Here is a 112,819-nt window from a genome sequence, read left to right on the forward strand (position 1 = left end):
ATGTCATCACCTGCCCAGCCCGACGTTCCGATCTGGACCACGGTGCAGGAGCTCCTCGAGGCGGACGACCGAGTCACTCCTCAGCTCCAGGGATTCCTCAGCCTCGCGGTTCCGGCCGGCGTGATGGCCGCCACCCTCTATCTCGAGGTCCCGAACGATCTCACCGCGGCACAGATCAACAAGAGGCTGCGGCTTCCGATCATGGAGGCCCTCTCCCACATCGGCGATGAGGTGACGTCGTACCGCGTGGTCGTGAATCATGAGCTCGCCGAGCAGCCGACGGCGCCCATCGCGGTCGCCGATTACGGCCGCCAGGAGCAGATCCGCGTCGAATCCCCGATGGAGCAGCCGACGCAGCTGCGCCACGAGTCCCGCCTGAACCCGAAGTACACCTTCGACAACTTCGTCATCGGGCAGTCCAACCGGTTCGCCCATGCCGCTGCCGTCGCCGTCGCCGAAGCGCCGGCCAAGGCGTACAACCCGCTCTTCATCTACGGCGACTCGGGCCTCGGCAAGACGCACCTGCTGCACGCGATCGGCGACTACGCCCAATCCCTCTATGCAGGGGTCAAGGTCCGGTACGTCTCCAGCGAGGAGTTCACGAACGACTTCATCAACTCGATCGCGAACAACCGAGGTGCAGCCTTCCAGGCCCGCTACCGCGATGTGGACATCCTCCTGATCGACGACATCCAGTTCCTACAGGGTCGCGCGGAGACCCAGGAGGCGTTCTTCCACACCTTCAACACGCTGCACGACCACAACAAGCAGGTCGTCATCACCAGCGACGTCGCGCCGAAGCATCTCACCGGCTTCGAGGATCGCATGCGCAGTCGGTTCGAATGGGGCCTGATCACCGACGTGCAGGCGCCCGACCTCGAGACGCGCATCGCGATCCTCCGCAAGAAGGCGCAGAGCGAGGCGCTTCATATTCCCGACGAGGTACTCGAGTACATCGCCACCGTGGTGTCGTCGAACATCCGTGAACTCGAGGGTGCGCTGATACGCGTCTCCGCATTCGCCAGCCTGAACCGTTCGGCCCTCGACATCTCGCTCGCCCAGACGGTGCTCCGCGACATCATCGACACGGCAGAGGACAACATCATCTCGCCGACCGACATCATCACTGCGACCGCGCAGTACTTCAAGCTGACGGTCGACGACCTGTACGGCTCCAGCAGGTCTCAGCAGATCGCCACATCGCGCCAGATCGCGATGTACCTGTGCCGCGAGCGGACGAGTCTGTCCCTGCCGAAGATCGGCCAGCTGTTCGGCAACCGCGATCACACCACCGTCATGTACGCCTACAAGAAGATCAGCGAGCTCATGAAGGAGCGCCGTTCGATCTACAACCAGGTGACCGAGATCACCACGCAGCTCGGTCGACGCTGAGTCCACGCCGCCTCGAAAAAGGGGGTCGTAGCTTCCGATAGGAGGCTGCGACCCCCTTTGCGTGCGTGTGAGCGGCATACGACGGAGCAGATCGATGCCAGTTTGCACATGTGGATAACTTGTGGATGACTCGCCTGCAGGTCGGGACGAATGTGTGTGAAACCGTCGAACCTGTGGATAACTGTGGGAGACCGTTCGACCCGACGGATGCCGTCCACCCGCGGATTCCTCAGGGATTCCACAACTGACAACCGTGTAGTTCCCTACTCGCGTCTGCTTTCCACCGAGTTATCCACAGTATCCACAGGTGTTAACACCGTTAAGGAGTTAATTCAATTCAGGGGCGATCCGATCACCAGAGGGTGGGGAAAGTCCGACAGGCCCGAGCTTTGATCCGGTCGTAGGGATACTCCCGAGTTGGGGGCTAGCATGGGAAGCCCTGCACTGGCAGGACCGATGACGACACGTCTCAGAACGACGACAAGGGAGCACCCGTGAGGTTTCAGGTCAACCGCGATGTCTTCAGCGAGGCCGTGTCGTTCGTGGTCAAGCTGCTTCCGCAGCGCAACCCGCAGCCCATCCTCGCCGGAGTCCTGATCGAGGCAGACGGCTCCGGTCTCACGCTCTCGGCGTTCGACTACGAGGCATCCGCGCGCACGACCATCGAAGCCACCGTCGACACACCGGGCACGATCCTGGTGCACGGTCGACTGCTCTCCGACATCGCCAGCCGCCTTCCCAACGCGCCGATCGAGATCGCCGTAGAGGACGACGGCAGCATCACGGTCACCTGCGGCTCGGCGCGGTTCACCCTCGCAGCCATGCCGGTCGAGGAATATCCGTCGATCCCCGAGGTGTCCGGTTCCTCCGGCGTCGTGCCCGCCGACGATTTCGGCACCGCGATCAGCCAGGTGGGTTTCGCCGCCTCGCGCGACGACGTCACCCCGGTCCTGACCGGAGTGCAGCTCGAGGTCTCCGGTCAGACGCTCAGCCTCGTGGCCACCGACCGCTACCGCGTCTCGCTCCGCGACGTGCCGTGGGACGGCGAAGCGGTCGAAGCCAGCGCACTGGTGCCCGCACGCACTCTTCTCGAGGTCGGAAAGACCTTCGGTCATGCAGGCACCATCCAGATCGCGTTCTCGGGAGCGGGCGACCGCGAGATCATCGCGTTCACGGCCGGCAACAAGACGGTCACCTCGCTGCTGATCAAGGGAAACTTCCCTCCGGTCCGCCGTCTCTTCCCGGAGCAGACCGAGCACTATGCGGTCGTGAACACCGCAGACCTCGTCGAGGCCGTGCGCCGTGTGTCGCTCGTGCTCGACCGAGCAGCTCCGCTGCGCTTCACGTTCACGTCCGACAGCGTGACGATGGATGCGTCGGGCAGTGAGCATGCGCGTGCATCCGAGTCCGTCGACGCGATCCTCTCGGGTGGCGACGACGTCACGCTCGGCCTCAACCCGCAGTACCTCATCGAGGCGCTCGGCGCGGTCAAGAGCGAGTTCGTCCGCGTCACCTTCACGTCGAGCGACAACGCGAACAAGCTCAGCCCCGTGCTGATCACGAGCCAGACCTCGGTCGACCAGGCCGGTCTGGATTCGTTCAAGTACCTGCTGCAGCCGAACCTGCTGCTTCGCTGATCCTGCGACGGGCGCGCTCCGCGCGGCGACGGCAGTGTCAGAGCCCGAAGGTAGGCTGACAGCGTGATTGTGGAACACCTGAGCCTGGTTGACTTCCGCAATTACGCGACCGCGGATCTCGCTCTGCACAAGGGTCCCAACGTCCTCGTCGGGCGCAACGGCCAGGGCAAGACCAACCTTGCAGAGGCTGTCGTCTTCCTCGCCACTCTCGGTTCGCACCGCGTCTCGTCGGATGCGCCGATGGTGCGCGAAGGTCAGGACTTCGCGATCATCCGCGCTCGCCTCTCCCACGGCGAACGCAAGGTGCTCATCGAGGTCCAGCTCAACAAGCAGGGTTCGAACAAGGCGCGGATCAACGGCTCCCCCTCGAAGACCAATGAGCTGCCTCGCTACGCCCATGTGGTGCTCTTCGCTCCCGAGGATCTGCAGATCGTCCGCGGCGACCCCTCGTCTCGGCGTCGTTTCGTCGACCAGCTGCTGATCCAGCGCACGCCCCGCATGTCTTCGGTCCTCGCCGACTACGACCGGGTGCTCAAGCAACGCAATGCGCTTCTGAAGTCGGCCAGGGCGCGCGGCATCAAGGGCGAGGCCCTGAGCACCCTCGATGTGTGGGACGACAAGCTGGTCTCCCTCGGTGCCGAGATCATCACCGCGCGACAGCGTCTCGCCGCAGATCTCCAGCAGCCGGTGGCCGAGGCGTACGCGGCGATCGCGGGCGAAGATCATCGCCCGCAGCTCGAGTGGGCTCTGTCGGTGCGCGGAGCGGATCCCGAAGAGGGTGTCGACGCGCCGGCCGAGACCTCCGGAGACATCGCCGAGATGTTCCACGCCGCACTTCTCGCGAAACGGTCGAACGAGCTCGACCGCGGTCTCACTCTCACCGGCCCTCATCGCGACGACCTCGTGCTGCGCGTTCGTGGCCTTCCGGTGAAGGGGTATGCGTCCCACGGGGAATCCTGGTCGGTGGCCCTCGCGCTGCGCCTCGCTTCCGCCGAGCTGCTGCGCAGCGAGTCTCCTGCCGGCGATCCCGTCCTCATTCTCGACGATGTGTTCGCCGAACTCGACGCCGATCGCCGTCAGCGGCTGGCCGCTCTCACCGCGGGCTATGAGCAGGTGGTCGTGACGGCAGCCGTGGAGGAGGATATCCCCGAAGTGCTCCATGCCCACGTGGTGCGGATCTCGGCGGGAACGATCAGTGATGAGAGGGAGGTGGCAGATGAGTGAGATCGCACCCGATCCGGCATCCGAGACTCCCGAGACCGTCGCGACCTATCTGCGCCTGCGCGGACTCGCCCCGAGTTCGAAGACGTGGAAGCGCAAGCGACGCATCGTCACCGACGACGACAACGCGCCGTTCACGCCCGGCCGCGACCCCGGACCGCTCGGAGCCGTGCTCGACAAGCTGACCCGGGACTCCGGCTGGCAGAAGACTCTCGCCCGTGAGGACCTGGTCAGGCAGTGGTCCGACCTCGCAGGCACGGACACCGCCAAGCACTCCGAACCCGTCTCCCTCGAGCGCGGTGTGCTCACGGTGAAGTGCGACTCGACCGCCTGGGCGAAGAACCTGCAGTACATGCGGGGAACGATCCTGACGGAGATCGGCCGACGGTATCCGGACGCGGGTGTCGAGAACCTCCGCTTCATCGGACCGGACGTACCCTCCTGGAAATGGGGTCCCAGAGTCGTTCCAGGACGGGGCCCGCGCGATACCTACGGGTAGGACACCACGGATGGGGTCTGAAACGCTCAGAGGGCCACACGCGGCCGCTGAGCCGCATCTCGCCACGAAAAGCCGCTAGACTGGGGATTCGTGATATCGATGTGGAGAATGCCCTCTGATGACGCCTGAATCCCCCGCTGACGAGACGGAATCGACCAACGGGGGAACCCCCGCGACCGAGGGCAAGATCTCACCCAAGGTGAAGCAGCCCGGTGAGTACGGTGCCGACTCGATCCAGATCCTCGAAGGTCTCGAAGCCGTCCGCAAGCGCCCCGGTATGTACATCGGTTCCACGGGGCCGCGTGGTCTGCACCACCTCGTCTATGAGATCGTCGACAACTCGGTCGATGAGGCCCTCGCCGGCTACGCCGACACCATCTTCGTGACGCTGCTCGAAGACGGCGGCGTCCGCGTGGTCGACAACGGCCGCGGCATCCCGGTCGATCCCCACTCCTCCGATCCGACGAAGTCCACGGTCGAGGTCGTTCTGACCATCCTGCACGCCGGCGGAAAGTTCGGCGGCGGCGCGTACGCCGTCTCCGGCGGTCTCCACGGCGTCGGCTCGTCGGTGGTCAACGCCCTGTCGACGCGGTTCGACGTCGAGGTCAAGCAGAAGGGCTTCGTCTGGCGGCACAGCTTCGCGAACGGCGGCGTCCCGCAGCAGCAGCTCGAGAAGGGCGAGGCGTCCGACGACACCGGAACCAGCATCACGTTCTGGCCGGACGCCGAGATCTTCACCGAGACCACGAACTTCGAGTACGACACCCTGCGCACGCGCTTCCAGCAGATGGCGTTCCTCAACAAGGGCCTCCGCATCGAGCTGTCCGACGAGCGTCCCGATTCGGCTTACCAGGTCGAGGTCGACGGGCAGCCGACCCTCACCCAGCCGAACGACGTCTTCTTCTACGAGCGCGGTCTCGTCGACTACGTCGAATACCTCAACAAGGTGCGTCACGCCGAGGTCGTCAACGACGAGATCATCGCGTTCGAGTCCGAGGACACCGAGCGCAAGATCTCTCTCGAGGTCGCGATGCAGTGGACCACCTCGTACACCGAGAACGTCTTCACCTACGCGAACACCATCAACACCCACGAGGGCGGCACGCACGAAGAGGGCTTCCGTGCAGCGCTCACCACGCTCGTCAACAAGTACGCCAGGGCGAACAACCTTCTCAAGGAGAAGGACGACAACCTGTCGGGCGACGACGTGCGTGAAGGACTGACCGCGGTCATCTCGATCAAGCTCGGCGAGCCGCAGTTCGAAGGGCAGACCAAGACGAAGCTCGGCAACACCGAGGCCAAGGCGTTCGTGCAGAAGGTCGTCGGCGACCAGCTCGGCGATTGGTTCGACCGCAACCCGATCCAGGCGAAGAACGTCATCCGCAAGGCGATCGATGCGGCCACCGCTCGTCTCGCCGCGCGCAAGGCCCGCGAGACCGCTCGTCGAAAGAGCGTCTTCGAGTCCGCCGCGATGCCCGACAAGCTCAAGGACTGCACGAGCAAGGATCCTTCGATCAGCGAGATCTTCCTCGTCGAGGGTGACTCGGCAGGTGGCTCCGCTGTGCAGGGTCGCGATCCGCACACGCAGGCGATCCTCGCTCTGCGAGGCAAGATCCTCAACGTCGAGCGCGCGCGTCTCGACAAGGCCCTGGGCAACAAAGAGGTCCAGGCGATGATCCAGGCCTTCGGCACCGGAATCGGCGAAGAGTTCGACATCGAGAAGGCGCGCTATCACAAGATCGTGCTGATGGCGGATGCCGACGTCGACGGCCAGCACATCACGACGCTGCTGCTCACGCTGCTGTTCCGCTACATGCGCGGACTGATCGAGGCCGGCTTCGTGTACCTCGCGATGCCGCCGCTCTACCGTCTCAAGTGGACGAACCAGCCCCACGAGTACGTGTTCAGCGACGCTGAGCGCGACGCGCTGCTCAAGTTCGGACTCGACAACGGCAAGAGGATCCCGAAGGATGCCGGCATCCAGCGCTACAAGGGTCTCGGCGAGATGAACGCCAAGGAGCTGTGGGAGACCACGATGGACCACAGCACCCGGACGCTCCGCCAGGTGACCATCGAGGATGCTGCAGCGGCCGACGAGATCTTCAGCGTGCTGATGGGTGAGGACGTCGAATCGCGACGCAGCTTCATCCAGCGCAACGCCAAGGATGTCCGCTTCCTCGACATCTGACGCGTCCCGCGCCTGCATTCGTTCCCATAACGACCGGAATCGACAACACACATGACTGACGAAGTACGCCCCGAGCCGGCACACGACCACGGCAAGATCGACCAGGTCGACCTGCAGTCCGAGATGCAGCGCAGCTATCTCGACTACGCGATGGCCGTGATCGTCGGCCGTGCGCTGCCCGACGTGCGCGATGGACTCAAGCCCGTCCACCGACGCGTGATCTACGGCATGTACGACGGCGGATTCCGCCCCGACAAGTCCTTCTCGAAGTGCGCTCGCGTGGTCGGCGAGGTCATGGGTCAGTACCACCCGCACGGTGACTCGGCGATCTACGACGCCCTCGTGCGTCTCGTGCAGCCCTGGTCGCTGCGCTACCCGCTGGCCCTCGGCCAGGGCAACTTCGGGTCTCCCGGCAACATGGGTGCCGCGGCGCCCCGGTACACCGAGACCAAGATGGCCCCCCTCGCGCTCGAGATGGTTCGGGACATCGAAGAGGACACGGTCGACTTCACCGACAACTACGACGGCCAGACTCAGGAGCCGACGGTTCTTCCGGCCCGCTTCCCGAACCTCCTCGTCAACGGGTCGGTGGGTATCGCGGTCGGCATGGCCACCAACATCCCTCCGCACAACCTGCGCGAGGTGTCTTCCGCCGCCCTCTGGGCGCTCGACAACCCCGGCCTCCCCCGCGAAGAGCTGCTCGAGGGTCTCATCCAGCGGATCCCCGGCCCCGACTTCCCCACCGGCGCGCAGATCCTCGGCACCAAGGGCGTGCACGAGGCGTACCGCACGGGTCGCGGCTCGATCACCATGCGCGCGGTCGTCAACGTCGAGGAGATCCAGGGCCGCACGTGCCTCGTGATCACCGAGCTGCCGTACCAGGTGAACCCCGACAACGTCGCGGTGAAGATCGGCGACCTCGCCCGTGACGGCAAGATCACCGGCATCGCCGACATCCGCGACGAGTCGTCCGACCGCACGGGTCAGCGTCTCGTGGTCGTGCTCAAGCGCGATGCGGTCGCGAAGGTCGTGCTCAACAACCTGTACAAGCACACGCAGCTGCAGGAGAACTTCGGCGCGAACATGCTCGCGATCGTCGACGGCGTGCCGCGCACGCTCGCGATCGACGGATTCGTGACCCACTGGATCACGCACCAGCTCGAAGTGATCGTCCGACGCACGCGCTTCCGTCTCGCCAAGGCAGAGGCTCGCATGCACATCCTGCGCGCCTACCTCAAGGCGCTCGACGCTCTCGACGAGGTCATCGCTCTCATCCGTCGATCGCAGACCACGCAGGATGCGAACGAGGGACTGCAGAAGCTCCTCGACATCGACGACATCCAGGCCCAGGCCATCCTCGACATGCAGCTGCGCCGACTGGCCGCCCTCGAGCGTCAGAAGATCCTCGACGAGGCCTCGGAGCTCGAGCGGCTGATCGGCGAGTACCAGGCGATCCTCGTCGACGAGTCGCTGCAGCGCGACATCATCCGCGAAGAGCTCACCGGCATCGTCGAGCGCTTCGGAGACGACCGTCGCACGCACATCCTGCACGGCTTCGACGGCGACGTCTCGATGGAAGACCTCATCGCCGAAGAGGAGATGGTCGTCACCATCACCCGCGCCGGCTACATCAAGCGCACGCGCAGCGACAACTACCGGTCGCAGCACCGCGGCGGCAAGGGCATCAAGGGCGCCCAGCTGCGGGCCGACGACATCGTCGAGCACTTCTTCGTGACGACGACGCACCACTGGCTGCTGTTCTTCACCGACAAGGGTCGCGTCTATCGTTCGAAGACCTACGAGGTTCCCGAGGCCGGCCGCGATGCGAAGGGAACGCACGTCGCGAACCTCCTCGCCCTGCAGCCCGACGAGAACATCGCGCAGGTGCTCGACATCCGCGACTACGGGGTCGCCGACTATCTCGTTCTCGCGACGCGCGACGGTCTGGTCAAGAAGACGCGTCTCGACGCGTACGACACCAACCGCCAGGGCGGCGTCATCGCGATCCGCCTGAATGACGAGGACGAGCTGGTCTCGGCTCTCATGGTGAACGCTGAGGATGACATCCTGCTCATCAGCCGCCGTGGCATGTCCGTCCGGTTCAGTGCGACCGATGATGCGCTGCGACCGATGGGACGCGCGACCGCCGGCGTGAAGGGCATGAAGTTCCGTGAGGGCGACAGCCTGCTGTCGGCATCCGTCGCCGCCCTCGGCCAGTTCGTGTTCGTGGTGACCGACGGCGGCTATGCGAAGCGCACCGCCATCGAGGAATACCGCGTCCAGGGACGTGGTGGATTCGGCATCAAGGTCGCCAAGCTCAACGACGATCGGGGCACTCTCGCGGGTGGTCTGATGGTCTCCTCCGACGACGAGGTCCTTGTGGTTCTGTCCAGCGGCAAGGTGGTACGCTCTGCCGTGGCCGAGGTGCCCGCGAAGGGCCGAGACACCATGGGAGTGGTGTTCGCACGGACGACGGAAGCCGACCGGATCCTCGCCATCGCCCGCAACGGTGAGCGGGGCCTCACCGAAGAAGACGAATCGGATGAGGCTGCGGTGGACTCCGAGTCCACGGCCCCCGAGACGAACGAGAACCCTGAGGAAGCAGACGCATGAGCACAGTAGCCGACAAGCTGGCGAAGAAGTCCACGCGCAAGACCGGTGGCAAGCAGGTGCGCCTGCGCCTCGTCTACGTGGATTTCTGGTCGGCCGTGAAGCTGTCGTTCCTGGGCGCTGTGGCGCTCGCGATCGTGACGATGGTGTCGTTCTTCCTGATCTTCCTCGTGCTGCAGGCGACCGGCATCCTCACGCAGGCGGATGAGTTCATCGGAACCATCACCGACAACTCCGTGCGGATCTCCGAGGTCGCCGGCCTGCCGCAGGTGATGGCATTCGCCGCGGTGGTCTCGATCCTCAACCTCATCGTGTTCACGGTGCTGGGTGCGGTCATCGCCGGGATCTACAACGTCGCCGTGAAGGTGACCGGCGGACTGCTGGTCGGGTTCATGTCGAACTGATCGTCAGGATTCGAGGAGGGGCGGATGCGAACAGCATCCGCCCCTCCTCTGTTCTCCGACGGAGTAGGGAAAACCCGAACCCGGGTCTCCGGTTGCCTCGGTGTCGGCCGGATCGGGGCCGCCGTACCTTTGAACCATGACGACACACACTGCCATGCCACCACCGGCGACGGCCACGAAGCCGCCGTTGCGCATCGTGCTCTCTATCCTGCATCTCGCGGGAATCGGAGTCATCGGTGGCTTCATCTTCGCGACTCTTTCCGGACTCCTCGGCACCGGCCTCGGCCTGCTCTTCGCGGCGGGCGTCGGCATCGTGCTGCTCGTCGGGCTCGTGTACGCCCTGTTCGGCGTCGGCTGGTTCGAGGTCGCGCGAGTCAGCGCTCTCTACAGGTCGCCCATCACGCCGCTCAGATGGCGCCCTCGGGATCGCCCCGGGTTCGCGGGCTGGCTCCGCTCGCTCGGCCGCCAGGCCATCGACGGCCGCATGTGGAGGGTCCTCGCGAACTTCGCGATCACCGCCGTTCTCGGCTGGATCGTGCTGCGGCTCGCCTTCGGCCTCGTCTGGTCGATCGCCATCTCGTTCGCTCCTCTCACGGGAACGGATGCCGTGATGGGTCCGTTCGGCGGGGGCGGCATCGACCCCGCGTGGGCACCGCTCATCGGGATCCTCGGAGTCGCCGCGTGCCTCGCCGGAATGATCGGACTGGCGCTCCTCAACCGCGTGCTCTCACTCGCCATCGTCGTTCGCAGCCGCGAGGCCGAGCTCACCGAGCGAGTGCGCACCAGCACTGCTCAGCGTGAGGGCGCTGTACGTGCCGCGGATGTCGAACGCACACGTATCGAGCGTGACCTGCACGACGGCGTCCAACCGCGACTCGTATCGGTGGGCATGACCCTGGGGCTCGCCCAGCAGAAGATCGACAACGACCCGGATGCCGCGAAGGAGCTGATCGCCGAGGCGCACACTTCGACCAAGGCCGCGATCACCGAGCTGCGTCAGCTGGCCCGTGGCATCCATGCATCGGTCCTCGACGACCGGGGCCTGGACGCGGCGCTGTCCGCCCTCGCCGGCCGCTCGCACATCCCCGTCCATCTCGATGTGCGCATGGACGGCCGCTGCAGCCGTGAGGCCGAAGCCGCGGTCTACTTCTCGATCGCCGAGTCGCTCACCAACGCCGCGAAGCATTCGCGGGCCAGCGAGGCACGTGTCACTGTCCGCCTCCGCGACGCAGGGGTTCTCTGGGCCCGCGTCGAGGACAACGGCATGGGCGGCGCCCAGGTGCAGCCCGGCGGAGGCCTCGACGGCATCGCGAATCGCATCCTCGCAGCGGGCGGAACCTTCCGCCTCGAGAGCCCCGTCGGCGGACCGACCAGCCTGGAGGTGAACGTGCCATGCGCATCCTGATCTGCGAGGACTCCGTCCTGCTGCGCGAGGGGCTCGTGCGACTGCTCGAGGACGCCGGACACAGTGTGGTCGCGGCTCTTCCCGACACCAGCGGGCTCAGCGAGGCCGTCATCGAGACGGACCCCGAGCTGTGCATCCTCGACGTACGGCTCCCCCCGACCTTCACCGACGAGGGCATCCGCGCGGCCCTCGGACTTCGGGACACCAATCCCGCGCTTCCGCTGCTCGTGCTCTCTCAGTACGTCGAGGAGCGGTACGCGTCGGACCTCATCGCCGCACAGGGCGGGCCTCTGGGCTATCTGCTCAAGGACAGGGTCGCCGACGTCTCTGAGTTCCTCGCCTCCGTGCAGCGGATCTCCGAGGGTGCCACCGTGCTCGACCCCGAGGTGGTGGCTCAGCTGCTCACCCGCCGCAACCGCGACGACCGGATGCAGCGTCTCACCGAGCGCGAACGGACCGTGCTCGCACTGATCGCCGAGGGCAAGTCGAACCAGGCCATCGCCGGTCTGCTCTTCCTCTCGGAGGCGAGCGTCGAGAAGCACATCACCGCGATCTTCCAGAAGCTGGGCTTCGAACAGGGCGAGTCGGGCAACCGACGCGTGCTGGCGGCCCTGGCACACATCGAGAACACGGGCGGCTCGACGCCGACCGGACAGACAGGACTGGGACGATGACCACGAACAACGACGACTACCAGGGCGGGCACACGCCCCTTACTCCCCCGCCGGCATCCGCGCCGCAGGGACAGGAGCCCACACCGGCACCGGCACCGCCGCCCGCGCAGGCGCAGGCGGCACCGGCCGATGCCGGCCGCTCTTCGGGGACGACGGCGATCATGATCGTCACGGCGATCGTCGGAGGCATCGCGCTTCTCGGAGCGGGCGGGTCGGCGGCTGTCGCCGCCACCGGCAGCATGATGGCCTCCACTCAGGGCAGCGACGCCGTGCTGACCGAGGATGCGTCCGGCATCGACACGCTCGACCTCGACGTGGATGCCGGCAACATGCGCATCGAGTTCGGTGACGTCGATGAGGCCGAGCTGGCAGTGACGAACGCTCGCGGCCCTGCCTGGAGACTCGAACGCGAGGGCGACGAGCTGATCGTCCGCAGCCCGGAGTTCCGCTTCGGATGGTGGTTCGGCGAGTGGTTCGGCGACGACCAGTCGGCGGTGCTGACCCTGCCCGAAGAGCTGAGCGACGCGCAGCTCGATGCCGACCTCACTCTCGATGCGGGCAGTCTCGATGTGGTCGGAGACTTCGGTGCCCTCGACGTCACGGTCAACGCCGGTGCGCTCGATGTCGAAGGTGCGGCGAGCAGCCTCAGCATCGACATGAGCGCGGGTCGTGCCGATGCGATGCTCGACGGCGTCGACGCGGCCGATCTCAGTGTGTCGGCGGGCGACCTCACCGTCGAGCTGACGGGCCGGGCACCGTCTGAGACGACGATCGACGTGAGCGCGGGCTCGGTCGATCTCACGGTTCCGGATGAGTCGTACTCGATCATCCAGGACGTCAGCGCCGGATCGCTCGACGCGAAGGTCGATCAGTCATCCGGCACCCGGAACACGATCGACGTCACACTTGCGGCAGGCAGTGTGACGATCCGTCCGGGCCGCTGATTCCGATCGAGGGCGAGGGCGCGCCGGTGCCCTCGCCCTCGATTGGGTATTTCGGGAAATCTCCGGTAAAGTTTCGGAGGTTGACGGGCCCATAGCTCAGGCGGTTAGAGCGCTTCACTGATAATGAAGAGGTCCCAGGTTCAAGTCCTGGTGGGCCCACTCCTCAACTAAATGAATACCCTCACGGGGCCTTAGCTCAGTTGGTAGAGCGCCTGCTTTGCAAGCAGGATGTCAGGAGTTCGAATCTCCTAGGCTCCACACTGTGTTGAGACAGTTCGAGAAGGCCCCGCCATGTGCGGGGCCTTCTCGTTTTCGCATGTCTCCACAGGTGTTAACAACCCTGTTAACAACTGCTCGCGCGGTGCGATCTGAGTGCACAGCTGTGGATGGACCTGTTAACAACGAGGGCGATGCGGCACCCGCCTCTCACTAGACCTCCTAGATATCAACCCCCCTCCGTATTCTCAGGTCGAGGGCGTAGCGTGCTGGCATGACCGACGGGAAGACGATGATCCAGACCGAGATCGTGTTCGATGGATCGAGCTACTTACTCGCCCAGGATCAGAACATCGATGATCTGCGAGAACGTATCGAGTCAGCCACGAAGACCGCCGGCACCTTCGTCGACATGGTCGTCGTCGGCAACCGGGCAGTCAGCGTGCTCATCACCCCGACGACGCAAGTGACGATCAGTGTGGCGACTGTGGCATATGACCCCCGCGATACCGGTGACGTCGACTTCCCGTACACCGGTTTCTACGACGAGCTCTGACTCCACGCGTCTGAGCGGGTGATCAGAGGTTCGGCCCGCGGATCATCCGCACCGGTCCTCTGGCGTCGTCGATGGACACCTTCTCGCCCTTCTGCGTCACGACGATCTCATCGCGCTCGGCGAGTGCAGCCGCGATTCGGCGGACATCCGACATGGTCGAGCGCCACGAGTCCCCGCCCACAGTCCGGGCGACGTCACTCGGACAGATCGAAGACTCGCCCCGCTTGCGGATGAGCGCGCGCATCGCGGCCGCGATCCTCTTGTCGAAGTCGTCGCCGGTGCGGTCCTCCCACCAGGGCGCCCCTCGTTCCCCGAGCGCGGTCTTCGCGTCCTGCACCCGACGTCGTGCGTCCGGCTCCTGCGCCTTCACCGCGCGCCGCGCAGCCATCAGCTCGTTGACCAGCTCCTGGCGGAACGTCTCGGGGATCGAGGGGTCGGTCGCGCGCCAACGCCGGCCCTCGATGACGACGTGATGACCGTCGGGCGTGCGCTCCGGACCGCTCGCACCGCCGCCGTTCGCACCGCCGCCCTTCGCGCTGTCGTCCGAGGTCATGAAGCCAGTCAATCCGACCATGATCAGGTCGACCAGGGGCTTGACCGCACCTGCGTACCCCCGATCGGGAGGAGATCTGCGATGCGGAGGACGAGTCGACGGACAAGCGCCCTCCCGTGTGCGGATCTCCTCCCGAACTGCTCTCGGTCGGGGGTCAGACGGCGCGCAGGTCGTGCGGGGCGACGTTGAGACGCTCGCACCCGTCGGCGGTCACGACGACGATGTCCTCGATGCGTGCGCCCCATCGGCCGGCGAAGTAGATCCCGGGCTCGATGCTGAACGCCATGCCCTCACGCAGCACGAGATCGTTGCCGGGCGCGATGTAGGGCTCTTCGTGTACCGAGACGCCGATGCCGTGACCCGTGCGGTGCAGAAAGGCCTCGCCGAGCCCCGCCTCGGCGAGTACGGACCGCGCCGCGGCATCGACAGCCTCGGCCGTCGCGCCGGGGCGCACGGCGTCGACAGCGGCCTGCTGAGCGCGGACGAGCACGGCGATGCGATCGGCGGCTTCACTGTCGGGTGTGCCGACCACGTAGGTGCGGGTGCTGTCGGAGTTGTAGCCGCTCGGCACGGCGCCGCCGATGTCGACGACGACGACGGCTCCGTCCTCGATCACGCGGTCGGACACCTCGTGGTGGGGATCCGCGCCGTTGGGTCCCGAGCCGACGATGACGAACTCGACGGTGCGGTGGCCCTCGGCCACGATGGCCTCAGCGATGTCGGCCGCCACCTCGCGCTCGGTGCGCCCCGCCCGCAGCCACTCGGGCACTCGACGATGCACGGCGTCGATCGCGGAGCCGGCACGCCGGAGCTCGGCGACCTCTTCAGCATCCTTGATCATGCGTCCCTCACGCAGCACCGGGGTGGCGAGCTCGACGCGCACGTCGATCCGGTCGGCGAGCGGGATCACGTGCAACGCCGGCAGAGCGTCTGAAACTCCCACTCGCGTGACTGCGCCCAGGGCGGCGGCCACGAGGTCGTAGGGATTCTGTCCGTCGACCCAGTCGGAGACGGCGAGGCCGAGCTCACCCACCGCCGTGGTCCTGACCTTCGCCAACTCCATGCGCGGCACGATGACGGTGGGAGCGATGCCGGGTCCGAGCACGAGTGCGGTGAGGCGCTCGATCGTGTCTCCCTCGACGCCGACCAGATACTCCAGATCAGGGCCAGGACCCACCACTATCCCGTCGAGACCGGCGTCAGCGGCAAGCGCTGCTGCGCGGTCGAGTCGAGCGGCGTACACGGAGGCGGGGAACGGCAGTGTGCTCACGGCATCCACGCTACTGCGCCGGCCGTTCCCCGGGAACGGCGACTCAGCTGACGGCGAGGCGGATGCGCTCGGTGAGAACCTTGCGGTTCGCGGCAGAGAGATCGAGCAGCGCGTATGCGGTCGGCCACATCGTGCCGTCGTCGAGGTTCGAGATCGGCTCGAAACCGAACGTGCCGTACCTGACCTTGAACTTGCTGGCCGGCTGGAAGAAGCAGAGCACCTTGCCGTCCTTGCCCCAAGCGGGCATGCCGTAATACGTCCGCGGCATGAGCTCGGGAGCGACCTCGGTCACGAGGTCGTGGAGCGCCTTCGACAGCTCTCGATCGTTGTCATCGGGAAGCTTCGCGATCGCCGCCTCGAGGTCTGCGACACCCTCGGCCCGCACCTCCTCCGGGGTCTTCTTGGCACGAGACCGAGACTTGCGCTTGTCGGCCGCGGCCTCCTTCATCGCCTCGCGCTCTTCGGCACTGAAGTTCTTCTCGTTGTCAGCCATGGCCGACTCCTTTCACTGTGTGATCTGCGATGAATCTCACACTACGGATGTGGCGCACTGCTGTGCTTCTTGATTCGTGATCGATGTCTCGGGTCCGAGCATGACGAGCCGGACGCCTCTCGAGGCGAGGTTTCGTCCAGGATCGTCACGCGCGTACCCTCCCTGAACCCCGGCCACTATGGTGGACGCATGGATATGCGGGTCGCGGCATACGCGGTCGTCACCGATGACGACGGTCGCATACTTCTCGCGCGCTGGACCGAGGGTCGTCGAGTGGCATGGACGATGCCCGGCGGAGGGCTGGAACCGGGTGAGGCTCCCGAGGACGCCGTGCGGCGTGAGCTCCGCGAGGAGACCGGCTACACGGTCAAGGTCGGCGAGCTGCTGGGCATTCATTCGAGGGTGATCCCGGCGAGCCAGCGGGTGAACCAGTCGGATCAGCCTCTGCACACCCTGCGCATCGTCTACCGGGCGTCGGTGACGGGCGGGAAGCTGACATTCGAGGCCGATGGCTCGACCGACATGGCCGAGTGGTTCCCGCTCACAGCCGTGAAGGAACTGCAGAGGGTCAAGCTGGTCGACATCGCCCTGAGGATGGCCGGCATCCTCTGACTCAGTCGCGGGCCTCTTCGGGCACCGAGATGTCGGCGACTGTGGCACCGTACGCGGCGATGAGGTCATCGGCATCGACGAAGAGGCTGTAGCCGTGAGCGCCGGCACCCATGGCGATCCGCTGCCCGACGATCGACTCGTCGGCGAAGACCGGCCAGTCCGTGGTGCTGCCGATGGGCACGATTGTTCCGCGCTCGTAGCCGGTCGCCGCGAGGGCGAGATCCGGCTCGGGCAGGCGGAGCTTGTTCACTCCGACGACCGCACGCAGCTTCGGCCACGAGATCGATCTGCCGCCGGGAACCAGCGCGAAGAGATACGTGTCGTCCGAACGCTTGACGACGAGCGTCTTGACGATGCCGGACGGAGGGATGCCGAGCAGCTCAGCCGCCTCGAAGAGACTGCGGGCGGCAGGACGCTCGCGGATCTCGATGTCGAGTCCGCGAGCCGCTGCGGCGTCCCTCACCCGGGCATGGAGATCCCCCGGCTCAGTGGCCGGGGGCTCCGATGTCGAGGTCACGCGTCAGGTGCGGAGAGCGGGTCGTCGGCGACCCAGAGCTCGTCGTCTGCGCGCAGTGCCTGCCACGCGGCGTAGAGAACGCCGGCCGCTGCGGCGACTCCGAGGATCAGGGCGATGACCGAACCGACGCTCGGGCCCTTCGGCTCGGGCTGAGTGGCCTTCCTGACCTTCTTCACGACGCCTTCGCGCTTGGCGTTCGCGACATCCCACGCGGTGAGCGCGGTGCCGACGACTCCGCCGACGATCGGGACGACCTTGTCGTCCACCACGTGGTGACCGAAGCGGACGCCGCGGTCGACGACCGGTGCGACGCGACGGTTGTAGGTGTCCTGGACGACAGGACCGACCTGCTCGCGACCGAAGTGGCCGAGCTGACGTCCGGCTTCACGCGCGACGTCGGCGGCGTGGCCGACGAGGACCTGCTGGTTCTCCCAGAGCTGGTTGGCGTCGTTCTGAAGACGACGCAGCTCCTTCTTCCGCTTGCGGCTGATGCTCACGATGCTCTCCTGTCGATTGGAGTACGGATTCCCCATCTTGCCACGCGACCGTGTATGGGGCGAGGGAATCGCCGAACCCTTGCGTCGGAGGCCGATGAGCGCTAGACGCGGGCCAACTCATGGGAAGCTCTGCGAGAATGGACCCATGGCTCACGCTTCTCATGTCGCAACCCTGCACACCAACCACGGTGACATCGTCATCAACCTCTTCGGCGACCACGCCCCGAAGACGGTCAAGAACTTCGTCGGCCTCGCCGACGGCACCCAGGAGTGGACGCACCCCGCCACCGGCAAGCCGGGCGAGGGTGCTCTCTACAAGGACGTCATCTTCCACCGCATCATCCCGAACTTCATGATCCAGGGCGGCGACCCGCTCGGACAGGGCGTCGGGGGCCCCGGATACAACTTCGACGACGAGATCAACATGGAGCTCAACTTCAACGAGCCCTACATCCTCGCCATGGCCAACGCCGGTCTGCGTCGCAACGCCATCACAGGCAAGGCCGAGGGCACCAACGGCTCGCAGTTCTTCATCACGACCGACCCCACCCCCTGGCTCCAGGGCAAGCACACGATCTTCGGCGAGGTCGCCGATGACGCCTCCAAGGCTGTCGTCGACGCGATCGCCGCTGTGCCGACGGCTGCGGGCGACCGTCCCATCGAGCCGGTCGTGCTGCAGTCGATCGACATCGTCGCGGCCTGACGCCGACGCTGGCCGATCCGGATGACGACGCCTGAGTTCGCGGACAACCGCGACAACTTCTGCTACCGGCATCCGGATCGGCAGAGCTTCGTGCTCTGTCAGCGGTGCCTGCGCACGATCTGCCCCGAATGCCAGACGCAGGCGGCTGTCGGGGTCATCTGCCCCGAGTGCATGGCCGCAGAGCGAAAGAACCGCAGTCCCGCCCAGAAGCGCGCCGAGCGTCGCTGGGGCGGGCGCGGCGCCGCACTCGCCTCGCGTGGCAGCGGCAAGCCCGTCGTCACGTACTCGCTGCTGGCGATCACGTCGTTCATCGGGCTCCTTCAGCTCATCCCGGGAGTGGGCCAGGCGATCACGGGCCAGCTGCTCTTCGCGGCGGGCTATCTGTATCCGGATCTGTCGCTCATGCCGTTCGAACCGTGGCGGCTTCTCACGGCGGTGTTCGTGCATGGCGGTTTCCTGCATCTCGCGCTCAACATGCTGGCGCTGTGGATGCTGGGTCAGAGTCTCGAACCGATGCTCGGCCGAATCCGCTTCCTGTCGCTGTACCTGATCAGCGGACTCGGCGGTTCCGTCGCCGTCGCGCTGCTCGCGCCCGGAACCGCGACGGTGGGCGCCTCCGGCGCGATCTTCGGCCTGATGGCCGCCCTGCTGATCATCGGACGGCACATCGGCGCGAACGTGACCGGCATCCTCGTGATCCTCGGCATCAACTTCGTCGTCGGCTTCGTGTTCTCTCAGAACATCGCCTGGCAGGCGCACCTCGGCGGGGCGATCGTCGGTGCGCTCGTGGCGTTCATCCTCACGAGGACCCGACGGCGTGAGCAGCGGACGCTACAGATCGTGCTGCTCGTTGCCGTCGTTGTCGCGCTCGTCCTGATCGTCGCCCTGTTGGTACCGTTCCTGATCACGACGGTTTACTCCTGATCAGAAGTTGTTAACAGGTTTGTTGACCGATGTGAATAACATCTGTGTAATTCTCCCCATGTTGGGGATAACCTGTGGATAACTCAGAAGAAGGCCCCTCTCGCCAACGCGAGAGGGGCCTTCTTCGAAATCGGTGGGGCGGGCGTCAGCGCCAGCGTGTGGTCATCAGGAACCCGATCAGGGCGATGCCCAGGCCGATCGCAAGGTTCCAGTTGTCGAGCCCCGGGATCGGGAACTGCATGCCCGAGATGTAGAACACGAGGATCCACACGAGACCGAGGAGCATGAAGCCGACCATCACCGGCTTGAACCACACGGCGTTGGGTGCGGCTTCGCCTTCGCTGCGCGGAGCTTCGGGTTCTTCGGTCTTGCGGTCGCGTGCCATTCCCACAGTGTACCCAAGAGTGTCATATCGCGCGGAAAACCAGGGCCGCAGGGCGGGAGTACAGGTCTGGCGGATAGCATGTCGCCATGACTGCATCCGTCGTCTCGGGGGAGCGACGTGCACACCGCCGCCGCCCCCGGTCGCGCGCGACCTTCACCAGCGTCCTCGGCGAGCTGCTGCTCACGGGCGGAGTGATCGTGCTTCTCTTCGTCGCGTGGCAGATGTGGATCGGCGACATCATCATCGCGGCCCAGAAGAACGAAGAGGGTGCGGCGGTCTCGCAGGAATGGGCCAACGCACCCACTCCCGAGCTCCCACCGGTCGTCGAGACCGACGACGGAGCGACGGTGTTCGAGCCGGTGATCCCCGCCGCTCCGGCCGACACCGAGCTTCTCGGCCAGATGCACGTGCCGCGCTTCGGTGCCGAATACAACGTCGGCATCTACGGCGGTACGACGCGCGCGCGCACGCTCGACAAACTCGGGATCGGCGTCTACACCGACTCGAAGATGCCCGGCGAGGTCGGCAACTTCGCGATGGCCGGCCACCGCACCACCTGGGGCAAGCCCTTCAACCAGCTCGACAAGCTCCAGGTCGGCGACGCGATCGTCGTCGAGACGCCTGACGGATGGTTCACGTACCGCTTCCGGACGCTGGAGTACGTCAAGCCCACGCAGACGGACGTGCTGCTCGATGTGCCGCAGATGCCCGGCGTCGCGACGGGGGAGAAGTACATCACGCTGACCGCCTGTTCGCCGCTGTACTCCCTCGCCGAGCGCATCGTCGCCTACGGGGTGTACGAGAGCTTCCAGCCCCGCGCCGAGGGTCCGCCCGCCGCGCTCACCGATCCACCGCCTCCGCCGGCCGCGCCGTCGATCTAGCCGAACGGAAAGAGACGACCCATGTACGCCGCACTCTGGCGCATCCTCCCCGGCCCGTGGTGGCTGAAGCTCTTCATCCTCCTCGTGCTCGTCGCAGCGGTGCTCTACGGGCTCTTCTGGTACGTCTTCCCCTGGGTGAGCCCGCTGATCACCCCGGGCGAGGTCGACCTCGAATGACCCGCGTGCTCGTCGTGGACAACCACGACAGCTTCGTGCATACGCTCGTGGGTTATCTGCGCGAGCTCGGTGCCGACGTCACGCTGATCGAGGCGGACACCATCGATGCCGCTGAACTCGCGGTGATGCTGCCGGACTTCGACGCGCTGCTGCTCTCTCCCGGCCCGGGCACCCCTGACGATGCCGGCGTCTCCGTCGACGCCGTGCGGCTCGCCGCGAGGATCCGGATGCCGCTTCTCGGCGTCTGCCTGGGGCATCAGGTGATCGGCGCCGCGTTCGGCACCACCGTTTCAGAGGCGCCTGAGCTGATGCACGGCATGGTGTCGCCGGTCACGCACGACGGATCAGCGCTCTTCGCCGGCATCCCGTCGCCGTTCGACGCGGGCAGATATCACTCCCTCGCTCTCGCGGAGACCGACCTTCCGGGTGACGTGGCCGTCACAGCGCGCACCGCGAGCGGCACCGTCATGGCACTGGAGCACATCCGTCTGCCCATACTCGGGGTGCAGTTCCACCCCGAGAGCGTGCTGACCGAAGGCGGATACCGTCTGCTCGCCAACTGGCTCGAACTGTGCGGCGACGCACATGCCGTGGCACGCTCAGCGGCACTGCACCCGCTGTCGGGCCCCGACGCTCGTGTGGATCAGCCGGCGGCGACGCAGTAGCGCAGTTCGACCGTCGAGCCGATCGCCACGTCTCCCGGCGCGGCCGACATCGATGACACGGTGGGCGGTTCGGTCGGCGTGCAGTCGATCAGCTCGACCGGACTGGGCGTGAGGCCGATGCGTTCGAGCTCAGCCTGAGCCGCTTCCATCGTCCACCCGGTGACGTCGGTGAGGGTGACCCGGCCGCTCGCGACGACGAGATTCACGATGGTCTGCGGTGCGACCTCGGTGTCGGCCGCCTCGCTGGCCTCCATCACCGTCTCGGCCGCCAGCCCCTTGTCGTTGCGCTGGATGACCGTGCCCAGTTCGAGCCCTGCCGCCGCGAGTGCGTCTTTGGCGGCCGTCAGAGACAGGCCCTCGAGCATCGGGACGACGACCGTCTCCTTGCCGGAGGACACGTAGACCGTCACGGAATCGCCCTCGCTGACGGCGGTGCCGGACGCAGGGTCTGTGCGGGTCACGTTGCCCTCGACGATGTCGTTGCTGGACTCGAGCACCAGCTTCGAGGTGAGATCGAGCTTGCCGAGATCATCCTGGGCGCGCTCGGACGAGACATTGACGAGATCAGGCACTACGCGCGAGCTCGACGGCACGTCGTCCGGGCGCATGCTGAGCGTCCAGACCCAGAACAACACCGAGGCGAGAAGCACGGCAAGCAGTGCCACACCCGCCCAGATCCACGCGACGGGCGGACCCGACTGCGTGCGAGCCATGGTGGTGTCGGTGCTCAGCTGGCGGAGCGACCGGGCGGTCTCCTGCGCGGCACGCGGATTCGGTCCGTACAGCTCGCTCGTGAGCGCGCCGAGCTCCTTGCGGCTCGGCGCATGGCCGGAGACCGCCGAGTCGAGCGCAGCGCGGAAGTGCGCGGCATCCGGGTATCGCTGGTAGGGATCCTTGGCCAGCGCGCGCAGGACGATCGGGTCGAGCGCGCCGGGGGAGTCCTCGTTCACCTCGGTCGGAGGGACCGGAGTCTCGCTCACGTGCTGGTAGGCGACGGCCACGGGGGATTCGCCGCGGAACGGCTGACGGCCGGTGAGCAGTTCATAGAGCACGACGCCGGTCGAGTAGAGGTCGGCGCGTGCGTCGACCGGTTCGCCCTTGGCCTGCTCGGGTGAGAAGTATGCCGCGGTGCCGATGATCTGGGTGGTCTCGGCGACCGTCGATGACGAGTCGGACACGGCTCGGGCGATCCCGAAGTCCATGACCTTGACCTGGCCCTTGTCGGTCACCATCACGTTGCCCGGCTTGATGTCGCGGTGCACGACACCCGCACGATGCGAGTAGTCCAGCGCCTCGAGGATGCCGTCGACATAGCGCACGGCATCGTCGACGGGCACCGGGCCCTTGGCGATGATGTCCTTCAGCAGCGTGCCGCTGATCAGCTCCATGATGATGTACGGAGGCTCATCCGTGCTGCTGTCGGTCGTCGAGGGGTCGCCGGCGTCGTAGACGCGGACGATCGACGGGTGCGACATGCGAGAGGCGGACTGGGCCTCGAGACGGAATCGCGTGCGGAACGCGTTGTCGCGAGCCAGCTCGGGGTCGAGGATCTTGATCGCCACCGCACGACCGAGCGTCAGATCGTACCCGCGGTACACCTTCGCCATGCCGCCGTGCCCGATGAGCTCGTCGACGCGATAGCGACCCGCGAGAACGCGTGGCTCTGTCGACACGTAGTGACCCCCTGATACGACCTTGTGGATGCTCCAGCCTACGGCGGGAGCGGGTTATTCGCCTGAGTCTCCGCCGTCTGCGTCGCCTTCATCGGCGCCCGGCGCGGCGGGCAGGATGACGACGCCCGGCATGGCATCCGACTGCTCGGACGGCATGTCGCTGCCGCAGAAGACGCGGAACGTGGCGGTGATCGACTGTCCGGCCGTGCCGGGGACGATCTGCGTCGAGAGCACGCTGGGTCCGAAGCTGCGGATGGACTCGCCGGCGTTGCCGCCGGAGAACGTCGCGTTGGTGAGCGTCACCTCGAAGGCCGATCGCGCCGGGGTGCCCGAGGGGCACTCGAAGCTCGGCCAGTTGAGGGTCACGGGCTCGCCCTCGGTGGCGGTGCCGGCGATGGTCGGGGTGCCCGAGGGCTTGCCCACCTTCACCTGCTCCTTGAAGGTCGTCAGCGTGATGGCCGTGCCCTCGGGAACGTTGCCGCCGGGCTGAACGGACTCGACCGTGCCGACCTGGTTCGCGTTGGGAGCGATGGTGTTGCCCACCACGCACTCGGCCTGGAGTCCGGCGTTGACGGCAGCGGTCTGCGCGGCATCGCACTGCATCCCCACGAGACCGAGAGCATCGACGTCCACGAGCTCGGGCTCGGGCGTCTCGGTCTCGGTCGGTGTCGGCTTCGGGGTCTGCGACACGGTCTCCGACTGGGTCGGCTCGGGATCGGGGTCGCCCTGATTCATCAGGGCGAACACGGTTCCACCGAGCACGATCACGAGCAGTGCGATGAGAGCGATCAGCGGCCACGTCCAGGGGCTGCGCTTCTTCTTCTTCTCGGCTTCCTCCTCGGCCTGCTCGCCGGTGGGCAGCTGGGCCGTCGTGGGGAGGATGCGCGTCGTGCCGTCGTCGCCCGATGCGGTGAGCAGCCGGGTGGCGTCGTCGGAGGCGACACCGCCGGTCGCGATGGCCGGCACCGCGATGGCCGCGGAGTTCAGATCGCCTCGGCGCAGAGCCTGGGCGGCGCGTGCGACGGTCGCCGACGACGACGGGCGGTCGGCGGGCTTCTTGGCGATCATCGCCATGACGAGGTTCTGCACCGGGATCGGCACGGTCGGCGGCAGCGGCGGAGGCTGCTCGTTGATCTGCGCCATCGCGATCGCGACCTGCGACTCACCCGTGAAGGGCCGCTTGCCTGCGAGGCACTCGTAGGCGACGATGCCGAGCGAGTACGTGTCGGTCGCGGGTGACGCCGGGTGCCCCGACGCCTGCTCGGGCGAGAGGTACTGCACGGTGCCCATGACCTGGCCGGTGGCCGTCAGCGGCACCTGGTCGGCGATGCGGGCGATGCCGAAGTCCGTGATCTTGACGCGGCCGTCCGGCGTGATCAGCAGGTTTCCCGGCTTGATGTCACGGTGCACGAGACCTGCCGCATGCGCGGCCTGCAGAGCGGATGCCGTCTGCGCGACGATGTCGAGGGTCTTGTCGGCGCTCAGGGCGCCGTCGCGCTCGAGCACGGTCGAGAGGGCCTCGCCGGGAACGAGCTCCATGACGAGGTAGGCGCTGCCGTTCTCCTCGCCGTAGTCGAAGACGCTCGCGATGCCCTCGTGGTTGACGAGTGCGGCATGGCGCGCCTCAGCGCGGAACCGCTCGAGGAACCCGGGGTCCCCCATGTACTCGTCCTTGAGGATCTTGATGGCCACGGTGCGACCGATGACGTGATCCGTCGCCTCCCACACCTCGCCCATGCCGCCGATCGCAATACGCGACTGCAGCTCGTAGCGACCACCGAACGACACACCCTGCGTCGGTCTCATCTGCCCAGCACCGCCTCTATGACCTTCTTTGCAATCGGAGCGGCGATGGTGTCGCCGGATCCTGACTGCCCTTGTCCACCGCCGTCTTCGACGAGGACCGCTACTGCCACCTCGGGGTCGTCCGCCGGCGCGAAACCGGTGAACCACAACGTGTACGGCTTGTTATCGTTCTCGGTCGTGCCGGTCTTCCCCGCCACATCGACCCCGTCTATTCTTGCACCCTGCGCAGCGCCGTTTGAGACGCTCGCGACCATCGACGCCGTGATCTGATCGGCGATCGTCGCATCGGTCGTCTGACCGAACTGGGTGTCGTCGTACGAACGGATGACCGAGAGGTCGTTGCCGATCACCGTGTCGACCAGACGGGGGTTCATCACGACGCCGTCGTTCGCGATGCCGGCCGCCACCATCGCGATCTGCAGCGGCGTCGCGGTGACCTGTCCCTGGCCGAATCCGGTGAGGGCGGTCTGCGCGTCGTCGAGGGCACGCGGGTAGCTCGACGGAGTCGATTCGAGCGGCGTCGAGAAGCTCCGATTGAAGCCGAACTTCTCCGCCATCTCGCGGATCGCGTCATCGCCGAGCTCGACGGCGAGCTCGGCCATCGGGATGTTGCAGCTCAGGCGGATGGCTTCGGAGATCGACACGGTGTCTCCGCTGCCGCACGTGCCGCCCCAGGCGTTCGCGACCGTGTTCGTCGAGCCGGGCAGCTGATAGCGGGCCGGGTTCGGGAGCGTCGAGTCGGGCGTCCAGTTGCCCGACGCGTAGGCCGCGGCCGCCACGACGAGCTTGAACGTCGAGCCGGGAGGGTTGAGGTCGCCGGCGATCGCTCGGTTCGAGAGGGGCTTCGTGGGGTCTTCGTCGAGCTGGTCGTAGGTCGCGTTCGCGGCATCCGCGTCGTGCGTCGCGAGCTGGTTGGTGTCGAACCCGGGGGTCGACACCAGTGCGAGGATGCGCCCGGTCTTCGGCTCGATCGCGACGACCGCGCCGTTGAGGCCCTGCAGAGCGTCGTATGCGGCGCGCTGCGCGGCCGTGTCGAGGGTCAGCTCGACGCTGAATCCGCTCTGCGGCTGACCCGAGAGGATCCGCTCGATCTCGGCGAAGAAGGCGCTCGATCCCGTTCCCGACAGGTCGGCGTTCATCGCCCGCTCGATGCCGGTCGCTGACTGCAGCGCCGGGTTGAAGTACCCGGTGACAGGGGCCCACATCGCGGCATCCGTGTAGACGCGCTGGAACTGGTAGCGGTCGTCCGAGGGGGTCGAGGAGGCGATCGCGACGTCGTCGACGATGATCGACCCGCGCTGGATCTCGTAGCTGTCGAGGAGAGTGCGCCTGTTGTTCGGGTTCTGCCCGAGGGCGTCGGCCTCGACGACCTGGATCCAGCTGGTCGCGGCGAACAGCGACAGGAACATGAACAGCATCACGATGCTGAGACGGCGGAGTTCTTTGGTCATGTCAGCCGATCACCGCCCGGGGTTGGCTGCGGACGCCGTCGGAGATGCGCAGCAGGATGGCCACGATCAGCCAGTTGGCGATGAGCGAGGATCCACCGGCGGCGAGGAACGGCGTGGTCAGACCGGTCAGCGGGATGACCCTCGTCACGCCGCCGACCATGATGAACACCTGCAGCGCGATGGTGAACGAGAGGCCGATGGCGAGCAGCTTGCCGAAGTCGTCCTGACCCGCCAGTCCGATGCGCACGCCACGGCTCACGAAGACCATGTAGAGGCAGAGGATCGCGAACAGCCCGATCAGGCCGATCTCCTCGCCGAGGCTCGTGATGATGTAGTCGCTGTGGGCGAGGGGCGTGACGTCGGGGCGTCCCTGACCCCAGCCCGTGCCGAGAAGGCCGCCGTGCGCCAGCCCGAACAGGCCCTGCATGGGCTGGAAGCCGGCGCCGTCGGGGTCGACCTTCTCGGGGTCGAAGAGGAACAGCCAGTTGACGAAGCGGCCCTGCACGTAGCTGAGGATCTGTGTCGCCACCGCGACACCCGCAGCCACGAGGGCGAGGCCGATGAGCACCCAGCTCGTCTTGCCGGTCGCGACGTAGAGCATTGCGACGAACATGCCGAAGATCAGGGTTCCGGTTCCGAGGTCGCGCTGGATGACGATGATGCCGAGGGAGATCGCCCACACCACCAGAACCGGTCCGAGTTCGCGCATGCGCGGCCACATGATGCCGAGGAACTTCGTGCCGACAGACGTCAGGCTCTCCCGCGTGCGCACGAGATAGCCCGCGAAGAAGATCGCGAGGCAGATCTTGGCGAGCTCGCCGGGCTGGAAGGCGAACATGCCGCCGAGCGACACCCAGACCTGGGCGTTCGCATCGGGGATGCGCAGGCCCGGGACGAAGGGGAGCAGCAGGAGCAGGATGCCGGAGAGGCCGAAGATGTAGGTGTAGCGGAACAGCACCCGGTAGTTGCGCAGCAGGATCACGCACGCGATCGCCCCGGCGAGGGAGATGCCCGTCCACGCGAGCTGCTTCGTCGAGTAGGCGTCCCACCCCGTGAGGGACTTCGCGATGTCGATGCGATAGATCATCGCGATGCCGAGGCCGGTCAGCAGCGTGGCGATCGGCAGCAGGAACGGGTCGGCGGCCGACGCGACGGCACGCAGCACGAAGTGCACGGCGAAGGCCAGAACGGCGAGGCCACCGCCGATCGCCAGGATCATGGGGTCGATCAGACCCAGAGCACCGAGCTGCACGAGCGTGAGAGCGCCGCCACTGAGAGCGACGGCGAAGAGCAGCAGCCAGAACTCGCGGTTGCGCTGCGTCTGCGGCATCCGCATTCTCTTGAGGGCCTTGATGACGCTGGTGTCGGCCGTGACGTCGGTGGTCATCCTGCGTCCTCCGTCGGCGTCGCGGTGGGCAGGGGAGTGGGCAGCGGGGTCTCGCCGATCACGCGGTCGGCGCCGGCCTGGAGTCGCGCGACGATGGCCTCGGCATCCGAGAACGACCGCGCCGTGATCGTGCGCTCCACGGAGTCACGCTGGTACGGCGGAAGGTTGGCGAGCAGGATGTCGGTGTCGCGGAGCGGAGTCGACAGGGTGATCGGGCCGATGTTCTGCTGCACGCCCTGGTAGATCACGACACTGTCGTCGTCGGCGCCGACGAAGTAGCGCGTCTGCGTCCAGCTGTAGGCGGCGAAGGCGGCGAACACGAGCATCGCGACGACCACCAGCATCCCGGCGATCCATCCGAGACGGCGGCGCTTGGCGCGTCGACGGTCCTCTTCGATGAGCTCTTCGAGGTATTCGGGGGCCGGCTCGAAGTGGCTGGGCTCGTTCGCGGCCTGGCGTACCGGGTGCAGCCAGTTGCCGCGGGGCGCGCGCACCGGAGGAACGGTCACGTTGGCGGGGTTCGATGCCGAGCCGACGATCGTCGCCGTGCCGGAGTGCATCGCGTGCTGACCGCCGACCTCGACGAGGACGATCGTCACGTTGTCGGGGGCTCCGCCGTCGAGCGCCTGCTTGAGCAGGTTGTCGGCCGTGCGGCCAGGCGCCATCCCCATGCGCATCGCCTTGAGGATGTGCGCCTCGTCGACGACGCCCGAGAGGCCGTCGGAGCACAGCAGCCAGCGGTCGCCCGGCTGGGTGTGCATCACGAACATGTCGAGCTCGGGATCGGCGTCCATGTCGCTCAGCACGCGCATGAGCACCGAGCGACGCGGGTGGTATCGCGCCTCTTCGGGGGTGATGCGGCCCGAGTCGACGAGTCGCTGCACGAAGGTGTGGTCGGCCGTGATCTGCGTCACCGCGTCGTCGCGGTAGAGGTAGATGCGCGAGTCGCCGATGTGGCCGATGACCGCGTAGTCGTCGACCATGATGACGGCGCTGAGCGTGGTGCCGAGGCCGGCGAGTTCGGGGCGGTCCTTGGCGGCGCGGATCAGATCGCCGGCCGCGGTGGTCGCGGCGGCCTGCAGTGAGGCCTGTGCGTCGTCGACAGACGAGTACGGCTGGTCGAGCGGCTCCATCCGGTGGATCGCGATGCTCGAGGCGACGTCACCGCCGGCGTGACCGCCCATGCCGTCGGCGACGACGAAGAGATTCGCCCCGGAGTACCCGGAATCCTGGTTGTTGGAGCGGACCTTCCCGGTGTGGGAGATCGCGGCGCTCGAGCCTTCGAAGACCATGCCGGGGTCAGGCTCGCAGCTCGAAGGTCGTGGCGCCCACCTTGATGGGGGTGCCGAGGGCGAGGGCGACGGGACCGCCGGTCACGCGCTGGCCGGCGACGAAGGTGCCGTTGGTCGAGTCGAGGTCCTGGATGGCCCAGCTGTCGCCGCGCAGCATCAGACGTGCGTGGTGACTGGACGTGTAGTCGTCGCGGATCACGAGGGCGGATTCGCTGGAGCGTCCGATCGTCAACGTCTCGTTGCCGAGGGGGAGCTCGAGCCCCGCCTTCGGACCGGAGGTGATGACGAGCCGCTTGGCCGTCGCGACCGTGGCGGGACCGGTGCTGGGCTTCGACGACGCGGGGCGGGAGGCCGGGGCGGATGCGGGCGACTGCGTCGGAGCAGGCGTCGCCGCGGCGACCTCGGCCGGGAGCTTGCGGACCTTCATGCCGAACAGATCGGCGCGCAGCGAGTAGACGACGCCGAACACGAAGAACCACAGCAGCAGCAGGAAGCCCACGCGCAGCAGCAGCAGGACGAGTTCACTGGGTGTGCTCACGAGATGGCCCCGAACGCGCGGGTCGCGTCGTCGTCGCGCGGCCGGGGCGGGCGCGACGGGGTGGCGACGGGAACGATGCGGAACACCAGGTCGGTGCGTCCGATGGTCAGGGTGGTGTCGGAGGGAAGGGCGGCTTCGCGCACCTTCTGGCCGTCGACCTTGGTGCCGTTCGTCGAGCCGAGATCGCGCATCATGGCGCGCTCTCCGTCCCAGAGGACCTCGACGTGCTTACGGCTGGATCCGGCGTCGGTGATAGTGATGTCGGCATCCGTTCCGCGGCCGATGACGGTGCGTGCGCGGGTGAGCGAGTGGCGACGGCCGTCGACGTCGATCACGGCCTGCCACTCGACGCGGCCCTCGACGGTTCCGGAGCTGACGTTGACCGTGCCGGTCGCGATCTTGTCGTCACCCTCGAGCGAGATCGAGAGCGGGCCGGAGAAGCTGTAACCCTGCGACTTCGCGTGCTTGGTGAGAATCGCGTGCAGTTCGTCGGTGAGGGCTCCGCCGAGCCCCTGCATGCGCTCGGCGTCGTCGGTGCTGAGGCGCACGACGAAGTTATTGGGCGCGATGATGCGGTCCCTGCTCACCACAGCCGCTTTGGTGTCCGCTTCGCGCCGAAGGGCGGAAGCGATCTCCACGGGCTGGATGCCGCTGCGGAAGGTCTTCGCGAAGGCGCTGTTCACAGCGCGCTCGAGACCCTTCTCAAAGCTGTCAAGTAGTCCCACTGGGCTCCTCTGGCATGCCGACCGGTAGGCACATCGTAGCGAGGTGTGCTGGGTGAACGCCCTCGCGAGGCGGGAAAACGCCGAGATTCCGGGGGAGTGGGGGAGTGGGATGCGCCGGATGCAGGAGCTCGGCACGTCCGCAGGACCGAAACACATCCTCTCGTCCGGCATCCGTGCCCGACTCCTGCAGACCGCGGCGGCGCCGGTTTCATCGATGGGCGAAACGCGTGATATCTTTGGGAAGTTGAGTTCTTCGGAGCCCGACATACTCGCGCGAGTGGCGGAATGGTAGACGCGCTGGCTTCAGGTGCCAGTGTCCTTATGGACGTGGGGGTTCAAGTCCCCCCTCGCGCACAGCGAGCAGTGAATGAGAGACAGGCCCGGTTCCTTTCGAGGAAGCCGGGCCTTTCTCATGCATCGGCAGAGGTGTCGGCGGGGCGTCAGCCTCGGATCGACCGCCGAGCGGCTTCGAAGCGCACCCAGTCGTGGTCGGATGCCGGCGTCAGCTCCCACTCCTCGACGGGGCCGCTCTCCCATGCCGTCGCTGCCACTGCACCACCGGCATCGGTGAGATCCGTCACCACGGCGGCATCGAGCCGGCCTCCGGCGAGCAGCTTGTCCTGCGACGCCTTCTTCACCCGACCCCACCACTCAGGCTCAGGTGTCGCGGTGAGCACCTCGCCCTTCTTCAGGACGGCGGCGACGGCGTCGGCGCCACTGTCGGCGGAGTCGTCGACGACGAGAACGGGCGGGCGCTTCACGCCCAACGCCGCCATCACGGCCTCGCCGAGGGAGTCGTAGGCGCCGGTGCTCGCACGCCGGCCGTCGAGGGTGTGCTCGATGTGGAAGCTCATGGATGAAGGTTACTCACGGTGTGCGGCCGACGCGCCGAAACTCCTCGCTTATTTTTAATGACTAAAAATAAGATACGGTGGGGAGACGACGTGGTGCCGGGGTTGCAGCCCCGGCACCACTGTCCGTGAGACACCACCATCCCTGACTGAGGAGGCTCGCATGAGTCACGAACACGCCCCAGAGTACCCACGCCAGACGCCCTCCATGGAGAAGTCCCTCGGACGGGAGGGGCGCGAGCGCATCATCCGCCAGGCGCTCGAGCGCATCGACGGGGCGCCCGCGCCGACGGTCGACATGATGCAGGCGGCGATGGGGACGGAGTCACAGATCCGCCTCGTGCACGACGTCATCCGCGCCTACCTCGACGAGCACCGGTTCACCGACACGAAGGACTGGGCTCAGAGCCTTCGCGAACGATCGTCGCGCAGCGATCAGAAGGCGGAGGCGGTCTGAGATGCGAATCGACTCGATCATGCCTCTCTCCCTGTCTGCCTTCGCACAGCACGAGGCCGTGCAGCGCATCACACCCGCCGACCTGTTCGCCACTCCTCCTCGACTGACCGACTCGGGTCGTTTCGTCGGGCGGGTGGACTCGGGTGGTCTCGGCAGCCCGCGCTACTTCGTCGGGGAGTACCGCGACGGGGCGATGCCGAGCGCGCTCGTGCTCGAGTACGGCGCCGCGTCCGCCGGCGACGGGCGAGCGACCCGGGTGTGGAGCCTGGCCGACCGGCGGGGCACCACGCCCGACTACCGCCTCATCCACGACGACTCCTCCCGGGGGTATGTCACTGTGTGAGCGACCGGGCTCACAGCACCCTCGCAGGACTCGCCGCCTCCACGTGTTGGCGCTCAGGCCCCACTCGTGATGGTGTGAGCAGGTGAGATCGCCAGCTTCCCCCCACAGCGACGACCAGAACGACGTCACGTCAGGCTCCGAACCCGCGTCTCGACCACGTCGTCGGCGCGGTCGAGTGATCGGCTGGATCAGCGTCGCCGTCGTGGCCGCCCTTGTCGCCGTGGGCGCCATCGCCTACGGGCAGCTGCAGGGCAACGTCACCACGGCGCCCATCCGCTCGGACGACGGTGAGAGTGAGCCCGAGCTCGCGACGGGCGATCTGAACATCCTGCTGCTCGGGTCCGATTCCCGGGCGCTCGAGTCCGAGGGCTTCGGCGAAGACGACGGCACCGAGCGCAGCGACGCGATGGTGATCGCTCACATCTCGAGTGACAACACCCGCATCGACGCCGTGCAGCTTCCGCGCGACACCGTCGGCGACCTGCCGGCGTGCGACGACAACGGGCGCGGGTCGTATGGCGGCGGCTGGGGGATGCTGAACTCGGCACTGCAGTACGGCCCGGCCTGCTCCGTCGCGGCGGTCGAGCAGCTGACCGGTCTCGCGATAGACCACTTCGTGCAGATGGACTTCGAGGGATTCATCGGCATGGTCGACGCGATGGGCGGCATCGATGTGTGCCTGCCGGAGCCGCTGCAGGACGGGCACGCACGCCTCGACCTGCCCGCCGGCCCCCAGTCGATCAACGGCGACCAGGCACTCGCACTCGCTCGCACGCGCCATGCGCTCGCCCAGGAGAGCGACATCGCCCGCCTCGGGCACCAGCAGATGGTGCTCTCGGCGATCGTGCAGAAGGCCACCAAGTCCGCCGTGCTCGTGCGCCCCGACCGGCTCTACGCGTTCCTCGATGCCGTGACCTCGTCGATGACCGTCGACCCCGGTCTCGGAGCCCTGACCGATCTCGCCGGCCTCGCCGCGCGGGTCGCGAATGTTCCGCTCAGCAGCGTCACATTCCTCACCATGCCGACGACCGAGGCCCCGGAGGACCCCAATCGCGTCGTGCCGACCGCGGACGCCGACGTCATCTTCCGGGCGCTGATCGACGACGTGCCGATCGTGCTCACCACCGACGAGGTGCAGCCCGAGGCGCCGGTGCGCACCGCGCCCGTGCAGATCCTCAACGGTGCCGGTGTCAGCGGTCTGGCGTCCCGCGTCTCCGATGACGCGACGGGCTACGGATACACCGTCGCCGGCATCGCCAATGCCGACCCGGTCGACCTCACGACCATCACGGCCGCAGACACCCCTGACGCCCAGCAGACGGCGCAGGCGCTCGCCGCAGAGCTCGGCATCCAGGTCGTCGTCCAGGTCGGAGACGTCGACGGCGTGCAGCTGCTGCTCGGCGCCGACTACGAAGCACTCACCTCGCAGCCCCGCGCCACCCCGGTGCCACCGCGGCCGGTGGATGCGGTGAACCGCAGCGCCGACACCGACCTCTGCGCCGCCTGAGGCGCGCCGATCACGCCTCCGTGGCGTGCGCGGTGTACGACGACTTTCCATATTGGAAAGTGGCCCGGGTCACCGAACAGGACCGGCAGACTGGAGAGGACTTCCTTCCTCTTCGTCAGGAGACGCAATGCCGGAACAGCCTCGCCGAGCCCCCAGCCAAGCCGTGCTCAGCGTGCAGCAGGTCGAGCAGGTCAGCCCCGACCTCGTGCGCATCACGGCCGGAGGCGACGGGTACGAGGCCTTCACCGACAACGTCTACACCGACAAGTACGTCAAGATCCTCTTCGCCGATCCTCGCCACGGGCTCACCCCTCCCTACGATCTCGCTCAGCTGCGGGAGCACAGCCCCGAGAAGCTGCCCACTCCGCGCACATACACGGTGCGAGCAGCGGATGCCGAGCGCCAGCGTCTCGTCATCGACTTCGTCGTGCACGGCGATGAGGGTGTCGCCGGTCCGTGGGCTCGACGTGCACAGGTCGGGGACACGCTGGTCGTCAGCGGCGCGGGCGGCGGCTACCTGCCCGAGCCGGGAGCGCCGTGGCATCTGCTCATCGGCGACCACACCGCGCTCCCGGCGATCTCGTCGGCCCTCGAGGCGATGGACTCGGATGCCGTCGGGCACGTCATCCTCACCGTCGCCGACCCCGGCGACCGCATCCTTCCCGATGCTCCATCCGGAGTGGCGGTGCGATGGACTGAGTCCGATGACGAGCTGCTGGCCGTCCTCGCAGAGCTGGCCTGGTCGGACGGGCACCCCAGTGTGTTCGCGCACGGGGAGCGCGGAACCATCAAGGCCGTTCGGGCCCTGCTGAAGCAGCGCGAGGTGCCCAGAGAGTCGTTGTCGATCTCCGCCTACTGGGCGCGAGGCCGCGCGGAGGACCAGTTCCAGGCCGAGAAGCGGGAGCCCATCGGTCAGATCGAGTAGGCGCCGAAGCGCGGTCAGAAGCCCTCGGGATCCCGCGGCGTGTAGGCGCCCTCCAGCTCGGCGAGCTCGGCGGCCTCGAGTCGGATGCTGACGGCTGCGACCGCATCGTCGATGTGAACGGCCTTGGTCGCGCCGACGATCGGGGCGGTCACCGCCGACTGCTGGGCGACCCACGCGAGGGCGATCTGAGCCCGGGAGACGCCGCGTCCCTCGGCGACGCGAGCCACCGCATCCACGATCGCCCGATTCGACTCGTCTTCGCGGCGGTAGAGCGTCGCGCCGAAGGCATCGGTCGCCGTGCGCGTGGTCGCCTCATTCCAGTCCCGCGTGAGCCTGCCGCGCGCCAGCGGCGACCAGGGCAGCACGCCGACGCCCGAGTCGAGGCAGAACGGGTGCATCTCCCGCTCCTCCTCGCGCTGCAGCAGGTTGTACTGATCCTGCATCGAGACGAAGCGCGTCCAGCCGTTCTGCGCAGCGACGCCCTGGGCCTTGGCGAACTGCCACGCCCACATCGATGATGCGCCGATGTAGCGAGCCTTGCCCGAGCGGACGACGTCGTGCAGCGCCTCCATGGTCTCTTCGATCGGCGTCTCGGGGTCCCACCGGTGGATCTGGTAAAGATCGACATACTCGGTGCCGAGGCGCGTCAAGCTCGCGTCGATGCCCGACAGGATGTGCCCGCGGCTGAGTCCGGCCTGATTCGCGCCCGGGCCCATGCACCCGTGCACCTTCGTCGCGAGCACGATCTCGTCGCGGCGCGCGAAGTCCTTGAGTGCACGGCCGACGAATTCCTCGCTCGTGCCGTCGGAGTACACGTCGGCGGTGTCGAACGTCGTGATTCCTGCCTCGAGAGCCTGCGCGATCAGCGGGCGGCTCGCTTCCTCATCGAGCGACCATCCGTGTGCGCCGCGGTCCGGTGCGCCGAAGCTCATGCATCCGAGCACCACCTTCGAGATCTTCACTCCGGAACGGCCGAGCCTGACGCTGTCTGCTGTGTCGAGCATCCGAGATCTCCCTCGAGTCGTGGTCTGCGATCGATGCTCTCACGGTCACGCGCGGTGCGGGGTGGTCGATCCCGCCGAATCGGCTCGGCCTGTGACGTCACCCGTCGGGATCGGGGCGGGAATGATCCTCGCCCTCCGCCGGGCTGTCAACCGCCCTGCGCTCGCCGCGGATCGGACGCATCATGAGAGCTCGGACACCAACCCTGGAGGGCATCATGTCGAACATCGACGCTTTCGCGAACAGCTTCCCGCCGGACATGCCCGGCATCCCCCGAGTCGACGACTTCTCGGACGGCACCTTCCCCACCGATACCGACCAGCCCGAGACCCAGGGCGACGACCCCGTCGACGCCGAGCTGGGCGACGACGGACAGGGTGACCTGGCTCCGGAGGACGAGGTTCTGCAGCACAGCGGCGACGCGCCGACCGACCTGCGGGACGGCACCGAGTGAGCGGCCGCGGCGAGGAGTCCGGTCAGGATCTCGGCGGTGCAGAACCCTCCGAGGAGGGGATCGCCGCGCTGATCGAAGACCGCAACGCGGACGACCCCGACCAGGTCGGAGAGACTCCCGCCGGAAACGCGGGCGCCGACTCGGGCGGTTCCGGTGCGGTGCGCGTCGACCCGTCGTCGGAGTCATCCGTGCAGGACGAGTCCATCCACAACGACGAACCGGGTATCGGAACGCGACGCTCGGGCGACTGACCGTCGCCATCTGTGCGACGACCGCAGTGAAGGAGATCTCTCTCGACGAAGGGTGAGCCGTCGGCATCCGTCCTTCGTACTGCGAGATCTCCTTCCCTGCATGTGCGCGCAGTCATAGGATGCTGCGGGTGAGCGACGCACTGGATGACGGCCCCTTCTTCCACGGCACCAAGGCAGACCTGCGACCGGGCGACCTGCTGACCGCCGGATATCCGTCGAACTACCGGCCCGAGATCGTGATGAACCACATCTACTTCACCGCCGTGGCCGACGGTGCGGGACTCGCCGCCGAGCTCGCGCCGGGTGATCGCGAGCCGCGGGTCTACGAGGTCGAGCCGACCGGGGACTTCGAGAACGACCCGAATGTGACCGACAAGAAGTTCCCCGGCAATCCGACCCGTTCCTATCGCAGCGCGGAGCCGCTGAGGGTCGTCCGCGAGGTGCTCGACTGGACCCGCCTCTCGGCCGAGGCGCTCGCCGCATGGCGCGAACGGCTCGCGGCGCTGCACGCCGACGACCGCGCGGAGATCATCAACTGAGCGCCGGCGCGGGGCGTCTCAGTGTCGGACGAACCGCCGGGCGAGCGATCCGAGGATGCGGTCGATGATCACGAAGACGAAGCCGACCGCGACGAGAGCGACCGTGAGGGCGATGATCCACTGAGCGACGCCCGCGACCCCGAGCACGTCGACATCCATGAACGGGTAGGGATACGCCTGTCCTGGTGTGAACTCGCCGCCGAGCGCACCGTAGACGAAAGCCCAGGTCAGATACACGTAGGGGAGCAGTGTCCACAGCAGAGGATCGATCCACCGGAACGATCCCTTCGGCACGAAGACCAGCCAGTCGACGATCACCAGCACGGGCGTGATGATGTGGATCAGGTTGTCGGTGAGTGAGAAGATCTCGGCGTCGCCGTCGGCGAACCTCGAGGGAACGAGCACGATCAGGTAGATCAGCATGGTCACGGTGATCGCGAACATCACCGCTCCACTGCCGCGTGCGCTGGGCGTCGATGTGCCGAACCGTCCGCGCTGACGCAGATCGCCGACCGTGCGGACGAGGAGGAGCACCACCCACGCGAGACACAGGAGGTTGCTGACCATCGTGTAGAACAGCAGGGTCGTCCACGCCGGCTGACCGGTCAGGATGTCGGAGTGCCGGATGACACCGGTGAGGATGATGGCGAGCGCCACGACCCGGTAGACGAGTGCGGCCGGTCGGAAGTTCACCGCGGCGCGGGAGAACAACGGGGTGCGACGGGGCACGGACTCCGGGAGGGCGGAAGCCGTGGACAGGGAGGCGACGGCTTTGGACATCCTTCGAGGCTACGCGTCCTGAGGCGGCGTCAACGCCGATTCAGCGGCGCACCGGGTCGGAGCCGGCGTCGAGGAAGCGCTCGAGGTCGCGCAGAGTCGGTGCCGCCTCCCAGTCGCCGGGAACGAGGCAGGCCATGGCGCCGCAGGCATTCGCCCGGAGCAGGACCGCATCGACCGCCTGGCCGTCGAGCAGGGCGCTCAGATACCCGGCCACGAACGCATCGCCCGCACCGACCGTGTCGACCGGCTCGATCGTGAACCCCGGCGAGTCGACCACCGATCCGGCGGTGAGGACCGAGGCGCCGTCAGGTCCCTGCTTGAGCACGGTCGTCGCGCATCCGGCCTCCCGCAGGCGTTCCGCGGCATCCGCTGCCGAGGTGCCGGGATACAGGATGGCGAACTCCTCGTCGCCGCCGAAGACGATGTCGGCACGTTCCGCGAGTTCGCGCAGCACGGACCCGGCGACATCGGGCGACGCCAGCGCCGACCGGTAGTTGATGTCGAAGCTCACGATCGTTTCGGCTGCCCGAGCACGATCGATGGCTGAGTGGACGGCCGCCCGGGCCGTCTCGGACAGCAGCGGAGTGATCCCGGTGATGTGCAGGAGCGACGCGTCCTCGACCCACCCGTCGGGCAGGTCCTCCGGTCGCAGCCGCGATCCGGCTGACGCCGCACGGTAATAGTGCACCGCGGTGGATGCCGCAGACGGGCGCTCCTTCACCATGAGGCCGGTCGCGGCATCCGGGTCGACGATCGCGCGCACGTCGACGCCGTCACCGCGGATCTCTCGGACGATGCGCTCGCCGAGGGAGTCGTCGCCGACGCGGCCCAGCCACGAGGTCGCGACTCCGAGTCGCGCGAGTCCGATCGCGACGTTGCTCTCAGCACCGCCGATGCCGAACGCCAACGAGTTCGCGTGACGCAGCGAGCCGATCTCGGTCGTGCGCACGAGCGCCATCGTCTCTCCGAGCGTGACGACGGACGGCGACGAGGTGGTCACTCGGCGCTCCGCGCGCAGACGTCGACGAATGACGCGGCGCGCTCCCGCAGGGCATGCAGGTCACCGCCGGCGAACGCGTCGCCGAGCAGCGGCCCGCCGACACTCACCGCCACCGCACCGGCACGCAGCCACGCCTCGGCCCCGGCAAGATCGACTCCCCCCGAGGGCACGGCGACGAGGTCGGGGAAAGGGCCGCGCAGATCCTTCAGGTACGCGGGTCCGACCTGCCCCGCCGGGAACACCTTCACCGCGGATGCTCCGGCAGACCACGAGGCGAACAGCTCGGTCGGCGTGAGTCCGCCCGGGACGATCGGCACACCGGCATCCGTCGCCTGTGTGACGAAGTCGCGCGAGGTGATCGGGGTCACGATGTAGGCCGCCCCCACCTCGATCGCCCGTGCCAGGTCCACGGCGTTCGTGACGGTGCCGATGCCGAGGTCGATCGTGTCGCCGAACCGCGCGAGCAGGTGCGGGAAGTGCTCGAACGTGCCCGGTGTGGTCAGCGTCAGCTCGACGCTGCGGATGCCGGCATCGACGAGCACGTCGAGCACGGCGTCGTAGTCCTCCGCCCGCTTCGCGCGGGCGACGACGATCAGGCGCGAGTCGACCGTGCGCGGGGGGAGGGCGACCCGTCGCACCTCACCAGTCATGGACGGTCCCGTCGAGCAGACGGTTCACCGGCAGGTACGCCTTGGTGTACTCGTGGCCCGCCGCGGCATCCTCGTCGAGGTCCACACCGAGACCGGGCTGGTCGCCGGGGTGCAGGAAGCCCTTGTCGAACGTGAACGAGGTCTGGAACACCTCGAGCGTCTGCTCGTTGTGCGGCATGTACTCCTGGATGCCGAAGTTGTGGATCGCCAGGTCGAGATGCAGCGCCGCGGCCATGCCGACCGGCGAGATGTCGGTCGGCCCGTGGATGCCGGACTTGATGCCGTAGATCGCGGCGAAGTCGAGCAGCTTCTTCATGGCCGTGATGCCACCGGTGTGGGTCACCGCCGAGCGCACGTAGTCGATCAGGCGCTCGGTGATGAGGGTCTGATAGTCGAAGACCGAGTTGAAGACCTCGCCGATCGCGAGCGGCGTGGTCGAGTGCTGACGCACGAGCCGCAGGGCGGTCTGATCTTCGCCGGGGGTGCAGTCCTCGAGCCAGAACAGGTCGTAGGGCTCGATGTCCTTCGCGAAGCGCGCGGCCTCGATCGGCGACATGCGGTGGTGTCCGTCGTGCAGGATGCGGAGGTCGGTGCCGAAGTCCTCCCGGATCTGCGAGAAGATCCCCGGCATGTGGTTGAGGTAGTTGCGGGTGTCCCAGGTCTCTTCGCTGGGGCGGTCGCCCGAGCGCTTGGCGGGCTCGTAGTCGTAGCGCACGCCGGGGCCCGCGGCAGAGACGCCGTAGATCTGCCCGAGGCCGGGAACACCGGTCTGCACGCGGACGGCGGTGAAGCCGAGCTCCTCGTATCCGGTGATCGCGTTCTTCAGGGCGGCGTAGTCGGTGCCCGAGGCGTGCGCGTAGACGCGGACGCCCTCGCGGCTGGCGCCGCCGAGAAGCTGGTACAACGGCATCCCGGCCTTCTTCGCCTTGATGTCCCACAGCGCCATGTCGACCGCGGCGATGGCCGCCATGGTGACGGGTCCGCGACGCCAGTACGGGCCGCGGTAGAGGTACTGCCAGGTGTCTTCGATCCTGTCCTCATCGCGACCGATCAGCATCGAGGCGACGTGGTCGGACAGGTACGATGCGACGGCGAGCTCGCGACCGTTCAGAGTGGCGTCGCCCAGGCCGACGATGCCGTCGGAGGTCGTGATCTTGAGCGTGACGAAGTTGCGTCCGGGGCTGGTGATGTTGACGTCGACGATCTCGATGGTCATGTCGTTCTCTCCTGGAGGTGCGGAATGAGGGGGGGGTGCGGGCGTTCGGGCGCCCGCACCCCTGGTCGTGAAGAGCGGTCCGATCAGATCGCGTCGCGCGGGTCCGTGAGGTCGCGGCCGGCGACCTCCGGCATCCAGATCGAGGCGATGAGCGCGCACAGCGTGAAGATGAACAGCATGATGATGATCGGGATGAACGAGCCGGTGACGGCCGACACCCACGCGGCGGCGATGACGGGGCCCGCACCGGTCGCGACGATGGCGGCGATCTCGCGTGCCATGGCCGTGAACGTGTAGCGGTTGCGGGATCCGAAGAGCTCGGGGAGCGTGAGGTTCTCGAGCGACGCGAAGCTCATCACCGCGAGGTTGTGCAGCACCACGTAGCCGACGAACACCTGCACGGTGTCCTTGCTGCTGATCATGAGCATGGTCGGGACGATGATGATGAGCGCGATGATCGCCCACACCATGTACATGCGCTTGCGGCCGAAGCGGTCGCCGAGCCAGCCCGACAGGGGCACCGTGATGAAGGCGACGAGCGACGAGACGATCACGGCGTTGACGCCGATCGAGCGGTCGAGCAGCAGCACGACGGTGATGTAGCTGATCAGGTAGGTCTGGATCATGCCCGAGTTGCCGGCCTGGCCGAAGCGCAGCAGGAGCGCGATCGAGAACGCCTTCCAGGGCTTGCGGTTCATCGCCTCGAGCGTGCGGATGTCGTTGGTCTCGGTGGCGAGCTTCACGACCTCTTCACGCGAGAGCGCCTTGCCGTCGACGACGTCGTCGCGCTCTTCGAAGACCGGGGTCTCCTTGAGGTTGAAGCGCACCCAGATCGCGAAGAGCATGATGACGGCGCTGGCGATGAACGGGATGCGCCACGCCCAGGCGATGACCTCGTCTTCGCTGTACGCGACGAGCAGGATCGCCCAGATGCCCGAGGCGAGCAGGGTTCCGCAGTTCGTGCCCAGTGCGACGAGCGAGGCGATGATGCCTCGGCGCTTGGCGGGGGCGTACTCGGCGAGCATGACGCCCGCACCCGAGATCTCGGCTCCGGCTCCGAAGCCCTGCGCGATGCGGAGCAGCACGAGGAGGATCGGGGCGAGGACGCCCACCTGCGAGTAGGTCGGAAGGAATCCGATGAGGGTGGTCGCGAGACCCATCAGGAGGATCGTGTAGAAGAGGACCTTCGTGCGACCGGTCTTGTCGCCGAGGCGGGCGAAGAAGAATGCGCCGACCGGGCGGGCGACGTAGCCGACGCCGTAGGTGGCCATCGCGGCGACCACGGCCACGGCGGGGTTCTCGGACGAGAAGAACAGATCGGCGAAGACCAGGGCGGCTGCCAGCGAGTAGAGCTGGTAGTCCATGAACTCGAGGGCCGTGCCGAGCCATCCGGAGATGGCGGCGCGCACGAGGTCGCGCACCGACCTCTTCGCGGCAGGATCGGCGACCGTGGCGGTCGTCTGCGGTTCGGACATGGGAGGTACTCCTTCGGACCAGGATCGGGTGGGGTGCGCGGGGAGCGCGGAGGGTGTTGCTAGAGGGCCAGCAGGACCTTCGCCGAGGCGGACGAGTCGCGAGCGAGTTCGAAGGCCTGGACGGCGTCGGATGCCGGGAGGACGTGCGAGATGACGGAGTCGAGGGCGTCGGACTCGGCCAGCAGCGCTACCGCGTCGTCGATCTCGGTCGAGAAGCGGAAGGCGCCGCGGATGGTGAGCTCCTTGGCGAGCATCGGCGCGAGGTTCACTCCGATGTCGGCGTTCGGCAGCATCCCGACCTGCACGATGGTGCCGACGCGGCGGGCCGCGCGCACCGCCTGGGTGAGGGCCACTCCGACGCCGGAGCATTCGAACACGATGTCGTAGGACTCGTTCTCGATGGTGTCGCGACCGACGAGCGATACCTCGGTCGCGCCGAGGGACGTCGCGCGGTCGAGAGGCTCTTCACGCACGTCGCTCGCGCCGACCACCGCGGCACCCGCGTGAAGTGCCGCAGCGACGACGAGGAGTCCGATGGGCCCCGCGCCGATCACGAGCACCCGCTTGCCGGTGATGTCTCCGGCGAGGCTCACGGCGTGGATCGCCACGGCCAGCGGCTCGGCGAGGGCTGCGCGCTCGAGCGGAAGGGATGCGGGGAGCACGCGCAGCATGTGGTCTTCGACGATCAGCAGCTCGGATGCCCCGCCCTGGCGGTGGGGGTTCGCGGCGGCGCTGCCGAAGTAGTCGCCGCCGGGACGCAGATGCGGGTGGCCTTCGAGCCCGGGGACCTCGGCGCCGTAGCGCGCGGGGTGCACGGTGACGGGGGTGCCGGGTTCCAGGCGGCCGGACGGGTCCAGGTCGACGACACCCGACAGCTCATGGCCGGGGGTGAGCGGCTCGCGGATCGTGTACTCGCCGTTCGCTCCGTGGAAGTAGTAGTGCAGGTCGGAGCCGCAGATGCCGACGAAGTTCACGCGGAGGCGGACCTCGCCGTCGCCGGGGGTCGGGACCTCGCGGTCCTCCCAGCGGATGTCTTCCTTGCCGTGGATGGCGAGAGCCTTCATGGCTGCAACTCCTCTGCGCGGGTGAGTGATGGTGTGGTGGTCTGGGATGCCGAGACGGCATCGGCGATCGCGGCGTCGACGCCGCGCCGCTGGATCGTGTCGACGAGCTCGCCGACGCGCGCGATGAACGCATCCTGTGATCCGAGTCCATCACCGAACAGGTGAAGCTCGCCGATCACGCGCTGTGCCAGCTCACGACCCGTGCGGGCGCTCGCCGCATAGTCGGCGAGACGCTCTCGGGCGCCGTCGGTCATCGCGGCGGCGTGCAGGCCCGGGTCGAATCCGGGAAGCGGGGCGATGCACGACAGGTATCCGGCGACCGTGAGGGCGATCAGGTGGGGCATCTCGCCGAGCCGCAGCGCCCGCAGGGCGGGCTCCGGGATGCGCTGGCGCAGCTTCACGGAGCCGTCCGTACCGACCTGGCTGGTGCGGTGACCCAGGGCGCTGTTGGCCCAGCGCTCGAACAGCTCGCTCTCGTAGGCGCGAATGTCGACGCCGGACGGAACCTCGATCGAGGGCTCGTACTCGTCACGCAGCACGGCGCGCGCCGCGCTCTCGATGCCGTCGAGCCCGATGGCCTCGGGGATCGTCCCCACTCCGCTGAGCGCGCCGAGGTAGGCGATCAGCGAGTGCGTGCCGTTGAGCAGTCGCACCTTCATCTGCTCGTAGCGTCCGACCTCGTCGGTGAACACGGCACCGCCGGCCTCCCAGGCGGGGCGTCCGCCGGCGAAGCGGTCTTCGATCGCCCACATCGTGAACGGCTCGGCAGGCACCGGGATGTCGTCGCGGGCGCCGAGCAGGGTGTCGACGCGGGTGCGCAGCTCGGAGGTGGTCGCGGGCACGATGCGATCGACCATGCTCGAGGGGAACGACACGGCGCGGTCGAGGAAGGCGAGGGTGTCGGCGCCTTCGGATCCGGGCAGCTCGTGCAGGAACTCCCGGACGAGCTTCTCGGTGTGGGCGCCGTTGGCCGAGAGGTTGTCGCAGCTGAGGATCGAGATCGGCGCTCCACCGGCTGCGGCACGGGCCTGCAGGCCACGGGCGAGCTGGCCGATGGTCGAGCGGGCGGCGCCGCCCCGGAGGTCGGAGCGCACGGTGTCGTCGTCGAGGTCGAGATGCTGCGTGGCGGGGGAGTAGCTGTAGCCGTTCTCGGTGACGGTGAGGGTCACGATGCGGATGCCGGGGTCGGTGATCTGTGCGACGACGCGCTCGGGCTGCTCGGCGCCGACGAAGGCGTCGGCGTGCACACCGGGGATGGTGAGTGACGTGGTGCCCGGGGCGATGGTCGCGACCGTGTAGAGCATGTCCTGGGCGTGCATCGCGTCGACGATGGTGCGCGAACGCGAGGCGACACCGACGATGCCCCAGTCGCCGCCCGCGGACTGCAGCGCGGCTGCCGTATAGACGGCCTGGTGTGCCCGGTGGAAGCTGCCGAGGCCGAGGTGCAGGATGCCGGGGGTCGTCGGAGCGACCAGCGGGGATGCGGTGGCAGAGGTCGTGCGGCGCAGGACCGGTGCTGGGATGCTCACGCGGTGGCTCCTTCGCTCGGGGCCGCGCACCGCTGAGGGTGATCGGCGTTGATCGTCATGCAAATCAGTGTGCAGTGTTTGTACAAACTTGTCAAGCAGTTTTACATCGAGGTGGAGGATCGTAGGATTGCCTGCGAGGGCGGGAGAACGACATGGCAGCGACGCTGACGGATGTGGCACGACGCGCAGGCGTGTCCATCGCGACCGCATCGCGTGCTTTCGGGGAGCCCGATCGCCTCGCCCCGAACACCCTCGGCCGCGTGCTCGAAGCGGCGGGGGAGCTCGGTTACGCGGCGTCGCAGTCGGCCACCGCCACGCGCACCTTCGGGGTCGTCGTGCCCGACGTCGCGAACCCCGTCTACGCCACTCTGCTCAAGGCGATCCAGGGGCAGGCATGGCACGGACGCCACCGCATCGTGCTCTTCGACGCCGACGAGGACCTGCGCCGCGAACGCGAGCAGATCGAGCAGGCCCGAAAGCTCGACGGCATGCTGCTGTGCTCACCCCGTCTGCCCGACGCCGACGTGCTCGACCTCGTCGGAGACACCCCCTACGTCGTGGTCAACCGGCAGATCGACGGCGCACCGTGCGTGCTCATGGACACCGAGCACGGACCTGCGCAGGCGATCGAGCACCTCGCCGCCCTCGGGCACACGCACATCGCCTACGCCGCCGGTCCGCGCGGATCATGGGCCGATGTGCGCCGCGCCGACACCGTCGCGCGAGCGTGCGAGCGCCACGGCATCCGTCTCACCGGGCTCAGCCACCATGCCGCGTCCATTCAGGGCGGACGGGCCGCAGCCGCACCGGCGGCGGCGAGCGGCGCCACGGCCGTCATCGCCTACAACGACCTCGTCGCCCTGGGACTCGAGGCCGGATTGCTCGAGCTGGGCAAGCGGTGCCCCGTCGACATCAGCATCGTCGGCATCGATGACATCGACCTCGCGGGTGCGGTCACCCCGGCGCTCACGACGGTGCGGATGCCGATCGAACGCAGTGGCGCGCTCGCCGTCGACCTGCTTCTGCAGGCGATGAACGGCACCGCGATCGACGACGTCGTGACCCTCGGGTCGCAGCTGATCGTGCGCGCGTCGACCGCTCCGCCGCTTGACGACTCCCGCTGAGTCGCCCACCGTCGCACCGTGTCCGACAGGTGAGTACCGCGGAGTGCGGCCCGTGTCAGCGGAGAATGCCCTTTCGGCGGGCCGCCGAGACGGCCGCGGTGCGTGAGGTGACATCGAGCTTCGAGAAGATGTGCGCGAGATGCGATTTCACGGTCGTCTCGCTGACGAAGAGCTCGTCGGCGACCTCGCTGTTCGACCGGCCGGCGGCGACGCGCTCGAGCACCTCGATCTCACGGCTGCTGAGACTGACTCGGGGTGCACGCATCCGGTCGAGCAATCGCGAGGCGATCACGGGCGCGAGAGCACTCTCTCCGGCGGCCGCCGCGCGCACGGCGGCGGTCAGCTCGTGCGGCGGGGCGTCCTTCAGCAGATATCCGCTCGCACCGGCCTCGACGGCGCCGAGGATGTCGGCATCCGAGTCGTAGTTGGTGAGCACGAGCACGTAGGGCGGGGCTTCGAGCGCCCGGATGCGTCGCGTCGCATCCACACCCGTGGTCGCCGTCTGAGAGCCGAACTGGAGGTCCATCAACACCACGTCGGGGTTCTCGCGCTCCGCGCAGGCGACCGCTTCATCAGGCGTGGCCGCCTCCGCGACCACCTCGAGATCCGGTTCCAGGCTGAACAGGGCATGGAGACCGGCACGGACGATGGGGTGGTCGTCGGCGATCACGAGGCGGATCATACGAACTCCGTGAGGGGGAGGTCGACGGTGAGCGTCGTTCCCCGCCCGGATGCCGTGCCGATCACGAGTCTTCCCCCGAGCTGCTCCACTCGCTCGGCGGTGGCGCGCAGACCGAAGGAATCGGACTTCTCAGCGGTCCCCGGCGCAGGGAGCTCGGCGTCGAATCCGTCTCCGTCATCTTCGACCGTGAAGCGCAGGTGGTCGTTCTCGATGCCGATGGTGACCGTCGCCGTCGTCGCGTGAGCGTGCTGGATGACGTTGGCGATGGCTCCCTGCGTGATGCGCAGCAGCGCCGTCTGCAGGTGCATGGGCAGCACGACAGCGTCGGACACCCGCACCTGGACGTCGAGTCCCTGCGTAGCCCACTGCGTTCGCGCCAGTCGGCGCAGCGCCCCGCCGAGGGCCTGGTCGTCGAGCTGGGGTGGGGTCAGCTCACGGATGAATCGCCGAGCCTCGACGAGGTTCGCGGCGGCCGTCTCGCGCGCGAGCCGGATGTGCTCGATGCCCGGTCGGGTGTCATCGGCGCGTTCCGCGGCGTGCAGCAGCATCTGGATGCTGGAGAGTCCCTGCGCGAGTGTGTCGTGGATCTCGCGGGCGAGCCGGGCGCGCTCCGCGAGGACCCCCGACTCGTGTTCGCGCGCGGCGAGCTGTCCGCGGGTCGCCAGCAGTTCGCTGACCAGCGCCTCGCGCTGCTGGGCCTCTCTCGCGAGGGCCTGGTAGCCGAGGCCGATCAGGAGGGCGACGCCGGCGCCGACGAACGGGCCGACCACGCCGCCGACGCTCCACCCGCTGTGGATGCCGAGGGCGCAGACGGCGACGATCGTCGCGGCCAGTATCGCCGCCGATCCCGCCCAGCGCCCCAGAAGGTGCAGGAACAGGAAGAACAGGGGGAACACGAGGTAGGCGGCGTCGGCGCTCACCCACAGCAGGCCCAACCACTCCGCCGAGAGCAGGGCGAGCCAGATCAGTGACGTCAGCCGTCGTCCGCGGGAGAGACGAGCGAGCAGCGCACCCGACGCATACGTCGCGCCGACGATCAGCGCCAGGACGATCGCGGACGCGCTCGACTCCGACGGGTCGAGCACGGCCCGCGCGATGACGACCCCCGTCAGGGCGAAGAAGAGGACGTGGAGACCGGTCCGCAGACCCACGAACACCGGGGTCAGAGCGGTATGCGCCATGGCTCGAACTCTACGCCGACGAGCGCACCACGGCATCGTCCGAAAGGACGATCGAGGCGTCCTCACTCCGGGCGCGAAAGGCTCGTCGAGCGGCCGATGACGTCGAATGGGCCGACGGCGAAAGTGGAATGGTCACCGCACCGGAGACAGGAAAGGCACCACAATGTTCGTCGCGTTACGCGATCTCCGCTTCGCCAAGGGGCGATTCATCCTCATCGGCTCCGTCGTCGCCCTCATCACCCTGCTCGTCGGGTTCCTCAGCGGACTGACGGGGGGACTCGCCATCCAGAACGTCTCGGGCGTGCTCGCGCTCCCCGCAGACCGCATCGTGTTCTCCGCACCCTCGGGCGGCGACGGTGCGGCCAGTTTCGCGGACTCCGCCATCACCGAGCAGCAGGCGAACGACTGGGCGCAGACGGCAGGGGTGACCGACGCGCGCCCTCTCGGCATCAGTCAGACCCGCGCCGAGACGGACGACACCCGGGCCGCGATCGCGGTGTTCGGTGTCGAGCCCGGCTTCGACGCTGCCGCCCCCTCCGAGAACGGACGGCTGCGCCTGTCGGTGCCCGCGGCGGACGCGCTCGCCGCGAAGGTCGGCGAGCAGATCGAGATCGCGGGCGTCTCCTACGACGTCGAGTCGATCGAGGGAGATGCCTGGTACAGCCACACTCCGGTCGTGCAGATGACCCTGCAGGATTGGCAGGCGTACTCGGCATCCACCGGAAACCCTGACGCCTACGCCACGGTCCTCGCTGTCACGGGAGCCCCCGACTGGGATGCCGCGGATGCGGCGAACGACACGATCTCCGAGACGACGCTCGGATCGCTGTCGGCACTCAGCGCCTTCCGCTCCGAGATCGGATCGCTCCTGCTCATAGTCGGCATGCTGTTCGGCATCTCGGGACTCGTCATCGGGGCGTTCTTCACCGTCTGGACGATGCAGCGCAAGGGCGATGTCGCCGTCCTCAAAGCGCTCGGCGCGAGCACGCGCTCCCTGATCCGAGACGCGTTGGGGCAGGCGCTGATCGTCCTGCTGGCGGGCATCGGCATCGGGCTGAGCCTGGTCACCGCGCTCGGCCTGCTCGCGGGCACCGCCCTCCCTTTCCTGCTGAGTCCTGTCACGACCATCCTTCCGGGCGGCATCATGATCGCCCTCGGCCTCGCAGGCGCCGCCTTCGCCCTGCGCTCCGTCACCTCCGCCGACCCTCTCACCGCCCTCGGGAGCAACCGATGATCCGTCTGAACGACATCACTCTGACCTTCCCCGACGGTGACTCGCGGGTGACTGCCGTGGACGGTGTCTCACTCACGGCTCACCCCGGAACCGTCACCGGTATCACGGGACCCAGCGGCTCGGGAAAGTCCAGTCTGCTCGCCGTCGCCGGCACCCTCCTGCGTCCGGACTCCGGCGAGATCCTCATCGACGGGAACGACGTCACGGCCCTCAGTCCGGCCGAGGCGACGCGTCTGCGGCGGGACCGGATCGGGATCGTCTTCCAGCAGCCCAACCTCATCCCCTCTCTGACGGCCCGAGAGCAGCTGAGCGTCATGAAAGAGCTCGGCGCCCCGCACAGCCGACGCCGTCGCGCAGAGGCGTCCGCGCATGCGGATGAGCTGCTCTCGGCTGTCGGCCTCGCCGAGCATGGTCACAAGAGGCCGCACCAGCTCTCGGGCGGGCAGCGTCAGCGAGTCAACATCGCGCGAGCGCTCATGAACGATCCGAGAGTGCTCCTGGTCGACGAGCCCACCAGCGCTCTCGACCAGGAGCGCGGAGCGAGGATCATCGACCTCATCCTCCGACTCACCGATGAGCGCAACACCTCGACGCTGCTCGTCACCCATGACCTCGTGCACCTGCCGCGCATGCACGGGGTGCTGCACCTCGTGGACGGTCGCGTCACGCGGTAGGCGGACCCGGTGACCGGGTGAGATGGGTATGAGGCGATCCTGTTACCGCGGAGTACGCTCGCTCGTGTGGGGCGGATCACGACGCGGAGACCGATACTGAAGCTCACTCTCGGGGAGGGAGCCACTCGGCGTGCCGACACGCTCGCCGTCGAGGAGCCCCTGGAGATCCGGGTCGCAGGCTCACCGCTCGCCGTCACGATGCGCACTCCGGGGCATGACGTCGAGCTCGCGGCGGGGTTCCTCGTGTCCGAGGGGATCATCGCCCAGGCCGAAGACTTCCATTCGGCGATCCACTGCGGTGGCCCCGGCACCGGTGGACAGGAGAACACCTACAACGTGCTCGACATCAGCCTCGCTCACGGCGTCGCGCTTCCCGACCCCGAGGTCGCTCGGCGCTTCTACACGACCAGCTCCTGCGGGGTCTGCGGCAAGGCCAGCATCGACGCCGTCCGCACGGTGTCGCGGCATCCGGTGTCCGTCGACGATGTCCAGGTCGGGGCCGAGCAGATCGCGTCGTTCCCTGATCGGCTGCGCGCCGAGCAGGCGGCGTTCGACAAGACCGGTGGTCTGCACGCCGCCGCGCTGTTCGACGCCGACTCGGGTGAACTGCTCGTGCTGCGCGAAGACGTCGGGCGTCACAACGCCGTCGACAAGGTGGTGGGGTGGGCGCTGCTGAACGACCGGCTTCCCCTGCGTCGGCAGATCCTCCAGGTCTCGGGCAGGGCGAGCTTCGAACTGGTGCAGAAGGCCGCGATGGCCGGCATCCCCCTGCTCAGTGCCGTCTCGGCCCCCTCGTCTCTCGCCGCCGAGCTCGCCGAGGAGGCCGGGGTGACGCTCATCGGGTTCGTCCGAGGGCGTTCGATGAACATCTATACGCACGCGCATCGGGTGCGCCTCGACGGGCTCGCACCGTCTGCGCACGCCGAAGAAGGGGCACGCCATGCTCGATAGCCAGGGACCCATCCGCACCGCGTTCGGGCTGATGCCCGCCGAGCCGCGTCAGGGCGGATACGGCCCTCGCACCGATCGACCGTGGTCGCGCAAGCCGTACCGGCATCCGGCCGCCGGGTGGGGAGCCGCCGTGTCGGTGGGGCGGGTGGTGCTGGATCAGCGAGAGCCCATCGCCGGACCGCTCGCGATGCTGCAGATGAACCACCCCGTGTCGGGCTACGACTGCCCCGGATGCGCGTGGCCGGACGACCCGGGCAATCTGAAGCTCGACATCTGCGAGAACGGCATCAAGCACGTCACGTGGGAGATGACGCGCAAGCGCGTCGACCGCCGGTTCTTCGCCGAGCATTCGGTCACCGAGCTCGCGACGTGGCCCGATTTCGACCTGGAAGACCAGGGTCGTCTCACTGAGCCGATGGTCTACGACGCCGCCACCGATCACTACGTGCCGATCTCGTGGGACGACGCCTTCGCGCTCGTCGGCGACGAGCTGCAGGCGCTCGACAGTCCCGACGAGGCCGCGTTCTACACCTCGGGGCGTCTGAGCAACGAGGCGACCTTCCTGTATCAGCTGATGGTGCGCGAGTACGGCACCAACAACCTGCCCGACTGCTCGAACATGTGCCACGAGGCGTCCGGACGCGCGCTCAAGGCGTCGATCGCGACCGGCAAGGGCACTGTCGACATGCACGACTGGGACGACTGCGACGCCCTCTTCGTGCTGGGCGTGAACGCGGCATCCAATGCTCCCCGCATGCTCACCGCGCTCTCGGATGCCGTGAAGCGCGGCGCGCAGGTCGTGCACGTCAACCCGCTCGTCGAGGCCGGGGCGACCCGGACCATCGTGCCGCACGACTTCGTCGACATGGCGCGCTTCGCGGCGACGGACACGAGCACCATGAACCTGCAGGTGCGCCCGGGGGGCGATCTGGCGCTGATCCGCGGCATGTCGAAGGTCGTCTTCGAAGCCGCCGCCACCGACCCGTCGGTGCTGGACAGCGAATTCCTCAGCACTCTGACGAACGGCATCGACGAGTACCGCGCACTGGTCGACGCCACGAGCTGGGCAGATCTCGTCGTTCAGTCCGGCCTCACGGAAGAGCAGATCCGCGCCGCCGCTGCGGTCTATCTGGCCTCGGAGCGCACGATCATCAGCTGGTGCCTCGGCGTGAGTCAGCACGAGCACGGCGTCGACACGGTGCGCGAGATCGTCAATCTGCTGCTCCTGCGCGGCAACATCGGCCGCAAGGGGGCGGGCCCGTCGCCGATCCGCGGACACAGCAACGTGCAGGGCAACCGCACGTGCGGCATCGATCACCGGCCGACGGAGGCGTGGCTCGACCGCCTCGCGGAGGTCTGTCGCATCGAGCCGCCGCGGCATCCGGGGCTCGACACCGTCCGCACGATCGAGGCGATGCATGACCGGCGCGTGAAGGTGTTCGTCGGCATGGGCGGCAACTTCGTGCTCGCCGCGCCCGACACCCCGTTCACCGCGCAGGGGCTCGAGAAGTGCCGCCTGACGGTGCAGGTGAGCACGAAGCTGAACCGCAGCCATCTCGTGCATGGCGAGAAGGCCCTGATCCTGCCGTGTCTCGGCCGCACCGAGCGTGACCAGCAGGCGCAGGGCCCGCAGGGCGTCACCGTCGAGGATGCGATGAGCATGGTGCACCTCTCGAGGGGACGCAAGCAGCCGGCATCCGCCTATCTGAGGTCGGAGCCGGCGATCATCGCCGGCATCGCGAAGGCGACCCTGCCGCACACGGCGACGCCCTGGGATTGGTACGTCGGCGACTACGACAACATCCGCGATGTGATGGCGAAGGTGCTGCCGGGGTTCGAGGGCTTCAACGACCTGATCCGCGACCGGCACGGGTTCCGCATTCCGCAGCCCGCCAGGGACCGCGTGTTCGAGACGCCGTCGGGCCGTGCCGAATTCTCCCTGGCTCCACTGCCGAACGTCATCCCCGAGTCCGCCGACACCCTGGTGCTGCAGACGGTGCGCTCGCACGACCAGTGGAACACCACGATCTACTCCAACGACGACCGGTACCGAGGCGTCAAGAACCTGCGCGAGCTCGTCTTCCTGCATGAGGACGACATGCGCGATCGCGGCCTCGTCGAGGGCGATCTGGTCGACATCGTGTCGACGTCGAAAGACGGGTCGACACGGATGCTGAAGGCGTTCCGCGCGGTTCCGTACGACCTGCCGCGCGGCAGCGCCGCCGGGTACATGCCGGAGATGAACGTGCTGATCGGTCGCAAGGATTTCAGTGTGCAGAGCGACCAGCCGCTGATGAAGAGCATCCAGGTGACGGTCTCGCGCGCGAGCGCGTGAGGGCGCTCGCCTGACTCAGGCCTCGGCGGTCACTGACTGAAGCGCGTGCACGACGGGGGCCAGCTCGGGCTGCGTGACCGCCTCGCCGAGAGCACGCTCGAGGGTCTCGTCGTGGATCGGATGCGCGTTCTCGTAGAGCGCCAGGCCGGCCGGGGTGAGCTCGGTGTAGATGCCCCGACGGTCGTCGGCGCAGAGGATGCGGGTGAGCAGCCCGCGGTCTTCGAGCCGTGTCACGAGACGCGTCGTGGCGCTCGGGCTCAGCGCGGTCGCGCGGGCGAGCTGCTGCATGCGCATGTGCCAGCCGTCCTGTCTGCTGAGGGCGTCGAGCACCGTGTACTCGACGACGGACAGGCCGACGGATGCGCCCAGTGCCTTCTCGAGGTCGGCCTCGATGATCCCGTGCAGAGCGGCGAGCGTTCGCCAGCCGCGTGCCCGGATCTCGACAGCGTCGTCTGAGATGCCCACAGTGACCTCCGAAGTAGTTGCTTGCGCGGGATAGTTGCGTGTGCAATGATTATCCCTCGTGACGCAATATCCCGCGTCTGCAACTACTTTAGCAGAGGACCACGGAGCACACCCATGCCACTCGGACTCATCGCACTCGCCATCGGCGCCTTCGGGATCGGACTCACCGAGTTCGTGATCATGGGGCTCCTCCCCGACGTCGCCGCGGACTTCGGGGTCACCGAGGCCACGGCCGGCTGGCTCATCTCGGGCTACGCGCTCAGCGTGGTCGTCGGTGCACTCGGCCTCACCGCCGCAACGACCCGTCTGCCCCGCAAACCGGTGCTGCTCGGCCTCGTCGTGCTGTTCATCGTCGGCAATGCGATCACCGCCCTCGCCCCCGACTACACGACCGCCATGATCGGACGCATCGTCGCGGCGCTGTGCCATGGAGCGTTCTTCGGCATCGGATCCGTCGTCGCCGCCGACCTCGTCGCCCCCGAGAAGAAGGCGCGGGCGATCGCGATCATGTTCACCGGCCTCACAGCGGCGAACGTGTTCGGTGTTCCGTTCGGAACCTTCCTCGGACAGCAGTTCGGCTGGCGGTCGACGTTCTGGGTCATCTCCGCCATCGGCATCGTCGCCTTCGCGGGCATCGCTCTGCTGGTCACGGCACCGAAGACGGCAGGCCAGCAGGTGAGTCTGCGCGGCGAGCTCCGGGCCTTCCGGTCCGGACAGGTGTGGCTCTCGCTCATCGTCACCGCGCTCGCCTTCGGCGGCATGTTCGGCGCCTTCACCTACATCGCCTACACGCTCACCGGGGTCACGGGCTTCGCAGACACCACGGTGCCGTGGCTGCTCGTGCTCTTCGGCGCCGGGCTCGTCGCGGGCAACTGGATCGGCGGACGCCTGGCCGACCGATCGATCGACCGCACGCTGCTGATCTTCATCGCGGCTCTGGTCGTCGTGCTCGTGTTGTTCGGCTTCTTCGCCTGGTCGCAGCCCGTGACCATCGCGATCCTCGTTCTGATGGGCGCGTTCGGATTCGGCACGGTTCCGGGGGTTCAGAGCCGCATCATGCACTACGCCGGCGGTGCACCGACCCTCGCCTCCGGCGCCAACATCGGCGCCTTCAACGTCGGCAACGCCCTCGGCGCGTGGGCGGGCGGCCTCGGCATCGCCGCAGGGCTCGGCTACACCTCGCCGATCTGGATCGGGGCCGCGATCACCGCATCCGCCCTGGTCGTCATGGTGATCGCCGTGGTCGCAGCCAGGAAGCCGTCGCCCGCCCCCACCGGCACGCTGCAGACCGTCGCCGCGTGACCACCCGATTCGCAGAGAGAGAAAGAAGCACGAGCATGAACGCTCCCACCGTCCCCACACTCACCCTGAACAACGGCATCGAGATGCCGCAGCTCGGATACGGCGTGTTCCAGGTGCCGGATGCCGAGACCACGGCCGCCGTCGCTGCCGCCCTCGACGCCGGGTACCGCAGCATCGACACCGCGGCGATCTACGGCAACGAGGCCGGCGTCGGGCGTGCGATCGCCGAGTCGGGCATCCCTCGCGACGAGCTGTTCGTGACGTCGAAGGTATGGATCTCCGACCACGGATACGACGCCGCCCTGCGCGCATACGACGCGTCCCTCGAACGGCTCGGCCTCGATCACCTCGACCTGTACCTGATCCACTGGCCGACGCCTGCTCTGGCGACGTACCCCGAGACCTGGCGTGCGCTTGAGAGCCTCTACGCGGACGGGCGCGTACGAGCCATCGGCGTCTCGAACTTCGAACCCGAGCACCTCGCGCGCATCGCCTCAGAGGGTGGCGTCGTGCCCGCCGTCAACCAGGTCGAGGTCCACCCGGCGCTGCAGAACCGAGCGGTCGCCGAGGCGAACGCTCAGCGGGGGATCCTCACCGAAGCATGGAGCCCGCTCGCCCAGGGCGCCGTGCTCTCCGATCGCTCGGTCGTCGAGATCGCCGAGCGGCACGAGCGGACGCCGGCCCAGATCGTACTGCGTTGGCACCTGCAGCAGGGACGCATCGTGATCCCCAAGTCGGTGACCCCCGCTCGCATCGCCGAGAACCTCGACGTGTTCGGGTTCGAGCTCACCGACGACGAGCTGGCCGCGGTCGACCGCCTCGAGCGCGACGGTCGCACCGGCCCGCACCCCGCCGCGTTCAACGGCTGAGGTCCTCGGGGCGGACTGCGGGCGCAGTGGTCACTGCGCCCGCATGAACTCCTCGGCCGCCTGCACCTGAGCGGTGGAGGGGCGGATGCCGGTGTACAGCACGAACTGCTCGAGGGCCTGCAGGGTCGCCACCTCGGCCCCCGTGATGACGGTCTTCCCGGCCGCGCGCCCTGCGGAGATCAGAGGCGTCTCCGCCGGCAGGGCGACGACGTCGAACACGACGGATGCCGCCGCGATCTGCTCCTCGGTGAACGACAGTGCGTGCTCGTCCGCGCCTCCCGCCATGCCGATCGGCGTGATGTTCACGATGATGTCGGCGGTGGCGGCATCCGCATCCGCCGTCCAGGCGAAGCCGTAGAGATCGGCCAGCCCTCGACCGCGCTCTTCGTTGCGGGCCGCGATCGTGACGCGGCTGAATCCGGCGTCACGGAAGGCGGCGGCGGTGGCCTTGGCCATCCCGCCTGAGCCCCGCAGCAGCACCGATGATGCAGGGTCGAGCGAGTTGCGCTCGATCAGCTGGGCGATCGCGCTGTAGTCCGTGTTGTATGCGGTGAGCACCCCGTCATCGTTCACGATCGTGTTCACCGAGTCGATAGCCGTCGCCGAAGGGTCCATGCGGTCGACGAGCGCGATGACGTCTTCCTTGAACGGCATCGAGATCGCGCACCCGCGGATGCCGAGACCGCGCACGCCGGCGATCGCCTGGCCGAGGTCGGTCGGGGCGAAGGCCTTGTAGATCCAGTTCAGGCCCAGCTCCTCGTAGAGGAAGTTGTGGAATCGCGTGCCGTTGTTGCTCGGGCGTGCAGACAGCGAGATGCACAGGGTCATGTCCTTGTTCAGCATGGTCACCGCACCAGGCTACTCGCGCAGTCCGTCCCGTCATTGCCACCGATGACGACGATCGTCAACCCCCCTTGGCGGGATCGAACGGACTCCCCTAGGGTGAAGGTGCATGCACAGGGGATTGATCGTCTCCGTCTTCCCCAGAGACGGGCTGCCTTCCCCAGAGGCAAAGGCGATCCGTGCATGCGATTGGGCCCTCTCGAGTAGTTCTGTCCCCAACGGACTGCTCGAGAGGGCCGCTGTCGTTTGTCTCCATCTCACAAATTTCGAATCTGTCCCCCAAATGGGGGACAAAAGCAGGCGCGAGGGGTTAGGCTGGAATCTGACGCACCCTCCGGTCGTCTTCGGCCCTCATCGCTCCCCCCGCGGTGAGGGCCACACCATTTTCTGAGGGTCTCCATCTGCCCTGTCATGTGACCGCGGACGACCGCTCATGCAACATTTGGGTTACGGGCTGACATCAGGACTTCCGCTCAGCGCGTGCTCCACTAGCGTGGAGCACGTCGGGGCATCCTGCGTCGGCTTCTTTCCAGCAGAACAGGCAGTACATGAGCACCCAGGGCACGGTTAAGTGGTTCAACTCGGAGAAGGGCTTCGGCTTCATCTCCCCCGACGACGGCGGCGCTGACGTTTTCGCGCACTACTCCGCCATCGAGTCATCCGGCTACCGCTCTCTTGAAGAGAACCAGCGAGTCGAGTTCGACGTGGCGCAGGGCCCCAAGGGCCTGCAGGCTGAGAACATCCGTCCGCTCTGAGAGCGGACGTCATAGAACTCCCCGACCGGAGGTCTGCACTCGTTGCGACCCCCGGCGGGGAGTTCTGTGCTTTCCGGCCGGATTACCCCGGCCGGGTGGGCCCCCGGTCGGCCGAGGTCAGTGGAGCAGCAGCGCGCGCAGTTCGTCGGCGGATGCGGCGCGGAACGCGGCCTCATCGCCTTCGTGCGTGTCGCTGAAGCCCCACTCGACGAAGATCACCGGCACTCCGTTGGCGTTGCCGCCCTCGACGTCGTGATGGCGATCTCCGACCAGCACGGGGCGTGAGATGTCTGCACCGCGCTCGGCCAGACGGCGCAGCGCCTCGGCGACGATGTCGGTCTTCGACGCGAGCGTCGCCTCGTCGGGCGTCGCACCGACCGTCGTCAGGAAGTACGGGCGCAGTTCGAAGAAGTCGACGATCGCATCGACCTGGATCTCGGGCTTCGAGCTGGCGGTCGCCTGAGGCACCCCTGCCGCGTGCAGATCGCGGATGATCTCGGGCACGCCCGGGTAGGTCGCGACATCGGTCGTGTATCCGTCGGCCTTGCCGAGTGTCCGATAGAAGGTGACCGCCTCGGTCGCCTGCTCGGGGGTCATCGCCGCCTGCGCCTGAAACGACTCGAACATGGGCGGCCCGATCCAGTGCACGAGCTGTTCGCGCGTGGGAGCAGGGTGACCGAAGTGCGTGAGGGCGACGTTCAGACGGCGCAGGATGCCGACCGACGCGTCGGCGATCGTGCCGTCGACGTCCCAGAGCACGCACGAATAGGGGGAAGAAGCCATACCTTCCAGCCTATGGGCAGTGCACGACGCGACCGACCGCGGTGGACATCTGTGCAGATGGCCTCAGAACAGGCGGGGAATGCCGGACTCGATGCCCTTCATGTCGTCGTAGTCGAGCACGAGGCAGCGGATGCCGCGGTCCTCGGCGAGCACCCGCGCCTGCGGCTTGATCTCCTGCGCGGCGAAGACGCCCTGCACCGGCGCGAGGTGCGGGTCGCGGCCCAGCAGCTCGAGATAGCGGGTGAGCTGCTCGACACCGTCGATGTCTCCGCGCCGCTTGATCTCGACAGCGATCGCCGCGCCGGCGGCATCCCGCACGAGCAGGTCGACGGGACCGATCGCGGTCGGGTACTCGCGGCGCACCAGGGTCGCGCCGTCGGAGATGCGCTCGACCTGCTCGGCGAGCAGGCGCTGCAGATCGGCTTCGACGCCGTCCTTCTGCAGACCGGGGTCGACGCCGAGGTCGTGGTTGGTGTCGTGCAGGATCTCGTAGATCTGCACGCGGAGCGCGTCGCCGGTCTTCTTGTGCGTCACGCGCCACACCTCCGTGACGCCGGCGATGGATTCCTCCTCGCCGGGTTCCTCGGCCGCGAGGGAGCACGGCGGGCTCATCCAGTTCAGCGGCTTGTAGCTGCCGCCGTCGGAGTGCACGAGCAGACTCCCGTCTCCCTTGTGCACGAGCAGACGCGTGGCGAGCGGGAGGTGGGCATTGAGGCGGCCCGTGTAATCCACGGAGCAGCGGGCGATGACGAGACGCACCCGTCGAGCCTACTTCGTCGGGTCGACTCGTTCTGCTGATGTCAGCATCAGCGCCGAAGTTTCCACATCTGCGGCGGATCGACTCCCGTCGTCGATTACATCGGACTGGATCCTGACATTCTGGGCGGACAGGTCAAGGATGAGGAGATGACGGTGTCGATAGAGCTGGTGACCATGATCGTGACCGTCGCGACCACGCTGCTGGGGCTTGCCGCAGGCTTCGGATGGATGATCACGCGCACGGATGCGCGGTTCGAGATGTTCGAGCAGCGTATGGATGCGAGGTTCGAGAAGGTCGAGCAGCGCATGGATGCGAGGTTCGAGAAGTTCGAGCAGCGCATGGATGCGCGGTTCGAGAAGGTCGAGCAGCGCATGGATGCGAGGTTCGAGAAGGTGGACGTCGAGCTCGGAGAGGTGAAGATCGCCATCGCCCGACTCGAAGGCCCGGCGCCACGTCTGCTTGTCGCCCGCTGATCTACGAGGCTGACTTCGCGGTGACCGGCGGCGTCGACATCTCGTCCTTGCGGAGCGGGCGCGCGGCACCCGAGAACAGGCCGGACAACACGACCAGGCCGACGAGGATGTAGAGCGTGTTGAGCAGTCCGATGTGCTCGCTGATGAAGCCGAGCACGGGCGGGCCGCCCAGGAACGAGATGTAGCCGATCGTCGCGGCTGCGCTCACTCGCGCGGCCGCCTTGGCGGGGTCGTCTGCGGCGGCGGACATACCGAGCGGGAAGCCGAGAGAAGCGCCGACGCCCCACAGCGCTGCGCCCACGAAGACGAGAGGAAGGCTGGGGGCGAGGATGAAGAGCAGGATCCCGGATGCGGCGGCAACCGCGAGGATGCGCAGCACGGCGACGCGGCCGAACCTGTCGACCAGGGGGCCTCCGAAGACGCGGACGACGGTCATCGCGACCGAGAACGTCGCGAGCGCGGCGGCGCCCAGTGCGGTGCCGCCTCCGTGGTCTTCGGCGACGCCGAGGGCGAGCCAGTCGTTGGCACCGCCCTCTGCGAACGACATGCCGAGCATGACGACGCCGATCGCGTAGGTGCGCGGTTCGCGCCAGGCGGACATCGCGACGTGCATCCGTTCCCGCCAGTGCGGCTTCTCTGCGTCGTCTGCCGCGGGGTCGAGCGCCTCTTCGCGTCGCGGCACGTTCGCGATGCTGGCGATGCCGATGGCGGCGATCGCGACGGAGATGACGAGCGTATGGGTGAAGACGTCGATGTGCAGCTGTGCGGCAAGCGCCCCCAGCCCGGCGCCGATCACGGTGCCGAAGCTGAAGAAGGCGTGGAAGAGGGGCAGGATCGTCTTGCCCGAGTGCTGCTCGATCGCGGTGGCCTCGACGTTCATCATGACGTCGACGCAGCCGTTGCCGAGTCCGAACAGCACGAGACCGATCAGCACCACGGAGTACGAGCCGAGGACGTTGGCGCCGATGCCGATGAGGGCCACGCCCGAGGCGAAGGTGAAGATCGACACCATCATGCCGAGGCGCGCGCCGGTGCGTGCCATGATCGCGGGGCTGGTCGAGATGCCGATGATCGAGGCGATGCCCGCGCCGAGCAGCAGCATGCCCACCTGAGCCTTGTCGACCTCGAGGGCGAGCTTGATGTCGGGGACACGGGACGCCCAGGTCGCGATCGAGAGACCGCTGGCGAGGAAGATCGCGAAGATCGCGGTGCGCCAGCGCACGTACTGCGATCGGGAGAGAGCCGTGTCCATGCGGATCAGCATATCGAATCGATTCGATGATCGGGAAGCCGGGGAGCTATCCTCGGAGTATGACGAGCCACGACAGCCCGCGCCGAGCGACGATCGCCGATGTCGCACGCGAGGCGGGAGTTGCCACGTCGACGGCATCCGTCGTCTTCAGCGGCAAGGCCAACGTCGCACCGGCCACGCGCGAGCGGGTGCTCGCCGCAGCGGCGGCCCTCGGGTATGCCGGTCCCGACCCGCGCGCCGCATCGCTGCGTCGAGGACGCAGCGGCATCGTCGCGGTCGTGCTCGAGGGGCACCTGCGTGCGGCGTTCCTCGACCCGGTGACCACCGCCATGATGGACGGCCTGACCGATGGGATGGCCGAGCTCAGTGCCGGCATCCTGCTGATGCGCGACGAGCCGGGCGACGACGAGTCGTCTCTCTCGAACGCACCCGTCGATGCGGTCGTGCTGATCGGGTGCTCGGGGCGCGCCAAGGCGTCGCTCGACATCGTGCGCAGCCGGGGCCTGCCGGTCGTCGTGATCGAGGGCGACGCGGGAGAGGGCATCCCGAAGATCCTGCTCGACAACTCTGCGGCGGCCGCGGACGTCGCACGTCACCTGCGCGACCTCGGGCACCGCGACGTCGCACTCGTCACGCTGCCGCTCGACACCCGTCGCGAGCGGGGACCGGTCACTCAGGAGCGAATCGACGCGGCGACGGTGGATGTGACCATCGATCGCCTCGCCGGCATGCGCGAGATCTTTCCCGACGCGCCCGCGATCTCGGCCGGAGGCAGCTTCATCGACGAGGGGCTCCTCGCCGGACGGCATCTGCTGGCGGATGCCGAGACGCGGCCCACGGCGATCCTCGCTCAGAGCGATCTGATCGCCGTCGGCATCATCCGCGCCGCGGAGGAGCTGGGACTGCGCGTGCCCGAAGACCTGTCGGTCGCGGGTTTCGACGGGATCGCCGCCGATGGGCTCGGCGACCTCGTGCTCACGACCAGCGTGCAGCCGGCGGTCGAGAAGGGGCGCGCCGCAGGGGAGCAGGTCGCGCGGATGCTCCGGGGAGAAGCCGGCCAGACCCTGCACCTCACGTGTCGGTTCCGCGAGGGAACGACCACCGCGGCACCGGCTCGCTGACACCGGGTCGCTGCGGTCTCGCTCAGCTGCGCTGCGGTCCCAGGGGCAGGGTCTGACTGCCGAAGTCCAGGATCGAGTACCGGCCGCACTCGACCACACGCTCAGGCTGCACCGCCTGCGGAAGATCCCACGGCACGGTCTGCGAATCCTCGACGAGGAAGGACACCTCGCCGACTGCGAAGTCCGTGCGGTTGACCAGCCACGCGTAGCCGTTGAGCTGATGATCGACCTGGACGAGGCGCGAGGGGTCTGCGACATGCAGTGCGGGCAGACGAACGGTCCAGAACTGTCCGGCGCCCGTGCGACCGGAGGCGTCGACCCAGTCCCTCACGCACGCGAGATCGGGGTCCGGCCGGGCGGCCGCGTCCGCCAGGCGCGGGATGCTGAGGCCGCCGACGACGAGAAGCACCACGCCGACGATGGCAGCTGTCGAACGACGCAGGCGGGCGGGGAGGCGAATCGCGCGAGGTGACGCGACGAGCACGAGCACCGGAGCGAAGACGAGAGGCTGCAGGTAGCGCGCGGCATGCGTGCCCAGCGCGATCGCCCCGACGACGACGACGATCGGTGCCGCCCAGGCCATCGCGGCGACGAGACGGGTTCCCGGGTCGCCCTGTTGCGCCGTTCTCACGACGGCGAAGACGATGAGGGCGACGGTGACCAGCAGCCCGATCAGCCCGGGGAGGCTCTGACCGCGTTCGGCGATGAGCCGTGCGTAATAGCCGACCGACTCGTGCCAGTGGTCGGGCTGCGCGTAGCCGACGCCGGTGTTCGCGATCCATGCCGCGAACGGAATACGAGCCAGGAAGCCCGCGGTGGTGCCGGCGAGCAGCACCGCGATGAGGGCGAGGATCTGCGCACGCCGCGACGGCGACACGGCGGCGATGCCCAGGATGATCGCGAGGGGGAGGGTCGCCCACACCGCGTACAGCGGGTTCGAGAGAGCCGATATGAGCGCGACGGCGCCGAGAGCGATCGACGGCGAGGCTCTGAGGCGGCCGTCATCGATCACGCGCCGCACGATGCCGACCGTGATGACGACGCCGATCACGGTCGCCGAGTAGTAGGTGGTCGTCAGCTGCAAGGATGCGAGGTCGAGCGCCTCTCGCGACGCCGAGACATCGGTCATCGCGAGCATGCCGAACACCCCGAGCGCGACGACGGACCAGGTGACGGGCGCAGAACCCGCGCGGCCGCGGCCGGCGACGAGCCGGATGGCTCCATAGAGGGCGAGGAGATTGACGACCGCGCTGATCGTGAAGAGGCCGTTCACCGTCGCAGGCACGGCGGCGTCGATCGCGGTGAACGCCGCGGTCTCGGGCAGGAACAGCACGCTCGACATCGCCCAGTCGAGCGATTCTCCCGAGAGCAGCGACCGCGCGAGCATCGCGACGACCAGTGAATCGCCGTCTCGGAAGAGCAGGTCGGACCGGGCTGACGACGCGACCACGGATGCGGTGACGATCGACACGGCGGCAGCGCACATCCAGCCGGCCAGCTCGCGCACCCACGTCCGAGTCACGGGGCTACTCTGCCACGAGCCCGCGGCAGACCCGGGCAGCGGAGCGGTCAGGAGACCTGCGACCTCAGATCCCAGACCTGCTCCAGGGGAGCGGTGCCCTCGGCGCCGTCTTCGTCGCGGAAGAGCTCGACGAAGCGACCGATGTCGGCCTGCCAGGCGTGGTCGGCCGGATCGTCCTCGAGCGCGGCGATCGCGGCATCCCAGTCATCGCACTCGACCAGGTGGAACAGGCGCCGGCCCGACCTCCAGATCGTCCAGTCGTGGATGCCGATGCGCGCGAAGGTCTCGGCGAGAGCATCCGGGATGCGGGCGTGGTTCGTGCGGTAGTCGTCGACCGCGCCGTCGCGGATCTCGGAGTGCAGAGCGATGCGCATGAGAGGGTCCTTCCGTCAGTCCCTGGGCTGGAACGAGATCGCGACCGGGGTCGTCGCGTCCGCCACCTCGACCAGGATGGCACCATCGACGCGTTCCGCGATCACCGGATGCTCTCCGATCCGTGCGCTGCTCTCGTCGAGCAGGCCGTGCGGATCGGGGAGCTCGACGTGTCCGTTCCGGTCGACGACCGCGTGCACCGCGTCATCCGTGCGTGTCCAGCGCATCCAGGGGTCGTCGGACGCCGGCATCCGCTCTTCCGGTCGCGCACCGAACACGGCGTGCCCGTACTGCCTGTTCCAGTGGCCGATGCCCTCGAGGGTCTCTCGTTGCAGATCGGGGATGCGGCCGGACGCCTCGAGGCCGATGTTGAGCAGCAGGTTGCCGCCGCGTGAGACCACGTCGACGAGCAGAAGCACGGCCTCGTGCGCCGACAGCAGGTGCTCGCTCGTCTCCCTGCGGTTGTGGCCGAACGAGAGTCCGATCCCCCGGGTGTTCTCCCACGCCTCGCCGACCTCGACTGCGGTGCCGTGCACGTACTCGCTGGTGCGGAAGTCCCAGTGGGACTCGCCCCAGCGATCGTTGACGACGCCCTCGGGAACCTGTGCGTAGAACCTCTGGAAGGCGTGGGCGATGCTCTTCGGCCCCGGCTCGATTCCCGCAGCCGGCCACCGGATGTCGCCCCAGAGGATGTCGGGACGATAGCGGTCGATCAGGTCGATGACGTGGTCGTGCGCATATTCCGCGTAGGCGAGGTCATCGGGGGCGGGGGCGCCGTCATGGTCGATGGGCGGCAGGTCGGAGAAGTGCCAGTCGAGACCGCCCGAGTAATACACGCCGAAGCGGAGGCCGGCCGCGCGCGTCGCGTCGGCGAAGGCTCCGATGAGGTCCTGCCCTGGGCCACGGGCGACGGTGTTGCGCCCATCCGTTCCCGGTGCGTCCCAGAGTGTGACGCCGTCGTGGTGCTTGGTCGTGGGGATGAAGTACCGTGCGCCCGTCGCCGCGACCACGGCGAGCACCTCGTCGGCGTCGAACTCCTCGGCCTTCCAGGCATCGAGGAAGTCGTCATAAGGAGCCCCGCCGTAGACCTCCTCGTGATGCCGGTGGGTCGGCGAGCCCTCGATGCGCATGGTGTTGGCGTACCACTCGGCATAGGGATTGTGGGCGTACCACTCGTCCCGTGGCACGGCGCCGAGCTCACCGGTGGGCTCTGCCCAGGCGGGAACCGAGTACGGCCCCCAGTGCACGAAGATCCCCAGTGCGGCGCCGCGGAACCACTCGGGAAGCGGTCGCTCGAACTCGCGGTAGGCCTCGGGACGAACAGGATCGGTTTCGAACATCGCCATCGGTAGGCACCTTTCATCACACCCTTGTGAACGGTTTCGTCTATCACGTATCCTATAGGAAATCTTGAACTCAAAGGAGAGGTTCGATGACAGACGCAGGCTTCCGACGCCCCACAGAGCGCATCCCCGGTGGGGAGTGGTTCAGCGGCGCAGGCTTCGGCCTCTTCGTGCACTGGGACCAGGCATCGCAGCAGGGCATCGAGATCTCCTGGCCCCTCGTCGGACGTTCGATCATCCCGGGTGAGGATGCCGTGGAAGACGCCGTGACCGTGGCCGAGTACCAGGCGACGGCTTCGACGTTCGACCCCGTGAACTGGGATGCCGCAGATCTCGCGCGTCGTGCCCGCGAAGCGGGAGCCACCTACCTCGTCTTCACGGCACGTCACCATGCCGGATACAACATGTTCTTCACCGAGGAGTCCGACTTCGGCGTGCAGCACGGCCCCTTCGGTCGCGACATCACCCGTGAGTTCGTCGACGCCGTGCGCGCCGAGGGCCTGAAGGTCGGCATCTACTACAGCCTCCCCGACTGGAACCACCCCGACTATCCGGCATTCCGCGATGAGGACCGGCCGTACAAGCTCGAGCACTGGCCCGCCGCGGGCCTCGCCGAGTTCGCCGACACCCCCGACGCGACCGATCGGCACCGGCGGTCGAGTCCGGAGGAGTGGTCGCGCTACCTCGACTACGTCCGGGCGCAGCTGACCGAGCTCCTCACGAACTACGGGCAGATCGATCTGCTCTGGTTCGACGGCGACTGGGAGCGCTCCGCCGTCGAGTGGACGGCTCCGGCACTGCGCCGCCTGATCAAGGAGCTGCAGCCCGATGTCGTCATCAACGACCGCCTGCCCGGCCAGGGCGACTACCGCACCCCCGAGCAGGGCTTCCCGCTCACCCCGCCGACCGGTCCCTGGGAGCTGTGCCTCACGATCGGCGATCACTGGGCATGGCGCACGGGGCCGGACAACGAGAAGTCCGCGCGGTCGCTCCTCGTCACCCTCATCGACGTCGTCGCCCGCGGCGGCAATCTGCTGCTCAACGTGGGGCCCGGTCCCGACGGTGCGCTGCCGGCGGTCGAACAGGAGCGGCTGGGCGAGTTCGCGGAATGGATGCACGCGCACGCCGAGTCCGTGATCGGTGTCGAGCCCACCGTCGGCATCGACTTCCACGGGCCGACGACCGCGCGCGCCGGACGCCTCTACCTGCATCTGACCGCGGTGCCGGTCGACGAGATCATCGTGCGGGGCCTCCCCGTGCGTCGCATCACCCGGGTGCACCGCCTGGCCGACGATCTCGAGCTGCAGCATGACGCGAGCTTCGAGGTGCACGAGGCCTCGATCGCCGGCGACGACCTGGGCGAGCTGCGCATCGTCGCCCCCGCACCGAGCGGCGCCCTGATCGACGTCGTCGCCATCGACTTCTCCGAGTGACCCGAGCACGACCCGAACCCCCGAGCAGCACCCCCTCACCCATCGCATCGAATCAGCATCCAATGAAGGAGGCAGACAGAATGAATGCACTCTCATCCCGACGCGCGAAGCGTCTCATCCTGACAGGCGTCGCGGGCCTCACCGCTCTCACCCTCGCCGGCTGTGCCAGCGGCTCGGGAGGAGGAGGAGGCGGCGACGCCGGCGGCCCTCTCGTTCTCTACACGTGGGCCGCCAGCGAGGGCGATCAGGCGCAGTGGGCTGACTTCATCGACGGCGCCCAGGCCGAGGATCCCGACCTCGACATCACCGTCGAGGGGCCCAGCTTCTCGGACTACTGGACCAAGGTGAAGACCCGCCTCAGCGGCTCGAACCCGCCCTGCCTGCTGACCACGCAGGCGGCCCGCGCGCAGGAGCTCGGCGACCTGCTGATGCCGCTCGACGACCTGATCGAGAAGTCCGACTTCGACATCGAGAACATCGACGCATCCATGCTCAGCGGCATGACGGTCGACGGCACGATCAGGGCGATCCCCTACGACGCCGAGCCGATCGTGCTGTTCTACAACGTCGAGGCGTTCGAGGCCGCGGGTCTCGAACTGCCCGGCACCGAGTACACGCGCGATCAGTTCATCGCGGATGCGAAGGCGCTGACCGACGGCGACAAGAAGGGCCTCGCGCTCGCACCCGGCATCTTCATCCCGAACGCCTGGTCGCTCGCCGACGGCGTTCCGGCCGTGACCGAGGACGGCGAGCTCGACCTCACGAACCCCGACTTCGTCGACCAGATCCAGAGCTTCTTCGACCTGGTGTCGGTCGAGCAGGTCGCCAAGGCGCCCGAGGCGGCGGACGGCTCGGAGGTCTCGCAGCAGGCCTTCACCTCGGGCGAGGTGCCGATGCTGATCGAAGGTCCGTGGATGTACGGCAGCTTCGCCGACGCCGCCGACTTCACGCTCGGCGTCACGATCGTCCCGTCGACCAGCGGCGAGGCCGCCGCGATGACGGCGGGTTCGGGCTTCGGCATCGCGGCCAACTGCGACCGCCCGGACGAGGCGTTCGCGGCGATCGAGGCACTGACCTCGGTGTCGGTGCAGGAGAAGCAGGCCGAGGCGCGCGGCATCGTTCCGGCGCGCATCGAGGCGCTTCCGGCCTGGGCTGAGGGCAAGACCGAGGGTGCCGCCGAGGTCGTCGAGGCTCTGCTGGCCGATGCGACCCCGCAGCGCACCACCCCGACCTGGAACCAGGTCGAGACCCTGATGACCCAGTACGGAGTGCAGGGCTACCGGGGTGAGCTGACGGCGGAGGAGATCATGGAGACCATCCAGAACTCGGTCGCGGGCTGAGCGGATGGCGATCATGAGCGAGCGGAGAGAGGCCACGGCCTCCTCTCCCGTGCCCGGCGCGGCGGGAGTGCCCTTCGGCGCTCCCGCCCCGCGGGTTCCCCGCCCCCCGCGACGGCGCGGCCAAGCCTGGGTGGCGGTGGCCTTCCTCGCACCCGGGATGATCGGGTTCGTCCTCTTCATCCTCACTCCGCTGTTCGGGTCGGCCTTCATCAGCCTGTTCGACTGGAAGCTGTTCGGCAGCCCCGACTTCATCGGCTTCGAGAACTACGTCAAGCTGTTCCGCGACCCGACGTTCTACACGGTGCTCGGCAACACCCTGATCTTCGCGATCGTGTACACGGCGCTGAATCTGGTCGTCGCCCTCACCATCTCGCTGTGGCTCAGCACGCGCATGAAGGCGGCCGGGGCGTGGCGGGTCATCTTCTTCCTCCCCGTGATCACGCCCATGGTGGCCAACGCGCTGGTGTGGCGACTCCTGCTCTCGCAGGACGGTCTCGTCAACTCGATGCTCGCGACCGTCGGCGTCGACGGACCGAACTGGCTGTCGGACTCGGCGTGGGCGCTGCCCTCGGTCATCGCGATGTCGGTATGGCAGTCGTTCGGCTACAACGTGATCGTCCTGTCGGCCGGACTCAGCGCCATCCCGAAGGAACTGCTCGAGGCCTCTCGCATCGACGGCACCTCGGCGTGGCAGCGACTGCGCTTCATCATCCTCCCGCTGCTCTCGCCGTCGCTGTTCTTCTGCTCCACGATGACGATGATCGGCGCGTTCCAGGTGTTCGTGCAGCCGCTCTTCCTCACGCAGGGAGGGCCGGGAGAGAGCACCAACACCTTCGTGCTGTACCTGTACCGCAACGGATTCGTCTTCGATCGGCTCGGCTATGCATCCGCTCTCGCGTGGATCCTCTTCCTCGTCGTGATGCTCATCACGGCCCTGCAGTTCGTCGGCCAGCGCAGGTGGGTGAACTATGAGTGACGTCGTGAGCCTGCCCCGTCGTGCGCGTCAGCGCCGTGAGTCGCTCAAGGAGTGGCTCAACACCGCGGCCATCGCCGTGGTCGCGCTGATCTTCGCGTTCCCCTTCATCTGGATGTTCCTCACGGCGCTCAAGCCCGAGAACGAGGTCTTCACCGCCACCCCGCAGATCTTCGGATCGGAGATCCGCTGGGCGAACTTCGTCGAGGCGTGGACCGTCGTGCCGTTCGGACGCTTCATCCTCAACGGCCTGTTCGTCGCGATCCTCGGCGCCGCCCTCTCGGTGGTCGTCGCCGTGCTCTCGGCATACGCCTTCTCTCGACTGCGGTTCAAGTACCGCGACAAGCTCTTCCTGCTGTTCGTGCTCACTCTCGTGCTGCCCCAGGAGGTGCTCGTCGTCCCGCTCTTCATCATGATCAACAGCTGGGGATGGAACGACAGCTACGCGGCCCTCATCATCCCGTTCGCCTTCACCGCGTTCGGCACCTTCCTGATGCGGCAGTTCTTCCTCACCATCCCGATGGAGTACGAGGAGGCGGCACTGATCGACGGCGCCTCGCGACTGCGCACCCTGTGGTCGGTGCTGCTGCCGCAGCTGGTCGCCCCCCTCAGCGTGCTCGCGGTGTTCTCGTTCATCGGCTACTGGAACTCGTACCTGTGGCCGCTGATCATCATCAACACGCAGGACATGGCCACCGTGCCCCTCGGGCTCGGCATGTTCACCGGTCAGTTCGGCACGCAGTGGTCGCTGCTCATGGCCGCATCGACACTGGCCGTCATCCCCTCGTTGATCCTCGTGCTGCTGCTGCAACGGCAGCTCATCAAGGGGGTCACCCTGGGCGGACTCGGAGGACGCTGATGACCACGACACACCACACCACGAAGCCCTTGCGGGAGGCCGTCGCGGACGCGACGGCCGGCAGCCGCATCGTGCACGCGGAGGCGCAGCTGTGCGACCTGCCCGTCGAGACCGAGCGCACGGATGCCCTGCAGACGTTCGTCAAGCAGGAGACCATCTTCGTGCGGCTGCGCACCGCCGACGGCACCGAGGGCATCGGCTACAGCTACACGATCGGCACCGGCGGCGGGGCGGTGCTCAGCATGCTGCGCGAGACGCTGCTGCCCGCTCTGATCGGGCTCGAGGCCGAGCGTCCCGAAGCGCTGTGGCTCGCACTCTTCGGCATCACTCGCGCCACCACGGTCGGGCCGATCACGGCGCTCGCGCTCGCCGCGGTCGACACCGCGGTCTGGGATGCGAAGACCCGTCGCGCCGGACTCCCGCTCTGGGTCGCCGCCGGAGGCGCGTCGCCCTCCGTGCCCGTGTACGACACGGAGGGCGGATGGCTGCACTTCCGCACCGACGAGCTCGTCGCCCATGCGGTCGCCGCCAAAGAGCGCGGCATGGGCGGCGTGAAGATCAAGGTCGGCATGCCGCGAGGGCACCAGGACCTCGAGCGACTGCGTGCCGTGCGCGACGCGGTCGGACCCGGCATGGACATCATGGTCGACGCGAACCAGTCGTTCACGGTCGCCGAAGCCGTGCGTCGAGCCCGGCTGTTCGAGCAGGTCGACGTCTTCTGGTTCGAAGAGCCCCTGCCTGCGGAGGACGTCGAGGGGCATCGTCTTCTGGCGCGCTCGACGTCGGTGCCGATCGCGGTCGGCGAGAGCATGTACTCGCTCGGTCACTTCCGCGAGCACCTGCAGCGTGGCGGCGCGTCGATCGTGCAGGCCGACGTCGCCCGGGTCGGCGGGATCACTCCGTGGCTCAAGATCGCGCATCTGGCCGAGTCCTTCAACGCCCCCGTCGCGCCGCACTTCCTCATGGAGCTCCACGTCTCCCTCGTCTGCGCGATCCCCAACGCGCTGTACCTCGAGCACATCCCGCAGCTGCGAGCGGTCACGACGGGCGAGATCCGCATCGAGAACGGTCGCGGGTGGGCGCCGACGCAGGCGGGCCTCGGCATCCCCTGGAACGATGACGCCCTGGGCCGGCTGATCGTGTCATGAGTGCGCCTGTCTCCACCGCAGCGAAGCCCGTCGCGATCGGACGCGGAGGGCTTCTCGCCCCGCCCGTCGCCTATGGGGCTGCCGCGCTCGGCAATCTGTACCGGGCGCTGGACGACCGGGAGTGGCCGCGGATCGTGCCGGCCGCGTGGGAGGGCGGCGTGCGGTACTTCGATGTCGCGCCGCACTACGGTCTCGGCCTCGCCGAGCGACGCCTCGGCGAGAGCCTGCGCGAGCTCCCGCGTGAGGAGTACATCGTCTCGACCAAGGTCGGACGCCTGCTGGTTCCGCAGGATGCCGCGGGCCGCTCGGACCTCGACAACCTGTTCGACGTGCCGGCGGATCATCGGCGCGTGCGCGACTACTCCCGCGACGGCGTGCTGCGCTCGGTCGAGCAGTCGCTCGAGCGCCTCGGACTCGACCGCATCGACATCGCTCTGGTGCACGATCCCGATGAGCACGAGCGCGAGGCGCTCGAGGGTGCCTTCCCCGCCCTGAGCGAGCTGCGGGACCAGGGCGTCATCCGCTCGTTCGGTGCCGGCATGAACCAGAGCGGCATGCTCACGCGATTCGTGCAGGAGACGGATGCCGACGTCATGATGGTCGCCGGGCGCTGGACGCTGCTCGACCAGTCAGCCGCCGATGACCTGCTCCCGATCGCCCGGGAGCGCGAGGTGACGGTGCTGGCCGCCGCCGTCTTCAACTCGGGAATCCTCGCGACGGATGCTCCCGCTCGCGATGCCACGTTCGACTACGGCCCCGCGGGCCGCGCGGTGCTCGCCCGGGCTCAGGCGATCGCCCGGGTCGCCCGGCATCATGGCACCACACTTCCCGAGCTGGCCGCACAGTATCCGCTGACGCATCCCGCCGTGGGTGCGGTGGTGATGGGCGGTGCCAGCGCGGAGCAGGTCGCGCGCAACAGCCGTCTCGTCGCACGCCCGGTCGCCGCGGCGGTCTGGGACGATCTGCGTGATCGCGGTCTGATCGCCGACGAAGGGCACCCCCTACGATGAGACTCATGTTCGGCGACGACGAGGCACGCGGACCGAGGCCGCTTCCGGCGCGGCGCGCGCTCGTCGACGACGTGTACGACGCGGTGCTCGGCCTGCTCATGGACCAGGTCATCGAACCGGGAGCCAAGGTCAACATCGACGCGGTCGCCCGCGACCTCGACGTGTCTCCGACGCCCGTGCGCGAGGCGCTGACGCGGCTCGAGTCCGAAGGGCTCGTCGCGAAGCGGGCGCTGAAGGGGTATGTCGCAGCTCCTCTGCTCGACGCGGCGGGCCTGCGCGATCTGTACGACATGCGCGAGCTGCTGGAGCCGGAGGCGGCGCGGCGTGCATCGGCGCATCTCGACCACGAGACCGAGACCGAGCTGGCGGAGTCCGTGGTGACGATGCGTACAGCGTCGGCACCCGATGAGGACGAGCGCTTCCGCAACTACCGGCGGTTCATCGACGAGGATCTGCACTTCCATCACCTGATCGCGGAGAGTGCGCAGAGTCCGCTGCTGTCGGAGGCCATCGTGCGGCTGCGTGCGCACATGCACCTCTACCGGCTGAACTTCCGCCACGACTTCGAAGACGACACCGTGAGCGAGCACGAGAGCATCCTCGACGCGCTGCGCCGACGCGACCCCGAAGCCGCCGCCGCGGCGATGAGGATGCACATCGCGAACTCGTACGACCGTCTCGGTCCGGCGCTCGCTCGGCAGGCTGAGAACGCATCCGAATGAGCTGATTCTGCGTGCGAGATCGCGCAAATTGCCCGAAAATCCGGGGGAAACCGACCATTTGCATGGTCGGGCGCCGACATGATCGACCCTGAAGCGCGGAATATCAAGGTAAACTCGATATCGACACCCGCCCGCCCGCCTGCGCCGCCCCCGGCCGACGAGCTTTGAGGAGCCGCGTATATGCTGACGCTCCTCGCCGTGTTCCTCCTCGGGTCGATCCTGATGCCCGTTCTGGTGCGCTGGCTGGGATCCCAGGCATTCGCCATCGCGGCTCTCATTCCCGCCGCGGCATTCATCCACGCCCTCGTCCTCACCCCTCAGGTGCTCGACGGACCGACGCCCTTCGTCTCGGTCGCGTGGATCCCGCAGCTCGGACTGAATCTGTCCATGAACATGGACGTGCTCGGCTGGGTGCTGACGCTCATCGTCACCGGCGTCGGTGCTCTCGTGCTGCTGTACTGCCGCTGGTACTTCCATGACGACTCCGCCGGCATCGGCCAGTTCGCGGGTGTCCTGCTCGGATTCGCGGGTGCGATGTACGGCCTCGTCCTGACCGACGACCTCGTCATGCTCGTGATGTTCTGGGAGGTGACGAGCATCCTCTCGTACCTCCTCATCGGGCACTACCGACGCCGCGCCGCCAGCCGACGAGCAGCACTGCAGGCGCTCCTGGTCACCACTCTCGGCGGGCTCGTGATGTTCGTCGGAGTCGTGCTGCTCGTGGTCGACGCGGGTACCTCGAGCATCCGCGAGATCCTCGAGATCGCACCCACAGGCGCCATCGTCGACGCCGCCGTCGTGATGCTCCTCGTCGGCGCGATCAGCAAGTCCGCGATCTTCCCCTTCCACTTCTGGCTGCCCGGTGCGATGGCGGCGCCCACTCCCGTGAGCGCGTACCTGCACGCCGCGGCGATGGTCAAGGCGGGTATCTACCTGATCGCGCGCTTCGCCCCGATCTTCGCCTTCACCGGTCCGTGGCGGCCGATCATCATCTCGCTGGGCATCCTGACGATGCTGATCGGCGGCATCCAGGCGCTGCGCGAGACCGACCTCAAGCGCATCCTCGCGTTCGGCACCGTCAGCCAGCTGGGCTTCTTCTCGGTCGTGATCGGCTACGGCACCCAGGCGAGCGCGCTGGCCGGTCTCGCACTCGTGATCGCGCACGCGCTGTTCAAGTCGGCGCTGTTCCTGATCGTCGGCGTGATCGACCGTCAGCTGTCGACGCGAGACATCACCGAGCTGAGTGGCGTCGGGCGTCAGGCTCCCGTCATGGCGACAGCGGCATTCATCTCCATCGCATCGATGGCGGGCATCGCACCGACCCTCGGATTCGTGGCGAAGGAGTCGACCCTCACGGCGCTCCTGGACGACGCACTGCACGGTTCGCCCTGGGGGCTCGTCGCGATCATCGGCGTCAGCCTGGGATCCATGCTCACGGCGGCATATGGCATCCGCTTCCTCTGGGGTGCCTTCTGGACCAAGCGCGATGCGGCGGGCGATCGCCTTCCCGACACCGCCTGGCCCGACCCGCCCGTCGGATTCCTCTCGGCGCCGATCATCCTCGCCGGGCTCACGCTCGCCGCAGGCATCGGAGCACCGGCTCTCGACGTCGCGCTCCAGGGATACGCGCTCACAGCCACCCCGGGCCTCGATGCCGAGGGGGTCGCCGCGGAAGGACCCGGGCACCTCGCGCTCTGGCACGGTCTCGAGCCGGCGCTCGGCATCTCGATCCTGTCGATCCTGCTCGGCGCCGCGGTCTTCCTCCTCACGCTGCGCACCGGATGGGACCGCAAGGCGCGACTGATTCGCTTCACTGCCGCAGACGTCTACTACCTGGTCATGCGCGGTATCGACCGACTCTCGGTGCTGAGCACGACGCTCACCCAGCGCGGCTCTCTGCCGGTCTACGTCGGCACCATCTTCGTGGTGTTCGTCGCCGCCGAGATCACGGCGCTCGTCGCCAGCGACATCGATCGCTTCCAGCTCTCGGCCTGGCACACGCCCACGCAGCTCGTGGTCGCGCCGATGATGGCCGCCGCGGGCGTCATGGCCGTGCGCGCGCAGAAGAGATACACGGGCGTCGTCCTCGTGTCGATCACCGGCCTCGGGATGGTCGTGCTGTTCGCGACCAGCGGCGCCCCCGACCTCGCGCTCACGCAGATCCTCGTCGAGACCGTGACGATGGTCACCTTCGCACTGGTGCTGCGTCGCCTGCCCGCGCGGATGGGCGAGCACAACGCCTCTGTCGGGCGCATTCCCCGCGCGCTGCTGGGTGTCGGGGTCGGGCTCACCATGGCGCTGGTCGCGATCGTGGCGACCCAGTCCCGCGTCGCGGATCCGATCTCCGCCGCGTTCCCGAAGCTCGCGTACGAGATCGGTCACGGCAAGAACGTCGTGAACGTCGCCCTGGTCGACCTGCGCGGCTGGGACACGATGGGCGAGCTCTCGGTGCTCGTGCTCGCCGCCACGGGTGTCGCGTCTCTCGTGTTCGTCACGCACCGCGCCGACATGCTCTCCGCGACGAAGACGCTGCCCAAGGCGCGCCGCCGTCGCACGCTCAGCCGCCCGCTCGTCGAGACGACCGAGGGCGTGCGCTTCCAGACCGACGAGAACGAGAGCAGCCCCCGCGCCTGGCTCGTCGGCGGCCCGAAGATGAAGCCCGAGAACAGGTCGATCCTGCTCGAGGTCATCGTCCGCATCCTCTTCCACACGATCATCGTCGTGTCGATCTTCCTGCTCTTCTCCGGCCACAACCTGCCAGGCGGAGGCTTCGCCGGAGGCCTCGTCGCGGGCATGGCGCTCGTCATGCGCTACGTCGCCGGCGGACGCTGGGAGCTGGGCGCTGCCGCACCCACGGATGCCGGGCGACTGCTCGGTGCCGGTCTGATCCTCGCCGTCGGCACGGCGGTCGTGCCGCTGTTCTTCGGCTTGGCGCCGCTCACCAGCAACTTCTGGGAGTGGGAGATCCCCGGCATCGGCCACATGGAGTTCGTCACCTCGACCATCTTCGATGTCGGTGTGTACCTGGTCGTGATCGGCCTCGTGCTCGACGTGCTGCGCAGCCTCGGTGCCGAGGTCGACCGTCAGGCGCAGGAGTTCCGCGAGCGAGGGGTGACCCTCTGATGGATGTCTCCCTCACCCTGATCGTGATCATGGCCGTGCTCTTCGCCTGCGGCGTCTACGCGATGCTCGAGCGCAGTCTCACCCGCGTGCTGATCGGCTTCCTGCTGCTCGGCAACGCGACGAACCTGCTGCTCCTCATCGTCATGGGAGTGCCCGGCAACGCGCCCTTCTTCGGAACCGAGGGCGAGCTCAGCGACCCGCTGCCCCAGGCGCTCACCCTGACCGCCATCGTCATCACCTTCGCCGTCTCGGCGTTCCTCCTCGCCCTCATCTACCGCTCGTGGCAGCTGGGCCAGGCCGACACCGTCGAGGACGACGAGGCCGACATCGCTCTCCGTGAGCGCACCGATGCCGACGAAGACCTCATGGACGACGAGGCCGACGCGGCGGACGACGAGGCGACCACGGACTTCGTCGGCGTGCAGACGTCGCCGATCACCGTGCTGCACATGCGCGACCACGCCGCGATCAACGACGACGCTCCGACCGACCGGCCCACCCCGCCTCGAGCTGTGTCCGCGGCGTCCGACCAGGATCCCGATGTGGATGCCGGTCCAGGCGCGGCCGTCCTCGACGGGGAGTCGGCACCGCCCGACGACGACCCCGACGACTCGACGCACTCGTCGGCTTTCCGGACGGATGCCGACACGCACGCGTCGGACGCCCACGAGACCGATGCGGCGGACGCCGCTCGAGATACGGCGGCTGACACGGCATCCGATGACAGCGCACCCGAGCACACCGACGATGGGGAGGACCGCCGATGAGCGCCCTCGTCCCCCTGCTCGTCGCCCTGCCGCTGCTCGGCGCCGCCGTGACCCTGATCTTCGGCCGCAATCCGCGCCTCCAGGCCCTCGTCACGGTGGCCACGCTCGCGATCGTCTCGGTCATCGCGGCCGTGCTGCTGGTCGTCGTCGATGCGGGCGAGCCGCTCGCGGTCTCGGTCGGCGGGTGGCCGGTGCCGTTCGGCATCGTGCTCTACGTCGACAGGCTCGCGGCGCTCCTCGTGCTCATCTCGAGCATCGTGCTGCTCGCGGTCCTGCTCTTCTCGATCGGTCAGGGTGCCGCGGACGGCACCGACGAGACGCCGATCTCGATCTTCAACCCGTCGTACCTGATCCTCGCGGCCGGCATCTTCAACGCCTTCATCGCGGGTGACCTCTTCAACCTGTACGTCGGATTCGAGATCCTGCTCGTGGCGTCGTACGTGCTGATAACGCTCGGGAGCACCGAGTCCCGCATCCGCACGGGTGCCGTCTACATCGTCGTCTCGTTGGTCTCGTCGATCCTGTTCCTCGCTTCGATCGCGATGATCTACGGTGCCCTCGGCACCGTGAACATGGCCCAGATCGCCGAGCGCATGACCGAGCTCCCGCAGGAGACGCAGCTCGTGCTGCACCTCATGCTGGTGATCGCCTTCGGCATCAAGGCCGCGATCTTCCCGGTGTCGTTCTGGCTGCCCGACTCGTACCCGACGGCACCGGCGCCCGTCACTGCGGTGTTCGCGGGATTGCTGACCAAGGTCGGCGTCTACGCGCTGATCCGCACCGAGACGCAGCTGTTCGCCGAGAACAGCATCGACACGGTGCTGCTGATCATCGCGTTGGCGACCATGATCGTGGGCGTGCTCGGCGCTGTCGCACAGGCCGAGCTCAAACGAATCCTGTCGTTCACGCTGGTGAGCCACGTCGGCTACATGATCTTCGGCCTCGCGATAGCGACCCCCGCGGCGATCGGCGCGACGGTCTACTACATCGTCCACCACATCATCGTGCAGACGACGCTGTTCCTCGCGGTCGGTCTCATCGAGCGCAGGGCGGGAAGCACGTCCATCCTGCGCGTGAAGGGACTGCTCAAGGTCGCGCCCGTGATCGCGGTGCTCTACTTCATCCCCGCGATCAACCTCGGCGGACTGCCGCCCTTCTCCGGCTTCATCGGCAAGTTCGCGCTGTTCGAAGCGGCAGCATCCGTGGGAACGCCGCTGATGCTCGTGCTGATCTTCGGCGGCATCGTCACCTCGCTGCTCACGCTCTACGCGCTGATGCGAGCATGGAACCTCGCGTTCTGGCGCGAGGAGGACGACTCGACCGAGACCGAGGGGCGCATCTCGTACCTCGGCAACGCCCCGGCCGCGGATGAGCAGCAGGAGCGCCGCCGCATCCCCCGGATCATGACCATCGCGACCGCCGGGATGGTCGGGGTGACGATCGCGCTCACCGTGTTCGCGGGCCCGTTGTATGCCCTGTGCGACCGCATCGGTGCGGCGCTGCTCGACCCCGTCACCCTCGTGCAGCTGGAAGACGAGGTGGAAGGATGAGCCCCACCGAGACCGGCCGCCACTTCTGGCGGGACATCCGCGTGCAGCTGCCGTTCCTGGCATGGCTCGTCGTGCTCTGGATGCTGCTGTGGGGGCAGTTCACGGTGCTGGCGTTCGTCTCGGGCCTGGTCATCGCGGTGTTCGTCACCCGTGTCTTCCGGCTGCCCACCGTCGAGCTCTCCGGACGCATCAACATCTGGTTCGCCGCGTTGCTCATCGTGCAGTTCCTCTTCGCCGTGCTCCGCGGCGCTGTCGCGGTCACCCTGCAGGTGTTCGACTTTCGGCATCAGCCCGGCGCCGCGATCATCGCCGTTCCTCTGCGCTACGCCGACGACCTGATGATGACGCACGTGTCCGTGGTGTCGTCGCTGGTTCCCGGGTCGCTCGTCGTCGAGGCCGATCGCGACCGGCAGGTGCTGTATCTGCACGTGATCGGGGTGCGCAGCATGGCCGATGTCGAGAAGCAGCGCGAAGGCGTGCTGCGCTGGGAGCGACGGGTCGTGCGTGCGCTCGGAGCCCCGGCGCAGTACCGTGCCCTCAAGGCCGACGAACGTGCGGCGCGCGCCGGCGGAGGTGCCCGATGAATGTGCTGATGCTCGCGATCATGGTCGTCTTCGGCGTCGCCGCCATCCTGACGATCATCCGCATCGTGCGGGGGCCCTCGATCCTCGACCGGGCGGTGGCCTCCGACGTGCTGCTCACCGAGGTCATGTGCGTGCTCGGCGCCGAGATGGCCATCAACGGCCACACCCGCAACATCCCGGTGATGCTGATCATCGCCGCGGTCGGCGTCTTCGGCTCGATCTCGGTCGCCCGGTTCGTGGCCAGAAGGGACAACACGACACCATGAACGTGTTCGGTCTCGCCATTCCCGACGTGGTCATCGACGTCGCGGTGCTCGTGCTGATCCTGCTCGGCGCGATCCTCTGCCTGTCGGCGGCGGTCGGGCTGCTGCGATTCCGCGACGTGCCGTCGCGGCTGCACGCCGCGACCAAACCGCAGGTGCTCGGCCTCATCCTCATCTGCCTCGCGATCGCCCTGTCTCAGCGCACGGTAGGGGGAATCCTGTTCGGGCTCGCGCTCGTCGCCCCGGTCGTGCTCATGCAGTTCGCCACCGCGCCGCTGTCCGCGCACATCGTCGGGCGGCAGGCATATCGCAACGGCACCACCGACGAGCGCAGCCTGGTCGTGGACGAGCTCGCCGAGTCGAAGCAGACCCCGCCGGCCGCCGGCTGATCGCACGCCCGCAGCTGCGCTGAGACGGACGCCACGCACGTCTTACGCCGGTGCGGGGCCGCTTGCGGTTCACAATTCAGCATGAGCCTGTGCCGGTGGGGCCGAAGGGGCTTCAGGGCTGCTTGTTACGAGATCCATGCTGAGTAGTGAACGACACCGGTCATTGCTTCTTCTCCTACACGGAACCCTGTTCCGTGCAAGTCATCCACTGTTGCTTGAACGACGCACATCGACACCGTCTCTTGTCTGCACACTTCTGCGATGGGGAATAAGCAGAAGACGGTCGTTCAGCGCGCGAAAGACACGTATTCGCGCACGGTCTTCAGTCGATCGGATCTGGTGCACCGAGGGCTCACGGGGCGTCTCATCGCCGAGTCAGTGGCCCGAGGAGAACTCCAGCACGTGCGCCGCGATCGATATGCGCTGCCGTCGACGCACCGGGACATCGTCGAGGCTGTCCGCATCGGCGGGCGGGTCTCATGCTTGTCTCTCCTCGTCCTTCTCGGTGTCTTCGTGTTCCGTTGCCGAGAGCTCCATGTGCTCGTGACTCCCGGTTCGTCTCGTCTACGTGTGGCGAGGGACGGAAAGGTCGTGCTCCATTGGAAGGCGCTGACCAGCGTTCGCGAGAGCCTTCATGCGGCTCCGTTGATCGATGCCGTCGCGCACTCCGTGCTCTGCCAGGCTCCGCGCGAGGCGCTTGCCACCTTGGACAGTGTGCTTCATCACGGACTCCTGACCCGCGAAGATCTGGTCACGATGTTCGCTGCTCTACCCGCCCGATTCCGCCCGCTGCTCGCACTGGTCGACCCGTCGGCGGGCTCGGGCTCAGAGACATTCATGCGGTTGCTGCTCCGGACGATGGGCGTCGCCTATGAGACCCAGGTGTACCTCGAAGGCGTCGGGTACGTCGACTTCGTGGTGGACGGCTGGTTGATCATCGAGTGCGACAGCAAGGAGTTCCACGAGGGGTGGGAGAAGCAGATGCAGGATCGCGAGCGCGATATCGCCGCGGCCCGACTCGGCTTCGTGACCGTCCGGCCCCTTGCGAAAGACATTTTCGGTGACCAGGCGTCTGTGAGGCAGGCTCTCGAGCAGGTCATCGCTGCACTCGGACCGAGGTTCGTAGACGCACGTCGTTCACAATTCAGCAGGAATCGCCGCGGAGCGGCGGTCAAGTAGCGGAATCACGGGGCTCACATGCGTTCATGCTGAGTTGTGAACGGAAAAGTGCGGGGCACGGGTCAGAGGCCGTCGGCGAAGCTCTGGATCAGGCGCGCGGCCGGCTCGGAGTCGCTGATCAACGTGCCGTGGCCGTGATCCGGGATGACCTGCAGATCGGCACCCGGGATCTCGTCGATGATCTCCTGGCACCAGGTCATCGGAGCGAGCGGGTCGTCTTCTCCGCGCAGCACCAGCACAGGCTGATCGATGCGCGCGAACGCCTTCTCCGGCTCGTGCACGATGGTCGCCCGGATCTTGCGGATGAGGTGGGGGCCGCCGCGCAGATATTCGCGGGCACCTCGCCAGATCACGAGCGGGCGCTCGCCGACCAGGTCCGTGAGGAGATAGCTCGCCTGCGCTGCGACGTTCCGTGCGGCCTTGTTGACGGTCGGACCGGCGAGCACGACGCCCTCGACGAGGGAGGGATGCCGGGCGGCGAGCTCCGCGGCGATCTGACTGCCCATCGAGTGTCCGATGACGACGACGGGGCCCTCGTCGGCATGACGGAGGTACGCGGCGACGAGGTCGGCGTGACGCTCCATGGTGAAGGTGCGAGCGGGCTCGGGTGCTTCGCCGAAACCGGGCAGGTCGAGTGCGATCACCCGGCCTTTCAGTCGCTGCACGACGTCGAGGTAGACGCTGCGTCCCATGCCGATGCCGTGCAGCAGGAGGAAGGTGTGCGGTCCTTCGCCGAAGGTCTCCGCGATCAGCGTCGCGCCCGCGTGCTCGAACTCGAGCAGCGTGACGGGGGTGCCCTTCGGGGCGAGATAGCTGGAGACCACACCTCAACGCTAACCGAGTGGGACCCCTGCGACGAACCGGGATCCACGCATGCCGTACGCCGGTGTGCGACGAGGGGCGAGCCTGCGTCGTGCGAGGATGAAGGGTGTCTTCGCCGAACCCCGATCCCGATCAGATCGAGTCGGAGGGCGAGACCTCAGGCTCGACCAAGGGTGTCATCGCGCGCATCGCCGACGGGCTGAGCGATCCGGTGCTGCGCGCGCTCGTCGCCGCGACGGCCGTCTCACGCATCGGCCGCGGCGTCTTCCTCGCGGTCACCGTGCTGTTCTTCACGCAGATCATCGGCCTCTCGCCCGCGCACGCCGCGGTGGTGCTCGCCGTGTCGAGCGGATGCGGGGTGGTCGGGTCGCTCCTCGGCGGCTGGCTCGCCGACCGGTGGAGCGCCCGACGCCTCGCCTTCGGCTTCGAGATGGCGGGTGGCGTGCTGCTCGCCGCGTACGCGTTCGTCGGAGACTTCGTGTCGGCGCTCGTCCTCGCCAGCCTCTCGGGCTTCTTCGACTCGCTGGGGTATTCCGCTCGTTCCGCGATCATCGCCCGGGGCTTCGCGCCGGACCGGCGGGTGCACGCGCGTGCGGTGCTGCGCACGGTCACGAACCTCGCGATCGCGGCAGGCTCCGGATTCGGCGCGATCGCTCTGGCTCTCGGCACACCCGAGGCCTACCGCGTCGTCATCGCGTGCGCGGGCGCCGTCTGCGCGCTCGGCTCGCTCTCCCTCCTGCGGCTGACATCGGCCGTCGACGCGCCGCCGCGCAACCGAGCCGCGGCTCAGCTGACGGAAACGGGATCCATCGACACGCACGCCACGGCCGCGGCATCCGCCGAGCGCAGGGACTGGAACCGCCGCTCACCGTGGCGGGACCCGAGGTACCTGCTGCTGAGCGCGCTCTCGGCGATCTTCGGCATGCAGTTCGGAGTCGCGGAACTCGGGGTGCCGCTGTGGATCAGCGAGTACACGAACGCCCCGGATGCCACGTTCGCAGTGCTCCTGATCGTCAACACCGCGCTGGTCGTGCTGTTCCAGGTGCGTGCCTCCCGTGGCACGCACGACCTGCGGATCGCCGGCAGGGTGACGATGATCGCCGGCTGGCTGATGGTCTCCGCCTGCCTGATCTACGCGCTCGCCGCGGGGCTTCCGGCATGGGCGGCGATCGTCATCCTCATCGTCGGCATGATCGCGCACACGTTCGCCGAGATCCTGTCGCAGGCCGGAGCCTGGGGTCTCAGCTTCGAGCTCGCCGACCCTGTGCGAGCCGGCGCCTACCAGGGCGTGTTCGGCATGGGCTTCTCGCTCGGAGCCCTGGCGTCGCCGATCGTCGTGAACGCCACCGCGATCACCTTCGGCTTCGTGGGCTGGGTGATCCTCGCCGCGATCTTCCTCGCCGCAGCGATCGGCATCTGGCTCATCGCACGCCGCGCCGCAGCATCCGCCACGCCTGCTTCCGACTGAGCCCGCAGAGCCGCCCCGGGCTAACCGGCCGGCGCCAGCACCAGAGTGTGACGCGTCGCCGCATCGACCGCCCCGTCGGTGAACGCCCACGGCCGCTGAATTCCCGACGCCCAGTCGGACGTCTGATCGACGTAGTGCTCGTCGAACGCGTGTCCGGATGCGCCGGTGAGGTGGATCCAGGTCGAGGCGTCGAGATCGGAGAGGTCGACGACCATGCGCATCGACGGCACTGTGGTCGTGGCGTACGACGTGCCGAGCTCCCAGCCGGTGGCGTTGACCACGGACGCGCCGCCGCTGACGGCGTAGGGGCCGCGGTTGAAGAGGGCTTCGATCGGGGCGATGCCGGAGGACCCGAGGGTGTCGCTCGTGAGGGTGATCGCGTGCAGGTCGCCCCACCTCCATGCGGTGACGACGTCGCCCTGAACCGCGGAGAGCTCGCCGTACGCTTCCTCCGCCGACAGGGCGAGCATCTCGTCCATGCCCGCGACATCGATGCTCGGGTTGGTCCAGAGCGGGTCGGATGGGTCGTCGAGAAGATCCGCGACGACGGTGAAGAGTCGACCCTGGCCGTCGATCGGCAGGGGCTGGTCGCGTTCGGCGAACAGGTTCTGCACGAGGTTCGACCAGAGGACGTTCGCGTAGGCGGCCGCGGCCGACCCTGCGTCGTTCTGTGCGTCCCACGAGCGCAGCAGCGCCACGGCATCTGCAGTCCCCGCACCCGTCACCTCCACATCCTCCATCTCCGTTGCGAGTCGCTTGCCGATCCACATCTCGCTGTCCATCTGGATCTCCCGCATGTCCTGGGCGGTGAGCGGTGCGGCGGCGGCGCGTCGCTCGATCAGGTGCGCGATGCGATCGGCCCTGTAGCCGTAGTCCCAGTCCCGTGAGAGGAAGTAGGGGTAGTCGTCGGTGACGATCGCGTTGTTCGCGGTCACGATGTACCCGGATGCCGGGTTGTATGACACCGGCAGTTCGTCGAACGGGATGAATCCGGTCCAGTCGTAGCTGCTGTCCCAGCCGGGCTGCGGCATCCATCCGTCGCCGGCCCCGCGCACGGGGAGGCGTCCGGGGGTCTGATAGCCGATGTTGCCTTCGACGTCCGCATAGATGAGGTTCTGTGCCGGCACATCGAACAGCGCGGCCGCCGCGCGGAACTCCTCGAAGTCCTGGGCGGTCGACAGAGCGAAGATCGCGGTCGCGGCCGTGCCGGGGTCGAGCGCCGTCCAGCGCAGGCTGACCGCGTACTCGGCTCCCTCCGGCGCGGTGCCGGTGGGCGCCGGACCTGTCGCGCCGCCGGCAGCGAGGCCCGGCTCAGGGTCGTCGGCGATCGCGGTGAAGTCGTCGGTGAGACCCGAGATGATCGGTCCGTGCACGGTCGACCGGATCGTGAGCTCGATGTCGTCGCCCCCGGCCACCGCGATCGTCTCGGTGGTCTCGTCGATCGGCACCAGCGCGCCGTCGCGCCAGTACTGGTCGCCCTCGATCCGCTCGACGTAGAGGTCGGTGACGTCGGTGGTCAGGTTGGTGAAGCCCCAGGCGACCTGCTGGTTGTGGCCGATCACGATGCCGGGGAGACCCGAGAACGAGAAACCGCCCATGTCGAACGGGCAGTCGTCGGTGACCTCGCTGCACCGGAGCTGCACCTGATACCAGACCGAGGGGAGTGATGCGCCCAGGTGCGGGTCGTTGGCGAGCAGCGGCATGCCCGTGTCGGTGAGGTCCCCGGACACGACCCACGAGTTCGATCCGATGCCCTCGCCGACATCGCCGACGAGCAGGCTCGCCGCCTCGATCACGTCCGATGCCTCCTGCCACTCGATCGTCGTCGCCGCCTGCTGCATCTCGCCGTCGTTCCCATCGGTCGTGAACGCGGCGGGCTCGGCACCGGCCTCGGTGATCGGGGCGGTCGAGATCTCGGGGACGATGACGGGGTGATCCTCGAACGGATACGGCGGGTACAGCTCGTCGAGCGTCGCGGTTATCCCGGCGGCGTCGGAGGTCTCCGCCAGCTGTGCGGCCAGGAGCGAGCGCTCGACCTCGTCTTCGACATTGCCGCGGAGATCCCAGGCCATCGCCTTGAGCCACGCCACCGAATCGGCGGCTTCCCAGGGCTCCGGCGCGTACTCCGGGTTCTGTATTCCGAGAACGGCATATTCGAGCGACAGCTCGGCGCCCGAGCGGGAGGAGAGGTAGGCGTTGACGCCGTCGGCGTAGGCCTCGTAGTAGCCGCGGGTGACGTCGTCCATGGCCTCGACCTCGGCCTCGGCGACCTTGCGCCAGCCGAGCGTGCGGAGGAAGGCATCGGTCCCGGCCTGCGATTCGCCGAACATCTCGGCCACGCGTCCCGCCGTGACGTGCCGGCGGAAGTCCATCTCGAAGAAACGGTCCTGCGCGTGCACGAAGCCCTGGGCGTAGAAGAGATCGTGCGATGAGTCGGCGGTGATGGTCGGGATGCCGCTGGCGTCGCGCTGCACCGTGACCTCGGCCTGCAGCCCGTCGAGCGACAGGGTGCCGTCGGTCTGCGGGAACGAGCGCTGGATGGTCCAGGTCACGAAGAAGGCACCGGCGACGGCGACCACCACGATCGCAGCGACGACGAGGAACACGATGCGGCCGATGCGAGCACCCAGGGAAGGGCGCGACGGGTCGACGATCTCGGTCGAATGGGTTGTCATCTTCGAGAACTCTTTCGGGTGGCATGGCGGAACTCAGTCCCAGAGAGTCCCAGAGCGCGTCTCAACAGACGCTTCCGGAATACTACCCATAAAGCATTCGCGGGCGGGGGTGTTCTCGCCCCCGCCCGCGGCGTCAGCCGATCAGGCTCGGCTGCAGGTCGCGCAGCGTGCGCCGGTGCGTCATGCGCGTCACTCCGATGGCGGCGAGCAGCAGCGCGCCGACCAGCCAGATGCCCAGCACCACCAGATCCCAGCCCGCCCGGCCGAGGTTGCCGCCGTACATCAGTTGCCGCATGGCGTCGACGACGTAGCCGAGCGGCAGCACGTGGTGGAGTGCGGCCAGCGGGGCGGGGAGGGTCTGCCAGGGGAACGTGCCGCCCGCGGTGACGAGCTGCAGAACCATGAGCACGAGTCCCAGGAACTGCCCCACGGAACCGAGCCAGACGTTGAGGGCGAGGATGATCGCCGCGAAGGTCGCCGACGCGAAGATCATCACGCCCAAGGTGCCGACGGGGTTGTTGAACGTGAAGCCCAGGGTGATCGCCAGGATGCCCATGAGCCCCAGCATCTGCACCGCGCCGAGCATCGCCGGGGTGAGCCACCCGGCGAGCGTCACTCGGATCGGAGAGTGCAGCGCCGTGACCGCGCGGCGGGAGATCGGCTTCACGATGAGGAACAGGGCGTAGATGCCGATCCAGGCCGACAGTGCGGCGAAGAACGGTGCGAGACCGGCGCCGTAGTCCTCGGCGGAGGCGACCTTGTCGCTCGAGACCTTGACCGGGTCGGCGATCGTGTCGGCCTGCAGCGTGCGGAGCTCCGGCGTCGAGACGGGGATCTGCTGCACACCGTCCGAGAGCCCGTCGCGCAGCTCGGCCGTTCCCGACGCGAGGGTGCCGAGCCCATCGCGCAGCTGGGCCGCGCCGTCGTTCGCCGCCGCGGCGCCGGTGGCGACGGTCTGCGCGCCGCTGGCCAGGGTCTGCGCGCCGCCGGCGAGCTGCGAGGCGCCGGATGCCACCGAGTCCGCTCCTGCGGCAAGCTGGTCGACCTTGTCGACCGCGTTCTGCACGGTCGAGTTGCCCTCCTGGAGTCGTGTCGCGAGGGGATCGAGGGTCGTGAGGACCCGATCGATCTGCTCCGGCGTCAGGCCCTGATCCGTGAGCACGGTGGCGATGTCCTCGCGCGCCTGGGGCAGAGCATCCGTCGCCTGCTGCACAGCCGATCCGGCCCGGTCCGCGACGTCGGCCAGCTGCCGGTTGCCGTCACTGACCTGCTGAGCCCCCGACGCCAGCGTCGCCGCACCACCGGCGAGCTCGGACGCGCCGCCCGCGAGCTGCGACGTGCCCGCGGCGAGCTGAGAGGTTCCGTCTGCGAGCGTCGCACTGCCGGTGGCGGCGGTGTCGGCGCCGTCGGCGAGCTGGGTCGCTCCGTCGACCGCGGTCACGAGGTTGTCGCGCACCTCGCTGAGGCCGGTGAGCAGGCGCTCTGCGGCCTCGCTGCCCACCATCTCGGCGACCGAGCTGCGGATCTTCTCCACCGCCTGCGTGCCCATCGACGACGCGAGGTAGTTGTTCGCGTCGTTGGTCTCGAGCTCGATGCGCGCCTGGTGGGGGTCGTCACCCGCGGCCGAGGTCAAGGCCGACGAGAAGTCGGCGGGGATCGTGACGGTGAAGTCGACCGTTCCCTCCCGCAATGCGTCGGCGGCCTCGTCGGCCGACATCCGCTGCCAGTCGAAGGCGTTGCCGTCGATGAGGTTGTCGGCGACGTCCTCGCCGTAGTTCACGGTCTCGCCGGTGGCGGCATCCGTTCCCGTGGTGGGCTCGGGGGCTCCACTGTCATCGACGACCAGCGCGACCGGGACCTCCGGGAACTTCGCGTACGGGTCCTGGTTGGCCCAGAGGTACAGGCCGCCGTAGAGGATGGGCACGCAGACCAGTGCGATCAGGGCGATCACGCCCATCCTGCTCGCGGTGAGGCGCCGCAGCTCGGCGGCGATCATGGCGGGAACCTTCATCGCTCGCCTCCGTTCTCTGTCGTGTTCGGCTCGGGTTCTGCGGGTGGGTCTTCGTCGTCGGCCGGGGGAGAGCCGAGAGCATCCGCGTGCTCGGCGTCGGCATGCGGTGTCGCGGGGCGCTCGTCCGGGTCTTCCGCCTCGGGCTCTGGCTCGGGATCCGGTTCGGGCGCCGGCTCTGGCTCAGGGTCGGGCTCGGGATCCGGTTCGGGCGCTGGCTCGGGCTCGGCCTCGGCCTCGGAGTCTGGCTCGGGCTCGGGTTCAGAGCCGCCGGGCAGGTCGAGCACGAGCGGCTCGACCGGTCCGGACGCGTTGATCGCCTCGAGCTCGTGCATGCGCTCGAGGGCGACCGCGGCGGATCCGCCGATGACGACGAGCATCGCGTACCCGCGGTCGGCGAACTCCGACGCGATCCGCCACCAGCCGTCCGGGCTGCCGCCGTGACGGTCGGGCGAGACGAGCACGATTCCTTCGGTGCCCGTGCGGAGGATCGCGAGTTCGCAGAGGATGCGCACCCGTGCGGCGGGATCGACGTTGCCGATCGCCACGCCGGCGAGCTCGCCGAAGCCGAGTTGATTCAGCCAGCGCCGTGCGTGCAGAGGGGTGGCGCCGACGCCGGCGAACATGAGCTCTTCGCCGACGACGCCCGCGAGGGTGATGTCAGCGTGGGGATCGCTCACGTCGGGGGCGTCGACGAGCGCGATCGTGCGGCGCAGCGCGCGGTTGTCCGCGTCGCCGTCGATCGTCACGCGCCCGGTGTCCGGCCGCATCCGACCGCTGGCGATGAGGCCTAGCACCGTCGGGCGCTGCTCGGTCTCGGCGAGTGCGAAGCGCACGGCTCCGCTGTGGAACTCGAGGCTCGTCGTCGGCAGCGCCTGGCCACCGCGCCCCTTGCTCACGTCGTGCAGGGTGACCCTCATGCGCTGACCTCCTGTGATTCGACGATGTCCGGGCGCGCGCTCAACAGCTCGTCGGCCTCGCGCCACGAGAGTCCGACGATGCTGAGCAGAGTGCGAACAGCGAGATCGGCTGCCCCGGTGCTCGAGGCGTCCGTGCGCGAGACGACCGTGCGGGCGACCTCTTCGATGAGGCGGGCGAGGGTGGGGGCGGCGAGATCGGTGCGGAAGCTGCCGTCCTCCTGTCCGCGCCGCGCGAGGGCGGCGACGGTGCGCCGCAGCGGCGCGAGCGCGTCTGCAGTGTGCTCGACGTGCGCTTCGTCGAGCGCGAGCGCTGCGGCGACCTGGACGTGCGCGGCCTCCTGCCAGAGTCGTGCGGCGAGGCGGGCCAGCGCGAGGCGTGAGTCGGCGTCGGTGACGGATTCGGCGATCGCGTTGAAGCGCTGCGCTCCGACCGAGATCAGCTCGCGGATCAGAGCCTCTCGGTCGTCGAAGTGGCCGTAGAGGGTGCGGCGCGACAGGCCGGCGCTGCGGGCGATGACGTCGATGGACGCCCGCGGGTCGGTGGCGAGGGTCGCGCGGGCCGCATCGAGGATTCCGGCGCGGTTCTCGACGGAGTCGCGGCGGGGAGCACGGGTTGTCATGCCCCTATTCTACGTATTGTGCACAGCCGTGTGCAAGATAACTCGGGGGACTCACAGGGTCTGAACGGTGGGCCGTTCACAACTCAGCACGGATGGGCGCTTAAAGCCGCAATCAGCACCATGCGGACCCGAATCCCGGCGCTCATGCTGAATCGTGAACGGCGAGCGGCGGGCACAGACAGAAAAGGGGGCGGATGCCGCAGCATCCGCCCCCCAGAAGAGTCGCGCGTCAGTCGGTGCCGGAGTCGAACGCAGCACCCTCGGATGCGGTGTCGACCGCGTCGGCGAAGTTCTCGTCGACCTCTTCGACGGAACCCGTGATCTCGCCGGACTCGCCGGCGGTGACGCGACCGACGAGCTCGCCCGTCGCGCCGCCCACGAGGCCGAGGCCTGCGTACTGCTCGAGGCGTGCGCGCGAGTCGGCGATGTCGAGGTTGCGCATCGTGAGCTGGCCGATGCGGTCGACCGGGCCGAAGGCGGCGTCGCCGACGCGCTCCATCGAGAGCTTCTCGGGGCCGTACGACAGGTTCGGCGACGTGGTGTCGAGGATCGTCCAGTCGTCACCGCGGCGCAGGCGGATCGTCACGGTGCCCGAGATCGTGAGGCCGACCCAGCGCTGGATGGACTCGCGCAGCATGAGCGACTGCGGCTCGAGCCAGCGGCCCTCGTACATCAGTCGACCGAGGCGGCGACCCTGCTCGTGGTAGGTCGCGAGGGTGTCCTCGTTCAGGATGCCGTTGACGAGGCGCTCGTAGGCGATGAAGAGCAGCGCCATGGCCGGGGCCTCGTAGATGCCGCGCGACTTCGCCTCGATGATGCGGTTCTCGATCTGGTCGCTCATGCCGAGGCCGTGGCGTCCGCCGATCGTGTTGGCCTCCTGCACCAGGGCCACCGGGTCGGTGTACTCGACGCCGTTGAGTGCGACGGGGCGGCCGGCCTCGAACGTGACGGAGACGTCCTCGGTCTCGATCGCGACCGAGGGGTCCCAGAACTTCACGCCCATGATGGGGTCGACGGTCTCGAGCGAGACGTCGAGGTGCTCGAGCGTCTTCGCCTCATGCGTGGCGCCCCAGATGTTGGCGTCGGTCGAGTACGCCTTCTCGACCGAGTCGCGGTAGGGGAAGTCGTGGGCGACGAGCCACTCGCTCATCTCCTTGCGGCCGCCGAGCTCGGTGACGAAGTCGGCATCCAGCCACGGCTTGTACACGCGCAGACGCGGGTTGGCGAGCAGGCCGTAGCGGTAGAACCGCTCGATGTCGTTGCCCTTGTAGGTCGAGCCGTCGCCCCAGATGTCGACGCCGTCCTCCTTCATGGCGCGCACCAGCAGCGTGCCGGTGACGGCGCGGCCGAGGGGAGTGGTGTTGAAGTAGGTGCGGCCGCCGGAGCGGATGTGGAAGGCGCCGCAGGCGAGCGCCACCAGGCCCTCTTCGACCAGCGCGGTCTTGCAGTCGACCAGGCGCGAGGCCTCGGCGCCGTACTCGAGGGCACGGCCGGGGATCGACTCGATGTCGTCTTCGTCGTACTGACCGAGATCACCGGTGTACGTGTAAGGGACGGCGCCCTTGTCGCGCATCCACGCGACGGCGACGGAGGTGTCGAGTCCTCCGGAGAAGGCGATGCCGACGCGCTCGCCGACGGGAAGTGACTGGAGGACCTTGGACATGCTTCCCAGTCTATCGGCGGCGTGTCGGCTGTTTCGGACGGCGTCGGCCGTCAGCGGGCCACGACGGCGTCGAGTGCCTCGGGCTCGGAGTCGAGCCGCGCCAACTCGCGTCGCTGATGCGCGGCGTAGCCGGCACCCCAGCTCGTGAGCGCCTCGACGAGCGGCATCGATCCGCGCCCGAGGTCGCTGAGGCGGTATTCGACCTTGGGAGGCACCTGACGGTAGACCGTGCGGAGGATCAGGCCGTCATCCTCCAGCTCGCGCAGCTGACGGGTGAGCACGCGGGCTGTGGGCTCGTCGAGAAGCCGGCTGAGCTCGCCGAACCGCAGCACCTCATGCTCACCGAGGAGGCTGAGGATGCTGGGCTTCCAGGCCCCGCCGAGGACGGCGATCGAGATCTCCGCGTCGCACGCGTCGCCCCACTCCCGGACGATCCGCTCGGTCTTCTCCCTCATCGCTCCGCCTCCTGGTCGTCATGGTATCCATTCGGTCACTATCTACCCCGAATGACAGTACTTGCCTGAAGTGTACTCAGACCGTGAGACTGATGCGGTGACCTTCCCGATTCCCACGGCATCCGCTCGACCGCGCACGACCCTGCATCCGTGGCTCGCCATGATCCCGCTGCTTCTCGGCATCCTGATCGGGGCTCTCGCGATCAGCAGCATGTCGACCGCGCTGCCCGCGATCCGCGGCGATCTCGTCCTGTCCGACAGCGGCGCGCTGTGGCTCGTCGACGTGTACGCGCTGTCGCTGGCGGCGACCCTGATCATCGCCGCCAGGATCGGAGACGCGTTCGGTCGCAAGCGGATCGTGCTCGCCGGTCTCGCCGGCTTCGCGGTGCTCAACCTCGTCGGCGGATTCGCTCAGGACGGGATGCTGCTCATCGTCGTCCGGGCGCTCCTCGGCGTCGCCGAGGCGTTCGTCGTGGCGGGCGTCGTCGCGACGATCGGGGCGCACTATCACGCACGGCAGCGGGTGCTCGCCTACGGGCTGTGGACCGCGACGTTCGGTGCCGGCAGCGCGCTCGGACCCGTGCTCGGCGGGCTGGTGACCGAGGGGCCGGGGTGGCGCTGGCTGCTGCTCGGAAGCGTGCCGCTCGCCGTCGTCGCCGGGGTGCTCGCGATCTGGCTCGTGCCGGATTCGCGCAGCTCCCGTCGCCCGTCGTGGGACATCCTCAGCATCGTGTCGTCGATCGTCGCTCTCGGGTCTCTCGTCTTCGCCCTGCACGAGGTGCTCGCCGCTCCCGTCGCCGCCGGCATCGCGGGTGTCATCGCCGTCGTGACGCTCGTCTTCTTCATCCGCCGCCAGCGTGCCCTCGCCGAGCCTCTCATCGACATGCGGCTGTTCGGCGTGCCCGGCTTCAGCCCTGCGATCGTGCGCATCGTGGCGAGCAGCGGGGTGTCGACGGCATCCGTGCTCCTGGTGAGCCTCCACCTGCAGGATGCGCGGGGCTTCAGCGCGGCCGAAGCCGGTATCGCGATCCTGCCGCAGGCGGTGGCGATCGCCCTCGGCGGGGTGCTCGCACCCCTGTTCCTGCGGTGGTTGACCTCGCCGACACTCACCGTGCTCGCCCTGGTGGTGCAGGGGGCGGGACTCGCGTGGCTGTCGACGGGCGTCGAGCTGGTCGTGATCCCTCTCGTGCTCGTCGGCGCGGGGTTCGGAGTCGCGGCGACGCTCGCCGCCACCACGCTCTTCGACGTCACGACGGAGGACGACGCCGGTCAGGTGGGGGCGATCCAGGAGGTCGGGTTCGCCCTCGGCGGCGGTCTCGGCATCGCGGTGCTCGGCACGATCGCATCGATCGTCGGGTCTCGCGGCTTCCTCGTCGCCCTGCTGGTCGCGACCGTCGCGGTCGTCGCCGCCGCGCTCCTGCCGCTGTGGAGACGCTCGCCGGTGAGCACTGCCGAGGACCCGGCCATCGATGCCCGCTGAAGGAAGGACACCCGTGCCAGCATCGCGCCCGACCGTCCACTGGATCTATGCCCACCCCCAATCGAGCTCGTTCAACGCGCGACTGTTCCGAGATGGGGTCGACGCCCTCGCGCACGACCACGATGTCGAGATCACCGACCTGTACTCTCAGGGCTTCGATCCGGTTCTCGCAGCGCCGGATCTGGGCGAGCCCCGGGGGCGTGAGGGCAGCGTCGTCGACCTGATGGGCGAGGCGTACGCCGCGGGCCAGCTGCCGCCGGACGTCGCCGAGGAGCAGCGCAAGCTCGCGGCCGCCGACCTCGTCGTGCTCCAGTTCCCGCTGTGGTGGTACGGACCGCCGGCGATCCTCAAAGGCTGGCTCGACCGGGTGCTCACCAACGGCTTCGCCTACGGCCCCGCGGATGCCGAGACCGGTCTGCCGCTGCGATACGGAGAGGGCCCGCTCGCCGGGCGCCGAGCCCTCGTGATCGTGACGGCAGGGGAGGACGAGCGCTCGATCGGAGAACGGGGCATCAGCGGGGATCTGGACTCGCTGCTGTTCCCGCTGACCCACGGCACCCTCTGGTACACGGGCATCGAGCCGCTCGACCTGCACGTCGTCCACGACGCTGACGGGTTGGACGCGGAGCGCGTCGATCGCGAGAGCGCACGACTGATCGAGAGGCTCTCCGGAGTGGCGCTCGAATCGCCGAGCCGCCCGTACCGTCGGCTGCGCGATGGCGACTACCACGGCACCCGGGCGCTGCGATCGGACCTGCTTCCCGGGCGCACCGACCTCGGCATCCATCGCGTCGCGGTCGACTGAGGCGACGCGGCCCGACGCGCGCGGGCGTAGCTCTCCGCTTCTGCACGATCGGCCCCGACGGTGGCAGAGTGTCCGTGAAGGAGGACGGCATGGGTGCAGCGATCCTGTGGGGCGTCGTCGCGGCGTCGCCCCTCATCGTCGGCGCTGTTCTCGCTCTGCTGCGCACCTGGCCGCCGCGCTGGCTGGGCATCGTGCTCGGCTTCGGAGCCGGTGCCCTGATGGCCTCCATCGCCTTCGAGCTGTGGGAGGAGGGGCTGGACCTCGCAGGTCCGATCCCTCTCATCGTCGGCGTGGTCGCGGGCGCGCTCGCGTACTTCATCGCCGACCGGATCCTCGATGCGCGAGCCGCGAAGTCCCAGGAGCAGGGGGCGGGCGTCCCGCTCGCGCTCGGAGCACTGCTCGACGGCATCCCCGAGCAGCTCGTGCTGGGAATCGGACTGGCCTCCGGAGAACCGGTGAGCATCGCGCTCGTCGTGGCGATCGTGGTCTCGAACCTGCCCGAGTCGATCGGCTCGGCCGCCGACCTGCTGAAGGGCGGCATGGCGAAGTCGCGCGTGCTGCTGCTGTGGGCCGGCATCTCGGTCATCTGCGCGCTGGCGACCGTCGCCGGATTCGCGGTGGCGAGCAGCACCGGCGACGACTTCCGGGCCGGCGCGAGCGGCTTCGCGGCAGGCGCGCTGCTCGTGATGCTCGTCGACTCGATGGTGCCCGACGCGCAGCAGAAGGCCAAGCAGGTGACCGGGCTCGCGACCGTGCTGGGCTTCGCGCTCGCCGCGGGGCTCTCGCTCGCGAGCTAGCATCACCGCGATGAGCCCGCCCGATAGGTCAGCCCTCGCGGACGACCCGGATGCTCACCCAACGGAACGCGGCGAGATCCGTGTCGCTGAGGTCCGTCGGGTCGCCGAGCTCGGAGCGAAACGTCACCGTCGTCCCGGTCCCCGCGCCGGCGCCGGGTGAGACTTCTGCCGGATCGGCCAGGATGCGCAGGTCCGTCGACGGGACTCCGTTGTGGTATTCCTGCACCCACCGCCCGTCAGCCCGCCGGTTCTCGTGGGCGAGGACAGAGCTGAGTGCCGAGACTGTCGACATTCCGCGGCGCGGCAGACCATCCGGCAGAAGCGGTGCCGAGGCAGATTCGAAGAAGCGGACATCCCGGGTGGCCATGACGGGCTTCCGCACGATGTCACCCCCGCCGTCGGTCCGCGTGTCGGTGCCGCGGCCATCGTCGGCGACCGACACCGAGCCGTCGCGAGAGATGCTCACGACGACATGGCCGATTCGCCCGAGCCCAGCGGCCTCGTCGTCCGCGTACGCGAGGACTTCGAGGATCTGATGGCGGCGTCCGCCGGGTTCGTACATGGCTCGTTCGTCGCGGATGCCGTGCAGGTGATCGACGTCGACATCTCGCGCCCAGTCATGCGTCGTGATGGTCCACGTGGCGCGATCCTCCGACTTCATCACCGCACTCTACCGATCCGCGGCCGGTCGGGGATGGCAGACTCGCCAGGGCTCAGAACCCGGGGTACTCCTGCAGCTTCTGCTCGAACTCGGCTCGGTCCGCATCGCTGAGCACGGCGCTCGCGATGACCACCATCTGCAGCCCCTCGAGGGGCTCGCCGGTGCGGGCGTTCTGCGCCTCGCGCGTCGTCAGGAAGTCGCCCGACGGGTCGTTCGAGAGGTCGAAGATGTTCGCGTAGAACCTCATCGGATCGGGGTAGTTCTCGGTGTAGTACTCCCACGTGTGCTGCTCGCGCGGGTCTTCGCTGCCGTAGAGCTTCGCGATCATCGACGGGTCGATCCCCGAGTACTCCCCGTTGAACGAGTACAGCGTGGGCAGACCGTGCTCGGCGACGACCGAGTCGATCGTCGACATGACCTCGAGCTTGAGGCTGTAGTCCTGGATCGGCTCGGTGGTGGCCCAGCCGACGGAGGTGTACTCGATGAGCATCGATTCGCCGCCGTAGCCGTTGCGCTCCGGACGCAGATCCTCGTCGCCGACCTGCACCCAGTCGTATCCGTACTCGGCGGTGATGCGCTCGCGGATGTCGGCGAACAGGCTGTCTGCCTCGGTCTTCACCTCTTCGAGCGACTGCTGGGTGAGGGCATCCTGCGGATCGGTGCCCTTGATGCCCGGGTAGGCCTCTTCGTGCTTCTGCTCGTCGGTCTTCATGCCGTCGTAGCTGCCCGAGGCCGACGTCTGCAGTGCACCGATGCCGCCCACGGTGGCGACGTTGAAGATCAGCGTGACAGCGAGGGCGACGGCTGCCAGCGTGCGTCCTCGGGCGGTGAACAGCGCGCCGATCACGACGGCGACGACGACGAGCTGCAGCGTCAGCATCGTCACGCCGTAGACCGCGTCGGTCGCTCCGATCGCGAGCATGATGAGGAGGATCAGGGCGAACAGGATGCCGGCGATCAGTGCGATCCAGCCGAGTGCGTTCGCCGGCTTCTTCTCGGCGGAGGCGACGTCGGCTGCGGTCGCCGTGCCCGACATCGCCGGAGCGCCGGGATGCTGCACGACCGGCCCGGCCTGGCGGCGGGCGTTGCGATAGCCACCGGGCGGCGGCACGGGCGGCGCACCCTCCGTGCCGGCGACGTAGCGGGCCCGCTGCTTCTCGTGATCCATCACCATGGCTTGTCCGTTCCCGAGCCTCCGCCATCGTCGCCCTGCTGCTGATCGCGCTCCTGCGTGCCCTGCTCGAGCTTGTCCTCGAGCTCTTCGAGCTTCTCGTCGGAGGGCTGCGGCTCCTGCTCCTGCTCCTCCTCCGGCGGCGGCTGCTCGTTCTGCTGTTTCTGCTTGAGGCGGTCCTCGAGGTCTTCCCTGCTCTGCTGCATGTCTCGGTCGGGGTCGGACGACTGCTCCTGCGCCTCGTCGCTGTTGCACTCCTCGGGCATCTCGGTCGTGACGGTGAGCGCCTCACCGTAGAACTCCGCGGCCCCCGCGCCGTCGCCCTCGGCGCGGGCGGCGTCGCCCATGCGCTCGAGGACGAGAGCGAGGTTGATGCGCACCGTGCACACCTCGAGGCCGGTCGCGAGGTCGAGCGATTCCTCGAGCTTCGCCCGAGCATCCGGCAGCTTCTCGGCGCCCGCCAGCGCGGTGCCGACGTTGAACGGCGCCTTGAAGGGCTCGAACCAGTTGACGAACTCCTGCCCGCGGGCCGACGCCTCTGATCCGGCATAGTCATCGGCCACGTACGCGGTGATCGACTGGTGCGCGAATGCGTACATGCTGAGGATCTTGCCCACGAACAGCAGTGCGGCCAGCGTCAGCGGAAGCGTGCCGATCGCGATCCACCGTCGGATGCGGCGACGGCGACGATTCGAGGCCAGCAGCGCGGCGGCGGCCGACGCCCTCAGGTCCTCAGGGCTGTCGGACGCTGTCCCGCCGGCGCGTGTGGACAGATCTGTCATGCGGCACCTCCGTCGGTCGTCCGGCGTCGCGGCGATGTCGACGGCGCTCGCAGCAGACGCAGTCGGGCCACGAGCATGCTCGCCCTCGTGAGCTCCACGCCGAGCAGCGCCACGATCACGAGGGCGGCGACCCAGTAGAGCTCGGTCACGTTGCCCACGGTTCCGGACTCCGCGTAGGTGGTGGTGGTCGAGGGCGCCTCGGGGAGGGTGAGTGCGGCATCCGCGGTGCGGTGCTGGTACTCGACTCCGAGATCCGAGGCGATCGCCTCGAGGTTCCCCTCGTCGATCACCGACAGTGCGTCCGCCCCCTCGTACTCGATGTATTCGCTCGACGAACCGTCCACGCCGCCCGTGGTGAGCTTCATCGGTCCGCCCTCCGCGGTGCCGTACCCGAGCACGGCGCCGGCGTCGGTGAGCTCGGCGCTCCCGTCGAACGGCTCGGGGGCCGACGAGACCGTCTGCTCGCCGTCTCCGAAGTAGAACACCATGCGCGAGCGATCGGGCGACGACTCGGCCGCGTTCGACAGGGTGTCCGAGAGCAGCTGGTTCGCGATGCCGATGGAGCTGCCGCGCGACTGGCTCGTCACCTCGGGGCGCAGCACCTCGAGCGACGAGACGAGCGCGGTGGTGTCGGTGGTGAGCGGCATGCGGAGATCGGCCGTGGCGTCGAACGTGATCAGCGCGAACCGCGCACCGGGGTACTCGTCGACGATCGCCTGCACGTCGGCGCGGACGCCGTCGAGGCGAGGCTTGTCGCCGTCCCAGTCCTCGGCGACGATGCTCGCGGTGGTGTCGACGACGAGCACGATGTCGGTGTCGGTCGCGAGGGTCTCGGTGGCACCGCCGGGGATCCCCGGGCGCAGGAGCATGACGAAACACGCGAGCAGCATGACGAGCCGCATGGCCCAGAGCGCCCGTCCTCGGCCGGTCGCCCTGATCAGCGCCATCACGGCGAGGGCGGCCACGGGCGCGCAGAGCAGAGCGAGGAGGAAGACGTTCAGCACGGGCTGGAAGATCACAGTCTCACCCTCCACAGCACGACGATGAACGAGAGCATCGAGATCATCAGCACGACGATCCAGAGGTTCGGCGCGTCTGTCCAGACGACCTGCGCCTGACCCTTCAGCGCGGACGCCTCCTGCTCCTGCACCTGCGTGACGATGTCGCTCACGGTGGTGGTGTCCCGGAGGCCGTACGCCTGTCCGCCCGTGGCCTCGGCGGCCTTCGTGAGCTCGGCGCTGACGTCGGCGTCCTTGCCCTGCACCGGGTTGAGTGCGAAGACGCGCACGCCGTTCGATGCGGCATACGCGGCGGCCTCGTCGAGCGTCACGATCGAGGCGCCGTTGACCTCGTTGTCGGTCGCGAAGATGATCGAGCGCGACCGCTCGTCGTCGGGGTGGTCGAACGCCATCGCGCATGCCGCGAGGCCGTCGCCGATCAGCGAGGCACCGTTGCCGTTGAGCGTGCCCACCCAGTGCTCGGGGACCGATTCGGTGAACTCGAAGCTCTCGCGGATGCTCTGCAGGTGGCTGCGGATGAACTCGTAGTCATCGGTCAGGGGGAAGATCTGCACGGGAGAGCTGTTGAAGATCGTGAGGCCGATGCGTTCACCCTCGAAGTCCTCGAGCAGTTCCTCGAAGACCGTGAGCACCTCGACGTCGACCTCGCTCATCGACCCCGAGACGTCGAGGCAGAGCATGATGTCGCGGCTCGTGTTGACGGGCTGGATGGTCTGCGACGCCATCGGCCGGGCGGAGACGACCCCGGCCGCGAGGGTCGCGATCACGCCGATGAGCAGGATGCTCGACAGTGCGAGCACGCGGCGGTTCAACGCCTGGCGGAAAGTCGGCAGCGCGCGCAGGCGCTCGGCTCGGGCGACGCGGGCGCGCTCGTGGGCCTCGGTCTTCACACCGCTGCGCAGCCCGATGACGATTCCGAGCGCTATCGCGATGACCACGACGGCCACGGCGACGAGGATGAGCCACCCGTTCGCTAGTGCCATGTGCGCACCACCGTTCGGGCCGCCTCGGCGCCGGCGATCGGGTCGATCGCGGGACCGGGCCGGAAGATGCTGGGGTAGTAGTGGCGACCCATGGCGTCGACGAGCGCGGGATGGACCCCTCGAGAGACGAGGTCGTCGAGCGCGAGCACCGGTGCCTCGAGTCCGCTGTACTCGTTCACGAAGGTGCGCACGACGCGGCTGAGCTCGAGGTTCGCGTTGCGGGCGGACAGGGTGCGGGCGCGGTAGTCGTCTTCGATGCGCTGGATCCGGTCGAAGTACTCGACCCGCAGCTGCGACAGCACGTCGGTGGTGAGCAGGGTCGGTCCCTGGGCGTCGCGCGACAGCGTGAGGTCACGTCGCGGCCTGGTGAGCGCCACGACCACCCATGCTGCCGCGATCAGCAGCAGGAGGATGCCGAATGCGACCAGGATCCAGCCCCAGCCGTATTGGAAAGGCGGGTACAGCTCATCAGAGTCGGGCATTCGACCTCCGATTCAGCAGCTGGAGCAGCTGCGAGACGGCGTCGTCCTGACCCGCCAGCACGCTGTGGCTGATCTCCATGCGCTTGAGCAGCTCAGCAAGACGCGCCGCGTCGGCCTCGGTCTGCGCGGCGAGCTCGCGGATGATGTCGGGGTCGCCCTGCACGAAGTCCGGCACCTCCCACATGCTGTCGACATCGCTGCGGATGGTGGCCGTCGCGTGGTCGAGCACCGGATCGGCGTCGCTCACGGTCAGCCACAGGACGTCGTGCTGCACGCGCAGTCGGCGCAGCATCCGTTCGGTCTCCGTCGTGACCGGAGCCTCGTCGGTGATGACGACGACGATCATGCGGCGAGAGATCGTGCGCGTGACGTACGACAGCAGCGCGTCGCGGTCGCTGGCTGCCCTGCTCGTGTCGATCGACCGGTCGATCGTGCGCAGCGCGTGTTCCAGTGCGCCCTCGCTGCGGCCCGGCGCGCGGCGGCGGATGCGGTCGGAGTCGCCGTAGACCAGTGAGAAGTCGTCGCCGTGCCGCAGCGCCAGCACGCCGAGCACGCCGGTGGCGAGGATCGCGAGGTCCTTCTTCGACTTCTCGTCGTGCGCGAGCGCGCCCATCGAGCGGCCGGTGTCGACCACGAAGAGGACCGTGTGCATCCGCATCGCACGGTGCCGCTTGACCAGAGGAGTGCCCAGTCGAGCCGTCGCGCGCCAGTCGATGTCGCGCACCTGATCGCCGTACTCGTACTTGCGCAGATCCTCGAAGTCGAGGCTGCGGCCGTGCAGCAGCGACGCGTAGGCGCCGTCGAGCGCGTGCAGCGACTTGCGCGACGAGTGGATGAAGAGCTTGCTCTTCACCTGGGCGATCAGGCTGGCCATGGCGGGTCAGGGCGTGGGGACGGATGCGAAGATCTGGTCGATGATCTCCTCGCTGCGGATGCCCTCGGCGTCGGCCTCGAACGTCAGCAGCACGCGGTGACGCAGCACGAGGTGGCGCAGCGAGCGGATGTCCTCGGGGATCACGTGGCCGCGGCCGTTGAGCAGCGCCAGCGCCCGCGACGCCTGCAGGAACGCGATGCTCGCACGCGGGCTCGCGCCGTACTTGATGAAGCGCGCGCGCTCCTCGCCGATGTACGGCGCGGGGTTGCGCGTGACGTAGGCGATCGAGACGATGTAGTTGCGGATCGCGGGGTCGACGTAGATGCGGCTCGCGACGTCCTGGAGCATGTGCACGTCGTCGAGGCTGATGGCGCTCGAGACGTGACGGTCGGGATCGAGCACTCCCGAGTCGATGCGGCCGAGGATCTCGAACTCCTCGGCGGGACTCGGGTACTCGACGATCTCCTTGAGCAGGAAGCGGTCCATCTGCGCCTCGGGCAGCTCGTAGGTGCCCTCCTGCTCGATCGGGTTCTGCGTCGCGATCACCAGGAACGGCTTGGGCAGGTGGTGGACCTCGCCGCCGATCGTGGTCTGGTGCTCCTGCATGGCCTCGAGCATGGCGCTCTGGGTCTTGGCGCTCGAGCGGTTGATCTCGTCGAGCAGCACGAAGTTCGCGTGCACCGGTCCGAGCACGGTGCGGAACGACCCGGTCGCCGCGTCGTAGATCTGGTTGCCCGTGATGTCGCTGGGCAGCAGGTCGGGGGTGCACTGGATGCGCTTGAACTGCGCCCTCACGGTGTCGGCGAGGGTGCTGGCCGCGGTGGTCTTCGCCAGACCCGGAACGCTCTCGAGCAGGATGTGCCCGCCCGCGATCAGCGAGATCAGCAGGCTCATGCGCAGACGCTCCTGGCCGACCATCTTGGCCGAGTATGCGTCGGACACGGTCTTCAGCACGGCGCTCGCGCGCTGGAGCTCGGCGTCCGTCGGCGCTTCGGACTTCCTGCTCGCCGACGGGGAGGCCGCGGGGGCCGCGGGGGCCGACGATTCGGCGCGGGTCGCGGGAGCGGGAGGAGCCGGCGCGGCGGCCTGGGCGGAGGGCGCAGGCGGAGGCGGCGGCGTCGAACCTGCGGAGGGGCCGGGCGCGTAGGGCTCGTTCATCGGTGTGTCTCCTCGTTCCCACGGGGGACGCGTCGACGACCCCCCGTCGACCAGCGTAACCGCATCGGCCGGCGCGGCTCCGGCCCCGGCGCGGATGGCGCGGCGGCGGGCCACGCAGGGGGGGACGGCATCCGTGACTCGACATCATGGGATCTGATCCGGCCCGACGCGTATATCGGCGGAGCGACGGACGCGTGCTTAGCTGAGAACTCGATCGGGGGGATCCTCCTCCCCGGATCGAAGCTCGTGCCCGCGATGACGCTGGTCGCGGCGCTCGCCGCCGCGTCGACCTTCGCGGTCGTGGCGGCGACCGTCAGCGGTGTGTGGCGCATCGCCTGGGCACTGGTCGCCGTGCTGCTGCTGGGTCCTGTCGTCAGTCACCTGATCTCACTGCGGCAGCCTCGGCGACTGTTCCTGCATCCCCGCGGGCTCGGATCCGCGACCTTCCACCTGGATGGCGAAGTGCACTGGGACGACATCCAGAGCATCGACCTCGGCGTCGGCATGAACAACTCGATGGTTCTGAAGGTGGGTGTTCGTCCTGACGCCCAGAGCTATCGGGAACGGTGGCGTCATCCTTTCTCACGCAGGCGCGGCGTGATCGACATCGACCCGGCAGTGCTGGGGCTGGACGGGACACTGCTCTGGCTCGCCCTTCGTCTCTACGTACTCGAACCATCGACGCGGGAGGAGCTTCGCGGTGACCGTGTTCCGACTCGCCTCCTCGATCCGCGCGAGGCCCTGGCCACGACTCCTCAGCACGTGAGCGATGCGGTGCTCGCGACGTTCAGGCCCGAGGGCGGAACCCGATAGCCGCAGCGTGAGCCGCTCCGCCTCGGGGCAGGCTTCTCGCCGCATCATCCTCGGGCGCGCGGGGACTCCTCGACGTGCGTCGTGTCGGCGACGTCCTGAGGGGCGCCGCGCTTGCGGCCCACCCAGATGACCACGCAGGCCACGCCGATGATGGCGATGGCGATGCCGACGATGTAGCCGGCGACCCCGAGATAGCCGCCCGGCACGATGTGGGGGTTGAGGAACGGGTACGGATACCACCAGGCCTCGCCGGTGGCGGGGGCGACGATGAGATTCGCCCGGATCATCGTGTAGACGACCCACACGATGGGGAAGATCGTCGCTATCGCCACGGCACGCCAGCGCAGCGCGCGCCGCCGCGGAGCGAACAGCAGGTCGACCAGCAGGAACAACGGGAAGACGACGTGCAGCACCTCGTTCGACCAGGGGACCGTGACGCCCTGGGGCAGTTCGACGCCGCGGAGCAGGGTGTTGTAGACGATGCCCGTGACGATCATGTACGTGCTGACGCAGACGAGGAGGACAGCGAGCCAGCCGGGCTCCCGCTCGTCGTCGTGACGGTGGCGCAGCGCCCAGACCGCGGCGACGATCAGCACGATGGCCGCGAGCAGGTTCGACAGGATCGTGAAGAAGCTGAGGAAGTTCGCCGCGACCGTCGGCAGGTGCTGGCCCCACTCGGTGGTGGCCGCGAGAGCGTTCTCGACGCTGCGTGCGAGCTGGGCGATGATCGCCGCGAGTCCGAGCGCTGCTGCTGCCAGTCGGGCGTAGGGCCACCAGGTCGTCATTTCGCCTCCGCGCACACTTTATCGGTCAGTATGCCGGTTGACGCTAGACCTCGATGCCGTCACGTCACGCGGCGCGACGCCCCCACTTCATCCGTGTCACGAGCACCCCGAGCAGGCACAGTGCACCGCCGACGAACATGAGCGGGGTCGGCACCTCACCGAGGATCGCCCACGACATGAGGATCGCGATCGCGGGCACGACATAGGTCGTCGCCGACGTCTGGCCGGCCGTGCTGCGCTGCAGGACGTACGCCCAGGTGGTGAACGCGATCGCCGTCGGGAAGATGCCGAGATACACCACCCACAGCGTCGAGCCGAGCGGGGCCGTCTGCAGTGCTCCGACCAGGCTGCCTGCCCACGGGAGCAGCGCGACCGTGCCGGCCACCGCGCCGAGGAACGTCAGCGTGGTCGCGTCGGACCCCGCGCTGAGCAGATGCTTCTGAAGCAGAGTGCATCCGGCGTACATCACGGCCGCGAGCAGCGCGAGCAGCAGCCCGGTGATGTCGGGACCCTCGCTCGTCGACGAGTTCATGCCGATCAGGACGACACCGAGGAAGGCGATCGGCGCGCCGATGATCAGCGGCTTCGGAAAGCCTTCACGCAGGAAGAGCCCGCTGAAGACCACCACCATGAGCGGCGCGAGGTTGACCACCATCGCGGCCGTGCCGGCATCGAGCGTGCGCTCGGCGGCATTGAGGGCCAGGTTGTAGACGCAGAACCACCCGACGCCCCAGACCGCGACGAGCCACCAGTTCCTCCGGTCGGGAAGACGGATGCCGTGGCGCACCGCGATGATCGCGAGCACGGCGCTTCCTACAGCCATGCGCAGCAGCGCCAGCGCGCCCGGGTCGAAGTGTGGACCGGCGCCGCGGATGCCGATGAACGCCGAGGCCCACAGCACCACCGTCACCAGTGCGGCGACAAGCACGAGCGGACCCTGTGGGCGGGGCTTCGCGAGGTTCAGGCTGTCGTCGCGACGCACGCGACCGGTCTTCGGCATCCTTCGATCCTGGCACCGGCCACCGACATCGGCGATGCGCCCGAGCGACAGCATCCGCTCGTTTTCCGCCACGGGTCGCTGCAGTCCGTTCGAGAGCGTCCGCCGCCCACAGCCCGGAGGGTCGGCGAACGACCTTCGATAGGATGGAGCCGCCCGAAGAGGGCCAGCTCATCAGCCGGTGCAAACCCGGCGAAAGCAAGGGGGATACCCATGCCAGGAATCGTTATCGTCGGCGTCCAGTGGGGCGATGAGGGCAAGGGCAAGGCCACCGACCTGCTCGGCGAGCGCACCGACTGGGTCGTCAAGTTCAACGGCGGCAACAACGCGGGCCACACCGTCGTGGTCGGCAATGAGAAGTACGCACTGCACCTGCTGCCGTCCGGCATCCTGTCGCCGGGCGTCACGCCGGTGATCGGCAACGGCGTCGTGATCGACCTCGAGGTGCTCTTCAGCGAGCTCGAGGCGCTCGGCGGCCGCGGCATCGACGTCTCCCGTCTGAAGGTGAGCGCCAACGCGCACATCATCACCCAGTACCACCGCACTCTCGACAAGGTCACCGAGCGCTTCCTCGGCAAGCGCATGATCGGCACGACCGGCCGTGGCATCGGCCCCGCCTACGCCGACAAGATCAACCGCGTCGGCATCCGCGTGCAGGACCTCTTCGACGAGAACATCCTGCGCCAGAAGGTCGAAGGCGCCCTCGACCAGAAGAACCACCTGCTGGTGAAGATCTTCAACCGTCGCGCGATCACCGCCGACGAGGTCGTCGAAGACCTGCTCTCGTACGCCGAGCGCCTGCGGCCGATGGTCGCCGACACGGGATACCTGCTCGACGAGGCCCTGCGCCGCGACGAGGTGGTCGTGTTCGAGGGCGGTCAGGCCACCATGCTCGACGTCGACCACGGCACCTACCCGTTCGTCACGTCGTCGTCGGCCACGGCGGGCGGCGCGTCCACCGGATCGGGCGTCGGCCCCGGAGCGCTCGACCGCATCGTCGGCATCGTGAAGGCCTACACGACCCGTGTCGGCTCCGGTCCGTTCCCCACCGAGCTGTTCGACGAGCAGGGCGAGTGGCTGCGGTCACGCGGCTTCGAGTTCGGCACCACCACGGGCCGTCCGCGCCGGGTCGGCTGGTACGACGCCCCGATCACCCGCTACGCGACGCGTGTGAACGGCATCACCGATCTCGTCCTCACCAAGCTCGACATCCTCACCGGACTCGAGCAGATCCCGGTCTGCGTCGCATACGACGTCGACGGTCGACGCTTCGACGAGGTGCCGGTCAACCAGACCGACTTCCACCACGCGACGCCGATCCTCGAGTACTTCCCGGGGTGGAGCGAGGACATCTCGACCGCACGCACGTTCGACGACCTGCCGAAGAACGCGCAGGACTACGTCATCGCGCTCGAGGGCATGAGCAACACGCGCATCTCCGTCATCGGCGTCGGCCCCGAGCGCGACCAGGTCATCGTGCGTCACGACCTGCTCGACTGAGGCTGACATGACCCGGTTCTGGCTCGGCGGGTACGGACCCGCGATGGACGGCTCGGCCGACGGCATCGGCCTGCTCGCGGGCGACGAGAGCGCGCCCACCGCACTCGAGTATCGGGGAGCGGTCACGCAGACCCCCTCCCCGTCGTGGTTGGCGCAGCATCCGTCGCTCGACGTCGTCTACGCGGCGCTCGAAGGGGATGCCGGAGTGCAGGCGTTCGCGCGCAGCGGCGACTCGACGCTGAAGCCGCTCGGTGAGCCGGTCGCCGCGGGCGACGGCGTCTGCCACGTGGCGGTCTCGTCGAGCGGATCGTTCCTCGTCGCGAGCTGCTACGGCGACGGCCGGGTCGTCCGCATCGGCATCGACTCGCAGGGTCGCCTGGTGCCGGATGCCGTGAACAAGGCAGCCGAACTGCGTGCCGCTCTCCTCGGCGAGCCGCTCGAGGCGGCGCCTCCGGCGGGCGTCGCGGTCGCGGCATCCGATCCGTACCCCGGCGAGCTCACCGCGACGGGTGAGGAGCGCGCATCGCACGCGCACTCGGCAGCCTTCCTCGCCGACGGGCGCATCGCGACCACCGATCTCGGCTTCGACCTGGTGCGGATCTGGCGACCCACCGGGGGTGGCCTGGTTCTCGATCACGAGGTCGTGCTGCCCGTCGGCACCGGCCCCCGGCATATGGTCGTGCACCCCAGCGGCCACCTGCACGTGGTGACCGAGTACTCGTGCGAGGTGTTCACTCTCGGCGCCGGGCGCGACGGCACGTGGGCTGTCGTGTCGTCGGTGCTCGCGAGCCCGATCGCCGAGATCGGCGTGGACTTCCCCGCCGAACTCGCCCGCAGCCGTGACGCGCAGTTCCTCTACACGGCCCTGCGTGGCAGCAACACGATCGCCGCGCTCCGTGTGCGCGGGGGAGGCGAGGCTCTCGAGTCGATCGCCCTCGCAGACTCGGGCGTGGACTGGCCGCGTCATCACGTCGTGCACGAGGGCAAGCTGCTGGTCGCGGGGCAGCGCTCCGACACCGTCGCGCTGATCGACCTCGACGAGCGCACGGGCGCGCCGCTCGGCATCCGCCACCTCGCGCAGGCCCCGGCGCCGACGCACATCCTGCCGGTTCGCTGACGCGCGGGTCGCGCCTCGGGGAGCTTGACCTGGCGTTCGCACTCAGGCTGTGAACCGGGGCGGCGTCATAACTCCGGACGAACGGCCCGATGCGGGGCTGCACGGCCGGTGCGCGTCGCTGTTCGCCGGCCTTCCGGAGTTGTGGAGCAGGCCGGCAACGCGCCCGACGGCGCGTCGCGGAACAACCACCCCGTGACTCGACGTTGGACTTGAGCAAGACTGGGCGACGGAGAGGTGCACCCCATGACTGCTGAGAAGACCGACGACTACGACCTGATCGTGCTGGGCGGCGGGCCGGTGGGCGAGAACGTCGCCGACCGCGCCGTGCAGAACGGACTGACCGCGATCATCGTCGAGAGCGAGCTGGTCGGCGGTGAGTGCTCGTACTGGGCATGCATGCCGTCGAAGGCGCTGCTGCGTCCGGCCCAGGCGCTGCGAGCCGCGCAGAAGGTCAAGGGCTCGGCCGAGGCGGTGACGGGGTCGCTCGACGTGCGCGCGGTGTTCGACCGCCGCGACTCGTTCACGAGCAACTGGTCGGATGACGGACAGGTGAAGTGGCTCGACTCCGCCGGCATCGACCTCGCCCGCGGGCACGGTCGTCTGACGGGTGAGCGCGAGGTGACGGTGACGGATGCCGACGGCGGCACCCGCGTGCTCCGGGCCCGCCACGCCGTCGCGATCAGCACCGGATCGGATGCCGTGATCCCGCCCATCGAGGGCCTGCGCGACTCGTCCCCCTGGACCAGCCGCGAGGCGACCAGCGCAGAGGAGCTGCCCGAGTCGCTGGCCGTGATCGGCGGCGGGGTCGTGGCGGTCGAGATGGCCACGGCTTATGCGGCCCTCGGTTCGACGGTGACGATCATCGCCCGCAGCGGTCTGCTGGGTTCGATGGAGCCGTTCGCCGGGGAGCGCGTCGCGGCCGGGCTGAAGGAGCTCGGTGTCGACGTCCGCACCGACACCGGCACGACCAGCGTGACGCGAGGCGACGAGGGAGTCGAGATCGTGCTCGACGACGGGTCGACGGTCACGGCTGCCGAAGTCCTCGTGGCGACCGGCCGGTCTCCTCGCAGCGGCGACATCGGCCTCGACGTCGCGGGTCTCGAGCCCGGTCGCTGGATCACGGTCGACGACACGCTGCGTGTTCCCGGATCCGACTGGCTCTATGCGGTCGGCGATGTGAACGGTCGTGTGCTGCTCACGCACCAGGGCAAGTATCAGGCGCGAGCAGCGGGCGACGTGATCGCGGCGCGCGCCAAGGGCGAGGACGTCGACGATGCGGCCTGGGGTCGTCACGTCGCCACCGCGGACAGCGCGGGCGCCCCTCAGGTGACCTTCTCGTTCCCCGAGGTCGCCTCGGTCGGGCATACCGAGGCAGAGGCCCGCAAGGCCGGAACCGACGTCGCCGTCGTCGATTACGACCTGGGTTCTGTCGCCGGCGCGAGTCTCTACGAGGACGGCTTCGAGGGGCAGGCCCGCCTCGTGATCGACAAGGAGCGCGACGTGATCATCGGAGCGACCTTCGTCGGCCCCGAGGTCGCCGAGCTCGTGCAGACAGCCACGGTCGCGATCGTCGGCGAGGTGCCGATCGCCCGCCTGTGGCACGCCGTTCCGGCGTACCCGACGATCAGCGAGATCTGGCTGCGACTGCTCGAGTCCTACGGGAGGGACTCGGCCTGAGCCCATCGGACGGATGCCGACGACGGACGCCGCACGGCCCATCCGTTTCAGCATCCGCTCCGAACAACCGACGAGAGACTGGCGCGATGGGCGCGCCCGGAGCAGGATTGTTTCCCACATTGACGACCTCCGGCACAACCCCCGGCCGAATGTCGCACACCTCTTATACGCTCGAACACACATCCGAGGAGGCAGGACCATGAAGGCTGTACTCGCAGGAACCGTCATCGCCGAAGCCGACGAGAGCGATCTCGCGCGCATCGAGGGAAACTGGTATTTCCCGCCGGCATCCATCACGGAGGGCGTGCTCGTCGAGAGCCCCACTCCGTACACATGCCCGTGGAAGGGCGCCGCCCAGTACTTCTCCGTCCAGGCCGGTGGCGAGCTGCACACCGACTACGCCTGGTCGTATCCGACGCCGTATCCGAGCGCCTTCGACCGTGTGGGCAAGGACTTCTCGGGCTTCGTCGCCTTCGACCCGCGGGTCGAGGTCTCTGCATGACCTCTGTATGCCGCAGTCGAGGCGCTGATGCGCGCCTCGTCGATCGATCGACCGGAGAGTAGTAAATCGTGATCGAGTTCCGCAACGTCACCAAGCAGTTCCCCGATGGCACGACCGCCGTGAAGGACTTCAGCCTGGTGCTGCCGTCCCGCAAGACGACGGTGTTCGTCGGATCCTCGGGATGCGGCAAGACCACTCTGCTGCGCATGATCAACCGCATGGTCGAGCCGACCTCGGGCGAGGTCGAGATCGACGGCGAGAGCGTGCTCGGCGGCGACCCCGTCGCCCTGCGCCGCCGCATCGGCTACGTCATGCAGAACTCCGGCCTGATGCCGCACTTCACGGTGATCGACAACGTCGCCACCGTGCTGCGTCTGACCGGCGTGAAGAAGGGGCCGGCGCACGAGCGCGCGCGTGAGCTGCTCAAGACGGTGGGGCTCGACCAGTCACTCGCCGACCGGTATCCCAGTCAGCTCTCGGGCGGTCAGCAGCAGCGTGTGGGTGTGGCCCGCGGTCTTGCGGCGGATCCGAACATCCTGCTGATGGACGAGCCCTTCGGCGCCGTCGACCCGATCGTGCGCGCCGACCTGCAGCAGGAGACGCTGCGGTTGCAGCACGAGCTCGACAAGACCGTCGTGTTCGTCACCCACGACATCGACGAGGCCTTCCTGCTCGGCGATCAGGTCGTGATCCTCGACAAGGGCGCGCGCATCGTGCAGGTGGGCAGCCCGAGCGAGATCATCGAGAACCCGGCAGACGACTTCGTCGCCTCGTTCATCGGAGCCGACCGTGGGCGTCGGGCCCTGCACCTCAAAGAGACCCCGCACGGCACCGTCGTGGTCGACTCCGAGGGGCGCACGCAGGGTGCGATCGTCGCGGCGGCCGAGACGTCCGACGGTCCCCTGGCGGGGCCGGATGCCGCCGCCCTCGGCGCTGTGCAGGGCGAGGGCGCGTGAACTGGGTCACCGACAACCTCGGGTTGATCCTCGATCTGACTCTGGTGCATCTGCGTCAGAGCGTCATCCCTATCGTGCTCGGTTTCGTGCTGTCGCTCCCGCTCGGCTGGGTCGCGTGGCGTTTCCGCCTGGTGCGCGGCCCGATCATCGTGCTCACCGGTCTGCTCTACACGATCCCGTCGCTCGCGCTGCTCATCCTGCTGCCCTCGGTCGCCGGGTATTCGGCCCGGAGCGAGTCGAATCTCGTCATCGCGCTCACGATCTATGCGATCGCGATCCTGGTGCGCGCGGTCTCCGACGGTCTCGATTCGGTCGATGACGATGTGCGCCAGGCGGCGACGGCGACGGGCTTCGCCGCCTTCCGCAGATTCTGGGCGGTGGAGTTCCCGCTCGCCGGTCCGGTGATCCTCGCCGGACTCCGCGTGACGGCCGTCAGCACCATCTCGCTCGCCACGGTCGGCATCCTGATCGGCGTGACCAACCTCGGCTACCTGTTCACGAACGGCCTCGACCGGCGCATCATCGCCGAGGTGTTCGCGGGCGTCGTCGCCGTGGTCATCATCGCCCTCGTGATCGATCTGATCCTGCTGCTGATCGGTCGCGCGCTGATGCCGTGGACTCGCGCCGCCTCGAAGAAGGTCGCGTCTCGCCCGATCGCGCTGGGGGCCCCGGCATGAATCTCTTCGCCGAGGCCTTCGCCTGGATGCTCGCTCCCGAGCAGTGGACGGGAAACTACGCGCTGCCCAAGCTGCTGGCCGAGCATCTCGCCCTGACGGTGATCTCGGTGCTGATCGCCGCGGTGATCGCGGTGCCGATCGGCTGGCTGATCGGCCACACGGGCAAGGGGCGCGAGGTCGCGGTCGCGATCTCCGGCGCGGCGCGAGCGATTCCCGCGTTCGGCCTGATGATCCTGCTCGTCCTCCTGCTCGGCGTGCTGCGTGTGCCGCAGGCGGCCATCATCACCTTCGTTCTGCTCGCGATCCCCTCGCTGCTCGCCGGCGCGTATACGGGGCTCGAGGCGATCGATCGCCGCGTGATCGATTCGGCCAAGGCGATGGGCATGACCGGCTGGCAGATCTTCTGGAAGGTCGAGGTGCCGCTCGGACTGCCTCTGCTCGTCGGCGGCCTCCGCTCAGCCCTCCTTCAGGTCATCGCGACCGTCACGATCGCCGCCTACGTGAATCTCGGCGGCCTCGGCTGGCCGATCATCCAGGGCATTCCCCTGCAGAAGTTCGATCAGGTGCTGGCCGGGGCGATCCTCGTGGCCACGCTGGCGCTGCTCGTCGACCTGATCCTCGCCGCAGCCCAGCACGCCGCGGTGCCGGCGGGGCTCCGTGCCGGCCGTCCCACCCGTCGCCGGTCGCGCGACCTCGCTCCCGCCGCGGCTCCGGCCACGGCCTGATCGCGCACCGGCTCCTCCGTCCCTACCGCGCAGTTCCACACAGCAGCAGTTCCACACAGCAGCAGTCCCCCACAGCAGTTTCAGAAAAGAGGAAGTCAATGTTCACAGCACGAGGCAAGCGCTCTGTCTTCGCCGTCGGTCTTGTCGCCGCGGCTGCACTCGCCCTGTCCGCCTGCTCGTCGAGCAATCCGCTCGACGAGCCGTCCGACTCCGGTGAGAGCTCGGGCAGCGGCGACACGATCGTCGTCGGCTCGCAGGCGTACTACTCCAACGAGATCATCGCCGAGATCTACGCCCAGGCGCTCGAGGCCGCCGGCTTCGACGTCGAGAAGCAGCTCAGCATCGGCCAGCGTGACGCGTACATGCCGGATGTCGAGTCGGGTGACATCGACGTCTTCCCCGAGTACACGGGCAGCCTGCTCGAGTACATCTCGGATGACGAGGTCGACGTCACGAGCCCTGACGACGTCTACGCGGCGCTGCAGGAGGCCCTTCCCGAGAGCCTGACCGCTCTCGACTTCGCCGAGGCGACCGATCAGGACTCCTACACGGTGCTGAAGAGCTTCGCCGAGGAGAACGACCTGAAGACGATCGGCGACCTCTCGAAGGTGACCTCCGAGGTCACGATCGGTGCGGCTCCGGAGTTCGAGCAGCGTCCGTACAGCCCGGCCAAGGCTAAAGAGGTCTACGGCGTCGACCTGACGTTCTCGGCCACCGGCCCGACCACGCTCGAGTCGCTGCTCGCCGGGCAGATCCAGGTCGCCGACATCTACACCGCCGACCCGGCTTTCGAGACCGAGGAGATCGTCGCTCTCGAAGACCCCGAGAACCTGATCATCTCGTCGAACGTCGTGCCGATCGTCTCGAGCGACATCGCCGACGACGTCTCCGATGTCCTCAACGCCATCAGCGCCAAGCTGACCGGCGAGGAGCTCGTCGCCCTCAACGTGCTCAGCACGGTCGAGGAGCAGTCCTCCGCGGACATCGCGAAGAAGTGGCTCGCTGACAACGACCTCGTCTGACCTGAGTCGTCCTCACAGAAGTGCCCGGCCCTTCAGGGGGCCGGGCACTTCTGCGTCCAGGGACTGCCTAGACCCTGGCGTCCTGCCGGGGTATCAGCACCTGTTTGATCACGATGAGGATGGATGCCGCGACCGGCACCGCCACGAGAGCGCCGAGGAGGCCGAGCAGCGTGCCGCCGGCGAGGGCGCCGATCACGACGAGGGCACCCGGAACGGCGACGGCCTTGTTCATGACGCGCGGGGTGATGACGTAGGCCTCGATCTGCATGTACACGACGTAGATGAGAGCGAAGACGAGTGCTGCGATCGGGTCGCTGAACAGCGCGATGCCGGTGCCGATGATCCAGAAGATCACAGAGCCCACGAGCGGGATCAGGGTGATGCAAAAGGCGACCGTCGCCATCAGCGGTGGGAACGGCAGCCCGAGGAACACGTACAGCAGGAACGTGAGCACGGCGTTGCAGAACGCGAGCACGACCATTCCCATCACGTAGGCGCCCACGGAATCGGTGATCTGCTCGGTGATGTCGCTTGCGCGCGCGCGGTCACGTGCGGGAGCGAGGCGGAGCATCCCCGACTTAATCGACGGCAGCGTCGCGACGAAGTAGAGCGTGAGCACGAGCACCACGATGATGCCCGAGATGGCGTTGGCGATCGAGGCGCCGACCTGCAGCGCTCCTCCGCCGATCGCGGCGATGTTTCCCGGGTCGGTGAGGAACGTCTGCACATCCGCGACGAGGTCCTGGAACTGGTCGCCGAACTGGGCGTCGAGCGTCGCGTAGATGTCGCTGCGGGTGAACTCCTGGATCATCCCCGGCACCGACCTCACGAAGCTCGCGACCTGGTCGATCACGACCGGCAGCACCATCCACACGACGAGACCTGCCACGATCACGAGCCCGAGGATCGCGACGACCACCGAGATGGCGCGAGACAGCCCGCGCCGCTCGAGGAAGCGCACGGTGGGGTCGAGGCCGAGGGCGGCGAACAGTGCCAGGGCGATGTAGATGAGCACGGTCGACAGGTTCGCGACGGCCAGACCGAGCACGATGGCGGCGAGGCCGCCGATCGTCACCAGGAATCCGAACACGAAAGGCCGGTCGATGCGCGTCCAGAACGAGCGGCTCGGAGTCATCGGCTCGACGACCCCGTGATGAACTGCCGGCGACGTCTTCGGGGTGTGCGGGGAGATCGCCGGAACGGCGGTGTCTCCTGCGGGGGAGCTCGCGGACCCCGGGGTGTCGGCGGATGCTTCGGTGATCGACGCTGCGACGTCGGGTGCCGAGGAGGGTTCGGATGCGGCAGCAGACGCGCTCTTCGACGGGTCCTGCTCTTCTCGGCTCATGTGCTCACGATAGCGGCCGAGCGCGGGTCCATCCGGGAGGCATCCCCCCTTCAGGGTGGGGTCGTTCTGCCGCGTGTTTCCGTAGAGTAGGGGGCATGACCGCCGCCGAAGACCCCCGAGCTGAACTCCTCCGACTGCGTT

The 112,819-nt window shown here is 68.1% G+C and carries 111 protein-coding genes, 3 tRNA genes and 1 pseudogene (1 of these 115 cut by a window edge); 65 read left to right on the forward strand and 50 right to left on the reverse strand.

Translation table 11 applies throughout. The features are described from left to right. The 13 genes from dnaA (at window position 1) to BMW26_RS00065 (ending at window position 13,746) form a co-directional block, all read left to right on the forward strand. On the forward strand, window positions 1-1,392 hold the full coding sequence (gene dnaA, locus BMW26_RS00005; protein WP_053098239.1) for a chromosomal replication initiator protein DnaA: 1,392 nt from the start codon (window positions 1-3) through the stop codon (window positions 1,390-1,392). 494 nt (window positions 1,393-1,886) lie between these two features. Further along, window positions 1,887-3,029, forward strand: a complete 1,143-nt coding sequence (gene dnaN / locus BMW26_RS00010; protein WP_053098240.1) for a DNA polymerase III subunit beta — start codon at window positions 1,887-1,889, stop codon at window positions 3,027-3,029. Between the two features lie 63 nt (window positions 3,030-3,092). Beyond that, complete coding sequence (gene recF, locus BMW26_RS00015) at window positions 3,093-4,253, forward strand: DNA replication/repair protein RecF (protein WP_072590396.1); 1,161 nt, start codon at window positions 3,093-3,095, stop codon at window positions 4,251-4,253. After that, the gene (locus tag BMW26_RS00020; protein ID WP_056275693.1) at window positions 4,246-4,749 is read left to right on the forward strand and encodes a DUF721 domain-containing protein; all 504 of its coding nucleotides are present in this window, start codon (window positions 4,246-4,248) and stop codon (window positions 4,747-4,749) included. Before recF ends, BMW26_RS00020 begins: the two co-directional genes overlap by 8 nt. A 118-nt stretch (window positions 4,750-4,867) precedes the next feature. Next, entirely contained in the window at window positions 4,868-6,937 is a 2,070-nt protein-coding gene (gene gyrB, locus BMW26_RS00025) for a DNA topoisomerase (ATP-hydrolyzing) subunit B (RefSeq protein ID WP_171821963.1), read from the forward strand. A 51-nt stretch (window positions 6,938-6,988) separates the two neighbouring features. After that, the gene (gene gyrA / locus BMW26_RS00030) at window positions 6,989-9,550 is read left to right on the forward strand and encodes a DNA gyrase subunit A (protein WP_053098243.1); all 2,562 of its coding nucleotides are present in this window, start codon (window positions 6,989-6,991) and stop codon (window positions 9,548-9,550) included. Then, window positions 9,547-9,951, forward strand: a complete 405-nt coding sequence (locus tag BMW26_RS00035; protein WP_053098244.1) for a DUF3566 domain-containing protein — start codon at window positions 9,547-9,549, stop codon at window positions 9,949-9,951. The genes gyrA and BMW26_RS00035 overlap by 4 nt, the downstream gene beginning before the upstream one ends. 136 nt (window positions 9,952-10,087) lie before the next feature. Further along, window positions 10,088-11,356 (forward strand): sensor histidine kinase, encoded by a 1,269-nt coding sequence (locus tag BMW26_RS00040; RefSeq protein WP_072590397.1) that lies wholly within the window; start codon window positions 10,088-10,090, stop codon window positions 11,354-11,356. Beyond that, a complete protein-coding gene (locus BMW26_RS00045) occupies window positions 11,344-12,030 on the forward strand; it encodes a LuxR C-terminal-related transcriptional regulator (protein ID WP_056275698.1) in 687 nt (228 codons plus the stop codon). Before BMW26_RS00040 ends, BMW26_RS00045 begins: the two co-directional genes overlap by 13 nt. Then, a complete protein-coding gene (locus tag BMW26_RS00050) occupies window positions 12,027-12,974 on the forward strand; it encodes a DUF4097 family beta strand repeat-containing protein (RefSeq protein ID WP_232224503.1) in 948 nt (315 codons plus the stop codon). Before BMW26_RS00045 ends, BMW26_RS00050 begins: the two co-directional genes overlap by 4 nt. A gap of 85 nt (window positions 12,975-13,059) precedes the next feature. Continuing rightward, a tRNA-Ile gene (locus BMW26_RS00055) sits at window positions 13,060-13,133 on the forward strand. 26 nt (window positions 13,134-13,159) lie between these two features. Further along, a tRNA-Ala gene (locus BMW26_RS00060) sits at window positions 13,160-13,232 on the forward strand. A gap of 232 nt (window positions 13,233-13,464) precedes the next feature. Then, a complete protein-coding gene (locus BMW26_RS00065) occupies window positions 13,465-13,746 on the forward strand; it encodes a hypothetical protein (RefSeq protein WP_056275701.1) in 282 nt (93 codons plus the stop codon). Window positions 13,747-13,768: 22 nt separating this feature from the next. On the opposite strand, the gene BMW26_RS00070 is transcribed toward BMW26_RS00065, so the two are convergent. The 3 genes from BMW26_RS00070 to BMW26_RS00080 form a co-directional block, all read right to left on the reverse strand. Continuing rightward, window positions 13,769-14,299 (reverse strand): DUF3253 domain-containing protein, encoded by a 531-nt coding sequence (locus BMW26_RS00070; protein WP_072590398.1) that lies wholly within the window; start codon window positions 14,297-14,299, stop codon window positions 13,769-13,771. A gap of 154 nt (window positions 14,300-14,453) precedes the next feature. Then, complete coding sequence (locus BMW26_RS00075; RefSeq protein ID WP_083569417.1) at window positions 14,454-15,569, reverse strand: M24 family metallopeptidase; 1,116 nt, start codon at window positions 15,567-15,569, stop codon at window positions 14,454-14,456. Between the two features lie 43 nt (window positions 15,570-15,612). After that, window positions 15,613-16,062 carry a DUF1801 domain-containing protein gene (locus tag BMW26_RS00080; protein WP_056275709.1) on the reverse strand — a complete coding sequence of 150 codons (450 nt, stop codon included), beginning with the start codon at window positions 16,060-16,062 and terminating at the stop codon, window positions 15,613-15,615. A gap of 189 nt (window positions 16,063-16,251) precedes the next feature. Here BMW26_RS00080 and BMW26_RS00085 point away from each other — a divergent pair, with 189 nt between their 5' ends. After that, window positions 16,252-16,674 (forward strand): NUDIX hydrolase, encoded by a 423-nt coding sequence (locus BMW26_RS00085; RefSeq protein WP_072590400.1) that lies wholly within the window; start codon window positions 16,252-16,254, stop codon window positions 16,672-16,674. A gap of 1 nt (window position 16,675) precedes the next feature. Here the strand turns inward: BMW26_RS00085 and BMW26_RS00090 are convergent, their stop codons facing one another. Beyond that, a complete protein-coding gene (locus BMW26_RS00090; protein ID WP_053098258.1) occupies window positions 16,676-17,137 on the reverse strand; it encodes an aminoacyl-tRNA deacylase in 462 nt (153 codons plus the stop codon). Between the two features lie 50 nt (window positions 17,138-17,187). Further along, window positions 17,188-17,688, reverse strand: coding sequence for a hypothetical protein (locus BMW26_RS00095; protein WP_053098260.1), 501 nt, complete (start codon window positions 17,686-17,688; stop codon window positions 17,188-17,190). A gap of 145 nt (window positions 17,689-17,833) precedes the next feature. Between BMW26_RS00095 and BMW26_RS00100 the strand changes: the two genes are divergently transcribed. Continuing rightward, window positions 17,834-18,391: a peptidylprolyl isomerase gene (locus tag BMW26_RS00100; RefSeq protein ID WP_053098262.1), complete on the forward strand. Its 558-nt coding sequence runs from the start codon at window positions 17,834-17,836 to the stop codon at window positions 18,389-18,391. Window positions 18,392-18,412: 21 nt separating this feature from the next. Then, window positions 18,413-19,315, forward strand: a complete 903-nt coding sequence (locus tag BMW26_RS00105; RefSeq protein ID WP_053098263.1) for a rhomboid family intramembrane serine protease — start codon at window positions 18,413-18,415, stop codon at window positions 19,313-19,315. A gap of 145 nt (window positions 19,316-19,460) precedes the next feature. Here the strand turns inward: BMW26_RS00105 and BMW26_RS00110 are convergent, their stop codons facing one another. After that, window positions 19,461-19,700, reverse strand: a complete 240-nt coding sequence (locus BMW26_RS00110) for a cell division protein CrgA (RefSeq protein WP_042541028.1) — start codon at window positions 19,698-19,700, stop codon at window positions 19,461-19,463. A gap of 86 nt (window positions 19,701-19,786) precedes the next feature. On the opposite strand from BMW26_RS00110, the gene BMW26_RS00115 reads away from it, so the two are divergent. Genes BMW26_RS00115 through BMW26_RS00120 form a run of 3 tightly spaced genes read left to right on the forward strand, consistent with a single transcriptional unit; the run spans window position 19,787 to window position 21,423 of the window. Next, window positions 19,787-20,581 carry a class E sortase gene (locus BMW26_RS00115; protein ID WP_072590401.1) on the forward strand — a complete coding sequence of 265 codons (795 nt, stop codon included), beginning with the start codon at window positions 19,787-19,789 and terminating at the stop codon, window positions 20,579-20,581. Between the two features lie 21 nt (window positions 20,582-20,602). Then, a complete protein-coding gene (locus BMW26_RS17690) occupies window positions 20,603-20,758 on the forward strand; it encodes a hypothetical protein (RefSeq protein ID WP_167947501.1) in 156 nt (51 codons plus the stop codon). Next, the gene (locus BMW26_RS00120; RefSeq protein WP_072590402.1) at window positions 20,755-21,423 is read left to right on the forward strand and encodes an anthranilate synthase component II; all 669 of its coding nucleotides are present in this window, start codon (window positions 20,755-20,757) and stop codon (window positions 21,421-21,423) included. Before BMW26_RS17690 ends, BMW26_RS00120 begins: the two co-directional genes overlap by 4 nt. On the opposite strand, the gene pknB is transcribed toward BMW26_RS00120, so the two are convergent. Genes pknB through BMW26_RS00155 form a run of 7 tightly spaced genes read right to left on the reverse strand, consistent with a single transcriptional unit; the run spans window position 21,402 to window position 30,295 of the window. After that, the gene (pknB, locus tag BMW26_RS00125; RefSeq protein ID WP_053098267.1) at window positions 21,402-23,096 is read right to left on the reverse strand and encodes a Stk1 family PASTA domain-containing Ser/Thr kinase; all 1,695 of its coding nucleotides are present in this window, start codon (window positions 23,094-23,096) and stop codon (window positions 21,402-21,404) included. The genes BMW26_RS00120 and pknB overlap by 22 nt on opposite strands. Before the next feature lie 54 nt (window positions 23,097-23,150). Next, the gene (locus BMW26_RS00130) at window positions 23,151-24,902 is read right to left on the reverse strand and encodes a protein kinase domain-containing protein (protein WP_083569241.1); all 1,752 of its coding nucleotides are present in this window, start codon (window positions 24,900-24,902) and stop codon (window positions 23,151-23,153) included. Further along, complete coding sequence (locus BMW26_RS00135; RefSeq protein ID WP_056275724.1) at window positions 24,899-26,353, reverse strand: peptidoglycan D,D-transpeptidase FtsI family protein; 1,455 nt, start codon at window positions 26,351-26,353, stop codon at window positions 24,899-24,901. The genes BMW26_RS00130 and BMW26_RS00135 overlap by 4 nt, the downstream gene beginning before the upstream one ends. Window position 26,354: 1 nt before the next feature. After that, window positions 26,355-27,740, reverse strand: coding sequence for an FtsW/RodA/SpoVE family cell cycle protein (locus tag BMW26_RS00140; protein WP_072590403.1), 1,386 nt, complete (start codon window positions 27,738-27,740; stop codon window positions 26,355-26,357). Next, a complete protein-coding gene (locus tag BMW26_RS00145) occupies window positions 27,737-29,032 on the reverse strand; it encodes a PP2C family protein-serine/threonine phosphatase (RefSeq protein ID WP_053098271.1) in 1,296 nt (431 codons plus the stop codon). The genes BMW26_RS00140 and BMW26_RS00145 overlap by 4 nt, the downstream gene beginning before the upstream one ends. A gap of 7 nt (window positions 29,033-29,039) precedes the next feature. Then, entirely contained in the window at window positions 29,040-29,570 is a 531-nt protein-coding gene (locus tag BMW26_RS00150; RefSeq protein ID WP_053098272.1) for an FHA domain-containing protein FhaB/FipA, read from the reverse strand. Next, window positions 29,567-30,295, reverse strand: coding sequence for an FhaA domain-containing protein (locus tag BMW26_RS00155; RefSeq protein WP_072590404.1), 729 nt, complete (start codon window positions 30,293-30,295; stop codon window positions 29,567-29,569). Before BMW26_RS00155 ends, BMW26_RS00150 begins: the two co-directional genes overlap by 4 nt. Before the next feature lie 271 nt (window positions 30,296-30,566). Here BMW26_RS00155 and BMW26_RS00165 point away from each other — a divergent pair. Beyond that, window positions 30,567-30,649: transfer RNA gene (locus tag BMW26_RS00165), tRNA-Leu, on the forward strand. A gap of 86 nt (window positions 30,650-30,735) precedes the next feature. On the opposite strand, the gene BMW26_RS00170 is transcribed toward BMW26_RS00165, so the two are convergent. After that, on the reverse strand, window positions 30,736-31,149 hold the full coding sequence (locus tag BMW26_RS00170; RefSeq protein ID WP_072590406.1) for a hypothetical protein: 414 nt from the start codon (window positions 31,147-31,149) through the stop codon (window positions 30,736-30,738). 160 nt (window positions 31,150-31,309) lie between these two features. Between BMW26_RS00170 and BMW26_RS00175 the strand changes: the two genes are divergently transcribed. The 4 genes from BMW26_RS00175 (at window position 31,310) to BMW26_RS00190 (ending at window position 34,378) form a co-directional block, all read left to right on the forward strand. Next, window positions 31,310-31,603: a hypothetical protein gene (locus BMW26_RS00175; RefSeq protein ID WP_053098275.1), complete on the forward strand. Its 294-nt coding sequence runs from the start codon at window positions 31,310-31,312 to the stop codon at window positions 31,601-31,603. A 1-nt stretch (window position 31,604) separates the two neighbouring features. Beyond that, window positions 31,605-31,946: a hypothetical protein gene (locus tag BMW26_RS00180; RefSeq protein ID WP_072590407.1), complete on the forward strand. Its 342-nt coding sequence runs from the start codon at window positions 31,605-31,607 to the stop codon at window positions 31,944-31,946. 175 nt (window positions 31,947-32,121) lie between these two features. Continuing rightward, on the forward strand, window positions 32,122-33,453 hold the full coding sequence (locus BMW26_RS00185) for an LCP family protein (RefSeq protein ID WP_072590408.1): 1,332 nt from the start codon (window positions 32,122-32,124) through the stop codon (window positions 33,451-33,453). Window positions 33,454-33,580: 127 nt separating this feature from the next. Continuing rightward, entirely contained in the window at window positions 33,581-34,378 is a 798-nt protein-coding gene (locus tag BMW26_RS00190; RefSeq protein ID WP_072590409.1) for a siderophore-interacting protein, read from the forward strand. A gap of 14 nt (window positions 34,379-34,392) precedes the next feature. Here the strand turns inward: BMW26_RS00190 and BMW26_RS00195 are convergent, their stop codons facing one another. Beyond that, window positions 34,393-35,382, reverse strand: coding sequence for an aldo/keto reductase (locus tag BMW26_RS00195; RefSeq protein ID WP_072590410.1), 990 nt, complete (start codon window positions 35,380-35,382; stop codon window positions 34,393-34,395). Between the two features lie 215 nt (window positions 35,383-35,597). Between BMW26_RS00195 and BMW26_RS00200 the strand changes: the two genes are divergently transcribed. The 3 genes from BMW26_RS00200 (at window position 35,598) to arr (ending at window position 36,624) form a co-directional block, all read left to right on the forward strand. Next, window positions 35,598-35,834 (forward strand): hypothetical protein, encoded by a 237-nt coding sequence (locus BMW26_RS00200; RefSeq protein ID WP_072590411.1) that lies wholly within the window; start codon window positions 35,598-35,600, stop codon window positions 35,832-35,834. Further along, window positions 35,831-36,085, forward strand: coding sequence for a hypothetical protein (locus BMW26_RS00205; protein WP_053098281.1), 255 nt, complete (start codon window positions 35,831-35,833; stop codon window positions 36,083-36,085). Before BMW26_RS00200 ends, BMW26_RS00205 begins: the two co-directional genes overlap by 4 nt. 119 nt (window positions 36,086-36,204) lie before the next feature. Continuing rightward, window positions 36,205-36,624: an NAD(+)--rifampin ADP-ribosyltransferase gene (gene arr, locus BMW26_RS00210; RefSeq protein ID WP_072590412.1), complete on the forward strand. Its 420-nt coding sequence runs from the start codon at window positions 36,205-36,207 to the stop codon at window positions 36,622-36,624. A gap of 18 nt (window positions 36,625-36,642) precedes the next feature. On the opposite strand, the gene BMW26_RS00215 is transcribed toward arr, so the two are convergent. The 7 genes from BMW26_RS00215 to BMW26_RS00245 all read right to left on the reverse strand — a co-directional run bounded on the left by BMW26_RS00215 (window position 36,643) and on the right by BMW26_RS00245 (window position 44,338). After that, window positions 36,643-37,404 (reverse strand): Pr6Pr family membrane protein, encoded by a 762-nt coding sequence (locus BMW26_RS00215; protein WP_072590413.1) that lies wholly within the window; start codon window positions 37,402-37,404, stop codon window positions 36,643-36,645. A gap of 40 nt (window positions 37,405-37,444) precedes the next feature. Continuing rightward, the gene (locus tag BMW26_RS00220) at window positions 37,445-38,404 is read right to left on the reverse strand and encodes a sugar kinase (protein ID WP_269634999.1); all 960 of its coding nucleotides are present in this window, start codon (window positions 38,402-38,404) and stop codon (window positions 37,445-37,447) included. Beyond that, window positions 38,401-39,054 (reverse strand): bifunctional 4-hydroxy-2-oxoglutarate aldolase/2-dehydro-3-deoxy-phosphogluconate aldolase, encoded by a 654-nt coding sequence (locus BMW26_RS00225; protein ID WP_053098283.1) that lies wholly within the window; start codon window positions 39,052-39,054, stop codon window positions 38,401-38,403. Before BMW26_RS00225 ends, BMW26_RS00220 begins: the two co-directional genes overlap by 4 nt. Beyond that, entirely contained in the window at window positions 39,044-40,270 is a 1,227-nt protein-coding gene (manD, locus tag BMW26_RS00230) for a D-mannonate dehydratase ManD (protein WP_053098284.1), read from the reverse strand. The genes BMW26_RS00225 and manD overlap by 11 nt, the downstream gene beginning before the upstream one ends. 83 nt (window positions 40,271-40,353) lie before the next feature. Continuing rightward, the gene (locus BMW26_RS00235) at window positions 40,354-41,745 is read right to left on the reverse strand and encodes an MFS transporter (protein WP_053098285.1); all 1,392 of its coding nucleotides are present in this window, start codon (window positions 41,743-41,745) and stop codon (window positions 40,354-40,356) included. A gap of 59 nt (window positions 41,746-41,804) precedes the next feature. Next, a complete protein-coding gene (locus BMW26_RS00240; protein ID WP_053098286.1) occupies window positions 41,805-42,809 on the reverse strand; it encodes an L-idonate 5-dehydrogenase in 1,005 nt (334 codons plus the stop codon). Continuing rightward, window positions 42,806-44,338: a mannitol dehydrogenase family protein gene (locus BMW26_RS00245; protein ID WP_232224504.1), complete on the reverse strand. Its 1,533-nt coding sequence runs from the start codon at window positions 44,336-44,338 to the stop codon at window positions 42,806-42,808. Before BMW26_RS00245 ends, BMW26_RS00240 begins: the two co-directional genes overlap by 4 nt. A 152-nt stretch (window positions 44,339-44,490) precedes the next feature. On the opposite strand from BMW26_RS00245, the gene BMW26_RS00250 reads away from it, so the two are divergent. Further along, complete coding sequence (locus tag BMW26_RS00250; RefSeq protein ID WP_072590416.1) at window positions 44,491-45,462, forward strand: LacI family DNA-binding transcriptional regulator; 972 nt, start codon at window positions 44,491-44,493, stop codon at window positions 45,460-45,462. A gap of 55 nt (window positions 45,463-45,517) precedes the next feature. Here the strand turns inward: BMW26_RS00250 and BMW26_RS00255 are convergent, their stop codons facing one another. Together BMW26_RS00255 and BMW26_RS00260 are read right to left on the reverse strand one after the other, a co-directional pair. Continuing rightward, on the reverse strand, window positions 45,518-46,144 hold the full coding sequence (locus BMW26_RS00255; RefSeq protein WP_072590417.1) for a response regulator transcription factor: 627 nt from the start codon (window positions 46,142-46,144) through the stop codon (window positions 45,518-45,520). Continuing rightward, on the reverse strand, window positions 46,141-47,325 hold the full coding sequence (locus tag BMW26_RS00260; protein ID WP_072590418.1) for a sensor histidine kinase: 1,185 nt from the start codon (window positions 47,323-47,325) through the stop codon (window positions 46,141-46,143). Before BMW26_RS00260 ends, BMW26_RS00255 begins: the two co-directional genes overlap by 4 nt. Before the next feature lie 163 nt (window positions 47,326-47,488). Here BMW26_RS00260 and BMW26_RS00265 point away from each other — a divergent pair, with 163 nt between their 5' ends. The 4 genes from BMW26_RS00265 (at window position 47,489) to BMW26_RS00280 (ending at window position 52,519) form a co-directional block, all read left to right on the forward strand. Further along, complete coding sequence (locus tag BMW26_RS00265) at window positions 47,489-48,559, forward strand: ABC transporter permease (RefSeq protein ID WP_072590419.1); 1,071 nt, start codon at window positions 47,489-47,491, stop codon at window positions 48,557-48,559. Beyond that, window positions 48,556-49,233: an ABC transporter ATP-binding protein gene (locus BMW26_RS00270; protein WP_072590420.1), complete on the forward strand. Its 678-nt coding sequence runs from the start codon at window positions 48,556-48,558 to the stop codon at window positions 49,231-49,233. The genes BMW26_RS00265 and BMW26_RS00270 overlap by 4 nt, the downstream gene beginning before the upstream one ends. 66 nt (window positions 49,234-49,299) lie before the next feature. Further along, on the forward strand, window positions 49,300-50,184 hold the full coding sequence (gene fdhD / locus BMW26_RS00275; RefSeq protein ID WP_072590421.1) for a formate dehydrogenase accessory sulfurtransferase FdhD: 885 nt from the start codon (window positions 49,300-49,302) through the stop codon (window positions 50,182-50,184). Next, complete coding sequence (locus tag BMW26_RS00280) at window positions 50,174-52,519, forward strand: FdhF/YdeP family oxidoreductase (RefSeq protein ID WP_198032356.1); 2,346 nt, start codon at window positions 50,174-50,176, stop codon at window positions 52,517-52,519. Before fdhD ends, BMW26_RS00280 begins: the two co-directional genes overlap by 11 nt. A gap of 15 nt (window positions 52,520-52,534) precedes the next feature. Here the strand turns inward: BMW26_RS00280 and BMW26_RS00285 are convergent, their stop codons facing one another. Further along, entirely contained in the window at window positions 52,535-52,984 is a 450-nt protein-coding gene (locus BMW26_RS00285) for a MarR family winged helix-turn-helix transcriptional regulator (RefSeq protein ID WP_053098294.1), read from the reverse strand. Between the two features lie 114 nt (window positions 52,985-53,098). Here BMW26_RS00285 and BMW26_RS00290 point away from each other — a divergent pair, with 114 nt between their 5' ends. Next, window positions 53,099-54,286 (forward strand): MFS transporter, encoded by a 1,188-nt coding sequence (locus BMW26_RS00290; protein ID WP_072590422.1) that lies wholly within the window; start codon window positions 53,099-53,101, stop codon window positions 54,284-54,286. Window positions 54,287-54,321: 35 nt separating this feature from the next. Further along, complete coding sequence (locus BMW26_RS00295; RefSeq protein ID WP_072590423.1) at window positions 54,322-55,155, forward strand: aldo/keto reductase; 834 nt, start codon at window positions 54,322-54,324, stop codon at window positions 55,153-55,155. Window positions 55,156-55,185: 30 nt separating this feature from the next. Here the strand turns inward: BMW26_RS00295 and BMW26_RS00300 are convergent, their stop codons facing one another. Further along, the gene (locus BMW26_RS00300) at window positions 55,186-56,004 is read right to left on the reverse strand and encodes a shikimate 5-dehydrogenase (protein WP_198032357.1); all 819 of its coding nucleotides are present in this window, start codon (window positions 56,002-56,004) and stop codon (window positions 55,186-55,188) included. A 542-nt stretch (window positions 56,005-56,546) separates the two neighbouring features. Between BMW26_RS00300 and BMW26_RS00305 the strand changes: the two genes are divergently transcribed. Further along, the gene (locus BMW26_RS00305) at window positions 56,547-56,753 is read left to right on the forward strand and encodes a cold-shock protein (protein ID WP_042540947.1); all 207 of its coding nucleotides are present in this window, start codon (window positions 56,547-56,549) and stop codon (window positions 56,751-56,753) included. A 117-nt stretch (window positions 56,754-56,870) separates the two neighbouring features. Here the strand turns inward: BMW26_RS00305 and BMW26_RS00310 are convergent, their stop codons facing one another. Together BMW26_RS00310 and nucS are read right to left on the reverse strand one after the other, a co-directional pair. Continuing rightward, window positions 56,871-57,536 carry an HAD hydrolase-like protein gene (locus BMW26_RS00310; RefSeq protein ID WP_072590425.1) on the reverse strand — a complete coding sequence of 222 codons (666 nt, stop codon included), beginning with the start codon at window positions 57,534-57,536 and terminating at the stop codon, window positions 56,871-56,873. 63 nt (window positions 57,537-57,599) lie between these two features. Further along, window positions 57,600-58,295 carry an endonuclease NucS gene (nucS, locus tag BMW26_RS00315; RefSeq protein ID WP_056275812.1) on the reverse strand — a complete coding sequence of 232 codons (696 nt, stop codon included), beginning with the start codon at window positions 58,293-58,295 and terminating at the stop codon, window positions 57,600-57,602. 147 nt (window positions 58,296-58,442) lie between these two features. On the opposite strand from nucS, the gene BMW26_RS00320 reads away from it, so the two are divergent. Further along, window positions 58,443-58,769, forward strand: coding sequence for a response regulator (locus BMW26_RS00320; RefSeq protein WP_072590426.1), 327 nt, complete (start codon window positions 58,443-58,445; stop codon window positions 58,767-58,769). A 1-nt stretch (window position 58,770) separates the two neighbouring features. On the opposite strand, the gene BMW26_RS00325 is transcribed toward BMW26_RS00320, so the two are convergent. Continuing rightward, complete coding sequence (locus BMW26_RS00325) at window positions 58,771-60,021, reverse strand: MFS transporter (protein WP_083569418.1); 1,251 nt, start codon at window positions 60,019-60,021, stop codon at window positions 58,771-58,773. 59 nt (window positions 60,022-60,080) lie between these two features. Between BMW26_RS00325 and BMW26_RS00330 the strand changes: the two genes are divergently transcribed. After that, complete coding sequence (locus tag BMW26_RS00330) at window positions 60,081-61,142, forward strand: LacI family DNA-binding transcriptional regulator (RefSeq protein ID WP_072590428.1); 1,062 nt, start codon at window positions 60,081-60,083, stop codon at window positions 61,140-61,142. A 22-nt stretch (window positions 61,143-61,164) separates the two neighbouring features. Here BMW26_RS00330 and BMW26_RS00335 read toward each other — a convergent pair whose 3' ends face one another. From BMW26_RS00335 to BMW26_RS00345, 3 genes are read right to left on the reverse strand one after another with little or no spacing between them, the layout of a single operon-like run. Continuing rightward, window positions 61,165-62,664 (reverse strand): hypothetical protein, encoded by a 1,500-nt coding sequence (locus BMW26_RS00335; protein ID WP_072590429.1) that lies wholly within the window; start codon window positions 62,662-62,664, stop codon window positions 61,165-61,167. Between the two features lie 47 nt (window positions 62,665-62,711). After that, a complete protein-coding gene (locus BMW26_RS00340) occupies window positions 62,712-63,038 on the reverse strand; it encodes an L-rhamnose mutarotase (RefSeq protein ID WP_072590430.1) in 327 nt (108 codons plus the stop codon). Window positions 63,039-63,053: 15 nt separating this feature from the next. Continuing rightward, a complete protein-coding gene (locus BMW26_RS00345; RefSeq protein WP_072590431.1) occupies window positions 63,054-64,382 on the reverse strand; it encodes an alpha-L-fucosidase in 1,329 nt (442 codons plus the stop codon). A gap of 86 nt (window positions 64,383-64,468) precedes the next feature. Here BMW26_RS00345 and BMW26_RS00350 point away from each other — a divergent pair, with 86 nt between their 5' ends. The 14 genes and pseudogenes from BMW26_RS00350 to BMW26_RS00415 all read left to right on the forward strand — a co-directional run bounded on the left by BMW26_RS00350 (window position 64,469) and on the right by BMW26_RS00415 (window position 79,719). After that, window positions 64,469-65,812: an alpha-L-fucosidase gene (locus BMW26_RS00350; protein WP_072590432.1), complete on the forward strand. Its 1,344-nt coding sequence runs from the start codon at window positions 64,469-64,471 to the stop codon at window positions 65,810-65,812. An 80-nt stretch (window positions 65,813-65,892) separates the two neighbouring features. After that, window positions 65,893-67,152, forward strand: a complete 1,260-nt coding sequence (locus tag BMW26_RS00355; protein WP_232224505.1) for an ABC transporter substrate-binding protein — start codon at window positions 65,893-65,895, stop codon at window positions 67,150-67,152. 13 nt (window positions 67,153-67,165) lie between these two features. After that, entirely contained in the window at window positions 67,166-68,128 is a 963-nt protein-coding gene (locus BMW26_RS00360; RefSeq protein WP_232224506.1) for a carbohydrate ABC transporter permease, read from the forward strand. After that, the gene (locus BMW26_RS00365) at window positions 68,121-68,984 is read left to right on the forward strand and encodes a carbohydrate ABC transporter permease (RefSeq protein WP_056275831.1); all 864 of its coding nucleotides are present in this window, start codon (window positions 68,121-68,123) and stop codon (window positions 68,982-68,984) included. Before BMW26_RS00360 ends, BMW26_RS00365 begins: the two co-directional genes overlap by 8 nt. Next, window positions 68,984-70,132, forward strand: a complete 1,149-nt coding sequence (locus BMW26_RS00370) for a mandelate racemase/muconate lactonizing enzyme family protein (protein WP_082297937.1) — start codon at window positions 68,984-68,986, stop codon at window positions 70,130-70,132. The genes BMW26_RS00365 and BMW26_RS00370 overlap by 1 nt, the downstream gene beginning before the upstream one ends. After that, window positions 70,129-71,142, forward strand: a complete 1,014-nt coding sequence (locus BMW26_RS00375; RefSeq protein WP_072590434.1) for an aldo/keto reductase — start codon at window positions 70,129-70,131, stop codon at window positions 71,140-71,142. Before BMW26_RS00370 ends, BMW26_RS00375 begins: the two co-directional genes overlap by 4 nt. A gap of 5 nt (window positions 71,143-71,147) precedes the next feature. Continuing rightward, window positions 71,148-71,864 carry a GntR family transcriptional regulator gene (locus BMW26_RS00380; RefSeq protein ID WP_053098309.1) on the forward strand — a complete coding sequence of 239 codons (717 nt, stop codon included), beginning with the start codon at window positions 71,148-71,150 and terminating at the stop codon, window positions 71,862-71,864. Window positions 71,865-72,044: 180 nt separating this feature from the next. Next, on the forward strand, window positions 72,045-74,987 hold the full coding sequence (locus tag BMW26_RS00385; protein ID WP_072590435.1) for a Na+/H+ antiporter subunit A: 2,943 nt from the start codon (window positions 72,045-72,047) through the stop codon (window positions 74,985-74,987). Then, window positions 74,987-75,487 (forward strand): annotated as a pseudogene (locus BMW26_RS00390) (Na(+)/H(+) antiporter subunit C); the annotation flags it as partial. The gene BMW26_RS00385 and the pseudogene BMW26_RS00390, both read left to right, overlap by 1 nt. Window positions 75,488-75,750: 263 nt before the next feature. Continuing rightward, window positions 75,751-77,304 (forward strand): Na+/H+ antiporter subunit D, encoded by a 1,554-nt coding sequence (locus tag BMW26_RS00395; RefSeq protein ID WP_072590436.1) that lies wholly within the window; start codon window positions 75,751-75,753, stop codon window positions 77,302-77,304. After that, window positions 77,301-77,888, forward strand: coding sequence for a Na+/H+ antiporter subunit E (locus BMW26_RS00400; RefSeq protein ID WP_053098312.1), 588 nt, complete (start codon window positions 77,301-77,303; stop codon window positions 77,886-77,888). The genes BMW26_RS00395 and BMW26_RS00400 overlap by 4 nt, the downstream gene beginning before the upstream one ends. Then, window positions 77,885-78,154: a monovalent cation/H+ antiporter complex subunit F gene (locus tag BMW26_RS00405; RefSeq protein WP_053098313.1), complete on the forward strand. Its 270-nt coding sequence runs from the start codon at window positions 77,885-77,887 to the stop codon at window positions 78,152-78,154. The genes BMW26_RS00400 and BMW26_RS00405 overlap by 4 nt, the downstream gene beginning before the upstream one ends. Continuing rightward, window positions 78,151-78,540, forward strand: a complete 390-nt coding sequence (gene mnhG, locus BMW26_RS00410) for a monovalent cation/H(+) antiporter subunit G (RefSeq protein WP_053098314.1) — start codon at window positions 78,151-78,153, stop codon at window positions 78,538-78,540. Before BMW26_RS00405 ends, mnhG begins: the two co-directional genes overlap by 4 nt. A 261-nt stretch (window positions 78,541-78,801) precedes the next feature. Then, window positions 78,802-79,719, forward strand: a complete 918-nt coding sequence (locus BMW26_RS00415; protein WP_083569243.1) for a hypothetical protein — start codon at window positions 78,802-78,804, stop codon at window positions 79,717-79,719. A gap of 62 nt (window positions 79,720-79,781) precedes the next feature. Here BMW26_RS00415 and BMW26_RS00420 read toward each other — a convergent pair whose 3' ends face one another. Then, entirely contained in the window at window positions 79,782-80,543 is a 762-nt protein-coding gene (locus BMW26_RS00420) for an alpha/beta fold hydrolase (RefSeq protein WP_072590437.1), read from the reverse strand. A gap of 104 nt (window positions 80,544-80,647) precedes the next feature. Here BMW26_RS00420 and BMW26_RS00425 point away from each other — a divergent pair, with 104 nt between their 5' ends. Beyond that, a complete protein-coding gene (locus BMW26_RS00425; protein WP_232224507.1) occupies window positions 80,648-82,009 on the forward strand; it encodes an MFS transporter in 1,362 nt (453 codons plus the stop codon). 20 nt (window positions 82,010-82,029) lie between these two features. On the opposite strand, the gene BMW26_RS00430 is transcribed toward BMW26_RS00425, so the two are convergent. The 6 genes from BMW26_RS00430 to BMW26_RS00460 all read right to left on the reverse strand — a co-directional run bounded on the left by BMW26_RS00430 (window position 82,030) and on the right by BMW26_RS00460 (window position 90,350). Next, window positions 82,030-84,684 carry a penicillin acylase family protein gene (locus BMW26_RS00430; RefSeq protein ID WP_083569244.1) on the reverse strand — a complete coding sequence of 885 codons (2,655 nt, stop codon included), beginning with the start codon at window positions 84,682-84,684 and terminating at the stop codon, window positions 82,030-82,032. 133 nt (window positions 84,685-84,817) lie between these two features. Then, window positions 84,818-86,695, reverse strand: a complete 1,878-nt coding sequence (locus tag BMW26_RS00435; RefSeq protein ID WP_056275845.1) for a YhgE/Pip domain-containing protein — start codon at window positions 86,693-86,695, stop codon at window positions 84,818-84,820. Continuing rightward, on the reverse strand, window positions 86,692-87,612 hold the full coding sequence (locus tag BMW26_RS17695; protein ID WP_198032358.1) for a hypothetical protein: 921 nt from the start codon (window positions 87,610-87,612) through the stop codon (window positions 86,692-86,694). The genes BMW26_RS00435 and BMW26_RS17695 overlap by 4 nt, the downstream gene beginning before the upstream one ends. Next, entirely contained in the window at window positions 87,609-88,232 is a 624-nt protein-coding gene (locus tag BMW26_RS00450) for a TetR/AcrR family transcriptional regulator (RefSeq protein ID WP_072590439.1), read from the reverse strand. The genes BMW26_RS17695 and BMW26_RS00450 overlap by 4 nt, the downstream gene beginning before the upstream one ends. 229 nt (window positions 88,233-88,461) lie before the next feature. Then, the gene (gene argG / locus BMW26_RS00455) at window positions 88,462-89,895 is read right to left on the reverse strand and encodes an argininosuccinate synthase (protein ID WP_056275848.1); all 1,434 of its coding nucleotides are present in this window, start codon (window positions 89,893-89,895) and stop codon (window positions 88,462-88,464) included. 50 nt (window positions 89,896-89,945) lie between these two features. Next, window positions 89,946-90,350, reverse strand: coding sequence for a winged helix-turn-helix transcriptional regulator (locus BMW26_RS00460; RefSeq protein ID WP_072590440.1), 405 nt, complete (start codon window positions 90,348-90,350; stop codon window positions 89,946-89,948). Window positions 90,351-90,447: 97 nt separating this feature from the next. Here BMW26_RS00460 and BMW26_RS00465 point away from each other — a divergent pair, with 97 nt between their 5' ends. From BMW26_RS00465 to BMW26_RS00475, 3 genes are all read left to right on the forward strand, one after another. Continuing rightward, window positions 90,448-91,830, forward strand: coding sequence for an MFS transporter (locus BMW26_RS00465; RefSeq protein ID WP_157557372.1), 1,383 nt, complete (start codon window positions 90,448-90,450; stop codon window positions 91,828-91,830). Window positions 91,831-91,843: 13 nt separating this feature from the next. Further along, a complete protein-coding gene (locus BMW26_RS00470) occupies window positions 91,844-92,635 on the forward strand; it encodes an NAD(P)H-dependent oxidoreductase (protein ID WP_232224508.1) in 792 nt (263 codons plus the stop codon). 89 nt (window positions 92,636-92,724) lie between these two features. After that, the gene (locus BMW26_RS00475) at window positions 92,725-93,432 is read left to right on the forward strand and encodes a ZIP family metal transporter (RefSeq protein ID WP_072590443.1); all 708 of its coding nucleotides are present in this window, start codon (window positions 92,725-92,727) and stop codon (window positions 93,430-93,432) included. 28 nt (window positions 93,433-93,460) lie between these two features. Here the strand turns inward: BMW26_RS00475 and BMW26_RS00480 are convergent, their stop codons facing one another. From BMW26_RS00480 to BMW26_RS00515, 8 genes are read right to left on the reverse strand one after another with little or no spacing between them, the layout of a single operon-like run. After that, window positions 93,461-94,093: a hypothetical protein gene (locus BMW26_RS00480; protein WP_072590444.1), complete on the reverse strand. Its 633-nt coding sequence runs from the start codon at window positions 94,091-94,093 to the stop codon at window positions 93,461-93,463. A 52-nt stretch (window positions 94,094-94,145) separates the two neighbouring features. Beyond that, a complete protein-coding gene (locus BMW26_RS00485) occupies window positions 94,146-95,267 on the reverse strand; it encodes a hypothetical protein (protein ID WP_072590445.1) in 1,122 nt (373 codons plus the stop codon). Then, a complete protein-coding gene (locus BMW26_RS00490; RefSeq protein WP_072590446.1) occupies window positions 95,261-96,046 on the reverse strand; it encodes a hypothetical protein in 786 nt (261 codons plus the stop codon). The genes BMW26_RS00485 and BMW26_RS00490 overlap by 7 nt, the downstream gene beginning before the upstream one ends. Next, window positions 96,043-97,080: a vWA domain-containing protein gene (locus BMW26_RS00495; protein ID WP_232224509.1), complete on the reverse strand. Its 1,038-nt coding sequence runs from the start codon at window positions 97,078-97,080 to the stop codon at window positions 96,043-96,045. The genes BMW26_RS00490 and BMW26_RS00495 overlap by 4 nt, the downstream gene beginning before the upstream one ends. Next, entirely contained in the window at window positions 97,062-98,048 is a 987-nt protein-coding gene (locus BMW26_RS00500) for a vWA domain-containing protein (RefSeq protein ID WP_056275870.1), read from the reverse strand. Before BMW26_RS00500 ends, BMW26_RS00495 begins: the two co-directional genes overlap by 19 nt. Next, on the reverse strand, window positions 98,039-98,530 hold the full coding sequence (locus BMW26_RS00505) for a hypothetical protein (RefSeq protein ID WP_053098330.1): 492 nt from the start codon (window positions 98,528-98,530) through the stop codon (window positions 98,039-98,041). Before BMW26_RS00505 ends, BMW26_RS00500 begins: the two co-directional genes overlap by 10 nt. Then, a complete protein-coding gene (locus BMW26_RS00510) occupies window positions 98,517-99,404 on the reverse strand; it encodes a DUF58 domain-containing protein (protein WP_053098331.1) in 888 nt (295 codons plus the stop codon). The genes BMW26_RS00505 and BMW26_RS00510 overlap by 14 nt, the downstream gene beginning before the upstream one ends. 6 nt (window positions 99,405-99,410) lie before the next feature. Continuing rightward, the gene (locus BMW26_RS00515) at window positions 99,411-100,562 is read right to left on the reverse strand and encodes an AAA family ATPase (RefSeq protein ID WP_222839069.1); all 1,152 of its coding nucleotides are present in this window, start codon (window positions 100,560-100,562) and stop codon (window positions 99,411-99,413) included. A gap of 246 nt (window positions 100,563-100,808) precedes the next feature. On the opposite strand from BMW26_RS00515, the gene BMW26_RS00520 reads away from it, so the two are divergent. Then, the gene (locus BMW26_RS00520) at window positions 100,809-101,375 is read left to right on the forward strand and encodes a hypothetical protein (protein WP_157557373.1); all 567 of its coding nucleotides are present in this window, start codon (window positions 100,809-100,811) and stop codon (window positions 101,373-101,375) included. Between the two features lie 44 nt (window positions 101,376-101,419). Here the strand turns inward: BMW26_RS00520 and BMW26_RS00525 are convergent, their stop codons facing one another. Beyond that, complete coding sequence (locus tag BMW26_RS00525) at window positions 101,420-102,160, reverse strand: Pr6Pr family membrane protein (protein ID WP_072590449.1); 741 nt, start codon at window positions 102,158-102,160, stop codon at window positions 101,420-101,422. A 64-nt stretch (window positions 102,161-102,224) separates the two neighbouring features. Then, window positions 102,225-103,160 (reverse strand): DMT family transporter, encoded by a 936-nt coding sequence (locus tag BMW26_RS00530; protein ID WP_072592165.1) that lies wholly within the window; start codon window positions 103,158-103,160, stop codon window positions 102,225-102,227. A gap of 210 nt (window positions 103,161-103,370) precedes the next feature. Between BMW26_RS00530 and BMW26_RS00535 the strand changes: the two genes are divergently transcribed. The 8 genes from BMW26_RS00535 to BMW26_RS00570 all read left to right on the forward strand — a co-directional run bounded on the left by BMW26_RS00535 (window position 103,371) and on the right by BMW26_RS00570 (window position 111,333). Beyond that, a complete protein-coding gene (locus BMW26_RS00535) occupies window positions 103,371-104,657 on the forward strand; it encodes an adenylosuccinate synthase (RefSeq protein ID WP_056275880.1) in 1,287 nt (428 codons plus the stop codon). Between the two features lie 7 nt (window positions 104,658-104,664). After that, window positions 104,665-105,774 carry a lactonase family protein gene (locus BMW26_RS00540; RefSeq protein ID WP_072590450.1) on the forward strand — a complete coding sequence of 370 codons (1,110 nt, stop codon included), beginning with the start codon at window positions 104,665-104,667 and terminating at the stop codon, window positions 105,772-105,774. 243 nt (window positions 105,775-106,017) lie between these two features. Further along, window positions 106,018-107,451, forward strand: a complete 1,434-nt coding sequence (locus BMW26_RS00545; RefSeq protein ID WP_072590451.1) for a dihydrolipoyl dehydrogenase family protein — start codon at window positions 106,018-106,020, stop codon at window positions 107,449-107,451. Window positions 107,452-107,650: 199 nt separating this feature from the next. Beyond that, a complete protein-coding gene (locus BMW26_RS00550) occupies window positions 107,651-107,953 on the forward strand; it encodes a DUF427 domain-containing protein (RefSeq protein WP_056275888.1) in 303 nt (100 codons plus the stop codon). A gap of 68 nt (window positions 107,954-108,021) precedes the next feature. Further along, a complete protein-coding gene (locus BMW26_RS00555) occupies window positions 108,022-108,909 on the forward strand; it encodes an ABC transporter ATP-binding protein (protein ID WP_053098339.1) in 888 nt (295 codons plus the stop codon). Further along, complete coding sequence (locus tag BMW26_RS00560) at window positions 108,906-109,586, forward strand: ABC transporter permease (RefSeq protein ID WP_072590452.1); 681 nt, start codon at window positions 108,906-108,908, stop codon at window positions 109,584-109,586. Before BMW26_RS00555 ends, BMW26_RS00560 begins: the two co-directional genes overlap by 4 nt. Beyond that, on the forward strand, window positions 109,583-110,311 hold the full coding sequence (locus BMW26_RS00565; protein WP_053099329.1) for an ABC transporter permease: 729 nt from the start codon (window positions 109,583-109,585) through the stop codon (window positions 110,309-110,311). Before BMW26_RS00560 ends, BMW26_RS00565 begins: the two co-directional genes overlap by 4 nt. A 98-nt stretch (window positions 110,312-110,409) precedes the next feature. Next, window positions 110,410-111,333, forward strand: coding sequence for an ABC transporter substrate-binding protein (locus tag BMW26_RS00570; RefSeq protein WP_056275893.1), 924 nt, complete (start codon window positions 110,410-110,412; stop codon window positions 111,331-111,333). Between the two features lie 67 nt (window positions 111,334-111,400). Here the strand turns inward: BMW26_RS00570 and BMW26_RS00575 are convergent, their stop codons facing one another. Then, window positions 111,401-112,678, reverse strand: a complete 1,278-nt coding sequence (locus tag BMW26_RS00575) for an AI-2E family transporter (protein ID WP_072590453.1) — start codon at window positions 112,676-112,678, stop codon at window positions 111,401-111,403. A gap of 95 nt (window positions 112,679-112,773) precedes the next feature. On the opposite strand from BMW26_RS00575, the gene BMW26_RS00580 reads away from it, so the two are divergent. Then, window positions 112,774-112,819 carry the 5' portion of a chorismate mutase gene (locus BMW26_RS00580; protein ID WP_053098343.1) on the forward strand. The gene runs 254 nt beyond the window's last position, so 46 of the gene's 300 nt are visible here — the first part of the coding sequence; the start codon lies at window positions 112,774-112,776; the stop codon falls past the right edge of the window.

The organism is Microbacterium sp. 1.5R (genome assembly GCF_001889265.1).
In the GTDB taxonomy this organism is placed as follows: domain Bacteria; phylum Actinomycetota; class Actinomycetes; order Actinomycetales; family Microbacteriaceae; genus Microbacterium.

Coding starts and splice junctions, on each gene's coding strand:
- dnaA (WP_053098239.1), top strand. CDS start 1: ATGTCATCACCTGCCCAGCCCGACGTTCCGATCTGGACCACGGTGCAG.
- BMW26_RS00020 (WP_056275693.1), top strand. CDS start 4,246: ATGAGTGAGATCGCACCCGATCCGGCATCCGAGACTCCCGAGACCGTC.
- gyrB (WP_171821963.1), top strand. CDS start 4,868: ATGACGCCTGAATCCCCCGCTGACGAGACGGAATCGACCAACGGGGGA.
- gyrA (WP_053098243.1), top strand. CDS start 6,989: ATGACTGACGAAGTACGCCCCGAGCCGGCACACGACCACGGCAAGATC.
- BMW26_RS00035 (WP_053098244.1), top strand. CDS start 9,547: ATGAGCACAGTAGCCGACAAGCTGGCGAAGAAGTCCACGCGCAAGACC.
- BMW26_RS00040 (WP_072590397.1), top strand. CDS start 10,088: ATGACGACACACACTGCCATGCCACCACCGGCGACGGCCACGAAGCCG.
- BMW26_RS00045 (WP_056275698.1), top strand. CDS start 11,344: ATGCGCATCCTGATCTGCGAGGACTCCGTCCTGCTGCGCGAGGGGCTC.
- BMW26_RS00050 (WP_232224503.1), top strand. CDS start 12,027: ATGACCACGAACAACGACGACTACCAGGGCGGGCACACGCCCCTTACT.
- BMW26_RS00065 (WP_056275701.1), top strand. CDS start 13,465: ATGACCGACGGGAAGACGATGATCCAGACCGAGATCGTGTTCGATGGA.
- BMW26_RS00070 (WP_072590398.1), bottom strand. CDS start 14,299: ATGACCTCGGACGACAGCGCGAAGGGCGGCGGTGCGAACGGCGGCGGT.
- BMW26_RS00080 (WP_056275709.1), bottom strand. CDS start 16,062: ATGGCTGACAACGAGAAGAACTTCAGTGCCGAAGAGCGCGAGGCGATG.
- BMW26_RS00085 (WP_072590400.1), top strand. CDS start 16,252: ATGGATATGCGGGTCGCGGCATACGCGGTCGTCACCGATGACGACGGT.
- BMW26_RS00100 (WP_053098262.1), top strand. CDS start 17,834: ATGGCTCACGCTTCTCATGTCGCAACCCTGCACACCAACCACGGTGAC.
- BMW26_RS00105 (WP_053098263.1), top strand. CDS start 18,413: ATGACGACGCCTGAGTTCGCGGACAACCGCGACAACTTCTGCTACCGG.
- BMW26_RS00110 (WP_042541028.1), bottom strand. CDS start 19,700: ATGGCACGCGACCGCAAGACCGAAGAACCCGAAGCTCCGCGCAGCGAA.
- BMW26_RS00115 (WP_072590401.1), top strand. CDS start 19,787: ATGACTGCATCCGTCGTCTCGGGGGAGCGACGTGCACACCGCCGCCGC.
- BMW26_RS17690 (WP_167947501.1), top strand. CDS start 20,603: ATGTACGCCGCACTCTGGCGCATCCTCCCCGGCCCGTGGTGGCTGAAG.
- BMW26_RS00120 (WP_072590402.1), top strand. CDS start 20,755: ATGACCCGCGTGCTCGTCGTGGACAACCACGACAGCTTCGTGCATACG.
- BMW26_RS00130 (WP_083569241.1), bottom strand. CDS start 24,902: ATGAGACCGACGCAGGGTGTGTCGTTCGGTGGTCGCTACGAGCTGCAG.
- BMW26_RS00135 (WP_056275724.1), bottom strand. CDS start 26,353: ATGACCAAAGAACTCCGCCGTCTCAGCATCGTGATGCTGTTCATGTTC.
- BMW26_RS00140 (WP_072590403.1), bottom strand. CDS start 27,740: ATGACCACCGACGTCACGGCCGACACCAGCGTCATCAAGGCCCTCAAG.
- BMW26_RS00145 (WP_053098271.1), bottom strand. CDS start 29,032: ATGGTCTTCGAAGGCTCGAGCGCCGCGATCTCCCACACCGGGAAGGTC.
- BMW26_RS00170 (WP_072590406.1), bottom strand. CDS start 31,149: ATGAGCTTCCACATCGAGCACACCCTCGACGGCCGGCGTGCGAGCACC.
- BMW26_RS00175 (WP_053098275.1), top strand. CDS start 31,310: ATGAGTCACGAACACGCCCCAGAGTACCCACGCCAGACGCCCTCCATG.
- BMW26_RS00180 (WP_072590407.1), top strand. CDS start 31,605: ATGCGAATCGACTCGATCATGCCTCTCTCCCTGTCTGCCTTCGCACAG.
- BMW26_RS00190 (WP_072590409.1), top strand. CDS start 33,581: ATGCCGGAACAGCCTCGCCGAGCCCCCAGCCAAGCCGTGCTCAGCGTG.
- BMW26_RS00195 (WP_072590410.1), bottom strand. CDS start 35,382: ATGCTCGACACAGCAGACAGCGTCAGGCTCGGCCGTTCCGGAGTGAAG.
- BMW26_RS00200 (WP_072590411.1), top strand. CDS start 35,598: ATGTCGAACATCGACGCTTTCGCGAACAGCTTCCCGCCGGACATGCCC.
- arr (WP_072590412.1), top strand. CDS start 36,205: ATGCTGCGGGTGAGCGACGCACTGGATGACGGCCCCTTCTTCCACGGC.
- BMW26_RS00215 (WP_072590413.1), bottom strand. CDS start 37,404: ATGTCCAAAGCCGTCGCCTCCCTGTCCACGGCTTCCGCCCTCCCGGAG.
- BMW26_RS00225 (WP_053098283.1), bottom strand. CDS start 39,054: ATGACTGGTGAGGTGCGACGGGTCGCCCTCCCCCCGCGCACGGTCGAC.
- manD (WP_053098284.1), bottom strand. CDS start 40,270: ATGACCATCGAGATCGTCGACGTCAACATCACCAGCCCCGGACGCAAC.
- BMW26_RS00235 (WP_053098285.1), bottom strand. CDS start 41,745: ATGTCCGAACCGCAGACGACCGCCACGGTCGCCGATCCTGCCGCGAAG.
- BMW26_RS00240 (WP_053098286.1), bottom strand. CDS start 42,809: ATGAAGGCTCTCGCCATCCACGGCAAGGAAGACATCCGCTGGGAGGAC.
- BMW26_RS00250 (WP_072590416.1), top strand. CDS start 44,491: ATGGCAGCGACGCTGACGGATGTGGCACGACGCGCAGGCGTGTCCATC.
- BMW26_RS00255 (WP_072590417.1), bottom strand. CDS start 46,144: ATGATCCGCCTCGTGATCGCCGACGACCACCCCATCGTCCGTGCCGGT.
- BMW26_RS00260 (WP_072590418.1), bottom strand. CDS start 47,325: ATGGCGCATACCGCTCTGACCCCGGTGTTCGTGGGTCTGCGGACCGGT.
- BMW26_RS00265 (WP_072590419.1), top strand. CDS start 47,489: ATGTTCGTCGCGTTACGCGATCTCCGCTTCGCCAAGGGGCGATTCATC.
- BMW26_RS00270 (WP_072590420.1), top strand. CDS start 48,556: ATGATCCGTCTGAACGACATCACTCTGACCTTCCCCGACGGTGACTCG.
- BMW26_RS00280 (WP_198032356.1), top strand. CDS start 50,174: ATGCTCGATAGCCAGGGACCCATCCGCACCGCGTTCGGGCTGATGCCC.
- BMW26_RS00290 (WP_072590422.1), top strand. CDS start 53,099: ATGCCACTCGGACTCATCGCACTCGCCATCGGCGCCTTCGGGATCGGA.
- BMW26_RS00295 (WP_072590423.1), top strand. CDS start 54,322: ATGAACGCTCCCACCGTCCCCACACTCACCCTGAACAACGGCATCGAG.
- BMW26_RS00305 (WP_042540947.1), top strand. CDS start 56,547: ATGAGCACCCAGGGCACGGTTAAGTGGTTCAACTCGGAGAAGGGCTTC.
- BMW26_RS00310 (WP_072590425.1), bottom strand. CDS start 57,536: ATGGCTTCTTCCCCCTATTCGTGCGTGCTCTGGGACGTCGACGGCACG.
- BMW26_RS00320 (WP_072590426.1), top strand. CDS start 58,443: ATGACGGTGTCGATAGAGCTGGTGACCATGATCGTGACCGTCGCGACC.
- BMW26_RS00325 (WP_083569418.1), bottom strand. CDS start 60,021: ATGGACACGGCTCTCTCCCGATCGCAGTACGTGCGCTGGCGCACCGCG.
- BMW26_RS00330 (WP_072590428.1), top strand. CDS start 60,081: ATGACGAGCCACGACAGCCCGCGCCGAGCGACGATCGCCGATGTCGCA.
- BMW26_RS00340 (WP_072590430.1), bottom strand. CDS start 63,038: ATGCGCATCGCTCTGCACTCCGAGATCCGCGACGGCGCGGTCGACGAC.
- BMW26_RS00345 (WP_072590431.1), bottom strand. CDS start 64,382: ATGGCGATGTTCGAAACCGATCCTGTTCGTCCCGAGGCCTACCGCGAG.
- BMW26_RS00350 (WP_072590432.1), top strand. CDS start 64,469: ATGACAGACGCAGGCTTCCGACGCCCCACAGAGCGCATCCCCGGTGGG.
- BMW26_RS00355 (WP_232224505.1), top strand. CDS start 65,893: ATGAATGCACTCTCATCCCGACGCGCGAAGCGTCTCATCCTGACAGGC.
- BMW26_RS00360 (WP_232224506.1), top strand. CDS start 67,166: ATGAGCGAGCGGAGAGAGGCCACGGCCTCCTCTCCCGTGCCCGGCGCG.
- BMW26_RS00365 (WP_056275831.1), top strand. CDS start 68,121: ATGAGTGACGTCGTGAGCCTGCCCCGTCGTGCGCGTCAGCGCCGTGAG.
- BMW26_RS00370 (WP_082297937.1), top strand. CDS start 68,984: ATGACCACGACACACCACACCACGAAGCCCTTGCGGGAGGCCGTCGCG.
- BMW26_RS00375 (WP_072590434.1), top strand. CDS start 70,129: ATGAGTGCGCCTGTCTCCACCGCAGCGAAGCCCGTCGCGATCGGACGC.
- BMW26_RS00380 (WP_053098309.1), top strand. CDS start 71,148: ATGTTCGGCGACGACGAGGCACGCGGACCGAGGCCGCTTCCGGCGCGG.
- BMW26_RS00385 (WP_072590435.1), top strand. CDS start 72,045: ATGCTGACGCTCCTCGCCGTGTTCCTCCTCGGGTCGATCCTGATGCCC.
- BMW26_RS00395 (WP_072590436.1), top strand. CDS start 75,751: ATGAGCGCCCTCGTCCCCCTGCTCGTCGCCCTGCCGCTGCTCGGCGCC.
- BMW26_RS00400 (WP_053098312.1), top strand. CDS start 77,301: ATGAGCCCCACCGAGACCGGCCGCCACTTCTGGCGGGACATCCGCGTG.
- BMW26_RS00405 (WP_053098313.1), top strand. CDS start 77,885: ATGAATGTGCTGATGCTCGCGATCATGGTCGTCTTCGGCGTCGCCGCC.
- mnhG (WP_053098314.1), top strand. CDS start 78,151: ATGAACGTGTTCGGTCTCGCCATTCCCGACGTGGTCATCGACGTCGCG.
- BMW26_RS00415 (WP_083569243.1), top strand. CDS start 78,802: ATGGGGAATAAGCAGAAGACGGTCGTTCAGCGCGCGAAAGACACGTAT.
- BMW26_RS00430 (WP_083569244.1), bottom strand. CDS start 84,684: ATGACAACCCATTCGACCGAGATCGTCGACCCGTCGCGCCCTTCCCTG.
- BMW26_RS00435 (WP_056275845.1), bottom strand. CDS start 86,695: ATGAAGGTTCCCGCCATGATCGCCGCCGAGCTGCGGCGCCTCACCGCG.
- BMW26_RS17695 (WP_198032358.1), bottom strand. CDS start 87,612: ATGAGGGTCACCCTGCACGACGTGAGCAAGGGGCGCGGTGGCCAGGCG.
- BMW26_RS00450 (WP_072590439.1), bottom strand. CDS start 88,232: ATGACAACCCGTGCTCCCCGCCGCGACTCCGTCGAGAACCGCGCCGGA.
- argG (WP_056275848.1), bottom strand. CDS start 89,895: ATGTCCAAGGTCCTCCAGTCACTTCCCGTCGGCGAGCGCGTCGGCATC.
- BMW26_RS00460 (WP_072590440.1), bottom strand. CDS start 90,350: ATGAGGGAGAAGACCGAGCGGATCGTCCGGGAGTGGGGCGACGCGTGC.
- BMW26_RS00475 (WP_072590443.1), top strand. CDS start 92,725: ATGGGTGCAGCGATCCTGTGGGGCGTCGTCGCGGCGTCGCCCCTCATC.
- BMW26_RS00480 (WP_072590444.1), bottom strand. CDS start 94,093: ATGAAGTCGGAGGATCGCGCCACGTGGACCATCACGACGCATGACTGG.
- BMW26_RS00485 (WP_072590445.1), bottom strand. CDS start 95,267: ATGGTGATGGATCACGAGAAGCAGCGGGCCCGCTACGTCGCCGGCACG.
- BMW26_RS00490 (WP_072590446.1), bottom strand. CDS start 96,046: ATGACAGATCTGTCCACACGCGCCGGCGGGACAGCGTCCGACAGCCCT.
- BMW26_RS00500 (WP_056275870.1), bottom strand. CDS start 98,048: ATGGCACTAGCGAACGGGTGGCTCATCCTCGTCGCCGTGGCCGTCGTG.
- BMW26_RS00505 (WP_053098330.1), bottom strand. CDS start 98,530: ATGCCCGACTCTGATGAGCTGTACCCGCCTTTCCAATACGGCTGGGGC.
- BMW26_RS00510 (WP_053098331.1), bottom strand. CDS start 99,404: ATGGCCAGCCTGATCGCCCAGGTGAAGAGCAAGCTCTTCATCCACTCG.
- BMW26_RS00515 (WP_222839069.1), bottom strand. CDS start 100,562: ATGAACGAGCCCTACGCGCCCGGCCCCTCCGCAGGTTCGACGCCGCCG.
- BMW26_RS00525 (WP_072590449.1), bottom strand. CDS start 102,160: ATGACGACCTGGTGGCCCTACGCCCGACTGGCAGCAGCAGCGCTCGGA.
- BMW26_RS00530 (WP_072592165.1), bottom strand. CDS start 103,160: ATGCCGAAGACCGGTCGCGTGCGTCGCGACGACAGCCTGAACCTCGCG.
- BMW26_RS00535 (WP_056275880.1), top strand. CDS start 103,371: ATGCCAGGAATCGTTATCGTCGGCGTCCAGTGGGGCGATGAGGGCAAG.
- BMW26_RS00540 (WP_072590450.1), top strand. CDS start 104,665: ATGACCCGGTTCTGGCTCGGCGGGTACGGACCCGCGATGGACGGCTCG.
- BMW26_RS00545 (WP_072590451.1), top strand. CDS start 106,018: ATGACTGCTGAGAAGACCGACGACTACGACCTGATCGTGCTGGGCGGC.
- BMW26_RS00550 (WP_056275888.1), top strand. CDS start 107,651: ATGAAGGCTGTACTCGCAGGAACCGTCATCGCCGAAGCCGACGAGAGC.
- BMW26_RS00565 (WP_053099329.1), top strand. CDS start 109,583: ATGAATCTCTTCGCCGAGGCCTTCGCCTGGATGCTCGCTCCCGAGCAG.
- BMW26_RS00570 (WP_056275893.1), top strand. CDS start 110,410: ATGTTCACAGCACGAGGCAAGCGCTCTGTCTTCGCCGTCGGTCTTGTC.
- BMW26_RS00575 (WP_072590453.1), bottom strand. CDS start 112,678: ATGAGCCGAGAAGAGCAGGACCCGTCGAAGAGCGCGTCTGCTGCCGCA.